This window comes from Azospirillum formosense (assembly GCF_040500525.1).
Taxonomy (GTDB): Bacteria; Pseudomonadota; Alphaproteobacteria; order Azospirillales; family Azospirillaceae; genus Azospirillum; species Azospirillum formosense_A.
Map to the genome: position 1 here is coordinate 443,408 of NZ_CP159402.1, position 112,221 is coordinate 555,628.

106 protein-coding genes, 1 tRNA gene and 1 riboswitch (2 of these 108 only partly in view) are annotated in these 112,221 nt (G+C 69.0%); of the genes, 48 read left to right on the forward strand and 59 right to left on the reverse strand.

What is annotated here, in order from left to right:
• Nucleotides 1–39 carry the beginning of an NRDE family protein gene (locus tag ABVN73_RS02110; protein WP_353858723.1) on the reverse strand. It extends 756 nt beyond the left edge of the window, so 39 of the gene's 795 nt are visible here — the first part of the coding sequence; its start codon is at nt 37–39; its stop codon lies beyond the left edge, outside the window.
• A 152-nt stretch (nt 40–191) separates the two neighbouring features.
• Between ABVN73_RS02110 and ABVN73_RS02115 the strand changes: the two genes are divergently transcribed.
• The gene (locus ABVN73_RS02115; protein WP_353858724.1) at nt 192–512 is read left to right on the forward strand and encodes a DUF1476 domain-containing protein; all 321 of its coding nucleotides are present in this window, start codon (nt 192–194) and stop codon (nt 510–512) included.
• A gap of 154 nt (nt 513–666) precedes the next feature.
• On the opposite strand, the gene purB is transcribed toward ABVN73_RS02115, so the two are convergent.
• Entirely contained in the window at nt 667–1,962 is a 1,296-nt protein-coding gene (purB, locus tag ABVN73_RS02120) for an adenylosuccinate lyase (RefSeq protein ID WP_035671612.1), read from the reverse strand.
• 359 nt (nt 1,963–2,321) lie between these two features.
• Between purB and ABVN73_RS02125 the strand changes: the two genes are divergently transcribed.
• Nucleotides 2,322–5,552 (forward strand): cache domain-containing protein, encoded by a 3,231-nt coding sequence (locus ABVN73_RS02125; protein WP_353858725.1) that lies wholly within the window; start codon nt 2,322–2,324, stop codon nt 5,550–5,552.
• 34 nt (nt 5,553–5,586) lie between these two features.
• Here the strand turns inward: ABVN73_RS02125 and ABVN73_RS02130 are convergent, their stop codons facing one another.
• The 4 genes from ABVN73_RS02130 to sfsA form a co-directional block, all read right to left on the reverse strand.
• The gene (locus ABVN73_RS02130) at nt 5,587–6,012 is read right to left on the reverse strand and encodes a TerB family tellurite resistance protein (RefSeq protein WP_103040216.1); all 426 of its coding nucleotides are present in this window, start codon (nt 6,010–6,012) and stop codon (nt 5,587–5,589) included.
• 84 nt (nt 6,013–6,096) lie between these two features.
• Entirely contained in the window at nt 6,097–6,876 is a 780-nt protein-coding gene (radC, locus tag ABVN73_RS02135; protein ID WP_353858726.1) for a DNA repair protein RadC, read from the reverse strand.
• Between the two features lie 72 nt (nt 6,877–6,948).
• Complete coding sequence (map, locus tag ABVN73_RS02140; RefSeq protein ID WP_353858727.1) at nt 6,949–7,782, reverse strand: type I methionyl aminopeptidase; 834 nt, start codon at nt 7,780–7,782, stop codon at nt 6,949–6,951.
• Nucleotides 7,783–7,852: 70 nt separating this feature from the next.
• On the reverse strand, nt 7,853–8,581 hold the full coding sequence (gene sfsA, locus ABVN73_RS02145) for a DNA/RNA nuclease SfsA (protein WP_353858728.1): 729 nt from the start codon (nt 8,579–8,581) through the stop codon (nt 7,853–7,855).
• Between the two features lie 91 nt (nt 8,582–8,672).
• Here sfsA and ABVN73_RS02150 point away from each other — a divergent pair, with 91 nt between their 5' ends.
• Both ABVN73_RS02150 and ABVN73_RS02155 read left to right on the forward strand, forming a co-directional pair.
• The gene (locus tag ABVN73_RS02150) at nt 8,673–9,458 is read left to right on the forward strand and encodes a molybdopterin-binding protein (RefSeq protein ID WP_353858729.1); all 786 of its coding nucleotides are present in this window, start codon (nt 8,673–8,675) and stop codon (nt 9,456–9,458) included.
• A gap of 85 nt (nt 9,459–9,543) precedes the next feature.
• Nucleotides 9,544–9,804, forward strand: coding sequence for a hypothetical protein (locus ABVN73_RS02155; protein WP_353859447.1), 261 nt, complete (start codon nt 9,544–9,546; stop codon nt 9,802–9,804).
• 37 nt (nt 9,805–9,841) lie between these two features.
• Here ABVN73_RS02155 and ABVN73_RS02160 read toward each other — a convergent pair whose 3' ends face one another.
• Nucleotides 9,842–10,009, reverse strand: a complete 168-nt coding sequence (locus ABVN73_RS02160; protein WP_183177855.1) for a hypothetical protein — start codon at nt 10,007–10,009, stop codon at nt 9,842–9,844.
• 187 nt (nt 10,010–10,196) lie between these two features.
• Here ABVN73_RS02160 and ABVN73_RS02165 point away from each other — a divergent pair.
• Both ABVN73_RS02165 and ABVN73_RS02170 read left to right on the forward strand, forming a co-directional pair.
• Nucleotides 10,197–10,281, forward strand: a tRNA-Leu gene (locus ABVN73_RS02165).
• A 169-nt stretch (nt 10,282–10,450) separates the two neighbouring features.
• Complete coding sequence (locus ABVN73_RS02170; RefSeq protein WP_353858730.1) at nt 10,451–11,059, forward strand: hypothetical protein; 609 nt, start codon at nt 10,451–10,453, stop codon at nt 11,057–11,059.
• Nucleotides 11,060–11,071: 12 nt separating this feature from the next.
• Here the strand turns inward: ABVN73_RS02170 and ABVN73_RS02175 are convergent, their stop codons facing one another.
• Complete coding sequence (locus ABVN73_RS02175; protein ID WP_353858731.1) at nt 11,072–11,302, reverse strand: hypothetical protein; 231 nt, start codon at nt 11,300–11,302, stop codon at nt 11,072–11,074.
• A gap of 240 nt (nt 11,303–11,542) precedes the next feature.
• Between ABVN73_RS02175 and bfr the strand changes: the two genes are divergently transcribed.
• The gene (gene bfr, locus ABVN73_RS02180) at nt 11,543–12,019 is read left to right on the forward strand and encodes a bacterioferritin (protein WP_353858732.1); all 477 of its coding nucleotides are present in this window, start codon (nt 11,543–11,545) and stop codon (nt 12,017–12,019) included.
• Nucleotides 12,020–12,185: 166 nt separating this feature from the next.
• Nucleotides 12,186–12,443 (forward strand): hypothetical protein, encoded by a 258-nt coding sequence (locus tag ABVN73_RS02185; protein ID WP_188260914.1) that lies wholly within the window; start codon nt 12,186–12,188, stop codon nt 12,441–12,443.
• Between the two features lie 105 nt (nt 12,444–12,548).
• Here the strand turns inward: ABVN73_RS02185 and ABVN73_RS02190 are convergent, their stop codons facing one another.
• From ABVN73_RS02190 to hisS, 4 genes are all read right to left on the reverse strand, one after another.
• Nucleotides 12,549–13,499: a hypothetical protein gene (locus ABVN73_RS02190; protein WP_353858733.1), complete on the reverse strand. Its 951-nt coding sequence runs from the start codon at nt 13,497–13,499 to the stop codon at nt 12,549–12,551.
• A complete protein-coding gene (locus ABVN73_RS02195; protein WP_353858734.1) occupies nt 13,496–15,574 on the reverse strand; it encodes a transglycosylase domain-containing protein in 2,079 nt (692 codons plus the stop codon). The genes ABVN73_RS02190 and ABVN73_RS02195 overlap by 4 nt, the downstream gene beginning before the upstream one ends.
• Nucleotides 15,575–15,792: 218 nt before the next feature.
• Nucleotides 15,793–17,718, reverse strand: a complete 1,926-nt coding sequence (locus tag ABVN73_RS02200; RefSeq protein ID WP_353858735.1) for a tetratricopeptide repeat protein — start codon at nt 17,716–17,718, stop codon at nt 15,793–15,795.
• Nucleotides 17,719–17,774: 56 nt separating this feature from the next.
• Nucleotides 17,775–19,124, reverse strand: a complete 1,350-nt coding sequence (gene hisS / locus ABVN73_RS02205) for a histidine--tRNA ligase (protein ID WP_353858736.1) — start codon at nt 19,122–19,124, stop codon at nt 17,775–17,777.
• Nucleotides 19,125–19,305: 181 nt separating this feature from the next.
• Between hisS and pyrC the strand changes: the two genes are divergently transcribed.
• A complete protein-coding gene (gene pyrC, locus ABVN73_RS02210) occupies nt 19,306–20,361 on the forward strand; it encodes a dihydroorotase (protein WP_353858737.1) in 1,056 nt (351 codons plus the stop codon).
• 28 nt (nt 20,362–20,389) lie between these two features.
• Here the strand turns inward: pyrC and ABVN73_RS02215 are convergent, their stop codons facing one another.
• Both ABVN73_RS02215 and xseA read right to left on the reverse strand, forming a co-directional pair.
• Nucleotides 20,390–21,277, reverse strand: a complete 888-nt coding sequence (locus tag ABVN73_RS02215) for an ion transporter (RefSeq protein ID WP_353858738.1) — start codon at nt 21,275–21,277, stop codon at nt 20,390–20,392.
• Nucleotides 21,278–21,432: 155 nt separating this feature from the next.
• Nucleotides 21,433–23,046 carry an exodeoxyribonuclease VII large subunit gene (gene xseA / locus ABVN73_RS02220; RefSeq protein ID WP_353858739.1) on the reverse strand — a complete coding sequence of 538 codons (1,614 nt, stop codon included), beginning with the start codon at nt 23,044–23,046 and terminating at the stop codon, nt 21,433–21,435.
• A gap of 75 nt (nt 23,047–23,121) precedes the next feature.
• Between xseA and purD the strand changes: the two genes are divergently transcribed.
• From purD to ABVN73_RS02240, 4 genes are all read left to right on the forward strand, one after another.
• Entirely contained in the window at nt 23,122–24,408 is a 1,287-nt protein-coding gene (gene purD / locus ABVN73_RS02225) for a phosphoribosylamine--glycine ligase (protein ID WP_353858740.1), read from the forward strand.
• 398 nt (nt 24,409–24,806) lie between these two features.
• On the forward strand, nt 24,807–26,309 hold the full coding sequence (locus ABVN73_RS02230) for a CHASE2 domain-containing protein (protein ID WP_353858741.1): 1,503 nt from the start codon (nt 24,807–24,809) through the stop codon (nt 26,307–26,309).
• Nucleotides 26,306–26,671 carry a hypothetical protein gene (locus tag ABVN73_RS02235; RefSeq protein ID WP_353858742.1) on the forward strand — a complete coding sequence of 122 codons (366 nt, stop codon included), beginning with the start codon at nt 26,306–26,308 and terminating at the stop codon, nt 26,669–26,671. The genes ABVN73_RS02230 and ABVN73_RS02235 overlap by 4 nt, the downstream gene beginning before the upstream one ends.
• A complete protein-coding gene (locus ABVN73_RS02240; protein ID WP_353858743.1) occupies nt 26,662–28,245 on the forward strand; it encodes a M48 family metalloprotease in 1,584 nt (527 codons plus the stop codon). The genes ABVN73_RS02235 and ABVN73_RS02240 overlap by 10 nt, the downstream gene beginning before the upstream one ends.
• A gap of 18 nt (nt 28,246–28,263) precedes the next feature.
• Here the strand turns inward: ABVN73_RS02240 and ABVN73_RS02245 are convergent, their stop codons facing one another.
• Entirely contained in the window at nt 28,264–28,704 is a 441-nt protein-coding gene (locus tag ABVN73_RS02245) for a nucleoside deaminase (RefSeq protein ID WP_353859448.1), read from the reverse strand.
• A 113-nt stretch (nt 28,705–28,817) separates the two neighbouring features.
• Here ABVN73_RS02245 and ABVN73_RS02250 point away from each other — a divergent pair, with 113 nt between their 5' ends.
• Genes ABVN73_RS02250 through rsmD form a run of 3 tightly spaced genes read left to right on the forward strand, consistent with a single transcriptional unit; the run spans nt 28,818 to nt 30,876 of the window.
• Nucleotides 28,818–29,027: a dodecin gene (locus ABVN73_RS02250; protein ID WP_353858744.1), complete on the forward strand. Its 210-nt coding sequence runs from the start codon at nt 28,818–28,820 to the stop codon at nt 29,025–29,027.
• A 60-nt stretch (nt 29,028–29,087) separates the two neighbouring features.
• Complete coding sequence (locus tag ABVN73_RS02255) at nt 29,088–30,317, forward strand: pseudouridine synthase (RefSeq protein WP_353858745.1); 1,230 nt, start codon at nt 29,088–29,090, stop codon at nt 30,315–30,317.
• Nucleotides 30,298–30,876, forward strand: a complete 579-nt coding sequence (gene rsmD, locus ABVN73_RS02260) for a 16S rRNA (guanine(966)-N(2))-methyltransferase RsmD (protein WP_353858746.1) — start codon at nt 30,298–30,300, stop codon at nt 30,874–30,876. Before ABVN73_RS02255 ends, rsmD begins: the two co-directional genes overlap by 20 nt.
• Here rsmD and ABVN73_RS02265 read toward each other — a convergent pair.
• Nucleotides 30,867–32,057, reverse strand: a complete 1,191-nt coding sequence (locus tag ABVN73_RS02265) for a calcium-binding protein (protein WP_353858747.1) — start codon at nt 32,055–32,057, stop codon at nt 30,867–30,869. The genes rsmD and ABVN73_RS02265 overlap by 10 nt on opposite strands.
• Before the next feature lie 214 nt (nt 32,058–32,271).
• Between ABVN73_RS02265 and ABVN73_RS02270 the strand changes: the two genes are divergently transcribed.
• The 4 genes from ABVN73_RS02270 to ABVN73_RS02285 all read left to right on the forward strand — a co-directional run bounded on the left by ABVN73_RS02270 (nt 32,272) and on the right by ABVN73_RS02285 (nt 36,923).
• Entirely contained in the window at nt 32,272–33,960 is a 1,689-nt protein-coding gene (locus ABVN73_RS02270; RefSeq protein ID WP_353858748.1) for an alpha-amylase family protein, read from the forward strand.
• Nucleotides 33,961–34,024: 64 nt separating this feature from the next.
• A riboswitch (FMN riboswitch) is annotated at nt 34,025–34,177 on the forward strand.
• 139 nt (nt 34,178–34,316) lie between these two features.
• Entirely contained in the window at nt 34,317–34,991 is a 675-nt protein-coding gene (ribB, locus tag ABVN73_RS02275; protein WP_353858749.1) for a 3,4-dihydroxy-2-butanone-4-phosphate synthase, read from the forward strand.
• Nucleotides 34,992–35,201: 210 nt separating this feature from the next.
• A complete protein-coding gene (locus tag ABVN73_RS02280; protein ID WP_353858750.1) occupies nt 35,202–35,948 on the forward strand; it encodes a transporter substrate-binding domain-containing protein in 747 nt (248 codons plus the stop codon).
• A 294-nt stretch (nt 35,949–36,242) separates the two neighbouring features.
• The gene (locus ABVN73_RS02285) at nt 36,243–36,923 is read left to right on the forward strand and encodes a TetR/AcrR family transcriptional regulator (RefSeq protein ID WP_353858751.1); all 681 of its coding nucleotides are present in this window, start codon (nt 36,243–36,245) and stop codon (nt 36,921–36,923) included.
• 70 nt (nt 36,924–36,993) lie between these two features.
• Here the strand turns inward: ABVN73_RS02285 and ABVN73_RS02290 are convergent, their stop codons facing one another.
• From ABVN73_RS02290 to ABVN73_RS02310, 5 genes are all read right to left on the reverse strand, one after another.
• Entirely contained in the window at nt 36,994–38,019 is a 1,026-nt protein-coding gene (locus ABVN73_RS02290) for an aldo/keto reductase (protein ID WP_353858752.1), read from the reverse strand.
• Between the two features lie 121 nt (nt 38,020–38,140).
• Nucleotides 38,141–39,721 carry a gamma-glutamyltransferase gene (locus tag ABVN73_RS02295; RefSeq protein ID WP_353858753.1) on the reverse strand — a complete coding sequence of 527 codons (1,581 nt, stop codon included), beginning with the start codon at nt 39,719–39,721 and terminating at the stop codon, nt 38,141–38,143.
• A 59-nt stretch (nt 39,722–39,780) separates the two neighbouring features.
• The gene (locus tag ABVN73_RS02300) at nt 39,781–40,818 is read right to left on the reverse strand and encodes an ABC transporter substrate-binding protein (protein ID WP_353858754.1); all 1,038 of its coding nucleotides are present in this window, start codon (nt 40,816–40,818) and stop codon (nt 39,781–39,783) included.
• 26 nt (nt 40,819–40,844) lie between these two features.
• Nucleotides 40,845–41,618 (reverse strand): ABC transporter permease, encoded by a 774-nt coding sequence (locus ABVN73_RS02305; protein WP_353858755.1) that lies wholly within the window; start codon nt 41,616–41,618, stop codon nt 40,845–40,847.
• Between the two features lie 3 nt (nt 41,619–41,621).
• Nucleotides 41,622–42,464, reverse strand: coding sequence for an ABC transporter ATP-binding protein (locus ABVN73_RS02310; RefSeq protein ID WP_353858756.1), 843 nt, complete (start codon nt 42,462–42,464; stop codon nt 41,622–41,624).
• 233 nt (nt 42,465–42,697) lie between these two features.
• Between ABVN73_RS02310 and ABVN73_RS02315 the strand changes: the two genes are divergently transcribed.
• Complete coding sequence (locus ABVN73_RS02315) at nt 42,698–43,402, forward strand: GntR family transcriptional regulator (protein WP_353858757.1); 705 nt, start codon at nt 42,698–42,700, stop codon at nt 43,400–43,402.
• 30 nt (nt 43,403–43,432) lie between these two features.
• Here the strand turns inward: ABVN73_RS02315 and ABVN73_RS02320 are convergent, their stop codons facing one another.
• Nucleotides 43,433–43,822, reverse strand: coding sequence for a nuclear transport factor 2 family protein (locus ABVN73_RS02320; RefSeq protein ID WP_353858758.1), 390 nt, complete (start codon nt 43,820–43,822; stop codon nt 43,433–43,435).
• 88 nt (nt 43,823–43,910) lie between these two features.
• Between ABVN73_RS02320 and ABVN73_RS02325 the strand changes: the two genes are divergently transcribed.
• Entirely contained in the window at nt 43,911–45,146 is a 1,236-nt protein-coding gene (locus ABVN73_RS02325) for an amidohydrolase family protein (RefSeq protein ID WP_353858759.1), read from the forward strand.
• 23 nt (nt 45,147–45,169) lie between these two features.
• Here the strand turns inward: ABVN73_RS02325 and mutL are convergent, their stop codons facing one another.
• From mutL to pgi, 4 genes are all read right to left on the reverse strand, one after another.
• Complete coding sequence (gene mutL, locus ABVN73_RS02330; RefSeq protein WP_353858760.1) at nt 45,170–47,068, reverse strand: DNA mismatch repair endonuclease MutL; 1,899 nt, start codon at nt 47,066–47,068, stop codon at nt 45,170–45,172.
• Between the two features lie 80 nt (nt 47,069–47,148).
• On the reverse strand, nt 47,149–47,985 hold the full coding sequence (locus tag ABVN73_RS02335) for a hypothetical protein (RefSeq protein WP_353858761.1): 837 nt from the start codon (nt 47,983–47,985) through the stop codon (nt 47,149–47,151).
• Nucleotides 47,986–48,676: 691 nt separating this feature from the next.
• The gene (locus ABVN73_RS02340) at nt 48,677–49,855 is read right to left on the reverse strand and encodes a hypothetical protein (protein ID WP_353858762.1); all 1,179 of its coding nucleotides are present in this window, start codon (nt 49,853–49,855) and stop codon (nt 48,677–48,679) included.
• 211 nt (nt 49,856–50,066) lie between these two features.
• Nucleotides 50,067–51,710, reverse strand: a complete 1,644-nt coding sequence (gene pgi, locus ABVN73_RS02345) for a glucose-6-phosphate isomerase (protein WP_353858763.1) — start codon at nt 51,708–51,710, stop codon at nt 50,067–50,069.
• Between the two features lie 175 nt (nt 51,711–51,885).
• On the opposite strand from pgi, the gene ABVN73_RS02350 reads away from it, so the two are divergent.
• The gene (locus tag ABVN73_RS02350) at nt 51,886–52,053 is read left to right on the forward strand and encodes a hypothetical protein (RefSeq protein ID WP_353858764.1); all 168 of its coding nucleotides are present in this window, start codon (nt 51,886–51,888) and stop codon (nt 52,051–52,053) included.
• A gap of 115 nt (nt 52,054–52,168) precedes the next feature.
• Here the strand turns inward: ABVN73_RS02350 and ABVN73_RS02355 are convergent, their stop codons facing one another.
• The 9 genes from ABVN73_RS02355 to ABVN73_RS02395 all read right to left on the reverse strand — a co-directional run bounded on the left by ABVN73_RS02355 (nt 52,169) and on the right by ABVN73_RS02395 (nt 62,070).
• Entirely contained in the window at nt 52,169–53,533 is a 1,365-nt protein-coding gene (locus ABVN73_RS02355) for a pitrilysin family protein (protein ID WP_353858765.1), read from the reverse strand.
• A 1-nt stretch (nt 53,534) separates the two neighbouring features.
• Nucleotides 53,535–54,983, reverse strand: coding sequence for a pitrilysin family protein (locus ABVN73_RS02360; RefSeq protein ID WP_353858766.1), 1,449 nt, complete (start codon nt 54,981–54,983; stop codon nt 53,535–53,537).
• A gap of 140 nt (nt 54,984–55,123) precedes the next feature.
• Nucleotides 55,124–55,738, reverse strand: coding sequence for a DUF3035 domain-containing protein (locus ABVN73_RS02365; RefSeq protein WP_353859449.1), 615 nt, complete (start codon nt 55,736–55,738; stop codon nt 55,124–55,126).
• An 84-nt stretch (nt 55,739–55,822) separates the two neighbouring features.
• The gene (gene lspA / locus ABVN73_RS02370) at nt 55,823–56,326 is read right to left on the reverse strand and encodes a signal peptidase II (protein ID WP_014239673.1); all 504 of its coding nucleotides are present in this window, start codon (nt 56,324–56,326) and stop codon (nt 55,823–55,825) included.
• A gap of 127 nt (nt 56,327–56,453) precedes the next feature.
• Nucleotides 56,454–59,309, reverse strand: coding sequence for an isoleucine--tRNA ligase (gene ileS, locus ABVN73_RS02375; RefSeq protein WP_353858767.1), 2,856 nt, complete (start codon nt 59,307–59,309; stop codon nt 56,454–56,456).
• A 208-nt stretch (nt 59,310–59,517) separates the two neighbouring features.
• Nucleotides 59,518–60,210: an orotate phosphoribosyltransferase gene (locus ABVN73_RS02380; protein WP_094306173.1), complete on the reverse strand. Its 693-nt coding sequence runs from the start codon at nt 60,208–60,210 to the stop codon at nt 59,518–59,520.
• 88 nt (nt 60,211–60,298) lie between these two features.
• Nucleotides 60,299–60,475 carry a hypothetical protein gene (locus ABVN73_RS02385; protein ID WP_014239676.1) on the reverse strand — a complete coding sequence of 59 codons (177 nt, stop codon included), beginning with the start codon at nt 60,473–60,475 and terminating at the stop codon, nt 60,299–60,301.
• A gap of 6 nt (nt 60,476–60,481) precedes the next feature.
• Nucleotides 60,482–61,438, reverse strand: a complete 957-nt coding sequence (locus ABVN73_RS02390) for a bifunctional riboflavin kinase/FAD synthetase (RefSeq protein WP_353858768.1) — start codon at nt 61,436–61,438, stop codon at nt 60,482–60,484.
• A gap of 182 nt (nt 61,439–61,620) precedes the next feature.
• Entirely contained in the window at nt 61,621–62,070 is a 450-nt protein-coding gene (locus tag ABVN73_RS02395) for a MaoC family dehydratase (RefSeq protein ID WP_119509160.1), read from the reverse strand.
• A 364-nt stretch (nt 62,071–62,434) separates the two neighbouring features.
• On the opposite strand from ABVN73_RS02395, the gene ABVN73_RS02400 reads away from it, so the two are divergent.
• Nucleotides 62,435–63,256, forward strand: coding sequence for an SDR family NAD(P)-dependent oxidoreductase (locus ABVN73_RS02400; RefSeq protein WP_353858769.1), 822 nt, complete (start codon nt 62,435–62,437; stop codon nt 63,254–63,256).
• On the opposite strand, the gene ABVN73_RS02405 is transcribed toward ABVN73_RS02400, so the two are convergent.
• Nucleotides 63,253–63,861 (reverse strand): septal ring lytic transglycosylase RlpA family protein, encoded by a 609-nt coding sequence (locus ABVN73_RS02405; protein WP_353858770.1) that lies wholly within the window; start codon nt 63,859–63,861, stop codon nt 63,253–63,255. The two genes, ABVN73_RS02400 and ABVN73_RS02405, sit on opposite strands and share 4 nt — an antisense overlap.
• A gap of 139 nt (nt 63,862–64,000) precedes the next feature.
• On the opposite strand from ABVN73_RS02405, the gene ABVN73_RS02410 reads away from it, so the two are divergent.
• The 3 genes from ABVN73_RS02410 (at nt 64,001) to ABVN73_RS02420 (ending at nt 66,670) form a co-directional block, all read left to right on the forward strand.
• Nucleotides 64,001–64,939: an alpha/beta hydrolase gene (locus ABVN73_RS02410; RefSeq protein ID WP_353858771.1), complete on the forward strand. Its 939-nt coding sequence runs from the start codon at nt 64,001–64,003 to the stop codon at nt 64,937–64,939.
• A 149-nt stretch (nt 64,940–65,088) separates the two neighbouring features.
• On the forward strand, nt 65,089–66,102 hold the full coding sequence (locus ABVN73_RS02415) for a DUF6352 family protein (RefSeq protein ID WP_353858772.1): 1,014 nt from the start codon (nt 65,089–65,091) through the stop codon (nt 66,100–66,102).
• Between the two features lie 133 nt (nt 66,103–66,235).
• Nucleotides 66,236–66,670 carry a bacteriohemerythrin gene (locus tag ABVN73_RS02420; RefSeq protein WP_353858773.1) on the forward strand — a complete coding sequence of 145 codons (435 nt, stop codon included), beginning with the start codon at nt 66,236–66,238 and terminating at the stop codon, nt 66,668–66,670.
• Between the two features lie 50 nt (nt 66,671–66,720).
• Here the strand turns inward: ABVN73_RS02420 and ABVN73_RS02425 are convergent, their stop codons facing one another.
• Nucleotides 66,721–67,206 (reverse strand): PRC-barrel domain-containing protein, encoded by a 486-nt coding sequence (locus ABVN73_RS02425; protein ID WP_353858774.1) that lies wholly within the window; start codon nt 67,204–67,206, stop codon nt 66,721–66,723.
• Nucleotides 67,207–67,747: 541 nt separating this feature from the next.
• On the opposite strand from ABVN73_RS02425, the gene ABVN73_RS02430 reads away from it, so the two are divergent.
• A complete protein-coding gene (locus tag ABVN73_RS02430; protein WP_353858775.1) occupies nt 67,748–71,467 on the forward strand; it encodes a vitamin B12-dependent ribonucleotide reductase in 3,720 nt (1,239 codons plus the stop codon).
• Between the two features lie 110 nt (nt 71,468–71,577).
• Here the strand turns inward: ABVN73_RS02430 and ABVN73_RS02435 are convergent, their stop codons facing one another.
• Nucleotides 71,578–72,060, reverse strand: a complete 483-nt coding sequence (locus ABVN73_RS02435; protein WP_353858776.1) for a hemerythrin family protein — start codon at nt 72,058–72,060, stop codon at nt 71,578–71,580.
• A gap of 196 nt (nt 72,061–72,256) precedes the next feature.
• On the opposite strand from ABVN73_RS02435, the gene ABVN73_RS02440 reads away from it, so the two are divergent.
• Entirely contained in the window at nt 72,257–73,867 is a 1,611-nt protein-coding gene (locus tag ABVN73_RS02440) for a septum formation initiator (protein ID WP_353858777.1), read from the forward strand.
• Nucleotides 73,868–73,965: 98 nt separating this feature from the next.
• On the opposite strand, the gene ABVN73_RS02445 is transcribed toward ABVN73_RS02440, so the two are convergent.
• Nucleotides 73,966–75,831 carry a flagellin gene (locus tag ABVN73_RS02445; protein ID WP_353858778.1) on the reverse strand — a complete coding sequence of 622 codons (1,866 nt, stop codon included), beginning with the start codon at nt 75,829–75,831 and terminating at the stop codon, nt 73,966–73,968.
• A gap of 397 nt (nt 75,832–76,228) precedes the next feature.
• Here ABVN73_RS02445 and ABVN73_RS02450 point away from each other — a divergent pair, with 397 nt between their 5' ends.
• Together ABVN73_RS02450 and ABVN73_RS02455 are read left to right on the forward strand one after the other, a co-directional pair.
• Nucleotides 76,229–76,696, forward strand: coding sequence for a RidA family protein (locus ABVN73_RS02450; RefSeq protein WP_353858779.1), 468 nt, complete (start codon nt 76,229–76,231; stop codon nt 76,694–76,696).
• A gap of 90 nt (nt 76,697–76,786) precedes the next feature.
• Nucleotides 76,787–77,992 carry a GNAT family N-acetyltransferase gene (locus ABVN73_RS02455; RefSeq protein WP_353858780.1) on the forward strand — a complete coding sequence of 402 codons (1,206 nt, stop codon included), beginning with the start codon at nt 76,787–76,789 and terminating at the stop codon, nt 77,990–77,992.
• Between the two features lie 21 nt (nt 77,993–78,013).
• On the opposite strand, the gene ABVN73_RS02460 is transcribed toward ABVN73_RS02455, so the two are convergent.
• Entirely contained in the window at nt 78,014–78,490 is a 477-nt protein-coding gene (locus ABVN73_RS02460; protein ID WP_353858781.1) for a nucleoside deaminase, read from the reverse strand.
• A gap of 180 nt (nt 78,491–78,670) precedes the next feature.
• Here ABVN73_RS02460 and ABVN73_RS02465 point away from each other — a divergent pair, with 180 nt between their 5' ends.
• A complete protein-coding gene (locus tag ABVN73_RS02465) occupies nt 78,671–79,984 on the forward strand; it encodes a pentapeptide repeat-containing protein (RefSeq protein ID WP_353858782.1) in 1,314 nt (437 codons plus the stop codon).
• A gap of 3 nt (nt 79,985–79,987) precedes the next feature.
• On the opposite strand, the gene ABVN73_RS02470 is transcribed toward ABVN73_RS02465, so the two are convergent.
• Nucleotides 79,988–81,100 (reverse strand): CoA transferase, encoded by a 1,113-nt coding sequence (locus ABVN73_RS02470; protein WP_353858783.1) that lies wholly within the window; start codon nt 81,098–81,100, stop codon nt 79,988–79,990.
• 152 nt (nt 81,101–81,252) lie between these two features.
• Here ABVN73_RS02470 and ABVN73_RS02475 point away from each other — a divergent pair, with 152 nt between their 5' ends.
• Nucleotides 81,253–81,444: a DUF1508 domain-containing protein gene (locus ABVN73_RS02475; protein ID WP_353858784.1), complete on the forward strand. Its 192-nt coding sequence runs from the start codon at nt 81,253–81,255 to the stop codon at nt 81,442–81,444.
• Between the two features lie 67 nt (nt 81,445–81,511).
• Here ABVN73_RS02475 and clpA read toward each other — a convergent pair whose 3' ends face one another.
• The 4 genes from clpA to ABVN73_RS02495 all read right to left on the reverse strand — a co-directional run bounded on the left by clpA (nt 81,512) and on the right by ABVN73_RS02495 (nt 85,908).
• Nucleotides 81,512–83,827, reverse strand: coding sequence for an ATP-dependent Clp protease ATP-binding subunit ClpA (gene clpA / locus ABVN73_RS02480; protein ID WP_014239699.1), 2,316 nt, complete (start codon nt 83,825–83,827; stop codon nt 81,512–81,514).
• Between the two features lie 8 nt (nt 83,828–83,835).
• A complete protein-coding gene (gene clpS / locus ABVN73_RS02485; protein WP_038529118.1) occupies nt 83,836–84,162 on the reverse strand; it encodes an ATP-dependent Clp protease adapter ClpS in 327 nt (108 codons plus the stop codon).
• Nucleotides 84,163–84,616: 454 nt separating this feature from the next.
• On the reverse strand, nt 84,617–85,102 hold the full coding sequence (locus ABVN73_RS02490) for a phasin family protein (protein ID WP_145689030.1): 486 nt from the start codon (nt 85,100–85,102) through the stop codon (nt 84,617–84,619).
• 269 nt (nt 85,103–85,371) lie between these two features.
• Complete coding sequence (locus ABVN73_RS02495; protein ID WP_353858785.1) at nt 85,372–85,908, reverse strand: phasin family protein; 537 nt, start codon at nt 85,906–85,908, stop codon at nt 85,372–85,374.
• Nucleotides 85,909–86,330: 422 nt separating this feature from the next.
• Here ABVN73_RS02495 and ABVN73_RS02500 point away from each other — a divergent pair, with 422 nt between their 5' ends.
• Nucleotides 86,331–87,092, forward strand: a complete 762-nt coding sequence (locus ABVN73_RS02500) for a peptidase (RefSeq protein WP_353858786.1) — start codon at nt 86,331–86,333, stop codon at nt 87,090–87,092.
• Between the two features lie 108 nt (nt 87,093–87,200).
• Here ABVN73_RS02500 and ABVN73_RS02505 read toward each other — a convergent pair whose 3' ends face one another.
• Nucleotides 87,201–87,914 carry a hypothetical protein gene (locus ABVN73_RS02505; protein ID WP_353858787.1) on the reverse strand — a complete coding sequence of 238 codons (714 nt, stop codon included), beginning with the start codon at nt 87,912–87,914 and terminating at the stop codon, nt 87,201–87,203.
• Nucleotides 87,915–88,326: 412 nt separating this feature from the next.
• Between ABVN73_RS02505 and ABVN73_RS02510 the strand changes: the two genes are divergently transcribed.
• A complete protein-coding gene (locus tag ABVN73_RS02510; RefSeq protein ID WP_353858788.1) occupies nt 88,327–89,613 on the forward strand; it encodes a D-alanyl-D-alanine carboxypeptidase family protein in 1,287 nt (428 codons plus the stop codon).
• A gap of 75 nt (nt 89,614–89,688) precedes the next feature.
• Here the strand turns inward: ABVN73_RS02510 and ABVN73_RS02515 are convergent, their stop codons facing one another.
• Together ABVN73_RS02515 and ABVN73_RS02520 are read right to left on the reverse strand one after the other, a co-directional pair.
• Complete coding sequence (locus ABVN73_RS02515; RefSeq protein ID WP_353858789.1) at nt 89,689–90,525, reverse strand: substrate-binding domain-containing protein; 837 nt, start codon at nt 90,523–90,525, stop codon at nt 89,689–89,691.
• 112 nt (nt 90,526–90,637) lie between these two features.
• Entirely contained in the window at nt 90,638–91,333 is a 696-nt protein-coding gene (locus ABVN73_RS02520) for an ABC transporter permease (RefSeq protein ID WP_353858790.1), read from the reverse strand.
• A gap of 119 nt (nt 91,334–91,452) precedes the next feature.
• Here ABVN73_RS02520 and fdhD point away from each other — a divergent pair, with 119 nt between their 5' ends.
• The 13 genes from fdhD to ABVN73_RS02585 all read left to right on the forward strand — a co-directional run bounded on the left by fdhD (nt 91,453) and on the right by ABVN73_RS02585 (nt 102,707).
• Nucleotides 91,453–92,334, forward strand: coding sequence for a formate dehydrogenase accessory sulfurtransferase FdhD (fdhD, locus tag ABVN73_RS02525; protein ID WP_353858791.1), 882 nt, complete (start codon nt 91,453–91,455; stop codon nt 92,332–92,334).
• Nucleotides 92,324–92,950: a molybdenum cofactor guanylyltransferase MobA gene (gene mobA, locus ABVN73_RS02530; RefSeq protein ID WP_353858792.1), complete on the forward strand. Its 627-nt coding sequence runs from the start codon at nt 92,324–92,326 to the stop codon at nt 92,948–92,950. Before fdhD ends, mobA begins: the two co-directional genes overlap by 11 nt.
• Nucleotides 92,947–93,441: a DUF3305 domain-containing protein gene (locus tag ABVN73_RS02535; protein ID WP_353858793.1), complete on the forward strand. Its 495-nt coding sequence runs from the start codon at nt 92,947–92,949 to the stop codon at nt 93,439–93,441. The genes mobA and ABVN73_RS02535 overlap by 4 nt, the downstream gene beginning before the upstream one ends.
• A gap of 141 nt (nt 93,442–93,582) precedes the next feature.
• Entirely contained in the window at nt 93,583–94,185 is a 603-nt protein-coding gene (locus ABVN73_RS02540) for a DUF3306 domain-containing protein (RefSeq protein ID WP_353858794.1), read from the forward strand.
• A 289-nt stretch (nt 94,186–94,474) separates the two neighbouring features.
• Nucleotides 94,475–95,086 (forward strand): molecular chaperone TorD family protein, encoded by a 612-nt coding sequence (locus tag ABVN73_RS02545; RefSeq protein WP_353858795.1) that lies wholly within the window; start codon nt 94,475–94,477, stop codon nt 95,084–95,086.
• A 163-nt stretch (nt 95,087–95,249) separates the two neighbouring features.
• The gene (locus ABVN73_RS02550; protein ID WP_353858796.1) at nt 95,250–95,450 is read left to right on the forward strand and encodes a formate dehydrogenase; all 201 of its coding nucleotides are present in this window, start codon (nt 95,250–95,252) and stop codon (nt 95,448–95,450) included.
• A gap of 15 nt (nt 95,451–95,465) precedes the next feature.
• Nucleotides 95,466–98,354, forward strand: coding sequence for a formate dehydrogenase subunit alpha (locus ABVN73_RS02555; protein ID WP_353858797.1), 2,889 nt, complete (start codon nt 95,466–95,468; stop codon nt 98,352–98,354).
• Between the two features lie 21 nt (nt 98,355–98,375).
• Nucleotides 98,376–98,972, forward strand: a complete 597-nt coding sequence (fdh3B, locus tag ABVN73_RS02560) for a formate dehydrogenase FDH3 subunit beta (protein WP_014239715.1) — start codon at nt 98,376–98,378, stop codon at nt 98,970–98,972.
• Between the two features lie 2 nt (nt 98,973–98,974).
• Nucleotides 98,975–99,163: a hypothetical protein gene (locus tag ABVN73_RS02565; protein WP_353858798.1), complete on the forward strand. Its 189-nt coding sequence runs from the start codon at nt 98,975–98,977 to the stop codon at nt 99,161–99,163.
• Nucleotides 99,164–99,210: 47 nt separating this feature from the next.
• Nucleotides 99,211–100,296: a formate dehydrogenase subunit gamma gene (locus ABVN73_RS02570; protein WP_353858799.1), complete on the forward strand. Its 1,086-nt coding sequence runs from the start codon at nt 99,211–99,213 to the stop codon at nt 100,294–100,296.
• An 11-nt stretch (nt 100,297–100,307) separates the two neighbouring features.
• A complete protein-coding gene (locus ABVN73_RS02575; protein WP_353858800.1) occupies nt 100,308–100,697 on the forward strand; it encodes a hypothetical protein in 390 nt (129 codons plus the stop codon).
• 100 nt (nt 100,698–100,797) lie between these two features.
• Nucleotides 100,798–101,802 (forward strand): WD40 repeat domain-containing protein, encoded by a 1,005-nt coding sequence (locus ABVN73_RS02580; protein WP_353858801.1) that lies wholly within the window; start codon nt 100,798–100,800, stop codon nt 101,800–101,802.
• Between the two features lie 206 nt (nt 101,803–102,008).
• Nucleotides 102,009–102,707: a class II aldolase/adducin family protein gene (locus ABVN73_RS02585; protein ID WP_353858802.1), complete on the forward strand. Its 699-nt coding sequence runs from the start codon at nt 102,009–102,011 to the stop codon at nt 102,705–102,707.
• 19 nt (nt 102,708–102,726) lie between these two features.
• Here ABVN73_RS02585 and ABVN73_RS02590 read toward each other — a convergent pair whose 3' ends face one another.
• The 11 genes from ABVN73_RS02590 to ABVN73_RS02640 form a co-directional block, all read right to left on the reverse strand.
• Entirely contained in the window at nt 102,727–104,814 is a 2,088-nt protein-coding gene (locus ABVN73_RS02590; RefSeq protein ID WP_353858803.1) for a HAMP domain-containing sensor histidine kinase, read from the reverse strand.
• Nucleotides 104,815–105,021: 207 nt separating this feature from the next.
• Nucleotides 105,022–105,822, reverse strand: a complete 801-nt coding sequence (locus ABVN73_RS02595) for a class III extradiol ring-cleavage dioxygenase (RefSeq protein WP_353858804.1) — start codon at nt 105,820–105,822, stop codon at nt 105,022–105,024.
• Between the two features lie 97 nt (nt 105,823–105,919).
• On the reverse strand, nt 105,920–106,399 hold the full coding sequence (locus ABVN73_RS02600) for an ATP synthase subunit B (RefSeq protein ID WP_038529084.1): 480 nt from the start codon (nt 106,397–106,399) through the stop codon (nt 105,920–105,922).
• On the reverse strand, nt 106,396–107,046 hold the full coding sequence (locus tag ABVN73_RS02605) for an ATPase (RefSeq protein ID WP_353858805.1): 651 nt from the start codon (nt 107,044–107,046) through the stop codon (nt 106,396–106,398). Before ABVN73_RS02605 ends, ABVN73_RS02600 begins: the two co-directional genes overlap by 4 nt.
• A gap of 87 nt (nt 107,047–107,133) precedes the next feature.
• On the reverse strand, nt 107,134–107,358 hold the full coding sequence (locus ABVN73_RS02610; RefSeq protein WP_014239727.1) for an ATP synthase subunit C family protein: 225 nt from the start codon (nt 107,356–107,358) through the stop codon (nt 107,134–107,136).
• A 73-nt stretch (nt 107,359–107,431) separates the two neighbouring features.
• Nucleotides 107,432–108,175: a F0F1 ATP synthase subunit A gene (locus ABVN73_RS02615; protein ID WP_035672105.1), complete on the reverse strand. Its 744-nt coding sequence runs from the start codon at nt 108,173–108,175 to the stop codon at nt 107,432–107,434.
• 12 nt (nt 108,176–108,187) lie between these two features.
• Nucleotides 108,188–108,550, reverse strand: coding sequence for an AtpZ/AtpI family protein (locus ABVN73_RS02620; RefSeq protein WP_137140114.1), 363 nt, complete (start codon nt 108,548–108,550; stop codon nt 108,188–108,190).
• A 176-nt stretch (nt 108,551–108,726) separates the two neighbouring features.
• A complete protein-coding gene (locus ABVN73_RS02625; protein ID WP_353858806.1) occupies nt 108,727–109,329 on the reverse strand; it encodes an SCO family protein in 603 nt (200 codons plus the stop codon).
• 72 nt (nt 109,330–109,401) lie between these two features.
• A complete protein-coding gene (locus tag ABVN73_RS02630) occupies nt 109,402–109,662 on the reverse strand; it encodes a hypothetical protein (RefSeq protein ID WP_353858807.1) in 261 nt (86 codons plus the stop codon).
• Between the two features lie 9 nt (nt 109,663–109,671).
• Nucleotides 109,672–111,816: a bacteriohemerythrin gene (locus ABVN73_RS02635; protein ID WP_353858808.1), complete on the reverse strand. Its 2,145-nt coding sequence runs from the start codon at nt 111,814–111,816 to the stop codon at nt 109,672–109,674.
• A gap of 286 nt (nt 111,817–112,102) precedes the next feature.
• On the reverse strand, nt 112,103–112,221 hold the end of the coding sequence (locus ABVN73_RS02640) for a PhoH family protein (protein ID WP_353858809.1). Its footprint extends 619 nt past the window's final position; only the last 119 of its 738 coding nucleotides appear in the window; its start codon lies off the right edge, out of view; its stop codon occupies nt 112,103–112,105.

Here is a 112,221-nt window from a genome sequence, read left to right on the forward strand (position 1 = left end):
CGTTGCGTCCGGTCGTCGCAGGAGGATCACGCTGCACATGGGGAATCTTGCCTTCCGCTTCCCTCTTGGGTATGTCGCCGCACGCCGGATTCGCCGATTGGCCGGTGGGTGGGGGCGATGACGACGCCCGGCACACCGGCTATATAGTCTTGTATCTGGGAGCGCAAAACCAATCCAAGGAGCCGGGTCCCATGACGACCTTCGACGAGCGCGAGAGGGCCTTCGAGAACAAGTTCCAGCATGACCAGGACCTGCTCTTCAGGATCCGCGCGCGCCGCGACCGGCTGGCGGGACTCTGGGCCGCGGGCCTGCTGGGCCTGACCGGGGGCGAGGCCGACGCCTATGTCCGCCAGATCATCGACGCGGACATTTCGGCCGTCGGTCCGCACGACGTCCGCGACCGTCTGGCCGCCGACCTGCACGCCAAGGGCGTCGACATCTCCGACCACCGCGTGGAGAAGGAGCTGGCCCGCCTGCTGGACGTCGCCCGCCAGCAGGTGCACGCGGAGTAGAGTTGTCGGGTGGGGGAGGTCATTGCCCCCTCCCTGACCCTCCCCCGCTTTCGCAGGGGAGGGGATTGAAGTCCCTCTCCTGCGAAAGCGGGGGAGGGAAGGGGCCCGCGAAGCGGGAAGGGTGGGGGCTCCGATGGCCGAAGCCCCCAACGCCTCACTCGCCGAACACGCGCTTGAACACCATGTCGACGTTCTTCGTGTGGTAGGTCATGTCGAACATCGGGGCCAGCGTCTCGCGGGAGATGTGCTTCGCCACGTCGGCGTCCGACGACAGCAGGTCCAGGAAGTTGCCGCCCTTCTCCCACACCTGCATGGCGTTGCGCTGCACCGCCTTGTAGCTGTCCTCGCGGCTCATCCCGGCCTGGGTCAGGGCGAGCAGGACGCGCTGCGAGAAGACCAGGCCGCCCAGGTCGTCCAGGTTCTTCTGCATGCGCTCCGGATAGACGACCAGCTTGTCCATCATGCCGGTCAGGCGGGCCAGCGCGAAGTCCAGCGTCACCGTGGCGTCGGGGCCGAACATGCGCTCGACCGAGCTGTGGGAGATGTCGCGCTCGTGCCACAGGGCGACGTTCTCCAGCGCCGGGACGACGGCGGCGCGGACGATGCGCGCCAGACCGGTCAGGTTCTCCGACAGCACCGGGTTGCGCTTGTGCGGCATCGCCGAGGAGCCCTTCTGGCCCGGATGGAAATACTCCTCCGCCTCGCGCACCTCGGTGCGCTGGAGGTGGCGGATCTCCACGGCCAGATTTTCGATCGACGAGGCGATGACGCCCAGAACCGAGAAGTAGAAGGCATGGCGGTCGCGCGGGATGACCTGGGTGGACACCGGCTCCGGCGTCAGGCCCATCTTGGCGGCGACGTGCTGCTCCACCCGCGGGTCGATGTTGGCGAAGGTGCCGACCGCGCCGGAGATGGCGCAGGTGGCGATGTCGGCGCGCGCCTGGACCAGACGCTCCCGCCCGCGGGCGAAGGCGGCGTAATGGCCGGCCAGCTTCAGGCCGAAGGTCGTCGGCTCGGCGTGGATGCCGTGGCTGCGCCCGATGGTGACGGTGTCCTTGTGCTCGTAGGCGCGGCGCTTCAGCACGGCCAGCAGCTTGTCCATGTCGTCGAGCAGCAGGTCGGCGGCCTGGGTCATTTGCACGGCGAGGCAGGTGTCCAGCACGTCCGACGAGGTCATGCCCTGGTGGACGAAGCGCGCTTCCGGCCCGACATGTTCGGCGAGGTTGGTCAGGAAGGCGATGACGTCGTGGCGGGTCTCCCGCTCGATCTCGTCGATGCGGTCGATCTCCCACTTGCCGCGCTCCCACACGGCGGCGGCGGCCTCCTTCGGGATGACCCCCAGCTCCGCCTGCGCGTCGCAGGCGTGCGCCTCGATCTCGAACCAGATGCGGAACCGGTTCTCCGGCTCCCAGATGCGGGCCATTTCGGGGCGGGTGTAGCGGGGGATCATCGGACTCTCCGGGGGTGGCGGACCTGAACGCTTCGGGGGCGGGCGGGGGCGCGTCGGACCTTTGCGGCGGCGGAAACCGCCCCCCGTCGCCCGCGCGCGGGACCATAACCGCGCCGGACGGCGCTGCAAAGCCCCTTCACAGCCCCCGTGGACGCGGGGTGCGCGTCACAAGGTTTCCAAGGACCGGCCGTCTTCCCGGAAAAGTCGCAAAGACTGGCAATTCGTCGCGCCGTCTTCTTCACCTTGATCTTGCCGAGCCCCGGCTACGCGCACTAATGATGTGGAACATGCGCCGCGGCCGGGCAACGCCGGGCGTGGTTCCAGGAGGGCTCTCGTTGTCCGATCCGATCGCCGAGTTAATGCGCGAGCCGTCCCGGACTTCGGACGAGAGGCGCCTGTACCGTCTCCAGTTCCTGGCCTCCCTGTTCCTGGTCGCGGCGGTGGTGCTGGGCTTGGGCGCCTACTTCATCTGGCAGCACCGGATGGATTTCGAAGCCGACCTGAAGCAGACCGAGGCCCGCTACCGGGAGGAGCAGCGGCGGACCCTGCAGGAGGAGCTGGAGAACGCGCGCTCCTACATCGCCTACATGCGGTCGCGCACCGAACCGCTGCTGCGCGCCGAACTGCGCGCCAAGGTGGACGAGGCCTACGGCATCGCCTGGACCATCTACGAGCGCGAGAAGGAGTATCTGCCGGAGGTGTCGATCCGGCAGTCGATCAAGGAGACCCTGCGGCCCCTGCGCTTCTTCGGCGGGCGCGGCTACTACTTCATCGACGATCTGCAGGGCACCTGCGTGCTTCTGCCCACCGACCCGCAGCGGGAGGGCAGCTCACTCATCGACAATCGGGACGACCAGGGCCGCCCGATCATGCGCAATCTGATCCGCGCCGTGGACGATCCGGAGATGCAGGGCTTCACCCGCTACCGCTGGTACGCGCCGGGCAACCCGCACAGCATGTCCGACAAGTTCGCCTATGTCCGCCGCTTCGAACCGTTCAACTGGCTGATCGGCACCGGCGACTACGTCGCCGCGGTGGAGGAGAAGCTCCAGCACGAGACCCTGGAACGGCTGCGCGCCCGGCGCTTCGGGGATTCGGGCTTCATCGCCGTCCTGCGGGAGGATGGCGAGGTGCTGCTCTCCCCAACCTCCCCGGCGGCGGAGGGCAAGAACGCGCACGACCTGCCCTGGGAGACCGAGCGGGATCTCGTCACCCGCCTGCTGAAGGCCGGTCTGTCGGGGGGAGGGGAGCTGCGCTTCGACTGGGTGCACCCGGTCACCGGGCGCCCGGCCCCGAAACTGTCCTACGCCACGGCGCCGGACGTCTGGGGGTGGGTGCTGGTCGCCGGCTTCTACACCGACGACATCGACGCCGTGATGGCGCAGCGGCGGGCCGAGATCGGCGCCGGCATGAAGAAGCGCGTCCTGACCACGGTGGCGGTGCTGGCGCTGGCGCTCGGCGCGTCGGCCTGGGTGTCCTGGCTGGTCACCGGCTGGGTCCGCCGCATCGTCCGCGGCTACCAGTCCAACATGAGGGAGAGCGACAGCATGCTGCGCGAACGGGCGCGGCAGCTCTACCTCGCCAACTTCTTCGTCGACCATGTGTCCGAGATCGTCGTGCTGGCGGATTCGGAACTGCGCATCGCCTACGTCAACCCCTTCGGCTGCGCCGCGCTGGGCGCCCCGCTGGCCGGGCTGGCGGGCGGCCACGCCGACCTTCTGGAGCGCTTCCGCGACGCGTCGGCCGAGGCGTCGGCCCATTACGAGACGCTCTACCGCACGCGCGACGGGCGGACGCTGGAGCTGGAGGTGACGGCCAGCCGCGTCACCTACGAGGGCGACGCCTACTACTGCGCGATCGCCCGCGACATCTCCGAGCGCAAGCGCGCCGAGTGGGAGCTGCGGCTGTCCGCCAAGGTGTTCGACAACGCCGCCGAGGGCATGGTCGTCACCAACGAGAAGAACCGCATCGTCGCGGTCAACGACGCCTTCTGCCGCATCACCGGCTACAGCCGCGACGAGGTGATCGGCGGCGATCCGGCCATGCTCGCCTCGGGCCGGCAGGACGGGATCTACTACGCCGACATGTGGGCGAAGCTGAAGGAGGAAGGCCACTGGTCCGGCGAGATCTGGAACAAGCGCAAGTCCGGCGAGGTCTATCCGGAGTGGCTCAGCATCCAGGTCGTGCGCAACGAGGCCGGGGAGGCCGTCAACTACATCGCCGCCTTCTCCGACATCACCGAGAAGCGCGCCCAGGAGGAGCGCATCCGGCATCTGGCGCAGTATGACTTCCTGACCGACCTGCCCAACCGCTTTCTGCTGCGCGACCGGCTGGAGCGCGCGATGCACGCCGCCGACCGGCACGGCAACAAGGTGGGGCTGCTGTTCGTCGACCTCGACCGCTTCAAGACCATCAACGACAGCCTGGGGCACGGCGTCGGCGACCGGCTGCTGCGCGCGGTGGGGGCGCGGCTGCTGGAGACGGTGCGGGCCAGCGACACGGTCAGCCGCCAGGGCGGCGACGAGTTCGTCATCCTCGTCAACGACCTGGACGGCCCGGACGCGGCCTGCTCGGTGGCCCGCAAGGTGCTGCGCGCGATGACCGAATCCTTTTCGGTGGACGGGCACGAGCTGCAGATCTCCCCGTCCATCGGCATCGCGCTCTATCCCGACGACGCGCCGTCCATCGACGCGCTGCTGAAATGCGCGGACATGGCCATGTACGCCGCCAAGGAGGCCGGACGCGCCAACCACCAGTTCTTCACGCCGGAGCTGAACAAGCGGGCGTCGGAGCGGATGTGGCTGGAGAGCAATCTGCGCCACGCCCTGGCCGACAACGAGCTGGAGCTGCATTTCCAGCCGCAGTTCGCGGTGGACGGCCGCCGGCTGGTGGGGGCGGAGGGCCTGCTGCGCTGGCGCCGCCGCGACGGCACGATGATCCCGCCCGGCCAGTTCATCCCGGTGGCCGAAGACACCGGCCTGATCCAGCCGATCGGCGACTGGGTGCTGGGCGAGGCCTGCCGCCGCGCCGCCGACCTGCTCGCCCGCGGCCATCCGCTGCTCATCGCCATCAACCTGTCGGCGGTGCAGCTTCGCCGCCCCGGTCTGGCCGACCGCGTGGCCTTCTGGCTGGACGCCTACAAGGTGCCGGCCCGCTGCCTGGAGCTGGAGGTGACGGAAAGCGTCCTGATGGACGAGTCCGACATGGTGAGCGGAACCTTCGCCCGGCTGCGCGAGATGGGCGTGGCGCTGGCCATCGACGATTTCGGCACCGGCTATTCCAGCCTCAGCTACCTGAAGCGCTTCCGCGTCGACAAGCTGAAGATCGACCGTTCCTTCGTGACCAGCCTGACGGACGGCTCCGACGGCGGGGCCATCGCCGAGGCGATCATCGGCATGGCGCGCTCGCTGCGCATGCAGACGCTGGCCGAGGGGGTGGAGACGGAGGAGCAGTTCGGCGGGCTGGCCCGGCTGGGCTGCGACCAGATCCAGGGCTATCTGCTGGGCCGCCCGATGCCCTACGACGACTTCGTGGCCTTCATCGCCCGTCACGAGGCCGCCCCCGAAGCGGTCGGGGAGACGGTCGGCTGACGGGCGATGCGCCGCCGATTGCGCGGGAAGGCGCTCAGGCGCCCAGCACGCTGCGGTCGTTCTTGGCGACCAGCGCCTGGAAGTAAGGGCCGAGCTTGGCGTCGTCGAGGCCGAAGGCCTGCTGGAAGCGCGCGATCAGGTCACGCTCGCCCTGCTCGGCCTGCCCATCGGCCATCGCGCTGTCGATCATGTTCAGCAGGATGCACAGGCGCTGCTGCTCGTTCAGGTTCGGCGTGGCGGCGGCCAGGAAGGCGTCGGGCGGGGTGCCGCGCGCGTATTTGAAGCAGCGGTCCAGCTCCTCCCGCGTGGCGCTGCGGCCCATCACCGACAGCAGATGGCCGACCTCCTCCGGGTCCAGCTCCCCGTCCGCGCCCATGCAGTAGATCAGCGAGACGACCAGCGTCCGGCGGGGGGTGAGATCCAGCGGCGCCGATCCCTTGAACATGTCGAAAAGGCCCATGGTGTTACCTCTGTGGTGACGAACGCCGCACATATGGGGGCGCCGGCCGCGGCAACAAGATGGGCCTGCAGGACAGGGTTGCGGTTACATCAACCCTTGGGCTTTGAAGCTGACATGCTTGCCCTTGCCGACGATGACGTGGTCGTGGACGGCGATGCCCAGGCTGTGGGCGGCGCGCAGGATCTCCTTGGTCATCTCGATGTCGGCGCGGCTGGGGGTGGGGTCGCCGGAGGGGTGGTTGTGCACCAGGATGATGGCGCTGGCCGACAGTTCCAGCGCCCGCCGCACCACCTCGCGCGGGTAGACCGGGGTGTGGTCCACCGTACCGGTCTGCTGCACCTCGTCGGCGATCAGCTTGTTCTTGCGGTCGAGGAAGAGCAGGCGGAACTGCTCCATCGGCTGGTGGGCCATGGCGGCGGTGCAGTAGTCGAGCAGCGACTGCCAGTTGGCCAGGACGGGCCGGTCCATCACCCGCTGCCGCATCCCGCGCAGCGCCGCCGCACCGACCACCCGCAGCATCGCGACGGCCTTGTCGGAAGCCAGCGAGACCTCCCCCACGCAATAGCCGCGCAGGCGGGGCGGCGGGGCGTTGACGACGCTCCACAGGTCACCGAAATCGCGGATCAGCGCCTTGGCCAGAGGTTTCACGTCGCGGCGCGGGTTGACCGCGAACAGGATCATCTCCAGAAGCTCGTAATCCTGCAGCGCGTCCGGCCCGCTTTCCAGGAAGCGGCTGTAGAGGCGCTGGCGGTGGCCCTTGTGGTGGGCCTCCTCCACGGAGGCGTCAGGGGGCGGCTCCAGCCCGGGAAGCCCCCGGGCCTCCTCCATCTCCCCCGACCGCTTCGTGCTTTTCCGTCCTGCCATCCCGACGCCACCATACGACCGTGTGCGTCGGGACTATACCTCTTCCGCGCGAAAATCACATCCGCGGGGATATCAAACGGCGGCGGCCGCTTCCTCGGCCGGGACGGCGTAGGGGGGCTTGTGGAAACCGGCCGGGGACAGGGTGAAGATCTCGCAGCCGTCCTTGGTCACGCCGATCGAATGCTCGAACTGGGCGGACAGCGACTTGTCCTTGGTCACCGCGGTCCAGCCGTCGCCGAGGATCTTCACGTCGTAGCGGCCGGCGTTGATCATCGGCTCGATGGTGAAGATCATGCCCTCGCGCAGGACGGCGCCGGTGCCGGGGTTGCCGAAATGCAGGACCGACGGCGGTTCGTGGAAGACGCGGCCCAGCCCGTGGCCGCAGAAATCGCGGACGACGGAGTAGCGGTGGCTTTCCGCGAAGGTCTGGATGGCGTGGCCGATGTCGCCCAGCGTGGCGCCCGGCTTCACCTGATTGATGCCGATCATCAGCGCGTCGTAGGTGACGTCGACCAGCTTCTTCGCCTTCACGCCGACGTCGCCGCACAGGTACATGCGGCTGCTGTCGCCGTACCAGCCGTCCAGGATGGGGGTGACGTCGATGTTCAGGATGTCGCCGTTCTGCAGCCGCTTGTCGCCGGGGATGCCGTGGCAGACCACATGGTTGACGGAGATGCAGTTGGCCTTCGGGAAGCCGCGGTAGCCCAGCGGGGCCGGGACGCCGCCATGGTCGCGGATGTGTTGTTCCAGCAGCCGGTCCAGTTCGCCGGTGGTGACGCCGGGCTGGACGTAGGGCGTGATGAAGTCGAGCGTGGCCGCGGCCAGCCGTCCGGCCTTGCGCATGCCCTCGAAATCCTCCGGCCCATGAATCCGGATGCGATGGGAATCGAGGTCGTCGTGGTCCAAGAGAATCGTCCCCTACAGATCAGGTCCCAGGAAAACGCGCCGGCAGGCCCGGCGGCGAACAAAAGCGCGGTCAATCCATGCGGATCGGCAGCGGCCGTTCCAGCTCGATCGACTCCGGGGTGATCCTACAGGACCAGCACACGGCTTCCACCCCCGATTCGAGCGCGAGGCGCAATCCGGCGGCGTAGGCGGGGTCGATGTCGGCGGCGACTCGGAAGTAGGCGCAGTCGGCGCGCTGCACAAGGTAGACCATGACCGCCCGCGCGCCCTGGCGGACCATCGCGGCCATCTCCACCAGATGCTTGGCGCCGCGGGCGGTCACGCAGTCCGGGAATTCGGCGGCCCGCCCGTCGCCCCGCGCGGGGCGGCGCAGATGGACGTTCTTGACCTCGACATAGGCGGGCGGCCGGGCCTCGTCCTCCAGCAGGATGTCGATGCGGGAGTTGCAGCCGTACTTCACCTCGCGGCGCAGCCGGGCGTAGCCGGCCAGCTCCGGGATGGTGCCGGCGGCGATGGCGGCGGCGACCAGCCCGTTGGGATGCGCGGTGTTGACGCCGACGAGGCACGGGGAGTCCGGATCATCCCGCGCCTCGACCAGTTCCAGCGTGTGGGCGAGCTTGCGCTTGGGGTTGTCCGACCGCGACAGCCAGACGGCGGAGCCGGGGGCGTCCACCCCGATCATGCTGCCCGAATTCGGCACATGGGCGGTGACCAGGGCGCCGTCGAGATCCACGTCGGCGAGGAACCGCTTGTAGCGGCGGACGAGGCGGCCTTGCAGGAGGGGGGTGGGGAAGCGCATCTTGGGCCCTAGGTTAAAGCGCGCCCCCGCCGTCCGGCAAGCCCGCCGGTCCCGCCATCCCCGCCCCAACCGAGAACGGAGCCGACTCCGCATGTCCTCGCCCGCCACCTCCTCCGCCATGCCCAACCCGACCGCCGCCGTCCTCGTCATCGGCAACGAGATCCTGTCGGGCCGCACCAAGGACGCCAACCTGCCGCACATCGCGGAGAAGCTGGCCAGCATCGGCGTGCGCCTGCGCGAGGCGCGCGTCGTGCCGGACGTCGAGGAGGAGATCATCGCGGCGCTGGACGCCCTGCGCGGCCGCTACGGCTACGTCTTCACCACGGGCGGCATCGGGCCGACCCACGACGACATCACGTCGGCCTGCGTCGCCAAGGCCTTCGGCGTGCCGCTGGAGCGCAACCCCGAGGCCGTGGCCCGGCTGGAGCGCCATTACGGCGACCCGTCGAAGCTGAACGAGGCGCGGCTGCGCATGGCCAACATCCCGGCCGGCGCCTCGCTGATCGACAACCCGATCAGCGCCGCGCCGGGCTTCCGCATCGGCAACGTCTTCGTCATGGCGGGCGTGCCCAACATCATGCAGGCGATGCTCGACGGCGTCCTGCCGCAGCTGGAGGGCGGGCCGGACCTGCACGCCCGCACGGTGGCCTGCGAACTGGCCGAGGGGCAGATCGCCGCGGATCTCGGCGCCCTGCAGGACCGCTACGCCGACCTGGAGATCGGCAGCTACCCGTATTTCCGCAACGGCTTCTTCGGCGTCAGCCTCGTGCTGCGCGGCACGGACGAGACCCGCGTGGCGGCGGCGACGGAGGAGTTGGCGGGCATCGTCCTGCGCTTGGGCGGTACGCCGAACGTCACGGTGGGGACCAAAGGCTAGAGAGGTCTCTAAGACGCCAAGCCATCCTTGGTCATATTGTCGCCGCCATGGGTAATTCTATGTTGAGGACTGGGACGTGACGGTCATGAAAAGTCGTGCCATGAAACCCTTTGAAAAAGCGGCGATCCTGTTCTTGCTGAAGCATCTGGCATCCGGCGTGGCCGGGGCTGTTGTCTTGGCGACCGGGCTTTTGATTCTCGATGTCGCCAATCTGGCGACTCTGATCGGGAACAGCGATCACGGCGTTGTTGCCGCGATCATGCTGTATGCCAGCCTCATCCTCACCTTCGGCAGCGTAGCGATGGGCATCGGCATCATGACCCTGAACGAGGACACCCGGCCCTGACCGGCGCCGGGCGGCGGCGGTCCGGTTCCGCGGCCGCTCAGAACGGGCCGAAGCTGTCGTACGCCCAGACCAGCGCCACGATGGCGGCGATCCAGACCGCCGCGTAGGGCAGCCAAGTGTTGCGGTTGCGCCGCAAGGCCGCCGGGACGACCAGCACGGCAACCATCAGCACGCTCACCACACCCAGCCAGTTGATCGATTCCAAGTTCACCTCCCTTGAACGCCAAGGTTGCGGGAATTTTTGCGTGTCCGGCGCTTGAAACGCGCTCAATCCTTGACCAAACGCCCGCTGATTGTCTAAGTCAATCCAGCGGAACGGTGGGCTGCATACAATGATATGCAACTCCGGCGGGCGGGGGCAACCCGTCTTCCAAGCCGATCCGCGACGGTGCGCGGGCGTGGCGGAATTGGTAGACGCAAGGGACTTAAAATCCCTCACCGCACGGTATGCGGGTTCGAGTCCCGCCGCCCGCACCACGCCTTCCGAGGACGAAGCGCTGGCCGCCGCCCTTGCCAGGGACGTGAGACAGATTGTCCCGGAACCAACCCCCCTGTTCGTCCGGCCCCGGTCCTCCTGTACGCTCGCTCTGGTCGCAAGCACTGGCGCGTCTGCGCTCATCAGGGGAGTGGGGTTATGGGGCGGGGCGTGGTTCGTCGGGCGGTGTTGGTGGGGCTGGTGCTGCTGTCGGCGTCCTGCCAGACGACGGGATACAACACCGGGGAGCGGGTGGAGATCGACTGCGACCGTTCGCCGATCCAATCCAGCTGGAGCAACGTCTACACGCCGACCTGGGGGAAATGCTACCGCGTGACGTCCGATCGGGCCGAAGTCATGAGCACGGCCCATCTTCGGCATTTCCAGATTCCCGGAGGATACGCCGATGTCGTCCATCATGTGGCCGGGCACAACACCTTCATTGCCCAGGGCGATCTGCGAAGCGCCGTCCGCATATACAAAAGGGTGGCGGCGAACGGCGCGGACTGGGGGGAGCCGCGGAACGAGAACCTGGGCGGCGAGGAGTACGAAACCCAGACGTTCCTGCTGAGCGGCAAGTCCTGCATGGCCTTTCGCGCCAAGGCCGCCCCGGCGGCAACCCTGCCCGGCTACCGAAGCGCAACCTACGGCTACGCCTGCGCCAACCGGCTGGACCGGGAGCTGGTGGAGCGGCTTCTGCCGTCCTTCAGCTATGACATCGCCCGCGCGGAAAACGCTCCGGTGAAACCGATTCCTCCGACCCCGGCGAAGCGGAGCTGAGCGTTCCGGTCCTCATCCGGGCAGCGGCCATGCCGTCCCCCGGGTCGCATGGACGGCCAGCATCGACCCGTTTCGCGCGGGCGGATGGCGCGTCGTCCCGATCGCCGCCGTATCAGGGGCGACGGTCAGCCGAGTCAACGGCCAAAAGGTTTCCCGTAGGGAAGTGTCCACGCCGTCCGGTCCTGTATCAGCGGCCAGGGAGAAGATGACGACAGGGTGGGCGGAAATGACGGTGTCGACCATCGATGTTTCTTGTAAGAGAAAATTTTGAAGTATAGTGCCTAAAGACAGTGCGGTTTGGAGCTGCTGCCGGCATCTGGCGGCTGCTTCTGACATTCACTCGCAACAGGCGGGTGTCGCGTGGAGCGATGAGCCGCGATTTCTCCAACTTCCGGTGTTCAGACGGTTGCCAGAGGTCCATAATTCGGGCATGGTCTTTTCCGAAACCCGATAAACCGACAAACGAACCGCAGGAGGCAGGACGTGAAGGGCGATCCGCAGGTCATCACCCATTTGAACAGGATCCTGACCAACGAGCTGACGGCGATCAACCAGTACTTCCTGCATGCCCGCATGCTGAAGAACTGGGGTCTGAAGCGCATTGCGCACAAGATCTACGAAGAATCCATCGACGAGATGAAGCACGCCGACAAGGTGATCGAGCGCATCCTGTTCCTGGAGGGTCTTCCCAACCTCCAGGACCTGGGCAAGCTGATGATCGGTGAGGACGTGCCGGAAATCCTCGCCAACGATCTGAAGGTGGAGCACAAGGCCCGCACCGACCTGATCGACGCCATCACCCTGTGCGAGCAGGTCCGCGACTACGAGACCCGCGCCCAGCTCACCGAGCTGCTGGACGACACCGAGGAGCACATCGACTGGATCGAGACGCAGCTCGACCTGATCCAGCGCGTGGGCGTCGTCGCCTACCAGCAGGAGCAGATCTACGGCGAGAGCTGAACCGCTCGGAGCCGTTCAGGGCCGTTTGCAGGGGCGTGGCCGCGGGCCGCGCCCCTTTGCGCTTCCCCCATTTTCGCAGAGTGGCGGGGCGGTGGCGGCAACGCCTTGTTAACCATGTTGTCGTAGCTTGCGGGTTTCCGCTTCAGTTTGTACGGGAACCGCCATCATGCTCCCCATCACGTCCTTGCAGGTTGACGACCTGACGCCGGAGGAGACCGCCGCCGTCGCGCACGCCTATCTGGCGGCGCTGGATGAGAGCGACCTGGATCAGGGCGATCACGAGAGCGCCTTCGACCGGGCGCTGGAGACGCTGCGCGGTTACCGTCCCGGCCTGCCGCTGAACGTCGCCGCGGCGGAGCTGGAGCTGCTCCTGGTCTCCCTGCCGGCCGCCGTTTCCACCGCGCAAGAGCCCGCCCTGGCGTAAGGCGCGCCCGGCCGTCTCACCAAGAAAGGCCCGCTCCGGTGTCTCCGGGGCGGGCCTTTTTCGTTGGGCGGGCCGGCTCCAGCCGGCCGGTCATAAGCCCGACATTCACAGCCCCGTTTGCGGCTTTCCGGTGTCGGCCGTCTTGGTCACGCCGGGGTCGATGAGGGGCTGCAGCGCCGGTGCGATGCTCTTCAGCAGCTGGGCGGGCAGGGCGCTGGTGAAGCGGTAGTTGTCGGCCTCCGGCCCATGGACGAAGGCGGTCATGGTGCCGAAGAAGCGGTCGCCGATGTAGAAGGCGAAGGTCGCCGTCCGGTTCACCGCCCGCGACTCGATCAGGTGCCCGCCGGGGCCGTAGCGGTCCAGCCGGTGGTCGCCCGTGCCGGTCTTGCCGCCGATCGGGATGACCGCGCCCGAGGAGTCCTTGAAGGATCCCCAGACCCGCTTGGCCGTGCCGTTCTGCGCCACGTCCATCAGCGCCTTGCGCAGGGTGGCCGCGACCTCCGCCTTCATCACGCGCTGGCCGCGCAGCTCGCCCAGGCCGACGACGGCCTCGTAGGGCGTGCCGGCGGCGAAGTGCAGCTTGCGCACGCGCACGGTCGGCTGGCGCACCCCGTCGTTCTGGATGATGCCGACCAGTTCGGCCAGGGCCGCCGGGCGGTCGGCGGAGCTGCCGATGGCCGTGGCGAAGGACGGGACGAGCGTTTCGAAGGGGTAGCCCAGCTTGCGCCACTGCTCGGTGATGCGCTGGAAGGCTTCCTCCTCCAGCCCGATGCGGATGCGGGTGTTCTGGGCCGACTGGCCCTTCTTGAACAGCCAGCGGTAGCTTTCCTGACGCTCCTGCACGCTGGCCTCCAGCACCTCCTGCCGCTTGGCGTCGGGGCGCTTCTGCAGGTAGGAGACCAGCCACAGCTCCAGCGGATGGACGCGCGCCAGATAGCCGAGGTCGTTCAGAGGGAACTTGTCAGGCCCGTACTTGCCGTAAAGCGCCGCAATGTCGCCGTCGTCCAGCTTGGCGTCGGGCAGGCGCGCGCGCAGGAAGGCGCCGAACTCCTTCACCCGGCCTGCGGGCGGACGGTGCGGAAGATCACCGACAGGCGGTGCGGCATCGGCCGCGACCGCGCCGCCAGCATGTTCAGCATCGCGTCCGGCGTGTGCTTCCGGTAGCTGTTGTAGAAGCGGTTCAGGAAGTCGCTGCCTTCCTTGTCGGCGAAGCGGGCGAGATAGGCCTGGCGGGCGGGGTGGTCGGGGTTGTGCAGGATGTCGGTGCTGTCGTCGCCGCCTTCGGACAGATAGAACTGCACGACGTCGCGCATCATGCGGATGAAGGGCAGGTTGACCGAATTGCGCAGTGACTCGGTCACGGTCAGGATGCTGCCGTTGTCCCTGGCGTTGAAGTTCACGAAGCTGTGCAGCCCGCCGCCGGTGAAGAAGGCCTCGCCGGGGTTCGCCGAATAGCGGCGCTCCATGGCGGCGTCGAGCATGGCGCCCAGCCCGCGGTTGGCGGAGGTCGCCAGCCAGCTCGCCGCCCAGCGCGTCAGGTTGTCGGACGCCTCCTCCTCCACGTCGGCGAGGAAGTCCTTGGGCAGATGGGCGTAGCGGGTGTGCAGCTCCGCCACGATCTCCAGATAGGTGGCCAGCGTGCGCAGCTTCGCCGTGGAGCCGAGGTCGAGCTTGGCGCCCTCGTTGATGTCCAGCGGCTGGTCGAGGTTGTCGGCCTGGACGCGCAGGTAGTTGGCGTCCGGCCCGCGCTCGTACAGCGTGACCGAGTAGATGATCTTGGACAGGTCGCTGCCCTTGGTGTCGAGCAGCCGTTCGCCGGTCAGCCCCATCTGCGCGGCGAAGGCCGGGTCGCCCAGCTTCGCCAGCACCTCCACCACCCGCTGCTGCGCCGGGGCGTCGAGGGTCGACTCGGCGGTCAGGTCGATGCGGTCGAGCTGGTAGAGGCTGGGCACGCCGAGCATGGAGAGAAGCCGGGCGCGGATGGCGTTGGGGGCCTTCTGCTCCACGAAATTGGCGGTCTGGGCCTGCGGCGGGTCCTCGCGGAACTTCAGCGTCAGGCTGAGCGCCGCGTCGCGCAGCGCGGTGTCGATGACGCCCGCGTTGTGCAGCACGCGCAGATGGCTGTCGGCCAGCCGCTCCAGCGCCGCACGGTCCTGGATCAGGTAATAGGAGGGGCGGCGCTGGGCGAGCAGAAGGCTCAGCACCTGCTTGTAGGCCAGCGCCTTCAGCTGCAGGGCGCGGGCGTCGGCGGGCTCCTCCGACAGCACCTTCTCGGCCATGGCGAGGTCGGTGCCGAACCAGGCCCACAGCCCGTCGCCCAGCCCGTTCACCTCGCCGAAGCCGGGGCGCCCGGTCAGCGGGGTGGAGTTCAGATAGTCAATCAGGATGCGGCGGCGGTGGGCGCCGGTGTCCTCGCCGTCCAGATAGGCCCGCGTGCTGGCCGAGATCATCTGGCGCAGCTTCTCCGTGGCGCCGTTCGTCTGGCCGTCGGGGGAGTGGCGGTACTTCTCGATCTGGGTCGCCAGGGTCGAGCCGCCGGGGGAACGCTGGCCGGGCTTGACCCACTGCACCGGCAGCATCGCCACGGCGCCGGCGAAGCGGTCCCACTCCACGGCGGGGTTGCGGCGCGGCTCGTCGGTGTTCAGCAGCTCGCGGTTCTCGATGAACAGCAGGGTCGCGGCGACCAGCGGCGGCACGTCCTCGAACTTGGCGAAGACCCGCTCCGGGTAGCGGGCGGAGAACAGCGCGGTGCCGTTGCGGTCGAGCAGGGTCAGGCCGGCGCGCGTCTTCTCGTGGTAGATCGGGAAGCCGCCGGCGGCCATGAACTGGTCGAGCGTCGGCGAGAGATGCGCCTGCATCTCCACCGCGTACATGTCCGAGGTCAGCGAGCGGAGATAGCCGGGCAGCCCGACATAGCCCATCCGCTCGTTGTAGGGCCCCTGGGTGGGGTGGCGTGCGGCGGGGTTCGGCCCCTCGCGCAGCGTGTAGGTCATGTCCTTGGCGTAGCCGGCGAGCAGGCGCGCCTGCAATCGCGACGTGCGCATCTCCTCCTGCGCCAGAAGGGCCCCGCCGCCCAGCGTCGCCGCCAGCGTCACACCCCAGATCGCGCGTCGCACCCACAACCGTGTCATGTCCGGCTCCAGCCATGACCGCGGGGCAAGACCCGCGAATTGGTTAAAATGCTCGGTAAAATGGCCGAGCGATAGGACCGGAATGTAGATGCGCCTTGGTTAACAACCGGTGTAATCCCTTGCCCTTCGGGTGTGCGTGTCCGCCCCGAAATCGGTTTAACTCAAATTCGTAGCGGACCGTTGCGGCGGCGCCACGAATGCGCCCTTCGGTTGTATGGTTAAGAAACGTGACCGCGTGCCGCCACGAAATCCGTTAACGCCGCGCGCAGGCGGGCGACGACGCCGGACCAGTCGCCGGACCGGTCCTGGCCGAACACCCGCATGGTCGGGTACCAGGGATTCGCCTCACGGTTGCCCAGCCAGCGCCAGCAGGCGTCGGCGCGCGACAGCGTCCAGGTCGGCCGCCCCAGACCGCCCGCGAGGTGGCAGACGGAGGTGTCCACCGTGATGACGAGGTCCAGCGTCGCGGCCAGCGCCGCCGTGTCGGCGAAGTCGCGGACGCCGGCCATGGGGTCGGCGATGTCCATCCCCGCCGGGGGCTCGGCCAGCTGCGCCGCGCCCGGCCCCATCTGAAGGCTGACGAAGCGCACCCCCGCCACGTCGGCCAGGGGAGCCAGGGCGGCCAGCGGCAGGCTGCGCCGCCGGTCGATCGGGCTCGCCACCCCGCGCACCGTGCGCGGCGACCCCGCCCAGACCAGCCCGACGCGCAGCCGCCCGTCCGCCGGCACGCGCTCGCGCCACGCCGCGACGTCGGCGGGATCGGCGCGCAGATAGGGCACCGCGGCCGGGATGCTGTCCAGATCCGTGCCGAAGGCGCGGGGCAGGCTCATCATCGGGATGTGCAGGTCGAAAGCCGGAAGCTCGCCACCCCAGGCGACGGCCGCGGACACGCCGTCCACCCGTTCCATCAGCCGCGCCAGGGCGGGGGAGCAGCCGACGATCACCCGCGCGCCCCGCCCGGCCAGCAGCGGCGCGTAACGGACGAACTGCAAGGTGTCGCCGAGTCCCTGCTCGGCGTAGAGCAGGATGGTCCGGCCCGCCACATCCTCCGTCCCCGTCCATTGCGGTTGGGGGAAGCCCCGGTGGACGGGGTCGAGCTGCCGGGTCTCCCAGCGCCACTCGAACTCCTCCCACCCCTCGCGCAACCGGCCGGAGGCGAGCAGGGCGACGGCGAGCGCCAGATGGGCCTCGGCGTCGGCGGGGGCGAGGCGGATGGCCTCCCGTCCGGCGGCGACCGCCTCGTCGCGGCGGCCCTCATGCAGCAGAAGCGACAGGCGGTTGCGGTGGAATGCGGCCCGCTCCGGGGCGATGCGCGTGGCGCGCGCGCACTGGCGCAGCGCCTCCGCGACGCGGACGGTCTGCTCGAGCAGCGGGACCATGTTGCCGTAGGCGTCGGCGTTGCCGGGGTCCAGGACCACCGCCCGGCGCCCGGCGCGCTCCGCGTCGCCGAAGCGGCCCAGCGTGACCAGGAGATGGACGAGGTTCGCCTGCGCCTCGGCCAGCGTGGGATCGAGCCGCAGCGCTTCGGTCAGCGCCTCCACCGCGCCCTCCGGGTCGCCCGTCTGGGCCAGGGCGGCGCCGAGCTTGCGGTGCGCCTCGGCGCGCTGCGGGGCGAGGCCGCGCGCCTTGCGGAAGGCGTCGGTGGCGCCCGTCCAGTCGGCGGCGGCGTAGAGCCGCATGCCGGCCCGCTCGAAGGCCTCGGCCAGAGGCTCGCTGTCGGTGGCGGCGCTGGCGGTCAGGGCGCGGGTCAGGGCGCGGTGGGCGGGGGCACCGTCGCCGGCTTCGATCAGGGCGCCGCCCAGGGCGAACCAGTCGCCGGCGCCGTCGGGATGCAGGGCCAGGAGGTTGCGGAAGGCCGCGGCGGCCTGCGCCGCCCCCTCCGGCGTGCCCAGCGCCATCAGGGCCTTGCCGAGGTTGCCGTGGACGTCGGCGGCGAGCGGCAGCCGGGCCGCCGCCTTGCGGATCATCGCCACGCCGTCCGCCACCGCGCCGGTCTGGGCCGCCAGCAGCCCGCCGAAATGCAGGGCGTGGGGGTTGTCCGGGTCCGCCGCCAGGATACGGCCGTAGAGCTGCCGCGCCTCCTCCAGCCGACCGGACAGATGGTGGTCGAGCGCGAGGTTCAGGGCTTCGGCGACGGTGGCCATGGGCGGGGCCTTCTGTGGTGGAAGACCCCTCTCCCCGGAAGGGAGAGGGGAGGACGTCAGGCCCCCAGCAGTTCCTTCGCCTTGGCGGCGAGGTCGGCCAGCGGGACCTCGACCTGCTCGCCCTTCACCAGATGCTTGAGCGTCGCCGTGCCGCGGGCCTTCTCGTCGGAGCCCATCAGGACGACCAGCGGGATGCCCGCCTTGTCGGCGTATTTCATCTGCTTGGCGAGCTTGCCGCCGTCGAGCTGGATTTCCGTGTTGATGCCCGCCGCCCGCAGCGCCGTCGCCAGACCGTAGTAATCGGCGGACAGGGCCGGGTCCATCTGCGTCACCAGGACCTGGGCGGTGGCGCCGCCGTCCTTGATGATGCCGGCCTCCATCAATTGGTAGAACAGCCGCGTCGCGCCGATGGAGATGCCCACCCCCGGCAGCTTCGACTTGGTGTAGTGGCTGGCGAGGTTGTCGTAGCGCCCGCCGGAGCACACGCTGCCGATCCCCGGATGGTCGTTCAGGAAGGTCTCGTAGACCGTGCCGGTGTAGTAGTCGAGGCCGCGCGCGATGGCGAGGTTGATGCGCACCACGCCGTCCGGCACCTGGAGGGCCTTCAGCCCCTCGATGACGGTAGTCAGCTCCGAAACGCCCTGGCGGAAGGTCTCGTTCTCGATGCCGAGCGCGCCCAGCGCGGCGAGCGTCTCCTCGTTCGTGCCCTTGGCGTCGATCAGGGACAGGATCTTTTCCGCGGCGTCGGCGGTCATGCCGAGGCCGGTCAGGCTGGCCTGCACCTTGTCGCGGCCGATCTTGTCCAGCTTGTCGATCTCGCGCAGGACCAGGACGCGCTTCTCCGCGTCGTCCACGCCCAGCCCGTCGAGCAGGCCGAGCAGGACCTTGCGGTTGTTCACGTTGATGGTGAAACCGCCGAAGTCCAGTTCGCTGAAGACATGGTAGATGACCGCCGGGATCTCCGCGTCGTAATGGGCGGACAGGCTGTCCTTGCCGATCACGTCGATGTCGCACTGGTAGAATTCGCGGAAGCGCCCGCGCTGCGCCCGTTCCCCGCGGTAGACGCGCTGGATCTGGTAGCGGCGGAAGGGGAAGGCGAGGTCGCGCTCATGCTCCGCCACGTAGCGGGCGAGCGGCACCGTCAGGTCGAAGCGCAGCGCGATGTCCGGCTTGTTGCCCTGCTGGAGGGCGCCGGTGGACTGCACGAAATAGACCTGCTTCTCGGTTTCGCCGCCGGACTTGGTCAGCAGGGTGTCCACCGTCTCGAACACCGGGGTTTCCACCGGCACGAAGCCGAACCGCTCGTAGCCGCGGCGGATGGTGTCGAGAAGACGCTGGAAGGCGACCTGCTGGCGCGGCAGCAGCTCCATCGTTCCGGGCGGGGTGCGGGGGGTGATCAGGCTCATCGGCGCGGGTCCGGCTTCGAATGTCCCTAGGGATTCGGCTAGGGTTCTAGCGGCTTTCGCCGGTCCCGTCACCCATGCAGTGGCCGGATACCGCCCCGATACCCCCCTGATATCGTTGAGCGGGGGACTGTAAGGGGCTAGAACTCCGGCAAACCTCCCCATTCCGCGCCCCGGAGCCGCCATGCCCACCGACCGTCTCGTCCTCCGCCGTCCCGACGACTGGCATGTGCACCTGCGCGACGGCGCCATGCTGAAGGCGGTGCTGCCCTTCACCGCCCACCAGTTCGGCCGCGCCATCATCATGCCGAACCTGAAGCCGCCGGTGACCAGGACCGCCGACGCCGTGGCCTACCGGGAGCGCATCCTGGCGGCCCTGCCGGCGGGCCACGCCTTCACGCCGCTGATGACCGCCTATCTGACCGACGGCACCGACGCGGACGATCTGGCCCAGGGCTTCGAGGACGGCGTGTTCGCCGCCGCCAAGCTCTACCCGGCCAACGCCACCACCAACAGCGCCCACGGCGTGACCGACCTCGGCAAGATCGCGCCGGTGCTGGAGCGCATGGCGGAGATCGGCATGCCGCTGCTGATCCACGGCGAGGTGACCGACGCCCATGTCGACATCTTCGACCGCGAGGCGGTGTTCCTGGAGCGCACCCTCGGCCCGCTGCTGGAGCGTTACAAGGCGCTGCGCGTGGTGCTGGAGCACGCGACCACCGCGGAGGCCGTGGCCTTCGTGCGCGAGCACGCGGCCTCCGGCCGGGTGGGGGCGACGATCACGGCGCACCACCTGCTGATCAACCGCAGCCACCTGTTCGCCGGCGGCATCCGCCCGCACCTCTACTGCCTGCCCATCGCAAAGCGCGAGACGCACCGCGTGGCGCTGGTCGAGGCGGCGACCTCGGGCGAGGGGCCGTTCTTCCTGGGCACCGACACCGCCCCGCACACGGTGACCGCGAAGGAGAGCGCCTGCGGCTGCGCCGGCTGCTTCACCGCCGCCAACGCCCTGGAACTCTACGCCGAAGCCTTCGAGGAGGCGGGCGCCCTGGACAAGCTGGAGGCCTTCGCCAGCCTGAACGGCCCGCGCTTCTACGGCCTGCCGGCCAACGAGGACAAGGTGGTGCTGGAGCGCACGCCGTCCACCGCGCCGGACATCGTGCTGACCGCCGACGGCGAGGCCGTGCTGCCCTTCCGCAGCGGCGAGACGACCCGCTGGACCTTCGCCGGGGCCGCCTGAGGCGGGGCCTTCGGCGGGCGCCGAGGGATCAGTCCCCGGAGCCCGACAGGGCGGGGACCGGCGAGCGGTCCGCCGCCGGACCCGTCACCGTCTGGCGCTGGCCGTCCAGCGCCAGACGCAGGGCGGCGACCTCCGCGCGCAGGCTCCGCAACTCCTCCACCACGTGGTGGGATTCGCTGAGGATGGCGTCGCCGACCTCCTTGCTGTCCTGATCCTGGAGGGATTGCAGCGCGTTCACGATCACCGCGACGAACAGGTTCAGCATCGTGAAGGTGGCGGCCAGGATGAAGGGCAGGAAGAAGGCCCAGGCGTAGGGGTAGACCTCCATCACCGGGCGCACGATGCCCATCGACCAGCTTTCCAGCGTCATGATCTGGAACAGCGAATAGAGCGACGCGCCGAGCGTGCCGAACCAGTCCGGGAAGTCCGCGCCGAACAGCTTGGTCGCCATCACCCCGGCCACATAGAACAGCAGGAATTGCAGCAGGACGATCATCGCCAGCCCGGGCAGCGAGGAGACCAGGGCATGGACGATCATCCGCAGCCGCGGCATGACGGTGACGAGGCGGAAGACGCGCAGCACGCGCAGTGTGCGCAGGACCATGATTTCCGGGCCGACCGGGGCCAGCGTGATCAGGACCACCGCGAAGTCGAACAGGTTCCAGCCGTCGCGGAAGAAGGAGCGCCCCTGATGGCCGATGCGCAGGGCCAGTTCCACGGTGAAGGCCATCAGGATCAGGCTGTCGAGCGTGCCAAGCAACGGTCCGATGGCGTCCGACACCGTCGTGGACGTGTCCAGCCCCAGCACGACGGCGTTCAGCAGGATCAGCCCCAAGATGGCCCGCTGTCCCCGCTCGCTGTCGATCCAGTCTCCGGCCCGCGCCAACGGACCGGTCGAGGCGGCGCGCTGCTCCATGTCCTTCCCCTCCGCTATCGCCGGACATCGGTCCGGCGGCGCATCACTATAGGTGATGCGTGGAAGGGGGTTGCGGTGGAATTGCCCAAGTTATCGGGCAGTTCGCTCCAGTCCGGTGCTCCGGAATGGAGCAGATTTACCGTCGGGCCAACGGACTAGAACAGGCTCCCCTGTGTCGGCGGGCGCTGTGTTTTCTTCGGCTCCGCTTTTGGTCGGGCGCTCCTTGGCTTCGGCTCCGCAGCAGAAGGGGGCGGACCATCGACCCGCGGTCCGCCGTCCACCGTCGCGGCGGCCTGTCCGTCGGCGAAAACCAGAGACACCGCCAAGCCCGGCGTGGCCTGGGCGGCGCTGGTCAGCGGCCGGCCGTCGCCGGACTGCACCAGGGCGAAGCCGCGCTCCAGGACGCCCTTGTAGGAGTAGCTTTCCAGAAGCTGCCCCACCGCCGTCAGCCTCGCCGCGCGCTCCTCCACCGCCTTGCCGTAGCTGCGGTCGAGCCGCGGCGTCAGGTCGGACAGCCGCCGCCGGCCGTCGCCGAACTTCACGCGGATCGGGCCGAGCGTCAGCCGCCCGCTCACCCGCTCATACTGGCCGCGCGCGGCGACGACGGCGTGGCGCAGCGCGCCGTCGAGCGCGCGGGATTCCGACGCCAGCCGCTGCCCGGCCTCCGCCAGCTTCTCGCGCGGGTGGCGCAGAGCGGCCCCCAGCTCGTTCAGGCGGGTGCGGCGACGGTCGAGGAGCGAGGCGGCGGCCAGGGCCAGCCGCTCCGCCCGGTCGTCCAGCCGCTGGGCGTGGCTTTCCAGCAGGGCGCGCGGGTCGCCGAGGCCGCGGGCCAGCCCCTCCACCCGCGTCCGCCGCTCGGCCAGCAGGCGGGTGGCGGCGCCGACCATGCGCCGCTCGTCGTCCAGCACCTGGGCCAGCAGCTCCGCCCGCACCGGAACGGCCATCTCCGCCGCCGCCGTTGGGGTGGGGGCGCGGCGGTCGGACGCGAAGTCGATCAGGGTGGTGTCGGTCTCGTGCCCAACCGCGGAGATCAGCGGGATGCGGCTGGCCGCCGCCGCGCGAACGACGTTCTCCTCGTTGAAGGCCATCAGGTCCTCCAGCGAGCCGCCGCCGCGCGCCACGATCAGCAGGTCCGGGCGCGGCACCGGCCCGCCGGGGGGGATGCGGTTGAAGCCGTCGATGGCCGCGGTGACCTCCGCCGCCGCCCGCTCCCCCTGCACGGCGACCGGCCAGAGCAGGACCCGGCGCGGGAAGCGGTCGTGCAGCCGGTGCAGGATGTCGCGGATGACCGCCCCGGTGGGGGAGGTGACGACGCCGATCACGTCGGGCAGGAAGGGGATGGGCTTCTTGCGCCCGGCGTCGAACAGCCCCTCCGCCGCGAGGCGCCTCTTGCGCTCCTCCAGCATCTTCAGGAGGGCGCCCTCGCCGGCCAGCTCCATCGACTCGATGATGAGCTGGTACTGCGAGCGTCCGGGGTAGGTCGTCATGCGCCCGGTGACGATGACCTCCAGCCCTTCCGCCGGCTGGACGGCCAGCTTCGACGCGGTGCCGCGCCAGCACACCGCCTCGATCACCGCCGTGTCGTCCTTCAGGCGAAGGTAGCAGTGGCCGGAGCTGTGGCGCTTGGGCTGGGAGATCTCGCCGCGCACGCGGACGAAGCCGAACTCCTCCTCGATGCTGCGCTTCAGGCGCCGGGCGAGGTCGCCCACCGAGAATTCCGGCAGGTTCGAGCCGGGGCGCGGCTCGGGGGCGATCAGCGGAGAGGTCATATCAAGGTCTTGAGTCATGGCGGCACCATGATACAAGGCGCGGTGTCGGCAACAAGCGTGGAAGGACGAGGTGCCATGAAAGTCCTGGTGGTCGGGTCGGGTGGGCGCGAGCATGCGCTGTGCTGGGCCATTCAGAACTCGCCGCTGTGCGACACGCTCTACTGCGCGCCGGGCAACGCGGGCATCGCGGACGTGGCCGAATGCGTCGCCATCGGCGCGGAGGACGTGGACGCCCTGGTCCGCTTCGCCCAGGACAAGGCCATCGACTTCGTGGTCGTCGGGCCGGAGGGGCCGCTGGTGCTCGGCCTCGTCGACAAGCTGACCGCCATTGGCATCAAGGCCTTCGGCCCCAGCGCCGCGGCGGCGGAGCTTGAGGGCTCCAAGGGCTTCATGAAGGACATCCTGGCCAAGTACGGCGTGCCGACCGCCGCCTATGGCCGCTTCAAGGACGTCGAGGCCGCCAAGGACTTCGTCCGCAAGAACGGCGCCCCCATCGTGGTCAAGGCCGACGGGCTGGCCGCTGGCAAGGGCGTGACCGTCGCCCGCACCCAGGAGGAGGCCTTCGCCGCCATCGACGAGGCTCTGGTCGAGGGCCGCTTCGGAGCCGCCGGGGCCGAGGTGGTGGTCGAGGAGTTCCTGGACGGCGAGGAGGTCAGCTTCTTCGCGCTGTGCGACGGCGAGTCGGCGCTGCCGCTGGCGTCCGCCCAGGACCACAAGGCGGTGGGCGACGGCGACACCGGCCCGAACACCGGCGGCATGGGCGCCTATTCGCCGGCCCCGGCGCTGACTCCGGACCTCCAGGCCCGCGTGATGCGCGAGATCGTCGAACCGACCGTCAAGGGCATGGCGGCGGAGGGGCGCCCCTTCAAGGGTGTGCTGTTCGCCGGCCTGATGATCGTGAAGGACGCCGACGGCAAGCCGGCGCCGAAGACGCTGGAGTTCAACGTCCGCTTCGGCGACCCGGAATGCCAGACGCTGATGATGCGCCTGAAGTCCGACGCGCTGGCCGCCCTGATCGCGGCGGCGGACGGCCAGTTGAAGCACATTGACCTGCGCTGGCACGACGAGACGGCACTGTGCGTCGTCATGGCGGCCAACGGCTACCCCGGCGACTATGTGAAGGACACCGAGATCAAGGGCTTCGGCGCCGCCAACGCGGTGGAGGGCGTGACCGTCTTCCACGCCGGCACGAAGCTCTCGGAAGGTCGGGTGCTGTCCACCGGCGGGCGCGTCCTGGGCGTGACCGCCAAGGCCCCGACCGTGGCCGAGGCGCAGAAGCGCGCCTACCAGGGCGTGGACGCCCTGGACTGGCCGGACGGCTTCTGCCGCCGCGACATCGGCTGGCGGGCGGTGGGGCGCTGACACCACAACAGGGCCAGAATTTTAACGTCTGGATTTATGGCGGAGGGGCGATCGTGCCCCTCCTTTTTTTGCGCCCCCACACCGTCTCCTCGGTGCGGAGACGCCGCGGGAGAAGGGCGGCCACGCGCCTTTCCCGGTCGGTGGCGGGCGGCCCCGTGTTCCTGTCGATGGAAGGTATCCGTTGGGTTTGGCGCGGGGATCGGGCGCCGTCTCGGGATTCGTGACCCCGCGCCGCGGCACGCTCGGATGCGTGGTGACGGAGAGCGCTGTTAGCATAAAATTAACATTGTTCTTCGGCGCCATCGCGTTAAAATTGTACGGAATTCCAGCTTTAATGGTTTTTCCTTGATTGGGGTGACGCGGGCTGGTGCGTTTTGGATTGAGCGAAGGCCGCCGTCATGCCGGGTTGGGGCGTTAATAGAATTGTCCAGACGCTCTTTGGCGTCCCACGGAATTTCGCCGCCTGGTTTCTTGGGCAAATCGCCGGGTGGCGGGGTTGGAGCAGCCGGCTGCTGAAGCTTCTGCCGGGGCCTCTTCTGGTCGTGTTGGTCGCTATTGTCAATCCGCTGGGGATTAACAGTTCCAGTGGCCAGATATCCTTGGACGGGTATCGCCGGATCGCGGCCAACGCCTATCCCGACACGGGGCAAAAGAAAATCGCCGTCGTTCAAATCGATGACCGTTCGCTTGCCGCCAGCGGCGAGTCTCACCCTCCGTCATTCGACTTCTATGAGCGCCTTATCAGGGAAATCAAGGCGGCCGGCGCCGAAAGCATCCTCCTGGATCTGATGATCATCGACAGGGACCGGCAAGGAAAGCCAGGCGGCTTGGACAGGCTTGCCGCTTCGATGGACGGCCTTCCTGTGTTCATGACGGCTGCCCAAGGCGGCGAGGACGGCGAGTCCGGGTGCGCCGCTGAAGGACGGCAGAACATCGAAGAACTGCGCCGTGCGGTGAGTGTCGAACCGCATCCCATGATCCGCGACCAAGCCTCCCACGTCGATTTGTTTTTGGATGACTATTGCGGTTCGCCGCGTCTTTCCGCGGCGCTGGCCGTCTACATGCACCATTGCGGGCAGAAGGCCGGGTGCTGGGGCAGTGAACACGATCCGTTGACCAGCCCGGCCGCGTTCAGGGACAAAGCCCTGACCATCGAATGGGGTCGCGTCTGGCCGACCGGAATCGAAGCCATCCACACGGGCTACCGGAGGCTTGCGGCGACGTGCCCCGACGGCTCCTTTCCGGACGTGGCCGGCAGCCTGGCCGGCATCTTGATGCCGTTCGGGAGCGATGAACGGTTCAAGGCGCCGGCGGGATGCACCTATCATCCCGTGATCCGTGCCGAATGGCTGACCGCTCCGGACTCCTCCCAGGATGTGGACCACGCCGCCCTCAAGGACTTCCTGGCCGGGCGCATCGTCGTGGTGGGGGCCAAGTTCGCCGGCATTCCCGACGTCGGACCGTCTCCGGTCTTCGGCAACGTGCCTGGGATGTTCCTGCACGCCATGGCGATCGACAACCTGATCGTCCGTGGCGCCGGCTTCATGACCGAATGGCCCGAATGGAAATTCGGCGATCTCGACATGTCGGGGCTGGCGGAATTCGCCGCGATGCTCGCGTTCGCCGCCGCTGCCAATGTGATCGGGCGGCGGATCGCCCCACAAACCCTGCGAGCCGCGCTGGCCTGGTCCGCGGCGCTTGTGGTGGCCGGTATGGCGGTCGGCTTGGCTCTCACCGCCGGGGTGGTTTGGCTATGGCGACTGGAGCCGGCCAATTGGATCGGCGTCGCCTTTGCGGGAGTGATGATCGCGGGTCCGGCCCGCACCGCTCTTTCCCGAATGTGGCAGGCAGCCCGCCTGCTGGACACACAAGCAAACTCTCAGAATGGAGGACAGGGGTGATCCGGATGTCCGTCGCGGCTTTGGCCGCTCTGTGTTCGCTCGCCGGGGTGGCGGCGGCTCAGGACAGGGTGCAGATTGAAAAAATCACGCCCGGTCCCGGGGGCAAGGTTGCCGTGTTCGACGAGAGGGGAGCCGGACAGGGGGAGATGCCGAAGGACGCTTTCCCGCCGGTCCCCTTCGACGCGGCCGGCTACAACCGCGACACCCGCTTCGTCAAGGTGGTCGCCGGCGGACGGGAGGTGTGGCTCAGCCCGTTCCAAGCGCAGGTGTCGGTCAAGGCCCAGGTTCTCAATGAATGCCAGTCGGCCCAGCGTGTGGCCGGAACGCCCTATTCGTCGCGAGGCGCTTCCGAATGCAAGTGAACTCCGCCTTGCACCGCCCGCTCGTTCCCGCCCTGCTCGGCCTGACCCTGCTCGCCGGTGGATGCAAGTCGCTCGACACGCTGACCACGGAACTCAGCGGCAAGCGAACCTACGAATCCGTACCCGCGCGGTTCGTCGAGGTCGCGGAGCAGCGGCGTCTTCCGGACGCCGGGGGCGGCTCCATGGCGGCGCTCGCCGCATCCCTGCAGAAGCCGTCGGGCGCGTCGGCGCGGTCGCTGGACGGCCGTGACCCGCTTCCGCCGGGCACGCGTGAACTGGCGGGGGCGGAACCGCTGCAGCGTTACGCGAATCAAGTTCTGGCGCGTCTCCTCAAGGCGTGGCCCCACGCCAAACCGTCCGTCACCATCGTCATAACCAACAACCCCGCCTATGTGGCGGAGGCCGTTCCGGCAAACACTATCCTGATCTCGCAGGGTGTGTTCGTGAACTCCGAGAACGAGGACGAACTCGCCTTCATTCTGGCCCACGAGGTGTCTCACCTCCTGCTCAACCACATGGACGCCGATCGCGAGCACGCGGCGCAGAAGACGGTCGAGGATACGGGGATGGGGACGCTGCTGTCCGTGGCTCCCCGCTCCAACCCGGACATGGCCAGAAACGCGGCGCTGATCTACACGACCTACCGGACTTTCCAGGACACCGTGGCGCACCCGTCCTGGGCCCGCCAGCAGGAGGACGAGGCCGACCTTCTTGGTTTCGATCTGCTTGATAAGGCAGGCTACAACACCAACGTCTTCCAAGTCGTGATGGAGCGTTTTGCCGACGATGCGAAGAAGCAGAACGCCAAGGCCAAGGCGGAACGCAAGAAGCTCGAAGACGAGATCAATGATCTAATGCAATCGGGGCAGTTCAACGCGGGCCTCAACGCCGCCTTCAAGGAGCTGTCCGCAGGCCCGTCGAAGATTCTGGGCGAAATCGGCAAGCAATTGGGGGTGGGGCACAATTCCGCGGAACAGCGGCTTGCTGACCTGAGCGCTTACGCAGTCCGCGAGCAGTTGTTCGAGGGGGCAGCCCGGGAAAAGACCGTGGCGGCCTATGAAAAGGCCGTGTTCCAAGGGGCGGCTCTGAAAGCCCTGTCGCGCAGTGTTCTTGTGCAGCGTGCCGACAGCTTGATCGCGGGCGAGCGGCTGTCCGAGGCGGAAGCTGCCTTGAAGGAGGTCGCCAAGGGCGGTTTCGAATCCGATCCGCATCTTCGGATGACCTACTACCGGCTTCACACGAAGCAGAACCGGCCGGACCTTGCGATGAAGGATCTGGAGATCGCGGTCAGGAGTTCCTCCGCCCCGCCGGAAACGTTCGACCTGTTGATTGCCGAGCACCGGGCCGCCGGCCGGGCGTCCCAGGCGCTGGCCGCCCTCGACGCCAAGGAGCGGCGTTTCGGTGGGGGCGAGCAGGGCTATCCGCTCCGCATCCGGCTGCTGGTCGAGGCCGGACGCACGGCAGAGTCCGGGGCGGTGGTCGAGCGCTGCCGCGCGATCCGAGGCGCGCCGGTCCGCGCGTGCGAGGACGCGTGGAGCCAGGCGACGGTGGCCAGCCTGCCCCTGCCACGGTGACCGCGCGCCGCCCTGGCTTCAACCAGGGCGGCGTTCCCTGAAGAACTCCCTCAGCATCGCCCCCGCCCGGGTCTCGTCGATGCCGCCGTAGACGTCGGGGGCGTGGTGGCAGGTCGGCTGGTGGTAGAAGCGGGGGCCGTGCTCCACCCCGCCGCCCTTGGGGTCGTAGGCACCGAAATAGACCCGCCGCAGCCGGGCGAAGCTGATCGCCGCGGCGCACAGCGCGCAGGGCTCCAAGGTCACGTAGAGGTCCAGCCCGGGCAGGCGCGGCTCGCCGAGCGCGGCGCAGGCGGCGCGGATCGCCAGCACCTCGGCGTGGGCGGTGGGGTCGTTCAGCTCCTCCGTCCGATTGCCGGCGCGGGCCAGAACGGCACCGGTCGCCGGATCGACCACAACGGCGCCCACCGGCACCTCCCCGCGGGATGCGGCGGCCTCGGCCTCGGCGAAGGCGGTGTCCATGGGGGAGGGGGGGCGGCTCATGCGGGGCACCCTGCCCGGCGGTCCCTGTTTTCGTCAAGCGGTGGAACGCCCTCCGGCGCTGTTGTGCTTCGGACGGAACAGGGAGGACAGCCATGAGCGACCATGTCTACAAGAAGGTGGAAATCGTCGGCACCGCCGAGACCTCCATCGACGACGCCATCCGCAACGGCATCGAGCGGGCGTCCAAGACGCTGAAGAACGTGGACTGGTTCGAGGTTGGCGAGATCCGCGGCCACGTCAGCGGCGGCAAGGTCGCCCACTTCCAGGTGGTGATGAAGGTCGGCTTCCGCCTCGAAGAATAACGGCGGGGACCTCGTGCCGTGGGTTGCGGGCGGGGCTTGCAAGCCCTATGGTCCGTGCCCATGGACACCCCCGATTTCGACCCTTCCAAAGCCATGCCCGGCGCCGCCGATGCGGACGCGGGCGAGCCCGATGCCGGCGAGCGCATCGCCAAGCGGCTGGCGCGCGCGGGCCTGTGCTCGCGCCGCGACGCCGAGCGCTGGATCACCGACGGCCGCGTGGCCGTCAACGGCACGACCCTGGACAGCCCGGCCTGCGTCGTGCGGCCCGGCGACGTCGTGCAGGTGGACGGCAAGGTCATCCCCGAGCCGGAGCCGGCGCGGCTGTGGCGCTATTACAAGCCGTCCGGGCTGGTCACCACCGCCCGCGACGAGAAGGGGCGCACCACCGTCTTCGAACGGCTGCCGCCGGACATGCCGCGCGTCATCTCGGTCGGTCGGCTCGACCTGACGACCGAAGGGCTGCTGCTGCTGACCAACGACGGCGAACTGGCCCGTTTCCTGGAACTGCCGGCCACCGGCTGGACCCGCCGCTACCGCGTGCGCGTCTTCGGCGAGGTGAACGAGGTCAAGCTGGCCGAGCTGGCGAAGGGACCGACCATCGACGGGGTGAAGTACGGTCCCATCGAAGCCGTCCTGGACCGCATCCAGGGCCGCAACGCCTGGCTGACCGTCAGCCTGAAGGAAGGCAAGAACCGCGAGATCCGCAAGGTGATGGAGGCGCTGGACCTCCAGGTGAACCGGCTGATCCGCGTCGCCTACGGCCCCTTCCAGCTCGGCAAGCTGGAGGAGAGCGCCGTCGAGGAGGTGCCCAAGCGCGTCGTGCGCGAGCAGGTGTCCCGCTTCTTCACCGGCGCCGATCCGGCGGAGGATGGCAAGGCCAAGGGCGCCGGCAAGACCGCCGCCGCCAAGGCCGCCAGGAGCGAGAGCGCCGGCGGCGAAGGCGCGAAGGGCCGCTCCGCCGCCCCGGCGAAGGCGGCCAAGCCGCGCGACGCCAAGGCCGGCTGGGCCAAGGCGGAGCCGAAGGCCGCGTCCGACCGCCGCGGTCCGGCCAAGCCGGCCTCGGGCGGCTTCGCCTCCGCCAAGCCCGCCTCCGCCAAGCCTGCCTTTGGCAAGCCGGCCTCCGCCAGGACGGACGGCAAGCCGGCGGGCAAGCCCGGCACGCTGACGCTGAAGGGCGGCAAGCCCGGTGGCGGCCCGGGCGGCAAGCCGGGACCGAAGCCGCGCGGCGCCGGGGGCTCCTCCGACGGTGGCCGGGGGCCGGAGCGGACCCGTGCGGATCGTCGGCGGTAAGCACCGCGGGCGGCGGCTGGCCGCCCCGGCGGGAAGCGACACGCGGCCGACCACCGACCGCACCCGCGAATCCCTGTTCAACATCCTGTCCCACGCCGACTGGGGGCCGGACGGCGCCGACCTGCTGGAGGGCGCCGTCGTGGTGGACGCCTTCTGCGGAACCGGCGCCCTGGGGCTGGAGGCGCTGTCCCGCGGGGCCGCCCACGCCAGCTTCCTCGATCTGGGCCGCGCCGCCCTGGACGCCGTGCGGGCCAACGTCGCGGCGCTGGGGGAGGGGGCGAACGCCGCGGTCCTGCGCGCCGACGCGACCCGCCCGCCTCCGCCGCCGCTCCGTCCCTGCACCCTGGCCTTCCTCGACCCGCCCTACGGCCAGGATCTGGCGCCGCGGGCCCTGGCCGGGCTGGTCAAGGCCGGCTGGCTGGCCCCCGGCGCCGTGCTGGTGGTCGAGGTCGCCGGGCGCGATGGGCTGCCCCTGCCGCCCGGCTTCGCGGCGCTGGACGAGCGCCGCTACGGCGACACCCGCGTCCAGTTCCTGCGGTACGACCCGCCTCAGCCGTAGGTGAAGAAGGCCGAGGTGACTTGGTTCGGGGCGATCCCGGCCAGGGTCAGACGGTCGCCGCCGCCGAAATCGAGCAGGGCGCTGCCGCTGCCGTCCGATCCCAGCCGGTAGGTCATGTTGGAGGCGATCTGGATGCGGTCGTTCTGCGCGCGGCTGAAGTCGGCGATGCGGTCCTGACCGCCGCCGCGCGTGAAGACGAACAGGTCCGCTCCCGAACCGCCCCACAGCGTGTCGTTGCCGGCATCGCCCCACAGCGTGTCGTTCCCCTCGTCCCCCATCAGGAGGTCGGCGCCGGCACCGCCGTGCAGCGCGTCGTTGCCGGCCTGCCCGCGCAGCGTGTCGTTTCCGGCATCGCCCCACAGCAGATCGTTGCCGGCGCCGCCGAAGAGCTGGTCGTTGCCGCTGAGCCCGCTCAGTGTGTCGTTGCCCGCCCCGCCGTAGAGGCTGTCGGCCCATGTGTTGCCGGTCAGCGTCAGGTTCCTCGGCATCTCCACGATCTCGAAGGTCTTGCCGGTGAACTGCTCGGCGTAATAGTCGATCGAGTTCATGTAGTTGGGGCGCAGCGTCGGGGTCAGGTCCGACATGATGGTGCCGGTGGCGGCGAAGTTGCCGTAGGTGGCCCCGCCCGCATACTCGTCGAAGGCGCCGATCATGTGGCCGAACTCGTGGGCCGCCAGCTCGTCCTGGTAATCAGGACCCCAGTCGGTCTGGGTGCACCAGTTCAGCATGTCGCAGCGGCCGTAGCTGTTGCTGACGTTCACGTCGTAATGCTGGGTCCCGGCCGCCACGAACTGCACGTCGAAGCGGATGGCGTAGCTGCTGGTGCCGTCCGACAGGCTGTACTTGTCGCTCCAGATCCCCTCGATCCCCTGCTCCCAGACCTGCTTCAGGGAACCGGCGTCGTCGCCGGTAAGGTGGATGCGGGTCTGCACGGTGAAGGCCGTGCCGTCGAAGGCGAGGTCGTACTTCACGTCCCAGCCGAACCCGCCGTCCGCCCGCGTCTCCGCGTAGTTGATGGTCACCGGCGCGAAGCTGGTGGGAACCGGCGCCGCGGGAGCCGCCGCCAGGGCGTCGGCGGTGTTCCCGTAGCTGTAGCTGACGGCCTGCGTCGTGCTGGTCTGGCTGGCGCTGCTCTGGGCGGCGCCATTGTGGGCGGCGTTCTGGCGCATGGCACGCTTCATGGCACGATTCCCCTGGTTCTGTGCGTCTTGGGGGACATCATGCGGGCAGGATTGAAGGCTTTCTTGTGACCTTAACTATACATTAACCTTTTTCCTAAGGGCGTAGGACACCCCCTTACGGTTGGCTCGGCGGAGTGGCGGGACCTCGGCCGGTCGGCCCTGTTAAGGCCTAGGACGAGCGGCGGCGGGCGCCGCGTCCGGTGCGGGGCGGGCCATGATCAAGGATCTCTGGTACAAGAACGCGGTCATCTACAACCTGTCGCTCGGCACCTTCATGGACGCCAACGGCGACGGGATCGGCGATTTCCAGGGCCTGCAGCGCCGACTGGACTATCTGCAGGGGCTGGGCGTGACCTGCATCTGGCTGGGGCCGTTCCAGCCGTCGCCGATGCGCGACCACGGCTACGACGTGGCCGACTATTACAACGTCGATCCGCGCTACGGCACGCTGGGCGACTTCGTGGAGTTCAGCCACGCCTGCAAGCAGCGCGGGATCCGCGTCATCATCGACCTCGTGGTCAACCACACCTCGGACCAGCACCCCTGGTTCCAGGCGGCGCGCCAGGACCCGGACTCCCCCTACCGGGACTGGTACGTCTGGTCGGACAGGAAGCCGGACGACGCCGACCAGGGCGTCGTCTTTCCCGGCGTGCAGAAGACGACCTGGAGCTGGGACAAGGAGGCCCGCGCCTATTACTTCCACCGTTTCTACGAGTTCCAGCCGGACCTGAACACCGCCAACCCGGAGGTGCAGGCCGAATTGCTGAAGGTGATGGGCTTCTGGATCGAGCTGGGCGTGTCGGGCTTCCGCATGGACGCCGTGCCCTTCGTCATCGCGACCAAGGGGCCGGACGTGAAGAAGCCCAAGCAGCAGTTCGACATGCTCCGCACCTTCCGGGAGTTCGTGCAGTGGCGGTGCGGCGACGCCGTGCTGCTGGCCGAGGCCAACGTGCTGCCGACCGTCGATCAGGAGTATTTCGGCGACGACGGCGACCGTATGCAGATGGTCTTCAATTTCCAGGTCAACCAGACCCTGTTCTACGCGCTGGCGACGGCGGACACGCGGCCGCTGGCCAAGGCGCTGGACGTCACCCGGGTGCCGCGCCCCAGCTCCAACCAGTGGGGCCTGTTCCTGCGCAACCACGACGAGCTGGACCTCGGCCGCCTGACCGAGGCGCAGCGCAAGCGCGTCTTCGACGCCTTCGGGCCGGACAAGGACATGCAGCTCTACGACCGCGGCATCCGGCGGCGGCTCGCCCCGATGCTGCGCGGCGACCGGCGCTGGCTGGAGCTGGCCTACAGCCTGCTGTTCACTCTGCCCGGCACCCCGGTCCTGCGCTACGGCGACGAGATCGGCATGGGCGACGACCTGTCCCTGCCGGAGCGCGAGTGCGCCCGCACCCCCATGCAGTGGTCGGACGAGCCGCAGGGCGGCTTCACCAAGGCGGACGACCCCGTGCACCCGGTCATCAGCGGCGGCGCCTACGGCTACGAGCGGATCAACGCCGCCCACCAGCGCCGCGACCCTTCGGCCCTGCTGAACTGGACCGAGCGGATCATCCGCATGCGCAAGGAATGCCCGGAGATCGGCTGGGGCGACTTCCAGGTGCTGCCCACCGGATCGAACGCGGTGCTGGCGATCCGCTACGACTGGCGCAACAACTCGGTGCTGGTCGTCCACAACCTCGACGACCGCCCCCATGAGGTCGCGCTGGCGGTCGATGGCACGGGGGAATCGCCGCGGCTGGTCAATCTGCTGGCCGAGGACCACAACGACCCCGAGGAGGACGGGCGCCACCGCCTGGTGCTGGAGCCCTACGGCTACCGCTGGTACCGGCTGGGCGGGCTGGACTATCTGCTGCGCCGGACGGAGGGGCCGGTCGGCGGGGCGAAGCGGTCTTGACTTTGTCCGGCCCGCTGGGGGACGCTGCCGGTGCCGTCTCCATTCTGGGGGCGGCGCAACAGACGCTTGTTCTCAGGGCAGGGTGAAAATCCCGACCGGCGGTAGCCCCTCGCAAGAGGGGGAGCCCGCGAGCGCTCCCGGCCGTCAGGCGGGGAGGTCAGCAGATCCGGTTCAAGGCCGGAGCCGACGGTGACAGTCCGGATGGAAGAGGACGAGCCGGTCATCGACCGTGGTCCGCGCGTCGCGCGTGGGCCGCGTGCGGCGGCCTGCGACGGCGGTCCGCGCGGGGCATCCCGCGTGCCGCCGGAAGTCTCTTTGCGCCCTGATTCAGGCTCGCCCCAACCGGAGTGAGAACCGTGAATCAGACCTTTGCCAGCACCCCCGCCTCCGCCGGCCTTCTCGACCGCTTCGGCACCGCCGAGGAACGGGTGATCCGCGCCGTGGAGGCCATCCGCCAGGGCGGCGGCGTCGTCGTCGTCGATGACGAGGACCGCGAGAACGAAGGCGACGTGATCTACGCCGCCGAGACCATCACCGCCGAACAGATGGCCCTGCTGATCCGCGAAGGGTCGGGGATCGTCTGCCTGATCCTGACCGACGCCGACGCGCGCCGCCTCGACCTGCCGCCCATGGTCGGCAGCAACACGGCGCGCTTCGGAACCGCCTTCACCGTCTCCATCGAGGCGCGGGAGGGCGTGTCCACCGGCGTGTCGGCGGCGGACCGGGTGACCACCATCCGCACCGCCATCGCCGACGGCTGCCGGCCGGAGGACCTCGCCCGGCCCGGCCACGTCTTCCCGATCCGCGCGCACGTCGGAGGCTTGGCGGCGCGGCGCGGCCACACCGAGGCGACCATCGAACTGACCACCCTGGCCGGGCGCCGTCCGGCGGGGGTGCTGTGCGAGGTGATGAACCCCGACGGCACCATGGCCCGCCTGCCCGAGCTGGTCGCCTTCGCCGAGCGCCAGGGCATGCCGGTGGTGACCATCGAGGATCTGGTGGGGGCGATGCGCCTGCGGGCCGCCGCCTGACCGGGTTGGGTGGATGAATGGGCCGGCTCCTCCCCTTCGCGGGCGGGGCCGGTCCTTTTCGTGTCCGGCGGGAGGCGGTGCGCATCGTCTCCGGTGCGATATCACACCCGCCCGCTCTTTTCCCATTGAGGGCGACCGATTTGCCCTGTACGCGGTGCCCGGCGACCGGTGATGTCGGGATGTGAGCGGAGAGGGTTGATGGGGACGAGGGTGCGCGCGTTTCTGGCGAAGGCGAGGACGACAGTGGCCGGCCTGCTGGCCGCCTTGGTTGTGGCGTCGGCCCCGGCGCGCGCGGAGAACTGGACGGTTGCGTCCGAGGACTATTTCCCGCCGTACAACTACACCGAGCGCGGCAAGCGGACGGGAATGGACACGGAGATCGTCGATGCCCTGCTGAAGGACATCGGAGTCTATCCGGTTCACCGCCCCATGGGCTGGCCGGAGGTGGTGCGGGCGCACGACGAGAACGAGGTGGATGTCGCCTTCCAGTTCTTCACGTCGCCGCGCCGTCTGGAGCGCGGCCATCTGATCGGTCCCTACCGCGTCGGCGCGACCGTGCTCATGGTCCGCAGCAACGCCGAGATCACCTACACGGGCATCGAGGATTTGCGGGGCCTGCGGATCGGCGTCGTCGACGGCTTCGAATACACCCCCGAGTTCGACAAGTCGTCCCTGTTCGAGCGGGTGTCCAGCAGCAGCAACGTCGTGTCGTTCCGCCGCCTGCTGCTCGGCCGCGTCGACGCCATCGCCGGTGATTCGCAGGTGCTGCGATCCCTGGCCGACAGCGAGGGCCGGACGGGTTCGGTCAAGATCCTGCCCAAGCCGCTGGCCATGGTGCCGCGCTACATGTCCGTCCCCAAGCCGCGGGCGGAGAAGGCCGCGCGGCTGCAGGCCGCCTACGAGAAGCTCAAGCGGGACGGCACCATCGACGCCATTCTCCGCCGGTGGGAGCGGTAGGAAGCCGCACGCGCGCCCGCCTCCCTTCGGCCCTTGGACCGGACGCCGATGCGCGTTCCTCGCGATGGCGGCTTCCCTCCGGAACACGCGGAGCGGCATCGCCCGATTGCCCTGTCCGGTTGTGATGTGGAAGACGGGAGGCAGCCCGTTCCACGCTGCGGCGGATTGGTCTTGCTCGCTTTAGGTGTGGGCGGCGCGGTGCCCGTCTGCTAAGGAAAGGGGGCGGACGACGGCTTCGGGCGACTCGTATGTCGACGTCCGGTCCGTCCGGAGCCGGGCGGGGCAGGCAAAGGAATGATGATGGAATCGTCGCCCACCACGGCACGCGTCGGCCACCCTTCCAAGGAGGACGCCGCCGAAACCTCCGATCGGATCATCGACGCGGCGGCTCGGCTTTTCGCGGACCAGGGCTTCGCGGCAACCACCAACGAGCAGGTCGCGTCCGCCTGTGGCGCCGGGAAGGACACCATCCATCGGCGCTTTCCGTCGAAGGCCGCTCTTTTCGCGGCGGTGACCGAGCGGATGCGCGCGCGGACCCTGGACGGTCTCGAAGCCGAGATCGACTCCGCGGACGGCGACGCGCTGTCGCGGTTGAAGCGCGTCGCCCGCTGGTTTCTCGCCGTCAACCTGGAACCGGACATGATCGCGCTCAACCGGATCGCCTTGAGCGAAGCGATCCTCCTCGGCGAAAGCCGGGCCGGCCCATGGGAGACGGAGCCGGAGGAGAGCGATCCGGTCACCGAGCGGCTGGTCGCCCTGGTCGCCGCCGCGCAGTGGGACGGCAAGCTGGGCGGCGGCGATCCGCGCGTGATCGCCGCGCACCTTCTGCACTCCATCGTGACCGGCCCGTCGCACGACGCCATGCTGGGCCGCTGGACCTACGCGTCCATGGAGGCCCAGGACCGGTTCTTCGACCAGGCCTGGGCCTTGTTCCTGCGCGGGGCGGGGCGATCGCTGCCGGCCGGCGCCCGCTGACCCCCCCTCCGGGACCGCCTCGCGCCGCCGTGACCATGCCGGCCGCGCATGCGGCCGGCATGCATTCGCTTTAGGTCCCGGCCGGCGCGGTGGTTCGCGCGGGACGGCCCTCGATGGGGTAGGCGGGGTCGTTGTAGCCGGGGGACGAGGGATGCCCGGTCGTCACCAGCCGGTCGACCAACGCCTCGTCCTCGGCGGTGAAGGCGTAATCCAGCGCGCCGAGGTAGGCGCGCCATTGCTCTTCCGTGCGCGGCCCGGCGATGGGGGCGGTCACAAGGCGGTTGTTGAGGACCCAGGCGACGGCGAACTGCCCCGGCGTGATGCCGCGCGCTTCGGCATGGCGCTTGATCTCCTGGGCGATCTCCAGGCTTTCCGGGCGCCATTCCGTGTTCATCATGCGCTTGTCCTTGCGGCCGGCGCGGCTGTCGGCGGAGGGCTCGTCCCCCGGGCGGTATTTGCCGGTGAGCACGCCGCGGGCGAGCGGGCTGTAGGGAACCACGCCCAGGCCGTAGTGACCGCAGGCGGGCAGGATCTCGACCTCCGGCATGCGGTTGAGCGCGTTGTAATAGGGCTGGCAGGCCACCGGCCGGTCGATGCCCAGGCGGTCGCACAGGCGGCAGATCTCGGCGATGCGCCAGGACCGAAAGTTCGACACGCCGAAGGCGCGGATTTTGCCGCTGCGGATCAGGTCGCCCAGCGCGGCGACGGTCTCCTCCAGCGGGGTGTCGGGGTCCTCGCGGTGCAGATAGTAAAGGTCGATCCACTCCGTGCCGAGCCGCCGGAGGCTCTCGTCGCAGGCCACATGCAGCCGGCGCCGCGAGAGGCCCCGCTGGTTCGGGCCGGGGCCCGTGGGATTGCCGACCTTGGTCGCCACCACCCAGCGCTCGCGGTCGCTCCTCACGGCGCGGCCGACGATCTCCTCCGACCGGCCTTCATTGTAGACGTCGGCGGTGTCGATGAAGTTGATGCCGGCCTCCGCGGCGTCCGCGATGATGCGCACGGCCGTCGGTTCGTCGGTGGGGCCGCCGAACATCATGGCGCCGAGGCACAGCGGCGACACCTTGACGCCGCTGCGGCCGAGCTTGCGGTAGTTCATCCTTGCCACCCTCCCGTTGTGCTGTCCTGGCCTGGGATGGTTCCCGTTGCCCCGTCATCGGGGCCGTCCGTCGTCCCGGGCAAACCGAGCTTAGCCGACTGTCCGGGAAACGGGGACCGGCTCATGCGGTGTTGGAGGACGAACGTGCCTGGGGTCGAAGCGCGTTGCCTTCGCCACGCGGGTCATGGGAGCCGGAAACGGGGCCTGCGCCGCCGAGGCGGATGGCCCCGGCCTGACCGAAGATCGGCGACAGGGCCGGCAGGGGCGCCACTTCATGCCCCAGGGCGGCGAGTTCCCCGATCGCGGCCTCGCCCAGGGACGCCTCGATCTTGAGGCTGTCGCGGCTGTCGGAAAACGTCCTTCCCAGCAGGAAGCGGGGCTGGGCAAGCGCCTCCCCGGGCGTCATGCCGTGGTCGATCAGGCCGGTGAGGAGCACGGCAAGGGTCTGCGGCTGGCCGTCCGCACCTTGGGTGCCGTAGAGCAGGTGGGGCTTGCCATCCCTGAGGGCGATGCCGGGGTTCAGGGTGTAGAAGGGCCGCTTGCCCGGCTTGATCCCGTTGCGGTCGCCGGGAACGGTCGAGAACGCCGCGCCGCGGTTCTGCCAGAGGACGCCGGTGTCGCCGACCAGGACGCCGCTGCCCCAGTCGAAGTAGGTGCTCTGCAGAACGCTGGCGCAGCGCCCCTGCTCGTCGGTCGCGGCGAAGAAGACCGTGTCGCCATGGCGGTAGGGGTGGGGCCAGTCCAGCGCGCGCGCCGGATCGATGGCCGAGGCCTTGCCGGCCAGACGCTGCGGGTCGAGGACGTCCCAGGGCGGTGGCTCGGAGCCGTCGGGGTCGGCGATGAGCGGCCGATCCAGGAAGGCCTGCTTCACCGCCTCGATCAGCAGATGGTAACGGAGCGGGCTGGCGGGGGGCAGGGCCGCCAGGTCGAAGTGGGAGAGCACGCCCATGATCGCCAGCGTGGACAGCCCCTGCGTCGGCGCCGGCGGGGCCAGCAGGGTCAGCCCGCGATAATCCAGGCTGACCGGAGCCTCCTCCCGCGTGCGGGTGGCGGCCAGATCCGCGGCGCGGAGAGGGGAGCCTGCGGCGGCCAACCCCTCGGCCAGCTGCCGTCCGAGCCGCCCGTCATAGAAGGACCGATGGCCGTCCTCGGCCAGCAGGGAGAGGCTGCGGGCGAGACCGGGCTGCTTGAAGGGTTCGCCGGGGACGGCGTTGAAATGGTCTGTGAAGCGTCCCCAGTGCGGGATCTCGTCGCGCCGGAAATCGTACCAGAACCGTTGCGAGCGGGTGGGGACGTAGCCGTCCCGGGCCAGGGCGATGGCGGGCGCGATGAGGTCGGCGAAGGGGTGGGTGCCGCCCCATTGACCGGCGCTGTGGGCAAGCGCACGCCCCCAACTGTCGACCGCGCAGGCCGAGGTGACGGTGGAGGCGGGGCCGCGCAGGGGGATCGCGGCATCATAGGCGGGAAGCTGGTTCGCCGCCTGCCCGATGCCGAGGAAGCAGCGCTGCCGACCCTGCCGGTCCGCCACCAGCCAGATGGCGTCGCCGCCGATCCCGCAGAAATGCGGCATGACGACGGACAGGCTGGCGGCGATGGCGACCGCCGCTTCGATGGCGGTGCCGCCCTTCGCCAGGACGGCGGCTCCGGCCTCGGATGCCAGGGGGTGCGGGCTGGTGACCATTCCCGGCCGGGCGACGTCCATCTCTTTCCCCCATGCGCGCAGCCCGGCCGCTGTTCCGGCCGGGCTGCGTCCTGCTGCGATCAGTTGGTCTTGTAGGCGAGCTTGCGGTCGGCCGCCGGCGGCAGGAACTGGCGGGTGAAGACCTGCTCCGGCTTGGGCGTGGCGGTCAGCTGGTAGCCTTCGACCATGAGGCCGATGGAGCGGGCGAGGCGCGCGTCGTCCACGTCGCCAAGGCCGAGCCGGTCGACTTCGGGCGACAGGATGAGCTGCTCGTAGGAGAACTTCATGCGGGCGCGTTCAAGCTCTTCCTTGGCCAGATTGTCGTAGGCAAGGACCGCCTTCACCCCGGCCTCGGCATCCGCGCCGATCTCCACCGCCGCCTTGTTGACCGCGCGGACGAGGCCGGCCACGGCGTCCGGGTTCTCCTTGATCAGCTTCTGGGAGACCATCATGCCGTTGGAATAGAGGTCGAGGCCGAACTCGCCGAACAGCAGCCAGTTGTAATCCTTGGCGGGGTCCTGGCGGTTGTTGATCAGGTTGAACCAGCTGGTGATGTTGAAGACCAGGGCGCCGTCGATGTCGCCCTTGATCAGCATCGGCTCCTGCAGGTTCGGCCCCATGTTCTCGATGGCGACCTTGCCCATGTCGACCTTGTTGAGCGTGCCGAGCACGCTGACGAGGCGGGTGGTCGGGGTGCCCTGGGCGCCGCCCAGCTTCTTGCCGACGAGATCGGCGGGCTTGGTGATGTTGGTCGCCTTCTTCGAGACGATCGCGAAAGGCGGCTTGTTCCAGAGCTGGTAGACCATGACCGGCACCTCGCCGGGGCGGGTCGCCGCGTTCTGGATGATGGCGTTGATGTCACCGAACCCGGCGTCGTAGGCGCCCGACATGATGCGGGTCACGGTGGCCGCCGACCCCTCGCCCTGGTCGATCGTGACGTTCAACCCTTCGGCCTTGAAGTAGCCCTTCTGCTGCGCCAGCAGGAAGGGCGCGTCGGAGCCCTGGGTCTTCCAGCCGAGCGTGAACTTGATGTTGGTTTCGGCCAACGCCGGCCCGCTCAGGCCCGGCCCACTTAGACAAAGGCCGAGCGCAAGCGTCGAGAGAAGCGTTTTCAGCATGGAAGGCTCCGTTTCGGGATGAAGGGTCAGGCGGAGGCAAAGCCCTGGCGGCGGGTGGCCCAGCCGGTGACGCGCGCCTCGACGAGCGAGAAGGCGACGTAGAGCAGGATGCCGAGGGCGGCGAGCAGGAAGAGGCCGGCGAAGACCAGCGGCACGTCGAAGTTCGAGGAGGCCGTCATCATCACGTTGCCGATGCCCTTGTTGGAGGCGACGGTTTCGGACAGCACGCTGCCGACGAAGGCGAAGGTGACGGCGATCTTCAGCGAGGCGAAGAAGAAGGGCATGGTGCGGGGCAGCCCGACGTTCCAGAGGATGTCGAGCTTGCTGGCGCCGAGCGACTTCAGGACGTCCTCCAGCTCCGGCTCGGTGGTGGCGAGGCCGGTCGCGATGTTGACGACGATCGGGAAGAAGCACATGGCGAGCGCGGTGAGGATGGCCGGCGTCGCCCCCGATCCGAACCACAGCACGAAGATCGGCACCACCGCGACCTTGGGGATCGAGGAGAAGCCGATCAGCAGGGGATAGACCGTGTCGTAGGCGGTGCGGGAGACGCCGATGGCCGCCCCGATGATCACCCCGACGGTGACCCCCAGGATGAAGCCGATCATCGTGGTCCAGAGGGTCTGCAGAACATGCGGCCAGAGGATGCCGAGGCGGTCGACCAGCGTCGCGAAGACCTGGCTTGGGCGGGGAAGGACCAGATCGGAGACCTGGAGGGCGAGGCAGAGGAATTCCCAGGCCGCGAAGAAGCCGAGGATGAGGAGGACGGCCCAGAGGCGACGGCGCAGTTCGTAGCTCATGGCTCAGGCTCCGCGGATGGCGGTGTCGGTGCGCGCGTCGATGATGAGGTCGCGCAGGCGCTGGTTGAGGGCGACGAAATCGGCGTCGAAGGTCATCTGGATCGTGCGCGGGCGGGGGAAGTCGACGGCGCTGTCGTCGATGATGCGGCCGGGGCGGGCGCTCATCACGCAGACGCGCGAGGCGAGGAAGCCCGCCTCCTTCAGGTCGTGGGTGATGAGCAGGACCGTCGGCTTGCGCTTCAGCCACAGGGACTGCATCGTCCCCCACAGCTCCTCGCGGGTGAACTGGTCGAGGGCGCCGAACGGCTCGTCGAGCAGAAGCAGGCTCGGTTCATGGACGAGGGCGCGGCAGAGGTTCGCGCGCTGCAGCATCCCGCCCGACAGCTGCCAGGGATAATGGCCGGCGAATTTGTCGAGCCCGACGTCGGCCAGCAGCGCGTGCACCCGGTCGCGATACTCCGTCTTGCGCTTGGCGCGGTAGTCGGAGCGGAAGGGCCGCACGATCTTCAGCGGCAGCATGACGTTCCGCTCGATGGTCAGCCAGGGCAGCATGGTCGGATTCTGGAAGGCCATGCCGATGCGCAGGGCCTTGGCCCCCACCTCGCGCCCGCCGACGAGGACGGCGCCCCGGGTGGGCTGCAGCAAGCCGGCCGTCAGCCGCAGGATCGTGGACTTCCCGCAGCCCGAAGGACCGACCAGGGCGACGAATTCGCCTGCGGCGATCCGAAGGTTCGTCTCCTGCAGGGCGGCGACCGACTTGCCCGGCGTGCCGAACGAGACGGCGGCCTGGGAAAGCTCGACGGCGATGGACGAACGGCCTTGCTGGATGGCTTGGGATGGGGACATGCGGCGCACCTCGTGACGGACTGACGAACTGTATGCAACTGGTGCGCCAGTCTCCGGGGTGCGCCGGGCCCCGCGTCCGGAATGACGGGTGTTTGGCGAGGAAAAGTGTGTACAATCGCTGCATGCACCGCATTTGTGCAGGGTGCTGAGGCTGTTGCATCCAAATGCGGCACTTGGCGAGTTGAATTCGCGCCCGACCTCGCTTATGCAGAGCGGGATTGGAGAGGGCGGTGATGGCCGAGGAAAAGCGTTCGAGGAAAGCCGGTGGCGACCGTGTCGCGGTGATCTGCACGGCCTTGCGGCGGGCGATCATCGAACGGGCGCTTTTGCCGGGAGACCGCTTGCCGGAGGACTCGCTGGGCGAACGCTTCGGCGTCAGCCGGACCATCGCCCGCAGCGCGCTCGGGCAGCTGGCGGCGGAGGGCCTCGTCGATCTGCGCCGGAACCGCATCGCCGTGGTCGCCGTGCCGTCCTTCGAGGACGCGCGGGACATCTTCGACATCCGGGTCGATCTCGAGCGTCAGGTCGTCCGGCATCTGGCCGGCAAGCTGACCGAGGCCCAGGTGAAACAGCTGACGGCCATCGTCGACGCCGAACATCAGGCGCGGCACGGCGCCGAGGGGATTTCGATCCGCCTGGCGACGGAATTCCATGTCCGGCTGGCGGAGATGACCGGCAAGCCCGTTCTGATCCGCTATGTGACGGAGATCTGCTACCGCGCGGGGCTGTCGCTGGCCGTCTTCAGCCGGCCCCATTCGTCCGAATGCGCGGTCAATGAGCATCTGGAACTGATCGAGGCGATCCGGACCGGCCCCGCCGACAAGGCCTGCGCCCTGATGGACGAGCATTTGGAGGCCGTGGCCTCGCGCGCGCTTCTGCAAAGCTCGGGCACCAGGAGCCGCGACCTCATGGACATCCTGGCGCCCTACACGGAGTAGGGGCGCCGGGATGTCCGAGGCGCATTCAGGTCAGCGGGCGCAGGAGGGGTCGAGGATCCATTCGGCGCTGTCGTTCCAGACGTCGGTTTCGACGATCAGCCCGTCCCGAACCACGAAGCGGTCGACGTAGCGGTTGTTGTCGAAGGGCGTGCCGTCCGGCCAGGCGCCGTACAGGCAGCCGAGGCTGTAAACGATGGTTTCCGTCTCGCCCGGCACCACGTCGTAGCGCTCGATCCGCTTCTTCACCCACTTGTAGCGGGCGGCGTTGAAGCCGGTCGGCCCGCTCGGCGTGTCGAAAACGCGATTCCCGGTGAAGCGGCAGACGAAGCCGGGCGCCACATGTTTTGCCGCGCGCACGGGATCGGGCGCCATGGAGGCGTCCAGGTAGTCCTTCACGGCCTGCAGATCGCGTTCGGTCATCTCATTCATTCGGACCTCCGTAAGTGTCGCCACATTGGTATCAAAAGTGCATACGATTTTTCCATGCAAACGATACGCCGGATGTGAGATGCCGCAGAACCCGAATTTCGATCTTCTCCTGCGCAACGCCCGCCTGAGCGGCGGGCGGGGCCCGCAGGACATCGCGGTCCGTCAGGGACGGATCGCCGCCATCGGCCCCGGCCTCGCCGGCACCGCCGCCCTCGAGGAGGACGCCGGCGGGCGTGTCGTCCTGCCGGGGCTGGTCGACACGCACATTCATCTCGACAAATCCTGCCTGCTCTGCCGGTGCCGCGACGCCGGCGGCGGCCTCAAGGGCGCGATCGCCGCGGTGTCCCGCCTGAAGAGGGATTTCACGACCGAGGACGTCTACGAGCGCGGAGCCCGCACCCTGGAGCGCGCGATCACGCAGGGCACCATGTTCATGCGGGCCCATGTGGAACTCGATCCGCTGGTCGGCCTGCGCAGTTTCGAGGCCATGAAGCGGCTCCGGCGGGATTATGCCTTCGCCATCGACCTGTCGATCTGCGTCTTCCCGCAGGAGGGGATGACCCACGATCCGGCGGTCGAGGGGTTGCTGGCCCAGGCGCTGGCGGAGGGGGCCGATCTCCTGGGCGGCTGCCCCTACACCGATGCCGATCCGTCCCTGCAGATGGAGAGGATCTTCGCCCTGGCGGTGGCGCACGACGTCGATCTCGATTTCCATCTGGATTTCGACCTCGACCCCAGCTGGTCCCATCTCGAGGAGATTTGCCGGCGGACGGTGGCGGCGGGCTGGCAGGGGCGGGTCGCCGTCGGCCACGCCACCAAGCTCGCGGCCATCGACGAGGCCGCTCTTGAGCGGATGATCGCGCTCCTCGCCGATGCCGGCGTGGGCGTGACGGCCTTGCCCGCGACGGATCTCTATCTCAACGGGCGCGACGTCAACCATCGGGCCCCGCGCGGGGTGGCGCCGGTCCATCGGCTGGCGGACGGCGGCGTGACCGTCTCGGTCGCGACCAACAACGTCCTGAATCCCTTCACGCCCTTCGGCGACGGCTCGCTGATCCGGATGGGCAATCTTTATGCGAACCTCATGCATCTGGGGCCCGAACGCTTTGGCGGCTGCCTCGACATGATCTCGACCGGGGCCGCCCGGCTGATGCGGATTGCCGACTATGGCATCGCGGTCGGCGGACGGGCGGACATGATCGTTCTCGACGCCGATGACGAGGTCGACGCCTTCGGCGGCATCGCCGCGCCCCTCATGGGGTTCAAGCGCGGCCGCAAGAGCTTTGTTCGACCGGCGGCGATGCTGATGAGATAGAGGGCGCCCCGGTCAAAGACGCCTCACCGGCGCCCGAACAGCCGTTCGATGTCCGACAGCTTCAGCTCCACATAGGTGGGGCGGCCGTGGTTGCATTGGCCGCTGTGGGGGGTGGCCTCCATCTGGCGCAGCAGGGCGTTCATCTCGTCCACGCTCAGGCTGCGCCCGGCGCGGACGGAGCCGTGACAGGCCATGGTGCCGCACACCTGCTCCAGCCGCTCCCTCAGCGACAGAGCGTCGCCCAGCTCCGCCAGCTCCTCGGCGAGGTCGCGGACGAGGCTCTTGACGTCACTCTGGCCCAGCAGCGCCGGAACCTCGCGCACCAGGACGCAGCCGGGACCGAAGCCCTCCACCGCAAGGCCCAGCTCCGCCAGCTCCGCGGCGCGGCCGAGCAGGCGGTTGGCCGACGGTTCGTCCAATTCCACCAGCTCCGGGATCAGCAGGGCCTGCCGCTTCACGCCGCCTTCCAAGAGAGCGGTCTTCATGCGTTCATAGACCAGCCGCTCATGGGCGGCGTGCTGGTCGACGATGACGATGCCCTCGCGGGTCTGGGCGACGATGTAGGTGTTGTGGACCTGGGCGCGGGCCGCACCCAGCGGGTGGCTGTCCAGCGGCGGAGCGGCCGCCGCCTGCGCCGCGTAGTCCGGCGGGCGAGCGGCGGGCGCGGCCTGCCAGCCGGCGAGGCGGCCCTGCAACGGGGGAAGCGGCGCTTGGTGGGGCGCCTGAAAGGCGGTCGCCCGGTCGGCCAGCCCCCGCGGCACGACGGAGCCGTAGCTGCCGCCCCAGGACTGCGCCGTCTGGTGCCCCGGGCTGCGGTAGGGCAGGGGGGAGGGCGGCGGGATGGCTCCGTCCGCGTCCATCGCGCTGTTCTCCGGGCGCAGCGCGCCCAGTGTCGCCAGCCCCACGGTGGTCGAGGCGCGGTGCCCGGCCTCGGCCAGCGCGTGCTTGAGCGCGCCGACGATCAGCCCGCGCACCAGGCCCTGGTCGCGGAACCGCACCTCCGCCTTGGCGGGGTGGACGTTCACGTCCACCTCCTGCGGGTCGAGGTCGAGGAACAGCGCGAGCATGGGGTGGCGGTCGCGCGGCAGGAAATCGGCGTAGGCCGCCCGCACCGCGCCGACCATCAGCTTGTCCCGCACCGGGCGGCCGTTGACGAACAGATGCTGGTGCCGGGCCGTGGGGCGGTGCAGGGTTGGCAGGCCGATCCAGCCGGCGAGCGTCACCCCCTCGCGCGCCGCCTGCACCGGCACCGCGTTGTCCTGGAAATCGCGGCCCATCAGCGCGCCCAGCCGGGTCAGCCGGGCGTCGAGCAGGTCGCCCTGCGCCGCCGACAAACGCAGCGGGGAGCGGTTGTCGCCGTCCAGCGTGAAGGCCACGCCGGGGTGGGCCATGGCCAGCCGTTCGATGCAGTCGCCGATGTGGTCGAACTCGGTGCGCGCGGCCTTGAGGAACTTCAGGCGGGCCGGCACGGCGGCGAACAGGTCGCGCACCTCCACGCGGGTGCCCTGGGCGAGCGCGGCGGGCTGCGGCGATCCCTTCAGGCCGGCGTCCACGGTCAGCGCCCAGGCGCTGTCGGCGCCGCGCGGGCGGCTGGTCAGGGTCAGGCGGCTGACCGCCCCGATGGAGGGCAGAGCCTCTCCGCGGAAGCCCAGCGAGCGGATGTCCAGAAGGTCGTCGGACGGCAGCTTGGAGGTGGCGTGCCGCTCGACGGCGAGGGCCAGCTCGTCCGGCCCCATGCCGCAGCCGTCGTCGGTGATGGTGATGAGCGATTTGCCGCCGTCGCGCACCACGACGTCGATGCGGGTGGCCCCGGCGTCGATGGCGTTCTCCACCAGTTCCTTGACGGCGGCGGCGGGCCGCTCGATCACTTCACCGGCGGCGATTCGGTTGACGAGCGTGTCGGGCAGCATACGGATCGGCATGCGCCAAATATAGTAGGCTTACGCCGGGAATGCCACCATGAGCGGGGCGTGAGCGGCGGGCCGGCCCGGCGCCGTCAGGCTCAGGCCGAAAGGCCCTTCAGTCCTTTCAGCAGGCCGGCGGCCAGATCGGTGGCGATGTCGTCCATGCCGACCGAACGGACCGAGGCGAGGACGCGCGCGTTCGGACCCTGGTCCCCGTCGGTGACCGCCCACAGGCGGGCGCCCTGGCCTGGCCGGGTGTCGGTGAGGCGTCCCAGCGCTCCCCCCTTGATGGCGCCGAGCAGCGGGCCGCTGCGGTCGTTCCCCTCCGTCAGCGCGATCATGCGCAACGACCCGTCCTTCCCGCCGGACAAGGCGTCGACGCCGAGCCGGTCGAAGACGACCTGCAACTCCCTGCCGCTGTTGGGCATGCCGATGCCGATCACGCCGGCTTCCTCGTTGGCGCTCTCCTCGGATGGGTCCTGTCCCCCAGCGGCGCGCAGCGCGTCCGGCATCTCGGGCTTGCTGAGGCCGTTCTTCGCGGCCAGCCGGTCGAGCAGGCTGTTGGCCGCACCGCCCAGGAAAACGGGCTGGTCCTCGGGAAGGTTGAGCGCCTGCCGCAGCATGCCCATCGCCTGCCGCATGTAATCGGCCCGCTTGAGTTCGTGGTCGCGGCGGGCCATCACGGCGTCCATGCCCGCCGCCACCGGGTCCTTGGCCGCCGTGTCGTCGGCCTTGGGCGCGGCGAAGGCGATGACGCCGGTCTTCATGGCCCGGAGCGCGTCGGGCGACAGGCTGACCGTGTCCACCGTGCCGTTGCGGCTGATCGCGGGCGCGGCGCCCGCCGAAGCGGAAGCGTCGGATCCCCTGGCCGGGGTGGGCCTGGCGCCCACGCCGAAGGTGGCGGGCGTTCCGCCGGTAATGTCGGTGACGGACATGCGCGCTTTTCCCCGCTTTCGATGGCACGGCCTGGGCTGCATCCCGAGGTGGTGATCGATGATGTCGCCTGCGGTTTCGGTTGTCCATGCGACGGAACGGCTTGGCCGGGCGACGGGTGCCCGGTCCATTCCCGCTCCCTGGAGAACGGGCTGGGGGGCAGCTCGGCTTCGCCCCGACAGCGGCGGTCACATTGCCGTGGGCGGAGGCGGGCCTTGTCCTCGGACCGCTCCGCCGTCCCGTGCCGCCATGGCGAAACGGGAAGGGCGAAACGGGAAGGGCCGGGGGCGGTCACGCCGGGCCGGTCTTGTCGGCGGGGTGGCCGTCCTCCTGCGTTTCCGGCTCGCCGGGGGTGGCGGGGCAGCTGGCGCGGGACGGGCCGGTGACGACGTCGAAATCGAAATCGGACATGATGGGACCTCCGGTTGGTAAGGGAGGCCGCCGTGACCGTCAGGAGGATTTTGCGTGCACCGCGTGCTGAAAACACAAAAGCCGCCTCTGGTCGGGCGGCTTTGGGTGCATCGTGGGTGTGCGATACCTAGGCCGCCGGTATGTACCAGCGGTACCAAAATCGCCCCAGGAGGGCGGGAGAGGTGAGGCGCACGGGGTTCATGACCTGAACCCTACGCCGGATCGCCGCGCCGCACAAGGGCTTCCTGCGGGGTGTCGGCCGGCGCCTCGGTCAGGGCGGCGTCAGGCGACCGCCTCGCTGATGTCGTCGTACAGCTCCTCCGCGGCTTGGGCGGCGCCCCAGGCGATCTCCACGATCTTGTCGGCTTGGGCGGACAGATCGGTGAAGGAGAGGCCGAGGTCGAGCAGGACGAGGGACTTGTCGAAGACCTTCAGCCAGCCCGGCTTGCCCTTCTCCAGCAGCTCCAGCGCATCGTCCATCCGGGTCGCCCATTCGCGGCCTTCGTTGATCATCTCCTGCTTGGCGACGATCTTGACGATCAGGTCGTTGATCTGCTCCTCCAGCTTGGGCAGTGCCGCGGCCAGCGTCTTGTTGTTCTTGGCGACGGTCTTCATGTCCTTCATGGCCCGGTCGAGCTTGGACATCACCTTGCCGAGTTCCCGCGATATTTCGTGGGACTTCACGTCCACGCCGTCGAGCTTGCTCAAATACTGCTTGATGTCGCCGCGGCACTTCCCGATTGTGCCGAGTTCGGTGCCGAAGACCGCGTTGATGACCTCCTTCGCGGAGTCGGAGCTGTTGCGGGCCACCGACTTCTTCGCGTTGTAGGCCTTGACGAGCTTGGTGACCTGCCCGTTGATCGCCGTGCGGAACTTCTCGGCGGACAGCCAGAGCTTGACGAGGTCCTTGAACAGCCCGAGGCAGCTCTTGACCATGCCGTAGATGCCGATGACCGCGGACACCCCGCCGGTCGCCACGGCCCCGCCGATCCCGGCGGCGGAGATCGCCACGCCGCCGATCTGGAGGCCGACATGGACGGCGGCCCGCCACTTGTACTTGCTGTAGTCCTTGTTGGTCTTGATAATCTGCGCCCACGCCTTCTTGACGTTGGCGTCCACCTCCTTGGTCAGGTTGGACGCCTTCATCTTGAGACCGGCGTAGCAGACGTCCGCCGCGGCCTTCTGCATGGTGGGATCGCCGACCAGACGGCCGATCACCTTGTCCGTCTTGACGACTTCGGCGACCGCCTCGGCGATGAAGTCCTTGTAGGCCGAGGAGGCGGCGTCCTGGAGCTTCTGCCAGGACAGCGGATCGTCCTGGAGTTTCTCGATGAACTCCTTATCGAACTCGACGCCGATCCCGATGTTCAGCTTGCCGTTGCCGAAGGTGATGTTCTTCGGCTTGGCTTCCGCCAGGATGGCCTTGGCGGCGTTGACCTCAATGAATTTCAGGATGGGCATCAGCGTCTCCACGCGCGCAGGGGCTTCCGAAGCGGTCCGGGGAAGCGTGGCGGTGGGGGATTGCTGGCGCTACAAGCGATTGCACCAAATTGGCGGAGCGGAGGGCGCGGCGCCCGCATGGACGCCGCAATGTCCATCCAACCTGACCTCATCCCGCTGGGGTGAGGTCAGGTTGGACAGGAGGGTTTCCGGGCGACGGGGGAGCGGAGGATCAGCGGTGCTTGCGGTACCAGCCGATCAGACCGTTGGTCGAGCTGTCGTGCCCCAGCGCGGCGGTCGGGCCGTTCTGGAGTTCGGGCAGGATCTTGCCGGCCAACTGCTTGCCCAGCTCCACGCCCCACTGGTCGAAGCTGTTGATGTTCCACACGATGCCTTGGACGAACACCTTGTGCTCGTACAGAGCGATCAGGGCGCCCAGCGTGCGCGGATCGAGCTTCTTGAACAGGATGCTGTTGGACGGCTTGTTGCCCTCGAACACGCGGTGGGGGACCAGCGGCTCGACGGCCTCGGCCGGCTTGCCGGACTTGGCCATCTCGGCGCGCACCTCGTCGGCGGTCTTGCCGCGCATCAGGGCTTCCGGCTGGGCGAAGAAGTTCGACAGCAGGATGCGGTGGTGGTCGCCAATGGGGTTGTGGGTCTCCGCCGGGGCCAGGAAGTCGGCGGGGACCAGCTCCGTCCCCTGGTGGATGAGCTGATAGAAGGCATGCTGGCCGTTGGTGCCCGGCTCGCCGAAGACCACCGGGCCGGTGGCGTAGTCCACCCGCGCGCCCTGCCGGTCCACCGACTTGCCGTTGCTCTCCATGTCCAACTGCTGGAGATAGGCGGGGAAGCGGTGCATGTACTGGTCGTAGGGCAGCACGGCGTGGGATTTGGCGCCCCAGAAATTCACGTACCAGACGCCCAGCATCGCCATCAGCACCGGCATGTTGCGCTCCAGCGGCGCGGTGCGGAAATGCTCGTCCATGTCGTGGGCGCCGGCCAGCAGCTCGGTGAAGCGGTCCATGCCGATGCCGAGCGCGATGGACAGCCCGATCGCCGACCACAGCGAATAGCGCCCGCCGACCCAGTCCCAGAAGCCGAACATGTTGGCCGGGTCGATGCCGAACTTGCGCACCTCCGCCTCGTTGGTGGAGACGGCGACGAAATGCTTGGCGACATGGGCGGGGTCGCCGGCGCTCTCCAGGAACCAGCGCCGCGCGGTGTGGGCGTTGGTCAGCGTCTCCTGGGTGGTGAAGGTCTTGGACGCGATGACGAACAGCGTCGTCTCCGGGTCCAGCCATTCCAGCGTCTCGCTGATGTGGGTGCCGTCGACGTTGGAGACGAAATGCACGCCGATCTGCGGGTGCAGGTAGGGAGTCAGCGCCTCGGTCACCATCACCGGGCCGAGGTCGGACCCGCCGATGCCGATGTTGACGATGTCGGTGATCGGGTGGCCGGTGTAGCCGGTCCAGGCGCCATCGCGGACCTGCCGGACGAAGCGCTCCATCCGGTGCAGGACGGCGTTCACCTCCGGCATCACGTCCTGGCCGTCCACCGGCACCGGGCGGTTGGAGCGGTTGCGCAGGGCGGTGTGCAGGACGGCGCGGTCCTCGGTGATGTTGATCCTCTCCCCGGCGAACATGCGGTCGCGCCAGCCTTCCACGTCCTGCTGGCGGGCAAGGTCGAGCAGAAGCGTCCGGGTCTCCTCCGTGATGCGATTCTTCGAATAATCGAACAGCAGGCCGCAGGCTTCCAGGGAGAAGCGGTTGAAGCGGTCGGCGTCGGCGGCGAACAGGTCGCGCATGTGGAGGGCCGAAACGTCCTGGCGGTGACGGGCCAGGGCTTCCCAGGCGGGCGAACGGGTGAGCGCTGACATTGGGATTTTGCCTCCTTCTCGCGTGCGCGGAGCCTAGCACCGATCGGTGCGCGCCGGGTACGCGCCAAAGCGGCGCATCCAACGTGCACAAAGGTCTAGGTTGAGCGGACTATGCGGGGCGGTGGATGAAACCGGCAACCGCTCCCCTGTGTTCTTTTCGGGACAGGAGGTGACCATGAGCGATCCGAACAAACCCGAACGGAATCCGCCGGTTCCGGCCAAGGAGGAGCGCCGCGAGGACGAGCGGCCCGATCAGGTGGGGATCATCCCCGGCAAGGTGCCGGGCCGCCCCATCGACCCCGGCGATCCACGCTTTCCGGGGAGCCAGCCGGACTTGGCGTGAGCGGCGAGGTCGCGGCGGGGCCCCACCCAACCCTCCCGCGCTCTTGCAGGGGAGGGCTTTCCTCCTTCCCCTGCGAAGCGGGGAGAGGTCGGGAGGGGCACCGCTACGACGTTCCTCAGCTTCCCCCGTCGATCGTCCGCGTCGCGGTCACGCCTTCCGGACGGCCGACCAGCACGGTCAGCAGGCGGTTGGGGTCGAGCAGCCGCTTGGCCACGCGCTGCACGTCGGCCTGGGTGACGCCGTTGATGAAGGCGTCGCGGCGGTCGAGATAGTCGATGCCCAGCTTGTCGCGCTTGACCTGAAGCAGGATGCCCGCGATGGCCTGCGTGCTGCCGAGTTGCAGCGGGAAGCTGCCGGTGAGGTAGGTTTTGGCGTCGGCCAGCTCCTCGTCCGTCACGCCCTGCTCGGCCATGCGCTTCCATTCCTGGCGCATGATGTCCAGCGCCTGACCGGCCTTGGCGTTCACCGTGTTGCCGCCGGCCATCACCAGCGCCGAATGGTCCATCGGGATCAGGTAGCTGTAGACGCCGTAGCTGAGGCCGCGCTTTTCCCGCACCTCCTCCATCAGGCGGGAACCGAAGCCGCCGCCGCCCAGCACGTAGTTCATCACGGTCGCCGCGTACCAGTCGGGGTCGGAGCGCTTCAGCCCCGGCTGGCCCATCAGCATGACGGTCTGCGCGGTCGGGCGGGTGGCGACCAGCGTTTCCCCCAGCCCCTTCGGCTCGACGTCGGGGATGGTGGCGGAGTTGGAGGCGGTGGCCGGCAGGGCGCCGAACACATGGTCGAGCGCGCGGCCCAGATCCTCCGGCGTGATGTCGCCCGCGGCGGCCACGACCAGCCGGTCGCGTCCGAAGTTGCCTTTCACGAAGCCGCGCAGATCGTCCGGCGTGATGGCCGGCAGCGATTCCAGCGTGCCGCGGATCTCCTCGCCGTAAGGGTGGCCGGCAAAGGCGGTCGAATAGAACAGCCGCCGCGCCACGTAGTTGGGATCGGCCTGATCGCGGCGCAGGCTGGACAGGATCGCGGCGCGCATGCGCTCCACCGCCTCCGCGTCGAAGCGCGGCTCGGCCAGCGACAGGCGGGCAAGCTCAAACGCCTCGTCGCGGCGGTCGCTCAGCGTGCGCAGGCTGCCGCCGAAGGCGTCGCGCCCGGCGTCGTAGCCCAGCGCGATGGCGTTGTCCTGGAGCCGCGCCGCGAAGGCCTGGCTGTCATAGGGGCCGGCACCCTCGTCGAGCGTGCGGGCGGCGAGGTTGGCGAGCCCCTCCTTGCCCTTGGGGTCGGACGCGCCGGCCCCCTCGAAGGCCCATTCCAGGGCGATGACGGGAACCTTGTGGTCCTCGACCAGCCACGCCTCGATCCCGCCCGGGCTGACCACCCGCTTGATCTCGATGGCCCAGGCGGATGTGGCGGCGGGTGCGGTGACGGCGAAGACGAAAAGGAAAAGGCAGGCGCCGAAGACGCGCTTGGGGATGGCGATCATCTCAGCTTCCCTTGTCCTGGAGCGGCAGCAGCAGGCCGGTGACGTGGTTGGTCTGGCCCAGAACGGCGCGGGCGGCGGCGTTGACCTGATCGGCGGTGACCGCGTCGATGCGCACCGGCCAGTTCTCCACGTCGTCGATGGTCTGGCCGGTGGCGATGGCGGCGCCCAGCGTCTGGGCCGGGCCGGTCAGGCTGTCGCGGGCGTAGGCGGCTTCGGCCAGCATGCGCTTCTTGGCGGTGGCGACTTCCTCCTCCGTCACGCCCTTCTCCACGACCTTCCGGATCTCGGCCTCCAGCGCCGCTTCCAGCTTCTCCATGGTCACGCCGGGGGCCGGAGAGGCGCCCGCCGCCAGCGAGGTCCTGTCCCAGGCCGACGGGCTGTAGCCCAGCCAGGCCGAGGTGGCGATGCGCTGGTCCACGACGAGGCTGCGGTAGAGGCGGGAGGTCGGGCCCCCGCTCATGATCTCCGACAGCACCTGGAGCGGGTAGGCATACCCCTCCTTGTCGGTGCGGTAGGACGGGGCGAGCCAGTGGCGCCGGATCGACGGCTGGCGCACCTCGTCGTCGCGCAGGATGACCCGGCGGGCGGCGCTGATCGGCGGCTCCTGAACGCGGACGCGCTCGGGCACCGGGCGGGCGGGAATGCCGCCGTAATATTTCTCGGCGAGCGGCTTCAGCTCCTCGGCCGTCACGTCCCCGGACACCACCAGCACCGCGTTGTTGGGCGCGTACCAGCTCTTGTAGAAGGACTCCGCCTCCTCCCGCGTCAGGGCGGCCATCTCCTGCGGCCAGCCGATGATCGGGGTGCCGTAGGGGTGATGGACGTAGAGGGTGGCGTTGACCTGCTCGCCGATGCGGTCGGCGGGTTCGTTCTCGATGCGCTGGCGGCGCTCCTCGATGATGACGTCCCGCTCCGGATAGACGACCTGATCGGTGAGGCGGAGGTTCGACATGCGGTCGGCCTCCATCTTCATCACCAGCTCCAGCCGGTCGCGCGCCACATTCTGGAAATAGGCCGTGTAGTCCCAGGAGGTGAAGGCGTTGTCGCGCCCGCCGTTCTTGGCGACGATGCGGGAGAAGGCGCCGGGCGGAACCTCCTCCGTCCCCTTGAACATCAGATGTTCCAGGAAATGGGCGATGCCCGACACGCCGCGCGGCTCGTCCGCCGCGCCCACCTTGTACCAGACCATGTGGGTGACCACCGGCACGCGCTGGTTGGTCACCAGCACGACCTGCATGCCGTTGGACAGGGTGAAGGTCTCCGGGAAGAAGACGCCCTTCGCGGCGGCGCCGGAGGGCGTGGCGCCGGAGGGCGTGGCTGCCGGGGCGGCGGCGGCGGGCATGGCCGCGGGCATGGCGCCGGCCAGGGCGAAGGCCAGGACGCCCGCAGCGGCGAGCCGGCGCCAGGGCCGTTTCCAGGGTGGGGGAGCGGTGGGGCCGTTGGGGAGCATGGGCCTCTCGTTGGCAGCGGAGGGAACGGTGAATGCAAAAAGGGCGTCCCCGTCCGGGAACGCCCCCTAGATACTGGTGCGGCGAGCCGCCCGGAACAATGCCCTGGAATTGGGGTCCTGAATGGAGCCCTGGAGGCGGCTTAGAACAGCCCTTCCAGCGGCGCCCGGCGCTTGCGCTCGATGGTCGGGACGGTGCCGTCGTTCAGCGCCTTGCCGGTGGCCTGGGCCTCGCGCAGGCGCTGGTTCTCCTTCTTCGGGTCGACGATCTCGTAGGGCTGCTCCTGCGTCTGCCAGAACAGCAGGGAGTCGATCCAGCTCTTGTCGGCGACGACGAGCTGGGTCGTCTCCTGGTCGACCTTGTTGCGGATGCCCGGCTCGATGCCGCCCTTGGCGCCGGCCTGGGCGATCAGGGCCGACTCGCCGGCGGTGCCGGCGGTCGCCGTCCGGCCGCCCGTGGCGGTGGCGCGCGAGGAGCCGCCGAAGACCGAGGCGGCGGCCACCGCGGCCGACGTGGCGTCCTGCGGCCGCGCCGCGCCGGGGCGCGGCTCCGGCAGGCGGGTCAGGCTCGGCGGCATGGTCAGCGGCGCGCGGGACACGACCGTGAACTCGTCCGGGCTCGTGCGGTCGAGACCGATGGAGCGGCGGACGTCGGTGCATCCGGTGAGCGCCAGCGCGACGAGCGCCAAGCCCAGCAGCGGGCCCCGCCCCAGGGAACGGGTGGAGCGCCGCGCGATGGAGGAGGCGAAGGAAAGCATGGTCACGTTCGAGTCCCGTCGTCTAGTCGTCAGGCCGCTTGTCGTCGGGCCGCGTCCCTTATAGCGGCTCCGTCGCGTGAACTATTACGACTTTTCGCGGCCCGCGAACAGCCCATCCAGCACGAGAAGCGCCACGCCGACGCTGATTCCGCTGTCCGCCACGTTGAAGGCCCAGAAATGCCACCCCCCGATGTGGAAATCGAGGAAATCGGCGACGGCCCCGTAGAGGAAGCGGTCGATCACATTGCCGATGGCACCGCCGATGACCATGCCCAGCGCCAGCGCGAGGTAGCGCCGGTCGGCCTGGCGCAGCCAGAGCAGCAGCGCCACCACGATGGCGAAGGCCACCGCGGCCAGCACGTAGGGCATCCAGGCGTGGGAGCTGCCGAAGGTGCCGAAGCTGACCCCGGTGTTCCAGGCCAGCACGAGATTGAAGAACGGCGTGACCTCGATGACCCGTGGATAGGGCTGCATGACCACGTCGAGGATCCACCATTTGGTGAGCTGGTCGAGGACCACCACCAGCGCGGCGACGGACAGGCCGAAGACCGTGTAGCCGCGGCTGCCGGACGTGGAGAGGCTGCTCATGGAGTGCTCCGGAGAGTGGAAGGCGTTCGGGCCCCCTCCCTAACCCTCCCCCGCCTTCGGCGAGGGAGGGGATCACGCTCCCTCGCCCGCGAAGCGGGGGAGGGATGGGGAGGGGGCCTGCTGCAAATCAGAACGCCGGTTCCGCGTCCACGGCTTCGGCGCAACGGAGGCACAGCGTCGGGTGTGCGGCGTTCGTGCCGACCTCCGGAAGGATCTTCCAGCAGCGCTCGCACTTGCCCCCTTCGGCGAGGCCGGGCACCACCGCGATGCCGGCCACGTCGGGCAGGACGAAGGCTCCCTCGGGGGCCGTGCCCTCCGCCACGGTGATCTGCGAGGTGATGCAGATCTCGGCGAAGTCCACGCCGTCGAGCAGCGCCTTGGTCGCCGCGTCCACGAAGACGGTCGGGTTGGCCTGCAGGGACGAGCCGATCCTCTTGTTGGCCCGCTCCAGTTCCAGCGCGCCGGTGACGGTGCGGCGGACGGTGCGGATGGACTCCCACTTGGCGGCGAGATCGTCGTTGCGCCACTCCGCCGGGATGGCCGGGAAGACGCGCAGATGGACGCTCTCCTCGCTCCAGCCCTCGAGGCCGGTCAGACCCTCGGGCCGGGCCAGCCACGCCTCCTCCGCGGTGAAGCAGAGGATCGGGGCCAGCCACGCGGTCAGGGTGGAGAGCAGATGCTCCATCACCGTGCGGACCGCGCGGCGGCGGACCGAGCCCGGCGCGTCGCAGTAGAGGCTGTCCTTGCGGACGTCGAAGTAGAAGGCCGACAGCTCCACGGCGCAGAAATTGTGGATCGCCACCGACAGGTCGTGGAAGTCGTAGGCCTCGATCTTGGCGCGGACCAGCGCGTCCAGCTCCGACAGGCGGTGCAGGACCCAGCGCTCCAGCTCCGGCATCTCAGCCACGGCGATGCGCTCGGCCGGGGTGTAGTCGGCCAGCGCGCCGAGGATGTAGCGCAGCGTGTTGCGCAGGCGGCGGTAATGGTCGGCCTGGTACTTGATGATCTCCGGGCCGATGCGCTGGTCCTCGGTGTAGTCGGTGCTGACCACCCAGAGGCGCAGGATGTCGGCGCCGTACTTGTCGCAGACCTCCTGCGGGGCGACGACGTTGCCCAGCGACTTGGACATCTTGCGGCCCTGCTCGTCGAGCGTGAAGCCGTGCGTCAGCACCGCGTCGTAGGGCGCCCGGCCGCGCGTGCCGCAGCTTTCCAGCAGCGAGGAGTGGAACCAGCCGCGGTGCTGGTCGGAGCCTTCAAGGTACAGCGAGGCCGGCCACTTCAACTCCGGCCGCTGCTCCAGCACGAAGGCGTGGGTCGAGCCGGACTCGAACCACACGTCGACGATGTCCCTGACCTGCTCGTAATCGTCGGCGCGGTAGGCGTTGCCGAGGAAATCCTGCGCCGGGCGGGCGAACCACGCGTCGGAGCCTTCCTTCTCGAAGATGTCGGCGATGCGGGTGAACACGTCGGCATCGCGCAGGATCGCGCCGTTGTCCTTGCGGACGAACAGGGCGATCGGCACGCCCCAGGCGCGCTGGCGGCTGATGCACCAGTCCGGGCGCTGCTCGATCATCGCGCGGATGCGGTTCTCGCCCTGGGCCGGGAACCACGTCGTGTCGGAGATGGCCTGCAGCGCCGTCTTGCGCAGGTCGTTCGTCTCCATGGAGATGAACCACTGCGGCGTGGTGCGGAAGATCAGCGGGGCCTTCGACCGCCAGCTGTGCGGGTAGCTGTGCTTGATGCGGCCCTTGGCGAGCAGCGCCCCGACCTCCTGGAAGGCCTTCAGCACGGCGCCGTTGGCCTCGCCCGGCTTTCCCTCGGCGGTGTAGACGCGCAGGCCGGCGAACAGCGGGACGTGGTCGTAATAGCGCCCGTCCTCGCCGACCGTCTGCGGCACCTCGATGCCGTTGGCCTGGCCCAGGTGGAAGTCGTCCTCGCCGTGGCCCGGCGCGATGTGGACGAAGCCGGTGCCGGCGTCGGTGGTGACGAAGTCGCCGGCCAGCAGCGGCACCTTGAAATCGTAGCCGCTGCGGGTCAGCGGGTGGTGGCAGTAGCCGCCGGCCAGACGCGAGCCGGGGAAGCGGTGCAGCAGCCGCGCGTCCTTGATCTTGGTTTCCTTGAAGACGCTCTCGGCCAGCGCGGTGGCGACGACGAGACGCTCACCGACCGCGGCGAGGCTGCCCTCCTCGACCTCCAGCACCTTGTAGGTCGCGTATTCGATGTCCTCGCCGAAGGCGATGGCGCGGTTGCCCGGCAGGGTCCAGGGGGTGGTCGTCCAGATGACGATGTTGGCGTCGTCGACCTCCGGCGCCGGCGAGCCCCAGATGGCGAAGCGCGCGAAGACGGTGGTCGAGGTGTGGTCGTGATACTCGATCTCCGCCTCGGCCAGCGCGGTCTTCTCCACCACCGACCACATGACCGGCTTGGCGCCCTTGTAGAGGCCGCCGTTCATGGCGAACTTGTGGATCTCGCGGACGATCTGCGCCTCGGCGGGCAGCGTCATGGTCAGGTACGGGTCGGCCCAGTTGCCTTCCACGCCCAGGCGGCGGAACTCGCCGGCCTGGATGTCCACCCACTTCTGGGCGAACTGGCGGCACTCGGCGCGGAACTGGTTGAGCGGGACCTCGTCCTTGTCCTTGCCCTCGGCGCGGTACTTCTCCTCGATCTTCCACTCGATGGGCAGGCCGTGGCAGTCCCAGCCGGGGACGTAGTTGGAGTCATAGCCCTGCATCTGGCGCGAGCGGACGATGACGTCCTTCAGCACCTTGTTGACGGCGTGGCCGATGTGGATGTTGCCGTTGGCGTAGGGCGGGCCGTCGTGCAGGACGAACTTCTCGCGGCCCTTCGCCGTCTCGCGCAGCCGCTGGAAGAGGCCCATGTCCTCCCAGCGCTTCAGCAGCTCCGGCTCCTTGGTGGGCAGGCCGCCGCGCATGGGGAAGTCGGTGCGGGGCAGAAAGACGGTGGACTTGTAGTCGCGGGTCATCGGGGGATGTTTCCTGAACCTGGAGCAGAACCGTCGGGCGGCTGCGGTCAGGCCCCCGACGCACGCACAAACGAGGCGGTCCCGGCCCCCCTCAGGAGGCCGGGTTGGTAATTCGCGCCATGCGCGCCATGACCCACGCCGGATGCAGCATCGCGCGGGATATTAGCGGTGTGGGCGGTGCGGTCAAGGCGCGGCGCCTCCGGGTGCGTCAGTCGAAGCTGGCCTTGCCGCCGTGGGCGGCCGACCAGCCGACCGGGTCGTTCAGGAACTTCTCGACCTCCGACAGGGTGTTCTCGTCGAAGTACCGGTTCTCGCGGGCGACCTTCAGCACGTCCCACCAGGTGCACAGCTCGTGCAGGCGGACGCCGATGCGGTCCATGTTGGTCTTCGACTGCGGGAAGATGCCGTAATGGAAGATCACGAAGCTGTCGGTCACCGTGGCCCCGCCGTTGCGCAGCGCGGTGACGAAGTTCTCCTTGCTCTTGCCGTCGGTGGCGAGGTCCTCGACCAGGATGACCCGCTGCCCCTCGGTCAGCACGCCCTCGATCTGGGCGTTGCGCCCGAAGCCCTTCGGCTTCTTGCGGACATACTGCATGGGCAGTTCCAGCCGCTCGGCGATCCAGGCGGCGAAGGGGATGCCCGCCGTCTCGCCGCCGGCCACCGCGTCGATGCTCTCGTAGCCGATCTCGCGCTCGATGGTCTGGACGGCGAAGTCCATCAGAGCCTTGCGGGCGCGCGGGAAGGACACGATGCGCCGGCAGTCGGTGTAGACCGGGCTCGCCCAGCCGGAGGTGAAGATGAAGGGCGTCTCGGCGTTGAAATGCAGCGCCTTGATTTCCAGCAGGATCTTCGCGGCGGTGGCGGCAATCGTCGCCCGGTCGGGCAAAGCGGCGGTGGTCATGGCCTAACGGCTCCCAGGGAGGCTCAAACTGCCCCGTGTGTAGCCCCCCGGCGTGCGAATCGCAATGGGGCGGGCTCGCCCTGCGCCGTCACTTCCCCGGCAGGGCCAGCGCGATGCAGCGGGTCAGCACCGGGTTGCCGGTCATCTCGCGGTAGGCCTGGACGATGGCGGGCTCGGCGGCCTTGCATTGCTCCATCGTCTGGAACTCGATGGTGGTCGGGCCGCCCTGGTTCAGGATGAAGAGCAGGAGGATCACGCGGTCCATCGTCGCTCAGCCTTCCGACCGCGGTTCCCGGGCCAGCACGGCGCGGGCCGCGGCGGCGTCCTGGACGATCTGGTCCTTCAACTCGTTGAAGCTGCCGAACTTGCGCTCCGGCCGCAGGAACTCGATGAGCTGCACGCGCAGATGCTGGCCGTAGAGGTCGCCGTCGAAGTCGAGGATGTGGGTCTCCAGCCGCTCCACCGTTCCGCCCACGGTCGGGCGGCGGCCCAGGTTGGCGACGCCGTCGCGCCACACCGTGCCCGCCCCCTGGTCCACGCCGGTGCGCACCGCGTAGACGCCGAAGGCGGGGCGCAGATAGTCGGCCAGCTCGACGTTGGCGGTGGGGAAGCCGATGGTGCGGCCCTTGTGGTCGCCATGCTCCACGCGCCCCTCGATCTCCCAGGGGGAGCCGAGCAGCCGGGCGGCCTCGCGCGGGTTGCCGGCGACCAGCGCGTCGCGCACGCGGGTGGAGGAATAGACGCCGTCCGCGTCGTCGGCCACCGGCCCGACCTCGGTCACGCCGAAGCCGTGCGCCGCGCCGGCCTGCCGGAGCAGGGCGGGGTCGCCGCCGCGGCCATGGCCGAACAGGAAGTCGTAGCCGCAGACGACGTGCCGCACGCCCAGCCCGGCCACCAGATCCTCCTGGATGAAGGCGTCGGCGGTCTTGTGCAGGAAGCTCTCGTCGAAATGGCAGACGAACAGCAGGTCGACGCCCAGCGCCTCGATGTGGCGCGCCTTGACGCGGAAGGGCGACAGGCGGAAGGGGGCGTCGTCCGGGCGGAAGACCGAGCGGGGGTGCGGCTCGAAGGTCATCACCGCCGAGGGCGCGCCGAGATCGCGGGCGATCCGCTGGGCGGTGGCGATCACCGCCTGATGGCCGCGGTGCACCCCGTCGAAGTTGCCCAGGGCGACGACGGCCCCACGGGCGTCCTGCGGCAGGTCGGCGGTGTGTCGGAACAATCGCATGCGTCACGCCCTGATGGTCTGCGGGCCGCGGACGGCCCCCGGAAACGATGGCGGCCCGCCGGGGCGGGCCATGCCATGGGCGTCTTATATAGACCGGAGCCGGCGCGTGGTCTACGCACCGGCGACCGGCAGGTCATTTCGCGTGTTGTACGGCGTGGCCCCCGATGGTCCGGCGGGGGCGGTCAGCCGCGCGACGGGACCATCAGCAGGGCTTCGCCCTCGATCACCACGGTCTCGCCGACGGTGCAGACCGTGCGGACGACGACGCGGCGCTTCTCCGGGATCACCTCGGTGACGGTGGCGCGGGCGGTCACCGTGTCGCCGGCGCGGACCGGCGCCTTGAAGCGCACGGTCTGGCTCATGTAGATGGCGCCCGGACCCGGCAGCTTGGTGCCGAGAACGGCGGAGATGAAGCTGACGCTCAGCATGCCGTGGGCGATGCGGCCCTGGAACATGGTGCCGCTGGCGTATTCCTGGTTCAGGTGGACCGGGTTGGTGTCGCCGGAGATGCCGGCGAACAGCACGATGTCCGCCTCGGTAACCGTCTTCGCGAAGGACGCCGTCATGCCGACGGTCAAATCCTCGATGCAGTGGCCCTCGTTGTCCTTCAGGACTTGGCGAACATCATCCATACCGCGGTTCCTTTTCATCAAGCACCGGCAGGGCGGTGCGGCAACACGTATGGTGCAATGCGATATATGCACTGCAACCACGTGATGGCAACACGACTCGCCTGAAAAAGTGAAAAAACCGCTAACCTCTTTCGAAAGAGGAGGCAGTCGAGGCGTCCTGCCTATTTCCCACCTATTTCCTGGGCCTCGGCGTTTTCAGTTCCGTGACAGTAAAAGTGCGGGGTGGGGCCAGTTAATATGTGTACCGACAATTCGCCCTGCTGCAGCGCGGAATGCGGAGCGACTCGGGGGCGGACGGCTTGACTTCGCGCCGCCGCGGCCAACCGTCACCTCTCATCCCCCGAACCGCGATGGAATCCGACCCATGCCCCACCGCTTCGCGCTGGTCACCGGCGGCACCTCCGGCATCGGCGCCGGCTTCGCCCGCGCCCTGTCCGCCGACACCGGCCTCCTGCTGGCCGCCCGCAACGCCGAGGCCCTCAACACCGCCAAGACGGAGCTGGAGGCCGCCGGGCGCCGGGTGGAGGTGCTGGCCACCGACCTGACCACCGACGCGGGGCGGGACGCCCTGATCCAGAAGGCGGAGACGCTGGAGATCGACCTGCTCATCAACAACGCCGGGTCGGGCGCCTTCGGGCCGGTGCTCGACAACCCTCCGGAGGCGGAGCGGGCGACGGTGGAGCTGAACGTGGTGGCGACCACGGTGCTGACCCGCGCGCTGCTGCCCGGCATGATCGAGCGGGCGGCGCGCGACGGGCGCAGGGCGGGGCTGATCCTGCTGTCGAGCACGGCGGCCTTCCAGCCGATCCCGTTCCTCGGCACCTACTGCGCCAGCAAGAGCTTCGTGCTGGCCTATGGCGAGGCGCTGGCGACGGAGCTGAAGCGCAAGCCGGTGGATGTGCTGGTGCTGTGCCCCGGCGCCACCCGCACCAGCTTCGGCAAGCGCGCCGGCTTCGCGCTGAACGCGCTGCCGGGGGCCGCCGACCCGCTGGACGTGGCGCGGGAGGGGTTGCAGGCGCTGGGGCGCCGCACGGTGCATGTGCACGGCTTCGGCACCCGCAACATGCTGCGCCCCTTCCTGTGGTCGCGCCATGCGGCCTCGGACGGGCTGGGCGCGCTGCTGGCCGCTTTCGACCGGGGGCAGCGCGCCGGCCGGTCCGCCCGTCCGCCGCGTGGCGGGGCTTAGCGGTCGGACCCCGAGCCGCTCTGCCGGTCGGCGCCGGACGATCCCGACAGGGCGGCGCCCTTGCCCTTCTTCTCGGACGCAGGCTGCTCGGCGACCTGGGTCTTGTCCGCCTTTTCGGCCTTGGCCTCGACCTTCTCCCTAACGGCCTCGGTCGGCTGTTCGGACGGCTTGGCCTCGACGCGCACCGGGGCCACGCCGTCCTCGATCATGTCGAGCTTCTTGGCGGCCTGCTTCGACAGGTCGATGACCCGCCCGTCCACATAGGGGCCGCGGTCGTTGACGATGACGTCGACGCTCTTGCCGTTGTCCTGGTTGGTCACGGTGACCTTGCTGCCCAGTGGCAGCTCGCGCGAGGCGGCGGTCGGCTTGTTCTGGTCGAAACGCTCGCCGCTGGCCGTCTTCTTCCCATGGAACGAGCCGCCGTAGAAGGACGCCTCGCCCTCATGGACGATCACCGGCTCGCCCTCGTCCGTGCGTTCCACGGCGATCGGCGGCACCGACGCGTCCTTCGGGCTTTGCGATTTGGATGAGGGCTGGGCCTGGGTGGCCATGGGGGACAGGGTCAGGGACAGGGCGCAGAGCGCCATGGACAGTTTACGCGCCATGTGCATTCGAATGTACCTCCCATTGGACCTCGACAACACCCGAGGGAGGATCGGGGTTCCGCCGGATGGCCGTCGGACGCTGGACCCACGCCGTGCGTTGATGCTTCAATCGTCCCGTCAAAGCAGGGAGCGCGCAGGAATGGCCGTGAGCGTGGCGGGTCTGGGCGTGGAGCCACGGTTCGGCTGGGTGACGATGGCGGACGGGACCCGGCTGCGCACCGCCCATTGGGCGGCCGCCGCCCCGCCGCGCGGCACCGCGCTGCTGCTGACCGGCCGGGCGGAGTTCATCGAGAAATACGCCGAGACGGCGGGGGAGATGCTCGCCCGCGGCTTCGAGGTCTTCGCCTTCGACTGGCGCAACCAGGGCCTGTCCGACCGGCCCCTGCCCAACCGCCAGATCCATCATCTGGACAGCTTCGACACGCTGGCCGGCGACCTGCAGGAGGTGGTGGATCGGCTGGTGAGGCCACGGCAGCGGGGCCGCCTGCTGCTGGTCGCCCACAGCATGGGCGGGCTGGTCGCCCTGATGGCCCTGCTGCGCAATCCGGCCCTGTGCGACGCCGCGGTGTTGACGGCGCCGATGTTCGACATCTTCACCGGCCCGGTGCCGCGCCGCATGGCGGTCTGGCTGGCCGAGCGCCTTTGCGCCCGCGGGCGGGCCGCCGAATACGCCTTCGGCCAGCACGACTACGACCCGGTGGAGGGGCTGTTCACCCCGGTCAACCCGATCACCTCCGACCCCCGCCGCTACGCCACCTACCACGACGCCTTCCGCGACCGGCCCGAACTGCGGGTGGGCGGGGTCAGCTTCGGCTGGGTGCGGGCGGCCCTGCGCGCCTCCGACCACATCCGCTTCACAGCACCACTGGAGCGGGTGACGACGCCCATCCTGCTGCTGAGCGCGCCCGCCGACGCCATCGTCCGCTCGGAGGCGCACCGGCTGGCCGCCGCCCGGCTGGGCAACGCCGTGCTGAAGGAGCATCCCGACGCCAAGCACGAGCTGCTGATGGAGCGCGACGACATCCGCGACCGGGTGTGGGCGGACATCGACGCCTTCCTCGCCTCCCTGCATTTGTAAGCTGGGCATTTGTAAGCCGGGCATCTGTAAGCGGGGCATCTGCGGGCCGGGCTGTGCTAGGTCCTTGGCGTCGGCGCCCGCGCGCCCACATGAGGGACGATTTGCGCCCGCTTCCACACCCGTTTTTTTCGCTCAAGGGTCCGCCTTCCATGTCCGATTTCTGGAAAGAGTCCGGTTTCCATCTGCTGACGCGCGACGCCGACGGCTGGCTGGCGGTCACGCCGGACTTCCTGCGCGCCTATCTGATGCGGCCGGAGATGCGCCCGCCCGAGGACGCCTGCGAGACCGAGCACACGCTGTTCGCCGGCCTGCTCGACGATCCCGCCCGCCCCGTGCCGCCGGGCATGGTGGAGGCGCTGGCCGACGCGGACGCGCGGGAGAACTGGGCGGTCTGGCTGGGCTTCCGTGACCGGCTGCTCGCCGCCGGCACGGTCGAGGGCTGCTACCTCCGCCTGTTCCGCGAGGGCGCGCGGGGCGTGCCGGGGCTGTTCATCGACCAGATGGCCCACGTGATCCTGCGTAATCTTTTGGACGGCACGCCGTCGGGCCTGCGGGCGCGGGCGGGCGAGCTGTTCTTCCGGCCCCAGACGGTGTCGGTGGACGACGGGCGCGTCCGGCTGGCCGACAGCGAGACGGTGGAGATGCTGGCCGCGACCGGCGGCTTCGGCAGCCTGGGCCGGCTGGTGGTGGAGGCCGGCACCGCCCCGCGCTCCGTCGATCTCGACATCCTCGACGAGACCAACCACTCCCGCTACTGGGAGCGCGACTCGCGGCACGACACCGTGCTGGACGTGACCTTCGCCGCAGCCGGTCTCGACGCGCTGTGCCGCGTCCTGGAAGGGTGGGTGAAGCATTTCCTGGGGGTGGCGGTGTCGATCCATCCCGTGCAGCGGATCAGCGACGAGCGCTGGGTCTGGCATGTCGGGCTGGATGGGGAGGCCACGGCGATCCTCAACGACCTCTACAACGGGGCCGAGGTGGGGGAGGAGCGGCTGGCCCGTATCCTGTCGTTGTTCCGGCTGGAGTTCGCCGACCCGGCGGCCATGCGCGCCGACATCGCCGGGCGGCCGGTCTATCTGGCCCTGGCGATGACCGCCGACCGCAAGCTGCGCCTGAAGCCGCAGAACCTGCTGGTCAACCTGCCGCTGGCGCAGATGAACTGACCGGTCGTCCTATAGCCATACTGTCAGTGTGACTATCTGTCGCCCCGGCTGCGGGTGGTCGGCGTCTTACAAGGATGTTTCCTGAAGGGGGAAACGTCATGCAATCAAACGCAACGCAACGCAGCCGAAGACGATGAAGCCGAACCTTGCCGACCCGCGCTGGGAAACGATGGCGTGGCAGGACGGCTTCGGAGTCGGGAACGCGGTGATCGACGCCGACCACAGGCGCCTGTTCGAGCTGTTCAACGAGTTCGTCACCGCGGTGAACGAGTCCCGCGCCGACAGTGAGATCCAGGACGTGCTGGGGGAATTGCTCGCCTACACCGACACCCATTTCGACCGGGAGGAGACGCTGATGCGCGAGCATGGCTATCCCGACTTTGCGGCGCACAAGGCGCTGCATGACAGCTTCGTCCGCCAGTTGCACGATGTGAACAGCGCGCTGGACGCGGGTGGGGAGAAGGGCGCCTTCGTTCTGGGCTTCCTGGCCAAATGGCTGTCGGGCCACATCCTGGGCGTGGACACCAAGCTGGGCGCCTACCTGCGCGAGCGCGGGGTGGAGGCGTAAAGGGCACCGCCCCTCTCCCGTGGCGGGAGAGGGGCGGTGACATCGGACGGTTACTGCTTGTTCGACTCGCCGCTGCCCTTCGGGCCACGGTTCAGCGAGGTCATGCTGTCGCTGTACTGGAATTCCGGCATGTCGCGCACGCTCGCCTGGGTGACGTCGCGCAACGTGATCGGGCCGTTGCCCGGCAGCACGTCGGCCAGCGCGATGTCCGCCGCGATCTCCTTGCCGCCGATGCCGAGGAAGCCGCCGCTCTGGATCACCAGAAGCTGCGCGTTGCCGTCCGGGCCGAGAATGACGTCGGTCACCTTGCCGACCTTCTCGCCGTCCGCGCCGATCACCGTGCGGCTCATCAGATGCTCGACGCTGGCCCCGCCGGTTGGGCCGGCCGGCCGGGCGCTCTGTCCCTGATCCATGATGACCGAGTTCGGGGCCTGCGAGGTCGGGGCCTGGGCGGTGCCGCCGGTGCCGGTCTGGGCCGCGGCTGCGCCGGTCATCAGCGCCAGGGCGGACAGGGTCGCGATCACCGTCTTGTGCATGGAAGGTCTCCTCGTTGCACGAAACCGCCCCTTCCAACCGGAGGGAGCGGGAAAGGTCACGCGCGGTCCCCTGTGACATCATGTGGGACATCCTGGGGCGACTCGGGGCGCGAGGCCGGAGGCTTGGCGCCCGGCGGGTCCAGGGGGCAAAAGTGGGTCGGCGGGCGGGGGATCGGGAGAAGGGCGTACCGCCGATTCGCCTCCCGGAAATCCTGCGGTCGGGCGGCCCCGGCAACCCCGTGAAAGTGACGGATTCCTTACGGAATCCGGGCGCCGGGGGCCTTTGCCGCGGGACTAGATGTAGGGGTGGGCTGATTTTTTCCGGGAACCGGCCCGGGGGTGGCCCGTTGTACAGGGCGCGCCATATCTAGGAGGTAGCCCCGCGTCAAGCACACAATATCTTGGGCCGGGTCTTGCTTGGTCCAAAGCTTGAGGCTAGGATGCGCACCAACATACAGGGTGTTGCGTTCGTCAGCCAGCGCGAGCTGCGCCGCACGGAGCGCGACACCTTTGTTCGCCAGCCAGAGGGAGCACGAGTCACATGCGGGTCCAGCGTCGTTTCACCAAAGAGGGTCAGGATGCTTACGCCGCTCTCGGCTTCCGCCGCACGACGAGCGAGATCCGCAACCCCGACGGCTCTGTGGTCTTCCAGCAGACGGACATCGAGGTTCCCGAGAATTACAGCCAGGTCGCCAGCGACATCCTGGCCCAGAAGTACTTCCGCAAGGCCGGCGTTCCGGTCGCCCTGAAGGCGGTCGAGGAGAACACCGTCCCGTCCTGGCTGTGGCGCAAGACCGCCGACGAGGCGGCTCTGGCCGCGCTGCCGAAGGAGAAGCGCTATTCCGGCGAGAAGTCGGCCAAGCAGGTCTTCGACCGTCTGGCCGGCACCTGGACCTACTGGGGCTGGAAGGGCGGCTATTTCGACACCGAGGCCGACGCCCGCGCCTTCTTCGACGAGATGCGCTTCATGCTGGCCGCCCAGATGGCGGCCCCGAACAGCCCGCAGTGGTTCAACACCGGCCTGCACTGGGCCTACGGCATCGACGGCCCGAGCCAGGGCCACTTCTACGTCGATTTCAAGACCGGCCTGCTGACCTCGTCCGCCTCGGCCTACGAGCACCCGCAGCCGCACGCCTGCTTCATCCAGTCCGTCGCCGACGATCTGGTGAACGAGGGCGGCATCATGGACCTGTGGGTCCGCGAGGCGCGCCTGTTCAAGTACGGCTCGGGCACCGGCTCCAACTTCTCCCGCCTGCGCGGCGAGGGTGAGAAGCTGGCCGGCGGCGGCAAGTCGTCGGGCCTGATGAGCTTCTTGAAGATCGGCGACCGCGCGGCGGGCGCCATCAAGTCGGGTGGCACCACCCGCCGCGCGGCCAAGATGGTCACGGTGGACATGGACCATCCGGACATCGAAGCCTACATCGACTGGAAGGTGACCGAGGAGCAGAAGGTCGCCGCCCTCGTCACCGGCTCCAAGATCTGCCGCGAGCACCTGACCGCCATCATGGCCGCAGCCCAGGACGGCCAGGACCCGAAGGTCAACAAGGAGCTGAAGAAGGCCGTCGTCGCCGCCCGTAAGGCGCAGGTGCCGGAGAACTACGTCCAGCGCGTCATCCAGTTCGCCGCCCAGGGCTTCACCAGCATCGAGTTCAAGACCTACAACACCGATTGGGACTCGGACGCCTACCTGACGGTGGCCGGCCAGAACTCCAACAACTCGGTGCGCATCTCCGACGACTTCATCCAGGCCGTCCTGAACGACGACGAGTGGAAGCTGATCCGCCGCACCGACGGCACGGTCCACCGCACGCTCCGCGCCCGCGACCTGTGGGACAAGGTCGGCTACGCCGCCTGGGCCTGCGCCGATCCGGGCGTGCAGTTCGACACCACGATCAACGACTGGCACACCTGCCCGGCCTCGGGGCGCATCAACGCCTCGAACCCGTGCTCGGAGTACATGTTCCTCGACGACACGGCCTGCAACCTCGCCTCGCTGAACCTGATGTCGTTCCGTCTGAAGGACGGGTCCTTCGACGTCGAGGCGTTCGAGCACGCCTGCCGCCTGTGGACCATGGTGCTGGAAGTCTCCGTGCTGATGGCGCAGTTCCCGTCCAAGGAGATCGCCCAGCTGTCCTACGAGTTCCGCACGCTGGGCCTGGGCTTCGCCAACCTCGGCGGCCTGCTGATGTCCTCCGGCCTGCCCTACGACTCGGCGGAAGGCCGCGCCTACTGCGCCGCCATCTCGGCGGTGATGACCGGCGTCGCCTACGCCACCTCGGCCGAGATGGCGCAGGAGCTGGGCGCCTTCCCGGCCTTCGAGCAGAACCGCGACCACATGCTGCGGGTCATCCGCAACCACCGCCGCGCCGCCTATGGCGAGATGGACGGCTATGAGGGGCTGTCGGTCAAGCCGGTGCCCTTCGTCGCCGACGAGTGCCCGGAGCCCGAGCTGGCGATGGCCGCGGTCCGCGCCTGGGACATGGCGCTGGAGCTGGGCGAGCAGCACGGCTTCCGCAACGCCCAGGCCACCGTCGTCGCCCCGACCGGCACCATCGGCCTGGTCATGGACTGCGACACCACGGGCATCGAGCCGGACTTCGCGCTGGTGAAGTTCAAGAAGCTGGCCGGCGGCGGCTACTTCAAGATCGTGAACCGTCTGGTGCCGGAGGCCCTGCGCACGCTGGGCTACACCGCCGACCAGATCGCCGCGATCGAGCGCTACGCGGTCGGCCACGGCACGCTGAAGGGCGCGCCGGGCGTGAACCACGAGACTCTGGCGGCCAAGGGCTTCCCGGCCGAGGTGCTGGAGAAGCTGGAGGGCAACCTCGCCACCGCCTTCGACATCAAGTTCGCCTTCAACCGCTGGACGGTCGGCGCCGACGTCATCGTCGACACGCTGGGCATCCCCGCCGAGCAGATGGACGCGCCGGGCTTCGACCTGCTGACCGCTCTGGGCTTCACCAAGGCCGAGCTTGAGGCGGCGAACACCTTCTGCTGCGGCGCCATGACGCTGGAGGGCGCGCCCTTCCTGAAGGACGAGCATCTGCCGGTGTTCGACTGCGCCAACCCCTGCGGCCGCATCGGCAAGCGCTTCCTGTCCTGGGAGTCGCACATCACCATGATGGCCGCCGCGCAGCCCTTCATCTCCGGCGCCATCTCCAAGACCATCAACATGCCGAACACGGCGACGGTCGAGGAGTGCAAGGACGCCTACCTGCTGTCCTGGCGCCTGGGCATCAAGGCCAACGCGCTGTACCGCGACGGCTCCAAGCTGAGCCAGCCGCTCTCCGCCGCCCTGCTGGACGACGAGGAGGACGCGGTCGAGGAGATCGTCGAGGCGGCCAACGCGGCGCGCACCCAGATGGTCTCCGAGCGCATCGTCGAGAAGGTCGTGGAGCGCATCATCGAGCGCAAGCGCACCGAGCGCGAGCGCCTGCCGCACCGCCGCAAGGGCTACACCCAGAAGGCGACCGTCGGCGGCCACAAGATCTACCTGCGCACCGGCGAGTATGAGGACGGCCGCATCGGCGAGATCTTCATCGACATGCACAAGGAGGGCGCCGCCTTCCGCTCGCTGATGAACAACTTCGCCATCGCGGTGTCGATCGGCCTGCAGTACGGCGTGCCGCTGGAAGAGTTCGTGGAGGCCTTCACCTTTACCCGCTTCGAGCCGTCGGGCATGGTGACCGGCAACGACACCATCAAGATGGCGACCTCGGTCATCGACTACATCTTCCGCGAGATCGCCATCTCCTACCTGGGCCGCACCGATCTGGCGCACGCCACGCCGGAGGATCTGGTGCCCTTCACGGTGGGCAGCGGCGACAAGCAGGGCGACCTGCCGGAGACCGGCGCGGTCCAGCCGTCGGACATCGTCCGCAAGGTCGCGTCGACCGGCTACGTCCGCAACAACCTGCGCGTCCTGAACGGCGGGCAGACCCAGCGGGCTTCGGCCGCGGCGGCCCTGGCCGCCACCGGCGCCGCGGTCCAGGCCACGGCGTCCGCCGCCCACGCGGCGGTGGCCTCCAGCCCGGCGGTCGGCGCCGCGGTGGTCCATGCCGGCGGCACGGCCCCGGTCGGCGGCACCACCGGCACGGCCTACGGCGGGAGCAGCAGCGACCAGCGCTACGACCGCATCCGCGAGGCCCGCGCCCGCGGCTACGAGGGGGATCAGTGCGGGGAGTGCGGCAACATGACGCTTGTCCGCAACGGCACCTGCCTGAAGTGCGACACCTGCGGCTCCACCACGGGCTGCAGCTGAGGCCAGCCGGTTCCATCCCCGGCATGGCGTGAAAAAGGGGAGGTCCTCGGACCTCCCCTTTTTTCATGCCCGCTCCGCTGAGAGCGCGCTCCGGCGGAAGCGGGGCGGGGTCAGACCGGGATGTTGGGGAAGACGCGGCCGGACAGCTGGACGTCGGCCACCTCCGCCGGGATGGCGTCGCGCTCCTTCAGCCAGCGGGCGAACTGGCGGTCGGCGGAGTTGATGTGCAGCATCAACCATTGCGGCAGGAAAGTCGCCAGATACTCGGCGATGTTCTCCTCCGGCACGTTGCCGGTGGTGAAGGCGTGCAGCTGCTCCCACGCCAGGGAATGCTGGACCAGATGGTCGGCCAGGAAGGGATAGCCGGCCTCCTCCATCACCTTTTGCTCGCTGGCGAAGTGAATCTCCGTATAGACCACCGCGTCGGCCAAAGTCCGATAGACTTCCTCGCGGGAACGGCCTTCGGCGACGGCGGCATGGAACGCCTGGACCAGTTCGATCCAATTTTTGTGCTGCTCGTCGATCTCCTCGACGCCCAACGCAAGATCGTCGCTCCAGACGAGATCCTGAAAATTCTCGGTGGGCATGTCCATGTTCGCGATGACTCGGCCTAAGGTGGTGGAAGCTGGGCATCATAAACACGGTCGTATGTGCATCAATGGTTCGAATTGAGATAAATTGTCGCGGTTTCGGCGATGATCCGCGGCGCGCCGAGGGGTTGCGTCCTTGCCGGAGGCCGGTCGCGGGTCAATATGCGGGCCTGTGACGACACAGCCGACGGGATGCGCCATGCGCCGTGCCATGAACCGCCGCCTCCGCCTATTGCCGCTGCTCGCCGCGCTGGCGCTGCCGCCGCTCCACGCCGCGACCGCCCAGGACGCAGGGCCCCAAAACGCCCCGGCCCAGAGTGAGCAGAGCCGGAGCGCGCCGAAGCCGGCGGAGCGGAGCGGCGGCGGGTTCGACGCCCAGCGCAGCGAGACCAAGCACCAGCTGCCCTTGCCGTCCGGTCCGCTCGCCTATACGGCGGTGGCGGAGTTCCTGCCCTTGCGCGAGGGTCCGCGCGACGAGGCGGCGGCCCGCGTCTTCACCGTCTCCTACACCTTGGACGGGGGCGCGCCGAGCGGCGAGTCCCGCGGCCGGCGGCCGGTCGCCTTCGTGTTCAACGGCGGTCCGGGGGCCTCCTCGGCCTATCTGCATCTGGGCGCCCTGGGGCCGAAGGTGGTCGGCTTCAACGACGACGGGTCGCTGGCCCGCCCGCCGGCCCCGCTGCTCGACAACCCGGACAGCTGGCTGGCCTTCACCGATCTGGTCTTCATCGATCCGGTCGGCACCGGCTACAGCCGGGGCATCCCGCGCGATGGCGGGGCGAGGGAGGGCGGGGCGCGGCGCGAGGAGGATCCCGGCAAGCGCTTCTGGTCGATCGACGCCGACAGCCGGGCCATGGCCGAGATCGTCCGGCTCTGGCTGACCCGCAACGGCCGCTGGGAGTCGCCGAAGTTCCTGGTGGGGGAGAGCTATGGCGGCTTTCGCATCGCCAAGATGGCCAACCGCCTGATCGGCGACACCGGCATCGCGGTCAACGGGCTGATCATGGTGTCGCCGGTGGTCGATTTCGCCACCATCCGCGGCGGCGGCGGGCTTCTGGTGCCGGCGCTGCGGCTGCCCTCCTACGCCGCCTCGGCCGCCGCCAACGGTCTGGCGTCCGGCTCCCCGGAGCAGGCGGCGGAGGCGGCGGAGCGCTACGCCCTGGGCGGCTTCCTCACCGGGCTGGCCGGGCTGGACTACCGCCGGCCCGGCGCGGCGCAAGGCTTCTTCGCCGAGGTGGCGCGGACCATCGGCCTGCCGGAGGAGCTGGTCACCCGCTTCCGCGGCGAGATCCCCACCGACGTCTTCGCCCGCGAGCTGCTGCGCGGGAAGGGGCGGGTGGTCAGCGTCTATGATGGCACCTTCACCGCCGCGGACCCCGACCCGTCGGCGGCGCGCCTTCCCTTCGACCCCTTCCTGAGGGGCACGGTGCCGACCTACACCACCGCCTTCGCGGCCTACGCCCACGAATGGCTGGGCGTGCGGACGGAGGTGCCGTTCGACCTGCTCAGCGAACAGGTGAACCGGGACTGGGAATGGCCGCGCTCCGGCCAGCCCAGCGCGGTGGACGACCTCCAGTCCGCCCTGACCCTGCAGCCGGCGCTGCGGGTGCTGATCGCCCATGGGCGCACCGATCTCATTACCCCCTACATGGCGTCGCGCTGGGTGGCGTCCCGCCTGGAGCTGCCGGACGGGCAGGCCGACCGGGTGGCCGTGACGGTCTATGAGGGCGGCCACATGATGTACACCCGCGCGCCCGAGCGCGCGAAGCTGGCCGCCGACGCGCGGGCCCTGATCGAGGCCGCTCTCCGGTAGGGCGGTCGATCGGCCAAAAGAAAACAGGCGCCCCGGTCGGGGCGCCTGCTGCGCAATGCCTTTGCCTCGGCCTGTGGTCGCCGGCTGGACCTTGCCGGTTAGAACAGACGCAGGATCGACTGCTGCGACTGGTTGGCCAGCGAGAGGGCGATGGTGCCGAGCTGCTGACGGGTCTGCAGCATCAGCAGGCTCGCGCCTTCCTCGTTCTGGTCGGCCAGCGTCAGCTTGTTGGCCCCTTCGACCAGCACGTCGCTGAACTCCTTGGTGAAGGTCTCGCGGGTCGTGATGATGTTCAGGTTGGTCGACAGCGTCTGCGAGGCCGACCGCAGGGTCTGCTTCGCGTAGTCGATGCTGGCGACCGCCTTGTCGATGTCCGCGCGGTCGGTCCAGTCGTTCTGCGCGTAGTCCAGACGCAGGCCCTGGCCGCTGGTGGTCAGGTTCTGGGCCTGCACCGTGATCGCGTTGGTGTTGCGCTCGTTGAGCTGCACCGTCAGATCGTTCGACGTGTTGGCGTCGGTCACCTGCACCGAGACCAGGTTGGCCGCGGAGTTGGCCGCCGCCGCCTGCTTGATGGTCTTCTGGTCGACGTTGAAGCGCACCGTGCCGGTGTCGAACGCGAAGGCGTTCTCGCCCTCCGACAGCTTGCCCTCGCCGCGCTTGGACATGCCGTCGCGGGTCACCGTGGCGCCGTTCAGGTTGCTGACCTGGATCTGGATGTCGACCTTCTTCTCGATGGTCGAGATGCCGTTGCCGTTGTTGGCGGCCTGCTCCAGCAGGTTGCGGTCCACCGTGAAGGACACGATGGTGCCCGACGCGAAGCTCTCGGAGATGCGCTTGGTGAGGGCGTTCTCGGCCGTCGCCTTGACGGTCATCTCGCGGGCGGCGTTGGTCGTCGTCGCACCCGACAGCGTGATCGTGCCGGTCGCGTTGGTCGTGACGGTCTGGACGTCCTTGCCGCTGAGGCGGCCGTTGGCGCCCAGCGCGTTGTTGATCGACGCCTTCAGCTGGTTGGCGATGTTGACGCGGGCGGTCTGGCCGATCGAGACGTCGCCGGCGGTGGCGATGTAGGTGAAGGTCTGGTCTTCGACGGTGATCGTGAAGCTGTCGCCGGCCTCGATGGTGCCGCCCATCGACACCTGGGTGATCTGCGCGGTGCCCGACTTGGCCGCCGTCGTCGTGTTGGCGGCCATGGTCTGGCTGTTGTCGAAGTAGGTGATCGTGCGCGACTCGTTGCCGTCCGTGATGATGAACGACCGCTCACGGCCCTTCGCGCCGCGGACCTCGATCTGCACGTCGGAGAAGCTGCCGAGCGAGGTGGCCATCGTGCCGGACAGCTTCAGGCCGACCAGGCCGTGGGCCATCTCGGCGCTGTTGATCTCGCCGGCCGCGCCCTCGATGGAGCCGTCGCCCTTGACGCGCACCGTGTAGGTGTCGGTCGACACCACGTTGGTGACGCGGGCGTTCTCGATGCCCTGGATGGTGTTGACGGCGCGGCGCGAGTCGCTGGTGGAGTCCAGCCGCAGCCCGTTGCCGGCCAGCAGGTTCTTGCCGGCGTAGCCGCTGTCGCCGGCCAGCTTGTCGATCTGCTCCTTCAGCGCGTTGAACTGCGAGGCCAGCGTCTTGCGGGTGGCGACGGAGCCGGCGTCGGTGCCGAGCGCGGAATAGGCGGCGGTGGTCAGGCCGCGCGCCTGCTCGATCATGCTTTCGATCGCGGTCACGCCCTTGTCGGCGGCCTTGATGGTGCTGATCGACTGACCCATGGCGTCCTTCAACGACGACAGGTCGCCGGCGCGCTGGGTCAGGCTCTTCGCTGCGAAGAACGAAGTCGGGCCGTCGAGCGCCGAGTTGATCTTGTTGCCGGTCGAGAGGATGTTCTGCTTGACACCGATCTTGTCGTTCACGCTCTGCAGTTGCAGCAGATTCGTGCGCATTGATGCGGTGAGAGTGACGTCGTTGATGGCCATGGTTCCAAGTCTCCTTCTGAGGCTCGCCCCGCGGCTGGTGCTTGAAACCGAAGCGAGGCAACGTGCATTTGCGCGATCCTCCCCTATCAAGTCCCGTGCCAGTTCCCGAAAAATCCACTAAGTCACTGATTTTACTATTTATAATCGAGGGTTGCGCGATCGCTGGGCGATGGCCGGCCGGACATCCCTTCCCAGGCCGGTGGAAAGTTTTGCCGGGCAGAAAGGGTGTTGCGCCCCGGACTCCGGGACAAAACTACCCAGTTGGAGGGAGGCGCACCGGGTGCCGGTAAGCTCTTGGTGCTGGCCGGAGAGGGGGCTATCGTCGGGGTGTCGCACCCATCGGGCCGCCAAGCATCGGAATGTTCCCGGCGCCCGCAACGAAGACGGAGGGATGAGCATGGCCGGACGCATCGAGGCGCGGCTGAAGGAACTGGGGATCGAACTGCCGCAGGCGGCGGCCCCGGTGGCGGCCTACGTGCCCTACACGCAGTCGGGCAACACGCTCTACGTGTCGGGTCAGGTCACCGTGTGGAACGGCGAGCGCCGCTTCATCGGCAAGCTCGGCCAGGACTTCACGGTGGAGCAGGGCCAGCAGGCGGCGCGGCTGTGCGCGCTGAACATCATCGCCCAGGCGAAGGCGGCCTGCGGCGGTGACCTTGACCGGGTGGCGCGCGTGCTGCGGCTGGGCGGCTTCGTCAACGGCACCCCGGATTTCCATGACCAGCCGCTGGTCATCAACGGCGCGTCGGAGCTGATGATGCAGGTGTTCGGCGATGCCGGGAAGCACGCCCGCGCCGCGGTCGGCGCCCCGTCGCTGCCCGGCAACGTGGCCGTCGAGGTGGACGCCATCCTCGAACTGGCCTGATCGGGCCCCCGCATCGGGGGAGGGGAGGGGCCTCTTGCCGCGGCGCGGCGAAGCGCCCACCTCCCTCGGCGTACCCGCGAAGGAGAGACCATGCCCGACGGCAAGGACAGCGGCCCCGGCGCCGACCCCGAGGCCGGGGGGACGATCACCGTCAAGGTCCTGACCGGCATCGGTCTGGCCGATCCCCAGGAATGGGACGCCTGCGCCGGGCCGGACAACCCGTTCCTCAGCCACGCCTTCCTGCTGGCGCTGGAGGAATCGGGGTCGGCCACCGGCCGCACCGGCTGGCAGCCCAGCCACCTCGCCGCCCTCGACGGGGCGGGGCGCATCATGGGCGCGGTGCCGCTCTATCTGAAGAATCATTCCTACGGCGAATACGTCTTCGACCACGCCTGGGCGCACGCCTATGAGCGGGCGGGCGGGCAGTATTACCCGAAGCTGCAGTGCGCCGTGCCCTTCACCCCGGTGCCGGGACCGCGTCTGCTCGTCCGGCCGGGCACCCCGGTCCAGGCGAGGGAGGCGGTCGCCGGCGCCCTGATCCAAGGGATGGAGGAGGTGGCGCGGCGCTACGGAGTCTCCTCCGTCCATGTCACCTTCCCGGAGGAGGGCGACTGGCGCCGCTTGGGCGAGGCGGGCTGGCTGCTCCGCGAAGGGGTGCAGTATCATTGGGAAAATCGCGGCTACGCCAGCTTCGACGACTTCCTGGGCACCCTGAACAGCCGCAAGCGCAAGGCCATCCGCAAGGAGCGGCGCGAGGTGGCGGAGAGCAGCGTCCGGCTGCACAGCCTGACCGGCGCCGACCTGAAGCCGGAGCATTGGGACGCCTTCCACCGCTTCTACCTGGAGACCGCCGACCGCAAATGGGGCGGCGGCTATCTGAACCGCGCCTTCTTCCGCCTGCTGGGCGAAACGATGGCCGACCGGGTCATGCTGGTGATGTGCGAGGACAACGGCGAGTGGGTGGCCGGCGCCCTGAACCTGATCGGGTCGGATGCCCTCTACGGCCGCAACTGGGGGTCCGACGGCAGCTACCGTTTCCTGCATTTCGAGGCGTGCTACTACCGCGCGCTGGACTTCGCCATCGAGCGCGGCCTCGGCCGGGTCGAGGCCGGCGCCCAGGGGGAGCACAAGATCCAGCGCGGCTATCTGCCGGTGCCGACCTACAGCGCCCACTGGGTGGCCGACCCCGGCTTCCACCGCGCCATCGCGGACTATCTGCGCCGCGAGCGGCCCGGCGTGGCGGCCGAGCGCGAGGCCCTGATGGAGCTGTCCCCCTACCGCCAGGATGATCGGTAAGGTCTGATCGGCAAGGTCCGATCAGTAGGGAACGCGGTCGGGCCGGGCGGCCCATTCGTCGAAGACGGCGCGCGCCTCGTCGGCCAGAAGGCGCTGCATGGGGATCGCCCGCTGCTCCAGCGGCAGGGCGATCTCGGTGTAGAGGAAGGCGTCGTCGAAGCCGATGGCCGCCGCGTCGTCGCGCCCGTTGGCGTAGACGATGCGCTCGATCCGCGCCCAGTAGATGGCCGACAGGCACATCGGGCAGGGCTCGCAGCTCGTGTAGACGGTCGCTCCGGCGAGGCTGAAGCTGCCGAGGTTGCGGCAGGCGTCGCGGATCGCGACGACCTCGGCGTGCGCCGTCGGGTCGTTGCTGGAGGTCACGCAGTTCCAGCCCTCGCCGATGATCCGGCCGTCCCGCGCGATGACCGCGCCGAAGGGGCCGCCGGCGTTGCCCTGCATGTGCGTGCGGCTGAGCGCGATGGCGCGGCGCAGGCAATCGGTATCGAAGCTCGTCATGCTTTCCCTCTTCCAAGCCCTAACGGCGTTGCCGTTCAATCGTTTAATGACCACTCAACAGCCCGGGCCCGGCATGCGCCCGGGGCATTGCAGGGGCGGCGGACGATTGGGGATTTCCCCTTTACTGCCCCTGCGCATGGCGTAGTGTGGGCGGGATCAGCCGACCGACGGACCCGCCCGATGACCGACCGCACCATGGAGTTCCTGAAGCAGGTGCGGGATCATCTATTCTACCTCAAACTGAAGCCGGGCGGTGTGCGCCTTCAGGCGAAGGGCGTCGATCTGTCGAGGCTGCGGTTGAAGGGCTTCAACCTGCAAACGGCCATCCTCACCCAGGGCAACTTTTCCGACGCCCAGCTCGAGGAGGTCAGCTTCGCCATGTCCGACCTGTTCGGGGCGAACTTCAGCCGGGCGAAGCTGGTGGGCTCCTCCTTCGCGCGGGCGGACCTGCGCGGGGCGAACTTCCTGAAGGCCGACCTGACCCGCACCGACTTCGAAGGGGCGGACCTGCGCCCCGGCCAGATCATGGTGCACCGCTCCGGGCGCGAGGACGAGGAGGAGGAACGGCGGCCCGCCAACCTGACGGACGCGCGGCTGGACGGCGTCAGCTTCAAGGGCGCCGACCTCAGCCACGCCGAACTGGCCAACGCCTCGACGGCCGGCGGCGACTTCAGCAACGCCAACCTGTTCGCCGCCAATCTGGCCGGGGCCGACCTGACCGAGGCGAACTTCAGCGGGGCGAAGATGAAGCGCGCCGTGCTGAACGGCGCCAACCTGACCCGCGCCATCCTGCGCAACGCCGACCTGCGCGAGGCGACCCTGCGCAACGTCGACCTGACCGTGGCGGACACCCATGGCGCCAACCTCAGCGGCGCCGTCTACATGCGGAACGCCGACGCCCTGCCGACGCCGGTGCGCAGCGTGCTGGACGCCCACATCCTGTGGATCAACAGCGGCGGCGGGGCCGGGCTGCGGGCCGATTTCACCGGGATGGACCTGCGGGGCCTGGACCTCACCGCCTGCGACCTGTCCGGCGGGGTGTTCCGCGACGCCAACCTGGACGAGGCCCGGCTGTCCAACGCCTCGCTCTCGCTGGCTGATTTCGGCGGGGCCAGCCTGCGCCGGGCGCGGCTCGACCAAGCGGTGCTGACCGGGGCGAACCTGAGCGGGGCCGACCTGACGGGTGCGGACCTCCACGGCGCGGACCTCGGCATGGTGGACCTGCGCAACCCGGACGGCACGCCGACCGGGCGGAGCTGGCCGGCCAACCTGAGCCGCGCCACCCTGACCGCCGCTGACCTGCGCGGCGCCCGGCTGACCGGGGCCAAGCTGGCCGGCGCCGGCTTCGAGATGGCCAACCTCGCCTCCGCCGACCTGCGCGGCTGCGACGACGCGGCGGCGAACCTGTCGAAGGCCAGCCTGATGGGCGCCCGCCGCGGTCCGCTGGAGGCGCGGCCGCCGCGCGACGGCGGCGGCCCCCTCATCGCCCTGTAGCCGTTACCTCCAGGCGGCGAGCACCGCCGCGGCGGTGGATTCGCGCAAGGGCGCGCGCTCGGGCGGGGTCCCGCCATCGACGCGCAGGCCCATCAGGGTTTCCACCAGCGGCTCCGGCCCCGGCGTGACGCGGACCTGGCCGCGGGCGGCGATGTGCGGGTGCTCCGGCATCTCCGCCAGCGTTGGCAGCGCCTCGAAGCAGCAGTCCACGGGGTCGAGCAGCGCCTTCCAGTCGGCGAGGCTGCGGGTGGCGAACAGGGCATCCAACTCCGCGATCAGGGTGGTCTGGGGCAGCGGGTCGCCCTGCCGGGCGGTCCAGTCGGGGCGCTCCACCGCCTCGCAGAAGCCTTGCCAGAACTTGGCTTCCAGCGCCGACAGGGTGGCGAAGCGGCCGTCGGCGGTGCGGTAGATGCGGTAGCAGGCGGCCCCGCCCGACAACAGCGCCTCGCCGCGGGCCGGAACCTCGCCGCGGGCGTCGGCGGTCAGGTTGAAGCCCTGCCAGCCCAGCACCGTTTCCATGATCGACAGGTCGAGGAAGCAGCCCTCGCCGCTGCGCTGGCGCCCGAACAGGGCGGCGACCACCGCCAGCGCCGCCTGCTGGGCCGACGCGAAATCGGCGACCGGCGGGTGGCTGATCGACGGACGGTCGGGCGTGCCCGAGGAGTCCAGGCCACCGCCGACCGCCATGTAGTTCAGGTCATGGCCGGCCCGCCGGGCGTAGGGGCCCGTGCTGCCCCAGCCGGACAGGCTGGCGTGGACCAACCGCGGGTTCAGCGCGCGCAGCCGGGCGTGGCCGACCCCCAGCTTGTCCAGAACGCCGGGGCGGTAGCTCTCCACCAGGGCGTCGGCCCCGGCGATCAGGGTCTCGAAGGCGCCGCGGTCGGCCTCGTCCTTCAGGTTCAGGCGGATGACGGTCTTGCCGGCGTTGAGCAGCTTGTAGGCGGCGGTCGTGCCGTCGGCGTCGGTGGGGCCCATCTGGCGCAGCGGGTCGCCGCTCGGCGGCTCCACCTTCACCACCTCGGCGCCGAGGTCGGCGAGCATCTGGGCGGCGTAGGGACCCGGCAAGTACTGGCCGAGATCGATGACGCGCAGTCCGCTCAGGAAGGGCAGGGGCATGGTGCGTTTCCTTGTTCTTCGTTTTTGGGGATTCGTTCTGGTGGCGCCGCCGGGACGAGTGTCCGTGATGGGGCCTCTGGAATGCAACCGTCCACCCTTCACATTCGTGCCGCCTCCACCGTCGATATCAGACCGACGGCGAGGAGGAAAACATGTCCACGGGCAAGGCTCCCAAGTACAAGGTCTACAAGGATCACCGCAACGAATGGCGCTGGACCTTCCACGCCGCCAACGGCGAGGCCATCGCGGTCAGCAGCGAGGGCTACACGGCCGAGCGCGACTGCCTGCACGGCATCGCCCTGATGAAGGGGTCCAACGACGCGGCCGTCCTGGTCGAGGAGTGATCCGGGTTCCGGACAAAAAGAAAGGGGGCCTCGCGGCCCCCTTTTTCGCGTTCCGTGCGAAGCGGCGTCATTCCGCCAGTTCGTGCACGACCTCGTCCTCGTCCTCGTCGCCGGAGCGCCGCTTGCGCGACCCCTCGGTGTACTCGAAGGCGGGCTTGTCGTCCTTCACGGTGACCTTGACCAGACCGCCCTTGGCGAGCTTGCCGAACAGCAGCTCCTCCGCCAGCGGCTTCTTCAGGTGCTCCTGGATCACGCGGCCGAGGGGGCGCGCGCCGTAGAGCGGATCGTAGCCCTTCTTGCCCAGCCACTCGCGGGCCTGATCGTCGAGTTCGATCGTGACGCCGCGGTCCTCGAGCTGCGCTTCCATCTGCATGATGAACTTGTCCACCACGCGGTTGATGACCTCCTGGGTCAGCGGCGCGAAGGGGATGATCGCATCCAGACGGTTGCGGAACTCCGGCGTGAACAGCTTCTCGACCGCTTCCATGTCCTCGCCGACCCGACGCTCGCGCTCGAAGCCGATGGCCGGCTTGGCCATGTCCGCGGCGCCCGCGTTGGAGGTCATGATGAGGATGACGTTGCGGAAGTCCACCGTCTTGCCGTTGTGGTCGGTCAGCTTGCCGTGATCCATGATCTGCAACAGGATGTTGAACAGATCCGGATGGGCCTTCTCAATCTCGTCCAGCAGCAGCACGCAATGCGGATGCTGGTCGATGGCGTCGGTCAGCAGGCCGCCCTGGTCGAACCCGACATAGCCCGGAGGGGCGCCGATCAGGCGGGAAACGGTGTGCCGCTCCATATACTCCGACATGTCGAAGCGGGTCAGCTCGATGCCCAGCGTGAGGGAGAGCTGGCGGGCCACCTCGGTCTTGCCGACGCCGGTCGGGCCGGTGAACAGGTAGTTGCCGATCGGCTTCTCCGGTTCGCGCAGGCCGGCGCGGGCCAGCTTGATGGCGGAGACCAGCGCGTCGATGGCCTTGTTCTGGCCGAAGACCATGGTCTTCAGGTCGCGCTCCAGGTTGAGGAGCGTCTCCTTGTCGTCGCGGCTGACCGACTTCGGCGGGATGCGGGCGATCTTGGCGACCACCGCCTCCACGTCCTTGACGGAGATTTTCTTCTTCCGCTTGTTCTCCGGCAGCAGCATCTGCGCGGCGCCGACCTCGTCGATGATGTCGATCGCCTTGTCCGGCAGCTTGCGGTCGCCGATGTACTTCGCGGACAGCTCCACCGCCGAACGGATCGCGTCGTTGGTGTAGCTCACCCGGTGATGCTTCTCGTAGTAGGTCTTGATCCCCTGGAGGATCTTGATCGCATCCTCGACCGTCGGCTCGTTGACGTCGATCTTCTGGAAGCGCCGGACGAGCGCCCGGTCCTTCTCGAAATAGTTCCGGTATTCCTTGTAGGTCGTCGAACCGATGCAACGCAGCGAGCCGGAGGCGAGGGCCGGCTTCAGCAGGTTCGAGGCGTCCATCGCACCGCCCGAGGTCGCACCGGCGCCGATGACCGTGTGGATCTCGTCGATGAAGAGGACGGCACCTTCCGTGGCCTCCAGTTCGGAGACGACGGCCTTGAGGCGCTCTTCGAAGTCGCCGCGGTACCGCGTACCGGCGAGCAGGGAGCCCATGTCGAGCGCGAAGATGGTGGCGCCCTTCAGCACCTCCGGAACCTCGCCATGGACGATGCGGCGGGCCAGCCCCTCGGCGATGGCGGTCTTGCCGACACCGGGGTCACCGACATACAGCGGGTTGTTCTTCGACCGCCGGCACAGGATCTGGATGGTCCGCTCGACCTCCTGCTCCCGTCCGATCAGCGGATCGATCTTCCCGCTGGCCGCCTTCTTGTTCAGGTTGACGCAATAAGCCTCTAGGGCTTCGCTGCCTTTCTTCACGACCTTCTCCGCCGCCGCGTCCTCGTCGGCTCCGGTAACGCGCTTCGCTTCCGAGCGGCCCGGGGCCTTCGCGATTCCGTGAGAGATGTAGTTCACCGCGTCGAAACGGGTCATCTCCTGCTCCTGCAGGAAATAGACCGCGTGGCTTTCGCGTTCAGAGAACAGGGCGACGAGCACATTTGCTCCCGTCACCTCTTCACGCCCCGACGACTGGACGTGGATGGCCGCGCGTTGCAGCACCCGTTGGAAGCCAGCCGTCGGCTTCGCATCATCGGGCCTGTTCGTGATCAGGTTCGCAAGCTCGTTGTCGAGGTAATCCGAGAGTTCGGCGCGCAGTCGGTCCAGATCGACCCCACAAGCGCGCAAGACGGCCATGGCATCGGCATCCTCGGTCAATGCGAGCAGCAAGTGTTCGAGCGTCGCGTATTCGTGCCTGCGCTCGTTCGCATGGGCCAGGGCTCGGTGCAGCGTCTGTTCCAAGTTACGCGACAGCATCTGTGGCCTTAATCCTTTTCTAGCGTACATTGCAGCGGGTGCTGGTGCTGGCGCGCAAAGTCCATCACCTGCGTGACTTTCGTCTCCGCCACCTCGTAGGTGAACACGCCGCACAAGCCCACACCCCGCCGGTGCACATGCAGCATGATCCGCGTAGCCTCCTCGCGCGACTTGGCAAAGAAGCGCTCCAAGACATGAACGACGAATTCCATAGGTGTGTAGTCGTCGTTCAACATCAAGACCTTATACATCGAGGGCTTTTTAGTCTTAGGCTTGGTTTTGATCACCACGCCCGTGGTCGTGCCCTCGTCGCCGTGCTTGTCGTTTTCGGCCATGGTCTCAACAGGTCAACATCGCGATGTACGTCGCATGAATGATATGAGAACTCCGGGCGCGGTGGGAAGGGGCCGTTTTCGGTGAGTCCCCATTTGGGAGAGGCCCATTCGGAACAAGACCTGCCCGGCTACCCCGGAATTGGTGGAAAAACCCATGCGCTGCGGCGGAAGGGCCGCACCGGCGTGCCATAAAAGGCACGGCCGGCACCCTGTACATGTCCACCGCGCCCAAAACAAACAAGCCCGGCGGTCGAAACCGCCGGGCTTGCCCGGAACTTCACAATGCCGTGAGGCGGCAGGATTTAAAGCGGTACCGCCTTGCGCCATCCCCACCCCCGGACGGTAGCGTCCCGGGGGCGGCGGAGGTGGGAGCCGCCCCGGCCCCGCGGCCGGGTCTGTGGAATTGCTGGTTCCGGGACATAGTGTCTCAGGCTGACGTCTGGGACCGGAGCGGTCAGGCGGCCTTCGCCGCGACCGGCTTGGACAGCGTCTCGACCGTGACCTGGAGGCGGTCGTTGATCGGCGCGAAGGCGTCCTTGGCGGTCTTCAGCGACAGCTCCTGCAGCTTGGCGCTCTCCTTGACGAAGGTCTCGAAGCTCGCCTTGGCGAAGCTGCTCTGCAGCTCGACCAGTTCCTGGACGGTCTTGACGGCCAGCAGGGCCTTGCCGGTGGCGGCGCTCTTCTCCAGCGAGGACTGGGTGAAGGAGGCGACCTGCTTGCCGGCTTCCTCGGCGCCCTTGGCGACGATGGTGCCCGACTTCACGACGGCGTCGACGTTGCCCTTGGTCAGGGCGGTCAGCTCGTCGAAGCCCTTCAGGAGCTGGGCCGAGGCCTTCTCGAACTGCTCCTGCTGGGCCTTGACCAGGCCGTCGACGTTCTGCTTGGCGGCGGAGACGGCGTCTTCGAAGGTCTTGGTGGCGGCGGCGAACTTGTCGGTCATGGAACGGCTCCTCGAATTTCATCGGGTTGACCCGCGCCGGACCCACCGATTGGCGACCGCGCGGATGATCCGACCAGCGACCCCGTCAGCGTCGGGCGTCGGGTCGATGCTGCAATGCAACATGGCTAAACTTAGGGCAGGTCCCGGAGCCTGTCAACGGGTTTTTGTGCGGTGCACAAAAACTTTGGCGCGTCCCTGCAGGGCCCTTTACGCGCGACGCCCGGCCGTCGGGGGACGGCCGGGCGTCGCGGTTCCGGCGTGTCGCCGCCTCAGGCCGCGATCGGCTTGGACAGCGTGCTGACGGTGACCGACACGCGGTCCTTCAGCGGGGTCAGGGCCGCGGTGGCGACGCGGGTGCCGATGCCCTGGAGGCGGGAGGACTCCGCGACGAAGGCGTCGAAGCTGGCCTTCACATACTCGCTCTGGAGATCGACGACCTCCTTCAGCGACTTGGCGGTCAGCAGGGCCTTGCCGGTGATGACCGACTTGTCGAAGGAGGCCTGGGCGTAGGCGGTCACCTCGCGGGTCAGCTCCTCGGCTCCCTGGGTGGCGATGCTGCCGCTCTGGATCAGCGCTTCCACATTGGCCTTGTTCAGGGCTTGCAGCTCGGCGGAGATCTTCAGGAGCTGGGCCGACAGCTTCTCGACCTGCTCCTTGGTGGCGGAGGCGGTCTGCTCGAAGGTCTTCGCGGCCTGCTCCTGTCCGGCCTTGACGAAGCCCTCGACCTGCTCCTTGGCCTGGGCGGCGGCGTTCTCGAACGCCTGGGTGGGGGCGGGGGCCGGCTTGGCCTTCGTCACGGTCGTCATGCCTTGGGTTCCTTCCTTCGTCGAAGCCCGGCGCGCATCAACCCGGACCGGCGGACCGTCCGCCTGCGGGGCGCAGACCGGCTGCGTTGGGTGTGGTCCGGACCGAAGCCGGGCCGGAGAATGCTGCAGTGCAGCAATGGCTAAACTATGGGCATTGATCCGTGGAGTCAACAAAGAATCTTGTGCGGTGCACAATATATCAGTTGAGCCCGGTCCCTTTGCTTGGTCGGTACGGCGAAAGCCCCACCGTTCCGCCTCATGGGAAAACCGATCCACTTCGGCTCGACTGGGCGGAGCCTTTACGAAAGCTTTACCGCCGATCCTGCCCAATCATACCCTGCCCGCCGAAGGGACGCGCTTCGGCCAAAGGTCAGACCAACCGCGGCGGAACGTCGCAGATTCCAGTTCGGGAACGTTCTTTCATGACCTATTGCCTTGGCATCAAGACCCGCGACGGCCTGATCGGCCTGTCGGACGGGCGCATCACCAGCGGCTCGCAGCTGTCGTCCGCGCGCAAGGTGACCATGGTGGGCAGCGGCGGCGACCGCTTCTTCATCCTGAACTCCGGCCTGCGCAGCGTGCGCGACAAGACGCTGGCCTACCTGCGCCGCGACATGTCCCGGCGGCGCGGCGAGACCTACCCGACCATGCTGGATGCGCTGTCGGCCTTCACGGCCTGCCTGCGCCAGGTGGCGGCGGAGGACAAGGAGGCGCTGGAGGCGTCCAAGCTGGCCTTCAACCTGCACGCCATCATCGGCGGCCAGCTCGCCGAGGACCGCGAGCCCTACATGTTCCTGGTCTATCCGGAGGGCAACTGGATCGAGGTGGACGAGCGCACGCCCTACCTGTCGATCGGCGCGACCGCCTACGGCAAGCCGATCCTGGACCGCGCTCTGTCCTACAGCACGGACATGCGGACGGCGCTGAAGATCGCCTACCTGTCCTTCGACAGCACGCGCTTCTCGTCGAACGACGTCGGCTTCCCCATCGACATGGTGACCTTCAACGCCCAGGAGCGGCTGTGGCGCCAGTCGAACTTCGATTACGACGATCTGGTCGAGCAGCGCCTGTGGTGGAACCGCAACATCACCGAGCTGGCCCGCCGCATGCCGGACGGTCCCTGGGTGGACACGCTGCTGTCCGCGGGCGCGCGGGCGGATGTCGCCGAGGAAGAGGTGGTCTAGTCGTTTGCCCCCTCCCTAACCCTCCCCCGCTTCGCAGGGGAGGGGATTTTTCTCCCTCTCCCGCGCAGCGGGGGAGGGCCGGGGTGGGGGCAAGGTCGACCCTGCCCGCTACTTCCCGGCGAACAGCCAATTGCCGAAGGGCGCGGTCGGCCCGACCAGCCCGTCGAGGCCCACCTGGACCTCGAAGACCACGCCGGCGCTGTCCACCTGCCCGCCGGTCGGCAGGGTGCGCGGCGCGTCCTGCGGGCGCGGCAGGGTGGGGTAGGGCACGCCGGTCCCCTGGGCACTGCCGTCCAACTCCTTCAGCGGCCCGTCGAACCGGATGTCGGAGAAGCGGTCGGACGGGTAGGGGTAGGCGTTGAAGAACCAGCTTCCCCGTCGGCAGCCGTTGATCAGCCAATAGACGCCGTTGGACGGCAGGCGCACGCCGCTCGGCGCCGGCTCGAAGGCGCCGCTCTCGTAGAGTCGCAGGACGAATAGGGCGAACTGGCGCGGCGACAGCTGGGCCTTGGCGACCGGGCCGCGGGCGACCGCCGCCGGGTCGTCCAGGTCGATGCGGGCGAGGTCGGTGGCCTCCAGCACGCGCGCCTCGACCATCGCACCGCCGGTGCCGCGGTCGCCGACGATGTCGTAGGTCCGCACATGCTTCTGGTAGTCGGCGTTGAAGACCAGCCGGTAGCGGTCGGTCTCCCCCTTGGTGCAGGCGGCGCGGAGGTCGTCGCCGTTGAGGTAGCTGACCCAGGTGAGCTTGCGCGCCACCGGGTTGTCGGTCGGTCCGACCGAGGCGCAGCCGGCAAGAAGCCCGGCCGCCACCGCCGTCATCCCCGCCACCCTGGCAAACCGCCCTCTTCGTCCGTCCCGTGGGGCTGCGCGCGGAGTCGTCGGGCGTCGCATGGGCGGGCGGGTCATGAGGTGCCTCGCGTCCAGTCGGGAGGGGAAATGGTCCTGCGCTTCCGAGAAGATGGATCGGCGGTCGCGCTCCTTCAACGCGGTTCACCCTCTGCGGGTCCCAGCCTTATCCAATTTCGTCACAGCGCCGCCGAAGAAATCGAAGCGGCAAATTAACGAATTGTCGCTAGACACTGATTTCCATGGAATTTACCATTGCGCCAAACAGCAAGTATTAGCCTTTGGCGGGGGCATCATGAACGTAACGGGCCAGACCGTTCGAAGCCTGCTTTTGGCGTTCGCTTGGCGCGGGCGCGAAACGGAGGGGGAACAGGCCACAGAACGTTTGGCGAATGGACGTTCGACTCTGAGAAGTGCCTTCGGCATTACCCCTTTCGTTCGGGCGCTGGGCGGCGCCCTGGCGGTGCTGGCGGTGACCGTCCTGGCGCCGCTGCCGGCGCTGGCCGCGAAATACGCGGCGATCGTCGTGGACGCGCGCACCGGCGAGGTGTTGCACGAGGAGAACGCCGACACCCTGACCTACCCGGCGTCGCTGACCAAGATGATGACGCTCTACCTGACCTTCGACGCGCTGGACGAGGGGCGGCTGCGGCTGGACCAGGCGCTCCCGGTGTCGGCCTGGGCGGAGGCGCAGTCGCCGACCAAGCTCGGGCTGCGCGCCGGCAAGACGCTGCGGGTGGAGCAGGCGATCCTCGGGCTGGTCACCAAGTCGGCCAACGACGCCTCGGTCGTGCTGGCAGAGGCGCTGGGCGGCAGCGAGGCCAAGTTCGCCGAGATGATGACCCGCAAAGCCCGCGAGCTGGGGATGCGCAACACCGTGTTCCGCAACTCCAACGGCCTGCCGAACATGCAGCAGGTGACCACGGCGCGCGACTTCTCGATCCTGTCGCGGGCGATGCTGTCCGACCACTCCCGCTACTACCCCTATTTCAGCCGCCGCGCCTTCGTCTATGGCGGGCGCAGCCTGAACAACCACAACCGGCTGATGTCGCGCTACGAGGGCATGGACGGCATCAAGACCGGCTACACCGTGGCCAGCGGCTTCAACCTCGCGGCGTCGGCTGTGCGCGACGGGCGGCGTCTGGTCGCCGTGGTGCTGGGCGGCAAGTCGGCGGCCTCGCGCGACGCCCGCATGGAGGCGATCCTCGACAAGGCGTTCGACAAGCCGAGCCGCGGGTCCGAGGCGCCGGTCGTCGCCCGCGCCGGGGAGGAGGACGCGCCGCGCGCCACCGCCAAGGGCAGGCCGCCGGCCAAGGCGGAGACCATCGCGCAGCTCGCCTCCACCGTCTCCACCCCCGCCGCGGTCCGCCCGCCGGCCCGCGCCCGCGACGAGGACGCGGACACGAAGGCGGACGGGTCGAAGTGGGGCGTGCAGGTTGGCGCCTTCTCGACGCCGGAGGCGAGCAAGCGGGCTCTGACCCAGGCGACCAAGCAGGCGCCCTTCCTGCTGCGCGCCGCCAAGCCGGCGGTGACGCCGGTGAAGGCGAACGGCTCCACCGTCTACCGCGCCCGCATGGTCGGGCTGGACGAGCGGACCGCCCGCAAGGTCTGCTCGGAGTTGACCCGCAGCGGCCACCGCTGCGTCCCCGTGTCGCCGAACGAGAAGCTGTAAGCCGGTTCTTTTCCGCCAAATGAAAAAGGCGCAGCCGCCGGGCTGCGCCTTTTTTCGTGTCCCGGCGAGGGGCGGTCAGGCGCCCGGCTCGTTGGCGTTCGGGAAGAACAGCGAGTTGCCGTTGATCTTGTAGTCCGCGATGGCCTGCTGGCCCTCGGCGGAGACCAGCCAATCGACGAAGGCCTGCCCGTCGGCGGCCTTGACGTGGCTGAACTTGGCCGGGTTCACCAGCATCACGCCATACTGGTTGAACAGGCGCTTGTCGCCCTCCACCAGGATGTCGAGGTCGCCGCGGTTCTTGAAGCTGAGCCAGGTGGCGCGGTCGGTCATGGCGTAGCCGTTCACCGCGGCGGCGGTGTTCAGCGTGGCGCCCATGCCCTGGCCGATGGCGCGGTACCAGCCGTCGCCCGCCGTGGGGTCGACGCCGGCGGTCTTCCACAGCGCCTGCTCCGACTTGTGGGTGCCGCTGTCGTCGCCGCGCGACACGAAGGGGGCCTTGGCGGCGGCGATGCTCTTCAGCGCGGCGGAGACGTCCTTGCTGCCGCCGACCTTGGCCGGGTCGGCCTTCGGCCCGACGATCACGAAGTCGTTGTACATGACCGGCTTGCGCTCGGTGCTGAAGCCCTCGGCGACGAACTTGTCCTCCGACGGCTTGTGATGGACGAACAGCACGTCGGCGTCGCCGCGCTTGGCGATGTCGATGGCCTGGCCGGTGCCCTTGGCGACCACGCGGACCTCGATCCCGGTCTTCTCGGTGAACTTCGGCAGGATCGACTTGAACAGGCCCGAATCCTCGGTCGAGGTGGTGGAGGCCACGGTGATGAAGCGGTCGGCGGCGGTGGACGGCTGAACGGAGCCGAGCAGCAGAGCCGCCGCGGCGGCGCATCCCAGCACGAAAGAACGGCGCAGCATCGGACTATCCCTCTCCAGGTTCTTGCCCGCCTTGGTTGCGGGCTCTGGCGGCGACTATGGGAAAGTTCGAACGGCTTTGCAAATTTTCCAGAATCGGCGTGCGGACGGAGGCTCAGGCCCGCCGCGTCTCCCGCACCATGGCGGCGGCGAGGTTCACCGACAGTGACAGCGTCATCAGGATGACCCCGAGGCCGAGCGCCAGCGGCAGGTCGCCCTTGCTGGTCTCCAGCGCGATGGAGGTGGTCATGACGCGGGTCACCCGGTCGATGTTGCCGCCGACGATCATCACCGCCCCGACCTCCGCCGAGGCCCGCCCGAAGCCGGCCAGCACGATGGTCAGCAGGCTCCAGCGCGCCTCCGACAGCAGGGTGAACAAGGTGGTCAGCGGCCCGGTCCCCATCACCCGCAGCAGGTCGGCGTATTCCGTCAGCAGATCCTCGACGATCTGGCGGGTCAGGGCGGCGACGATGGGCACGATCAGCACGGTCTGGGCCACGATCATTGCGGTCGGGGTGAACAGCAGCCCCAGCACCCCCAGCGGGCCGGAGCGCGACAGGATCAGATAGACGATCAGCCCGACCACCACCGGCGGCAGCCCCATCGCCGTGTTCAGGAACAGGGTGACCGCGCGCCGCCCCGGAAAGCGGAAGGCGGCGACGGCGGCCCCCAGCGGCAGGCCGATCAGGGCCGACAGCAGGACGGCGGTCAGGCTGACGCGCAGCGACAGGCCGACGATCCCCACCAGACCGGGGTCGAGGTCGGCGATCAGGTGGAAGGCGGTGACGAAGGCCAGACCGAACTCATGCATAGGGGTACTCGTGCATACCAGGCGCTCGCGCGTCAAATCGGGGTCGCATCGCTTCCGTCTTGCGGGAGCCGATCATCCGCCGCTTGCCCCGGCGCGCAATCTTCCCCACTCTTCCGGTCATGGACCTCTCGGAATTCACCATAAGGCCGGACCCGGCGAATCCCAAGCTGACGGAGCGTGTTTCCGGGCTGGATCAGGACGGGCGCCCGGTGGAGGCGTCGGTCACCGTGGAACGGCCGCTGACGCTGTACCTGAACGGGCAGGAGATCGTCACCATGATGACGATCGCCGACTACCCCGACTATCTGGCGGTGGGCTATCTGCTCAACCAGAACATGCTGAAGCGCGACGACCGGATCACCGGCATCGACTACGACGAGGAGATCGACACCGTCGTCGTCCGCACCGAGCGCGCCACGAACTACGAGCAGAAGCTCAAGAAGAAGACCCTGACTTCCGGTTGTGCCCAGGGCACCGCCTTCGGCGACGTGATGGAGACCTTCGAGTCGGTGCGGCTGAATCCCGACGCGCGGCTGAAGACCTCCTGGATCTACGCCCTGTCGAAGAAGATCAACCTGACCCCCAGCCTGTATCTGGAGGCCGGCGCCATCCACGGCTGCGTGCTCTGCCAGGAGGACCGCCCGCTGGTCTACATGGAGGACGTCGGGCGCCACAACGCGGTGGACAAGGTGGCCGGCTACATGCACCTGCACGGCGTGCCGGCGCACGACAAGATCTTCTACACGACCGGGCGCCTGACCTCGGAGATGGTCATCAAGACGGTGCAGATGGGCATCCCGATCCTGATCTCCCGCTCCGGCTTCACCGCCTGGGGGGTGGAACTGGGGCGGCAGGCCAACCTGACCATGGTCGGGCGGGCCAAGGGCAAGCGCTTCCTCGCCCTGGCCGGCACCGACCGGCTGGACTTCGACGCCGACCCGGCCGCGGTCGGGGACGAGGGCGGACGCCACCAGCGCAAGGGGAGCCGCGATGACGACTGACGGCATTGCCGGCGTGCTGCTGGCCGGCGGCCTGTCGCGGCGCATGGGCGGCGGCGACAAGAGCCTGCGCACGCTCGGCGGGCGCAGCATCCTGGAGCGCATCGTCGCCACGGTGCGCCCGCAGGTCGGGCCGCTGGTGCTGAACGCCAACGGCGACCCGGCGCGCTTCGCCGCCTTCGGCCTGCCGGTGGCGGCGGACGTGGTGGAGGGCTTCGCCGGTCCGCTGGCCGGGGTGCTGACCGGGATGGAATGGGCGCGGGCCAACGCCCCGCAATGCCGCTGGCTGGCCAGCTTCGCCACCGACGCCCCCTTCATCCCCGGCGATCTGGTCGCGCGTCTGGTCGCGGCGGTGGAGCGCGAGGGCGCCGACCTCGCCTGCGCCCGCTCCGACGGGCAGGAGCATCCGGTCTTCGGGCTGTGGCGGGTGGACCTCGCCGACGATCTCCGCCGCGCCATGGTGGAGGAGGACATGCGCAAGGTGGACGCTTGGACCGCGCGCTACCGTCTGGCGGTTGCCGACTTCGCCACCGATCCGGTAGACCCCTTCTTCAACACGAACCGTCCCGACGATCTGGCGGAGGCGGAACGGCTGATGGCGGCTGGACTGGTCCGATGAGCGAGACCCTGAACAAGATCGAGACGATGGCCCTGGGCATCGTGCTGGAGCGCCGCAAGGGCACTAGCGCCTGGGCGGAGTGGGCGTGGCGTCCGGTCTCGGTGATTCCCGGCGCCCCGCCGGTCGACGGCCCCGGGCGCCTGCTGCGCGAGGGGGAGGGCTGGGCGCACTTCCACGCCGCGACCTTGCCGCTGGAGCTGTTCCGCAGCGACACCGAAGGCTACAAGCTCAACCTGTCGCAGGAGCCGCCGCGCCTCTGGGTCGTGCTGCGCCCGGACGAGACGGGCGAGCCGGGGGGCGTCGTGCCCTTCGTCGTCACCGCCTCGGCCCACGAGTGCGAAGCCTATCAGGTGAGCGGCGTGGAGATGGTGGAAACGGTGCCGATGCCGCCGGAGGTCACGGCCCTGGTCCGCGACTTCACCGAGCAGCACCATGTGGACGTCCCCTTCGTGAAGCGCGAGCGCAAGCGGCACTTCCCGAAGCAGGGGTAATGAATTCTTGATGGGGCTCCGGCGCCGCGCCCCCCTCCCAACCTCCCCCCGCTTCGCAGGGGGAGGAGCTGATTCCCTCCCCTGCGGAGCGGGGGAGGGTTGGGGTGGGGGCAAGGTGTGGACCGCCCCGAGACGCACAGCATGACCGACGAATCCTTCCTCTCCCGCTGGTCCCGCCTGAAGCGGCAGCCGGCCGCCCCCGCCCCGGAGCCGGTCCTGGAGCCTCTGCCGCCGCCGGCCGAGGAACCGACCGAGCAACGTCCGGTAGACGCGGCGTCCGAACCGGCCGAGACCGCGCCTGACGCCGTGCATGAGGCCGACGATCCGCTGAAGGACCTTCCCCCCGTGGAGGACCTGACGCTGGAGTCCGATTTCACACCCTTCCTGCGGGCGGACGTGCCGGACGACCTGCACCGGCAGGCGCTGCGCAAGCTGTGGACCTCGGACCCGGTTTTCGCCAACGACGACGGGTTGAAGGACTACGCCGACGACTACGCCAGCCTGTTCACCGGCTCTTCGCCGGTGAAGACGCTCTACCGTGTCGGCAAGGGTTTCCTCGACGCCGCGGAGGAAGCGGCGGAGAAGACCGGGGAGGCGACCAGCGATACGGCCGGCGGGACGACCGCGAACGGCGACGCCGATGAAGACGCGAAAGAAACAGTGTCGCTTCCCGAAGGTTCGGAGCCCGAGCAGCTCCCCTCTGCTTTGCCGGAACCGGACATCGATATGACAAAAATAGCATAGCGCCAGTCCAGCCCAAGTCGCGGTAAGCACACTTCTGAGTCAACCTTTGTTGACAAACGCCGCGAATCTGCCCTTTAATAGCTCGAACCTGAACGTTAAGCCCCTGATATGGCGAGGCTTTTCGCAGGTGCAATATGAGGTTGTCGGTCCAGGGCGTCTCGGGCGCCGGCCCATGACGCCGTGAGCCTGCAACGGGCGAGCCAATGCGCCGCCGTTGTCGCGACGGGTGGGGCCGGGTGCCGGAGTTTGCCGATCTGGTCCTTTTGTCGTGTCGGGAGGGATGAACGCCGTGTCCGTGACCGGTGAACACGATCCGTCGGCCTTGCCGCCGGAGGAGATGCAGCGGGCGCAGCTCTACGCGCTGCTGGCGCATCTGCTTGCCCGCCCGCCCGGCGGCGCGTTCCTGGCGGCCCTGGCGGCGCTGGACGGCGACGCGAGCCCTCTCGGGCAGGCGCTGCGCGGGCTGGCCGACGCCGCCCGCGGCACGGACGCCGCCGCGGTGGAGGAGGAGTTCAACACCCTCTTCATCGGCGTCGGCGGCGGCATCCTGTCCCCCTACGGGTCCTACTATCTCACGGGTTTCCTCCACGAGAAGCCGCTGGCCGAGCTGCGCGGCGACATGGCCCTGCTGGGCATCGCCCGCGCCGACGAGGTGAAGGAACCCGAAGATCACATCGCCGCCCTGGCCGAGATGATGACGGGACTGATCACCGGCGCCTTCGGCGATCCGGCCGATCTGGGGGAGCAGCGTCGCTTCTTCGACCGCCACATCGGCTCCTGGGCCGGCCGGTTCTTCTCCGATCTGGAATCCACGCCGTCCGCCGCCTTCTACCGCGCGGTGGGCACGCTGGGGCGCCGGTATCTGGAGGTCGAGGAGAAAGCCTTCGACATGGCGGCGTGACGGGGCGGCGTGACCGCACACCGGCACCGTCGCCGGACAGACGACAAAACAACGAGACCGGCCCACGACAAGGCCGGTCCGGAAACGCTGAAAACAAGGCCCGGAAACCGGGCGGCACATCGGTCTTCAGTCTCGGGGAAGCCGCGAAGAATAGGGTGAAGCTATGACGGACAAGAAGGAAAAGACCACGCTGGCGCGGCGCGACCTGTTCCGCGCGGCTGGATTGGGCGTCGGCGCGCTGGGCGCCGCCGCCGTGGGCGTCGTGGCGGGTGCGGAGCCGGCGCAGGCCGCCGAGCCCGCCCCCGCCCAGGGCTACCGCGAGACCGACCATGTCCGGACGGTCTACGAACTGAGCCGCTTCTAAGAAGGACCGCCGCACATGCTGACAAAGAAGAAGGCGGCTGCTTCCGGCGGCCGTTCGCTGGCGAAGATGGTTTCCGGCCTGACCGGTAACACCGTCGACCGTCGTTCGTTCCTGCGCACCTCGGGCATCGCCGCCGGTGGCGCCGCCATCGCCGCCACGATGCCCTTCGGCATGGTGAAGAAGGCCGAGGCGGTGACCGCCACCCCCGCCGCGGGCGCGCCGGTCAAGCTGGTCAAGAACGTCTGCACCCACTGCTCGGTCGGATGCACCGTCACCGCCGAGGTGCAGAACGGCGTGTGGATCGGCCAGGAGCCGAGCTTCGACAGCCCGATCAACCTGGGCGCCCACTGCGCCAAGGGTGCGGCGGTGCGCGAGCACGCCCACGGCGACCGCCGCCTGCGCTACCCGATGAAGATGGTGGACGGCAAGTGGACCCGGATCTCCTGGGACCAGGCCATCCAGGAGGTCGGCGACAAGTTGCTGGCGATCCGCGAGAAGTCCGGCCCGGATTCGGTCTTCTGGCTCGGCTCGGCCAAGCACAGCAACGAGCAGGCCTATCTGATCCGCAAGTTCGCCGCCTTCTGGGGCACGAACAACGTCGACCATCAGGCCCGCATCTGCCATTCCACCACCGTCGCCGGCGTGGCGAACGTGTGGGGCTACGGCGCCATGACGAACTCGTACAACGACATCCAGAAGTCGCGCGCGATGTTCTTCATCGGCTCCAACGCCGCTGAGGCCCACCCGGTCTCCATGCTCCACATCCTGAAGGGCAAGGAGCAGAACAACGCCCCGCTGATCGTCGCCGATCCGCGCTTCACCCGCACCGCGGCCAAGGCCGACGAGTACATCCGCTTCCGCCCCGGCACCGACGTCGGCCTGATCTGGGGCATCCTCTGGCACATCTTCGAGAATGGCTGGGAGGACAAGGAGTACATCGCCAAGCGCGTCTACGGCATGGACGAGATCCGTGCCGAGGTCGCCAAGTGGACTCCGGAAGAGGTCGAGAAGGTCACCGGCGTTCCGGGCTCGCAGCTCAAGCGCGTCGCCCGCACGCTGGCCTCCAACCGTCCGGGCACGCTCGTCTGGTGCATGGGCGGCACGCAGCACCACATCGGCAACAACAACACCCGCGCCTACTGCGTGCTCCAGCTCGCGCTGGGCAACGTCGGCGTGACGGGCGGCGGCACCAACATCTTCCGCGGCCACGACAACGTGCAGGGCGCCACCGACTTCGGCGTCACCTCGGACTCGCTGCCCGGCTACTACGGTCTGGCGGAGGGCGCGTGGCGCCACTGGGCGCGCGTCTGGGACGTCCCGTACGAGGACGTGCTGGCCCGCTTCAAGGACAAGAAGCTGATGGAGGCCACCGGCATCCCGGTGTCCCGCTGGTTCGACGGCGTCCTGGAAGCCAAGGAGAACATGGACCAGCCCGAGAGCATCAAGGGCATGGTCTTCTGGGGGCACGCGCCGAACAGCCAGGTCCGCCTTCCCGACATGAAGAAGGCGATGGAGAAGCTGGAGCTGCTGGTCGTCGTCGATCCGTTCCCGACGATGACCGCCGTCCTGTCCGACCGCAAGGACAACTTCTACCTGCTGCCCGCCGCCACCCAGTTCGAGACCGTCGGGTCGCGCACCGCGTCCAACCGCTCGGTCCAGTGGTGCGACAAGATCATGGAGCCGCTCTTCGAGGCGAAGACGGACCATGAGATCATGTATCTGTTCGCCAAGAAGTTCGGCTTCGCCGAGGCGATGTTCAAGAACATCAAGCTCCACGGCAACGAGCCCGACATCGAGGACACGACGCGGGAGTGGAACCGCGGCATGTGGTCGGTCGGCTACACCGGCCAGTCGCCGGAGCGGCTGAAGCTGCACATGCAGCATCAGGCGACCTTCGACAAGACCACGCTGCGCGCCAACGGCGGCCCGTGCGACGGCGACTATTACGGCCTGCCGTGGCCCTGCTGGGGCACGCCGGAGATGAAGCATCCGGGCACCGCCAACCTCTACGACACCTCCCTGCCGGTCGCCGAGGGCGGCGGCGCCTTCCGCGCGCGCTTCGGCGTCGAGCGCAACGGCGTGACGCTGCTGGCCGAGGGCTCCTACCCGGTCGGATCGGAGATCAAGGACGGCTACCCGGAAGTCACCTACGCCATGCTGGACAAGCTGGGCTGGACCGGGGAGCTGACCGAGGCCGAGATGGCCGTCATCAAGAAGATCGGCGGCGAGAAGATCGGTGCCGTGTCCTGGACCACCGACCTGTCGGGCGGCATCCAGCGCGTGGCGATCAAGCACGGCCTGAACCCGCCGGGCAACGCCAAGGCCCGCTGCGTCGCCTGGAACTTCCCGGACCCGGTGCCGGTGCACCGCGAGCCGCTCTACACGCCGCGCCGCGATCTGGTCGCCGAATACCCGACCTACAAGGACACCAAGTCCTGGCGCCTGCCGACGCTCTACAAGTCGATCCAGGACCGCGACGTGTCGAAGGAGTACCCGATCATCCTCACCTCCGGCCGTCTGGTCGAGTATGAGGGCGGCGGCGACGAGACCCGGTCGAACCCCTGGCTGGCCGAGCTGCAGCAGGACATGTTCGTCGAGATCAATCCGTTCGATGCCAACAACGCCGGCATCAAGGACGGCCAGATGGTGTGGGTCGAGGGTGCGGAGCAGGGCAAGGTGAAGGTCAAGGCCATGCTGACCGAGCGTGTCGGCCGCGGCGTCGCCTTCATGCCCTTCCACTTCGGCGGCCATTACCAGGGCCAGGATCTGCGCGCCAAGTACCCGCAGGGCGCCGACCCGATCGTGCTGGGCGAGGCGGCGAACACCGCCACGACCTACGGCTACGACTCGGTCACGCAGATGCAGGAAACCAAGACCACCCTCTGCCGGATCTCGGCGGCCTGAAGACGCTAGGAGTTCATCACCATGGCCCGCATGAAATTCCTCTGCGACGCGGACCGCTGCATCGAATGCAACGCCTGCGTCACCGCCTGCAAGAACGAGCACGAGGTGCCCTGGGGCATCAACCGCCGCCGCGTCGTCACCATCAACGACGGCAAGCCGGGTGAGCGGTCGATCTCGGTCGCCTGCATGCATTGTTCCGACGCGCCCTGCAAGGCCGTCTGCCCGGTCGACTGCTTCTACCAGACCGAGCAGGGCGTGGTCCTGCACAACAAGGACCTGTGCATCGGCTGCGGCTACTGCTTCTACGCCTGCCCGTTCGGCGCTCCGCAGTACCCGCAGGCCGGCAACTTCGGCACCCGCGGCAAGATGGACAAGTGCACCTTCTGCGCCGGCGGCCCGGAGGCCGACAACACGGACGCGGAGTACAAGAAGTACGGCCGCAACCGTCTGGCCGAAGGCAAGCTGCCGCTCTGTGCCGAGATGTGCTCGACCAAGGCCCTCCTGGCTGGCGACGGCGACAAGGTGTCGGACATCTACCGCGAGCGCGTGGTCGCCCGCGGCTTCGGGTCCGGCGCCTGGGGCTGGGGCACCGCCTATCAGATGAAGGCGGGGTCGTAACCGTGATCCGCCGCACCGTCTGTGCGATGACGCTCCTTCTCGTCACCCCGCTTCTGGCGGGGTGCAACGAGGAGGAGCAGGCGCGCCCGATCCATCTGGAGAAGGGCGTCTACCGCGGCCCCGCGGACAGCCCTTTGTCCGCGGATCAGGTCCAGGCGCTCCAGCAGCGCTCGGCCGGCCAGCGTTTCTGAGGGGGGCGTTTCCAATGGGCGCTGTTCTCAAGGGAAGGGCTGACGCAATGACGTCGAATCATTCCAAGGGCGGGCCGGCCAGGGGCTGGCTCCGGTCGCCGTTCCAGATCGTGCTTCTGGGCGTCGTCATGCTGGCGCTGACCCTGGTCATGGCCAACCTCTCCTCCGCGTCGGCGGCGGAGGCGTTCCCGCCGGTCGCCAGCCAGCCGGCGGACGGCACGTCCAAGACCGACATGTGGCGCGGCATCCGCTCCGGGGAGCAGGGCACCGTCTCCATCCCCAACAAGAGCGCCGGCGTGCTGGTGCAGTCGGAAGGGGAGCTGTGGCGCTCGGTCCGCAACGGCCCGCTGTCCACATACGGCGGCTGGGTGCTGGGCGGCATGCTCGGGCTGCTCGTCCTGTTCTTCCTGGTGCGCGGGCGCATCCGGATCGACGGCCAGAAGACCGGCCGGACCATCCAGCGCTTCAACGCCTTCGAGCGGGGCGTGCACTGGCTGACCGCCGGCAGCTTCGTCATCCTGGCCTTCACCGGGCTGAACGTGCTGTACGGGCGCTACACCGTCCTGCCGCTGCTGGGTCCGGAGGCGTTCGCCACGATGACCCAGTACGGCAAGTTCGCCCACAACTACCTGGGCTTCGCCTTCATGCTGGGCATCGTCCTCATCTTCGTGATGTGGGTGAAGCACAACATCCCGGAGCGCAACGACATCACCTGGGCGCTGAAGGCCGGCGGCCTGTTCAGCAAGGGCGTGCATCCGGCGGCGAGGAAGTTCAACGCCGGCCAGAAGGTGATCTTCTGGGCGACGGTGCTGGGCGGGGCGGCGCTGGGCTTCACGGGCGTGCAGCTGCTGTGGCCCTTCTCCTTCGCCTCGATGGCCGACATGCAACTCTACCAGCTGATCCACGCCGCGGTGGCGGTGGTGCTGACCGCGGTCATCATCGCGCACATCTACATCGGCTCGGTCGGCATGGAAGGCGCCTTCGACGCGATGGGCACGGGCGACGTCGAACTCCAGTGGGCGCGCGAGCACCATTCGCTGTGGGTTCAGGAAGTCACGGGCGAGACTCCCGGCCATCATGGGGGCCGTCACGGGGGCCATCACCACGGCCGCCACCGCGCGCCCGCCGAGTGAGGATCCCATCCATGCGTCCCTTCCTGATCGGCCTGCTGCTGGCCGGGGCGCTCGCCGCTCCGGCCACCGCGCAGACCTCTGCCGCAACCTCTCCGGCGGCCAAGCCGGCGGACGAGGTGAAGCGGATCGTCGAGCAGACCTACAACGTGCAGGTCCTGCGCGTGACCGAGGCGGCGTTGGAGGACGGCACCGCCGTCTACAAGGTAGCCGCCATGATGCCGGGGACCGCCGGCAACGCCGCCTTCATGGTCAACACCCTGACCGTCGATGCCGCGACCGGCCTCGCGCTTCCGCCCTTCCGCCACCACGCGGCGGGCTACAGCCTGCCCCAGGGCGGCAGCTACGAGCCGAACCGGACCTCCAACAACCCCGCGGTCGCCCGCGGGCATACTTGGCGCTAAGAATGCCGGGCGCTAAGGACACTTAGCGCGGACACCTGTTACCCCCTGACCGGTGGCTGCGAGGCCGCCGGTCTTTTCCTTTCCAGGAGGTGGTTCGGGCATGGGGAAAGGGCGTCATCCGGGGAACCCGCCGTGCCACGCTCGCCGCCGGCTGCTCACGCTCGCCGCCGCGGCGCCCGCTCTGACCGTTCCCCTGCTGTCCCGCGCCGCCGACCTGATCGGCCACGGCGCCATGGTCAACGCCGTCGCCGTGTCGCCTGACGGCGCCCGCGTCCTGACGGGGAGCTGGGACTATTCGGCCATCCTCTGGGACCTCGCGTCCGGTTCCCAACGCGCCTCCTTCCACGAACACGCCGCCGGCGTCACCGCCGTCGCCTTCCTGCCGGACGGCAAGCGCGCCCTGACCGGCAGCCGCGACGCCGCCATCATCCTCTGGGACCTGGAGAGCGGACGCCCGCTGCGCCGCTTCGAAGGCCACACCGGCACCGTCGCCGGTCTGGCGGTGGCGCCGGACAGCCGCCGCTTCGCCTCCGCGGGCTGGGACTTCGCCATCCGCGTCTGGGACCCGGAGAGCGCCGCCGCGCTTCGGGTGCTGGAGGGGCATGGCGCCAACGTCAACGCCGTGGCCTACACCCCGGACGGCGGGCGGCTGGTTTCCGCCGGCTACGACTTCCAGATCCGCGTCTGGGACGCCGCGAGCGGGCGGGAGAGGGCCGTTCTGGAAGGACATGAGGGCAGCGTGAACGGTCTGGCCCTGTCCCCCGACGGACGGCTGGCCGCCACGGCGTCGAGCGACGAGACGGTGCGGCTGTGGGACCTGGAGGCCGGGACTCTCCTGCGGACCCTCTACGGACACAGCGGCTTCGTCACCTCCGTCGCCGTCTCGCCCGATGGCAAGACCCTGCTGTCCGGCGGGGGAGGGGACCAGCGCGTCCGGCTGTGGGACGCCGCGACCGGACGGCAGCTCGCCTCCTTCCGCGGCCATGAGAAGCCGGTCCTGGCGGTTGCTTTCACCCCGGACGGGCAGGGCGCCCTGTCCGCCGGCTACGACGCGGTGGTCCGCCATTGGGACCTGACGAGCAAGGCGGACGCCGAGCGTCCATGATCCCCTCTCCCGTCCCGGGAGAGGGTGGCCCGAAGGGCCGGGTGAGGGTGGCCCGAAGGGCCGGGTGAGGGTAAAATCAAGAATCCAGGCGCAGATCCTCGGCTGTACCCTCACCCTCCCGCCGCGTTGCGGCGGGTCCCTCCCTCTCCCGGGGCGGGAGAGGGGTACGGGAGGCGCGCACTGTTTCACAAGCGAGACAACCGCCCATGACCAGCCTGTCCCACCCGGCGCAGCGCCGCGCCATCATCGACACCTGCCTCGCCATGAACGGGGCGGGAATCAACCAGGGCTCGTCGGGCAACCTGTCGGTGCGGGTGGAGGGCGGCTTCCTGATCACGCCCAGCAGCCTGCCCTATGACGAGACGGCGCCCGAGGACATCGTGGAGATGGGCTTCGACGGCAGCTATGTCGGCCGGCGGCGGCCCTCGTCGGAATGGCGCTTCCACCGCGACATCCTGAAGGCGCGCCCCGACGTTGAGGTGGTGCTGCACACCCATTCGACCTTCGCCACGGCGCTGGCCGTCCATGGCCGGGGCATCCCCAGCTTCCATTACATGGTGGCGCTGGCCGGCGGCGATTCGATCCGCTGCGCGCCCTACGCCACCTTCGGCACGCAGGACCTGTCCGACCACGCCGTTGCGGCGCTGGAGGGACGGCTGGCCTGCCTGCTGGCCAACCACGGCATGATCGTGCTGGGAAAGTCCTTGAAGGGCGCGCTGGCGCTGGCGGTGGAGGTGGAGACACTGGCCCGCCAGTATCTCCACGCCCATCTGCTGGGCGAGCCGGTCATCCTGCCGCCCGAGGAGATCGCGCGCGTCGCCGAGAAGATGCGCCGCATGAGCTACGGCCTGCCCCCCGACGAGGGCGCCGCGCCGGAGGACACCGCCCGCCCGCGCGAGGCCTGATGGCCAACGGCTCCCGGCGTCAGGAAGCCAGTTGGGCGACGGGGCGCAGGGGGGCGATGGTAACCAGCGGACGCTTGGCCGTCCCGGCGGTGCCGACCTGCAGCGGGCGCTCCTCCGCCGGAGGCTGGTAATAGGCGGGCAGGGCCACCGTGACGCGGGTGCCCTGGCCGGGCTCGCTCGCCACCTCGATGTCGCCGCCCAGCATGGCGGCGTAATGGCCGACCAGGGTCAGGCCGAGACCGGCGCCGCGCCGCTTGGCGCCGCTGCCGCCCTGGCCCGCTCCACCTTGAACGAAGGGCTGGAACAGCCGGGCGGTCTGGCTGGTGGCGAAGCCGCTGCCGCTGTCGGTCACGGTGAAGCGCAGCCAGGGCTCGCCGTCGCGCTCGACCCGCTCGGCGGCCAGCCGGACGGCGCCGCCCTGGGTGAACTTGCAGGCGTTGTCCAGCAGGTTGAGAAGCGCCTGCCGGACCTTGCCGAAATCCGAATACATCTGGCCAAGCGCCGCGGCCTCGGCCTGCAGCGCGACCTCGTTGCCGTTGAGGTCGGCGGCGGGGAGGGTGCGCTCCCGCGCCTCGATCAGCAGCCGGTGAACGTCGAAATCCTGAAGCACGACGTCCATGTTGCCGGCCTCGATCCGGGCATAGTCGAGGATCGCATCGACCAGGGTCAGCATCTGCTCGCCGGTCCACTGGATCTGCTCGATGTCGGTCGCCAGCTCCCCGGCGCCCAGCCGGTGCAGCTCCCCCATAAGGGACTGGCTGGAGGCGACGATCTCGTTGAGCGGGGCGTGAAGCTCCTGCCCGATGTTGACCAGGAAATGGGTCTTCGCCTCGTTGGCGGCGTCGGCGCGCTCCTTGTCGCGCAGCAGCTGGCCATGCCGGTCGGCGGCCTCCTGGCGCTGGCGCTCCATCTCCGCGGTGTTGTCGCGCAGGACGCGGACGGCGCGGGCCATGGCGGCCACCTCGTCCGCCCCGTCGTCCGGCGGCAGGGCGATGTCGGTCCGCCCGGCGGCGAGCGAGGTCACCGCGGCGGCCATGCCGGAGACCGGGCGGGCGACCCGGCGGTTGACGAACCAGACCATCGTCAAGCCCGCCAGCGTCACCCCCAGCGCCGCCCACAGGGCGATGCGCAGGGTGCGCCAGGACTGGTCGGCCAGACCGCCGCGCAGCTCCGCCGCGACGGCGTCGTTGCGCTGGCGGATTTCCGCCGCGTGGGCGGCGACGGCGGCGGCGTTGGGCGTCAGCCGCTCGGCGCGCAGCGCGTCCTCGTCAGCCAGGGAGGACTCGATGCTGTCCAGAACCCCGTCGATGCCGGCCAGCGCCGCCTCCACCTCGTCGATGGTCTGGCGGGTGCCGGGGACCCAGAGGTAGCGGTTCATCTCCGCCAGCTTGGCGCGGGCGTTGCCCAGCTCGGCGCGCATGCGCAGCGAGTCGCGGTCGTCGCGCCGCGCCACGTAGCGGCCGAGATGGTCCTGCATCATCAGGATCGCGACGGTCGCGTCGCCGGCCAGCGCCGCCGAATCGACGCCGCCCGCGTCCTTCAGCCGGCCCAGCCCGGCGCGGATCTGGGAAATCTGCGGCTCCAGCACCGACTCCGTCAGCCGGGCGCGCTCGCCGCGCAGGGCGACCAGCGCCTCGAAACCGCTCCAATAGGCGTCCAGCGCCTTGCGGGCGCCTTCGATCGAACGGCGGTCGGTGTCGTCCTGCGCCATGCCGGCCAGCGCCGTCATCCGCTCCAGCAGTCCGTCGCGGCGCAGCCCGGCGTCGAGCAGGCTCTGCTGGTCGCCCTCGGCGAGGTGGTCGCGGACCGAGACCTCCAGGTCGCGCAGCCCGATGTCCAGGTCGGCGGCGGTCTGGGAGGCGTCGGCGTGGCTGGAGAAGGTGCCGACCTCGCGGCTGACCCCGTAGAGCGAGGCCACCCCGATCAGCGCGAGCAGAAGGACCAGAGCCAGGACCACGCCGAAGCCCAGCCCGACGCGCGCGGCGAGCGTCATCTCATCCAGGCGGCGCAGCAGGCCGAGCCCCGGAAGGGAGCGCGTGGGGCGGGCCGGGGCACCGAGGGGGGAGGGGGCGTCGCCGGACCGGGGCAGGGTTCCGTTCCGCTTCACGCCACGCCCCGTACGCGCTGTCGTTGGTAAGCCACGAGATCCGGCCGAAGGTTGCGGGCGGGAAAAGCCCGGCGTTGTCAGAAACCCCTCCGTGTGCACGGACGGGTGGCGCGGATTGTAGCTTGGCGAGGCAACGGCGCAAACAGACAAGTGCGAAAGGTTCAGCCCCCTTTAAACATCACCCTTTTGAACAACGGCGTCGTCGTTTCAGACCGTGCCCTGGAAGGCGTAGGCTTGCATGCCGATGCTGCCGTGCTCGAACCCGGTGTGAAGCCGTTCCGTCCGCACCGCGTTCCCGGCGGCGCCGAAGGCCACGGGCAGGGGCAGGAAATGCTCGTCGGTCGGGTGGGCCGCCTTGGCCTGCGGGCAGAGCGTCTTCCAGCCGGCCAGCGACGCCTCGTCGCCCGCCGCCAGCACCCCGTCGAGCCAGCCGGCGAAGTCCTCCGCCCAGCCGGCGGCGTCGCGCTCGCCGAAGCGGAAATCGCCGAGATTGTGGACGGCTCCGCCGCTGCCGAGGACCAGAACGCCCTCCTTCCGCAGGGGCGCCAGGGCGCGGCCCAGCGCGATGTGGTCGGCGGCGGTGGCGCCGGGCTGGACGGACAGCTGGGCGACCGGGATGTCGGCCTCCGGGTACATCAGCATCAGCGGCACCCAGGCCCCGTGGTCGAGCCCCTGGCCGGGGTCCACCGCGGCGCCGGTCAGCGCCCGCACGCGGTCGGCCAGCGCCGGGGCACCGGGGGCCGCGTAGCGCATCGCGTAGAGGGCGCGGGGGAAGCCGTAGAAGTCGTGGATGGTGTCCGGCTGCGTGGCCCCGCTGATCGCCGGGGTCTGGGTCGTCCAGTGCGCCGACACCGCGATCACCGCGCTCGGGCGGCCCAACCGCTTGCCCAGAACGGCCAGGAAATGGCGGCCGGGCGAATCCTCGATGATGAGGGTGGGGGCGCCGTGCGAGACGAAGACGCTGGGGAAGGGGGAGGGGATGGCGGTGGCCGGCTGGGTCGTGGTCATGGAAGGGACTCCGGGTTGCCCGACCATTCGACCAAAGAAAAACCCCGGCGCCTAGGCCGGGGTTTTTCGAAAGACCGTTGCCGGTGGAGCAACGATCTCAGTGCAGGTGCTTCGGCAGCTCGGCGATCGACTGTTCGATCAGCTTGTCCGCCTGGGCCGGCTGGATGCCGGTTTCCAGGATGCGGCGGCTGGCGTCCATGGCGATGTCGACGGTCAGGTTGCGGACCTCGGCCAGCGCCCCGGCTTCCGCCTGGGCGATGCGGTCCATGGCCTGGGCCTCGCGGCGCTTCAGCGACGCTTCGAGGTCGGCGCCGGCCTGCGAGCGGAGGCGGTCGGCCTCCTCGCGGGCGTGGGCGATGATGGCCTCGGCTTCCTTCAGAGCGTCGCGCTGACGGCGCTGGTAGTTGGCCAGCAGGGCCTGGGCGTCTTCACGCAGGCGCTGGGCCTCGTCCAGCTCCGCACGGATCTTCTCGGCGCGGGCGTCGAGAAGGCCGGTGATCGCGCCGGACGCCTTCTTCCACACCAGGGCGGCGAAGATGATGAAGGCGATGGCGACCCACATTTCAGGCGTGTTCATGACCGGCGCTCCTCGATCACGGCGGCGACCGCCGCATCGGCCTGGGCCGCGTCGACGTTCAGCCCGGCCAGGCGGCCGGCGACGTCACGGGCGATGTCGGCGGAGATGGAGCGGACGTTGGCGATCGCCTGCTCCTTGGCCGCGGCGATGTTCGCCTCGGCGGTGCGCAGACGCTCGGCGTTCTCGGCGTTCAACTGGGCCTGACGGGCGTAGTTGTTCGCGTCGATCTCGGCGGCGACCTGGGCGATCAGGGCCTGGGCTTCGGAACGGGCCCCGGCGAGGGACTGATCGACCTGGGCCATGGCGGCCTCGGCCTCTTCCTTGAGCGAAGCGGCCTTGCTCAGGTCGCGCGAAATGCGCTCCTGGCGCTCCTCCAGAACCTCGGCCACGCGCGGCAGCGCTTTCTTGGACAGGAGGTAGTAGAGGGTGATGAAGGTCAGCGCCAGCCAGAAGATCTGGGTGGGGAAGGTGGCGGGATTGAGCTGCGGCAGGCCGCCGGCGGCGTGCTCGCCGCCATGGGCGGCTTCCGGCGCGTGCTCCGCCGTCGCCGCCAGGACGTTACCGGCAAGCACGGTCAGAGTGGCGAGCGAGGCGCCCGCAGCACCCGACCAGCGGACCAGCCGTCGCTTGGCCAACAGGTTCGGCATGGATCGGTCCCCCTAGGCAAGAATGCGGCGCCGAAACTTCGAGAGCCCGGCGCCGCGTCAGAGCGAAATTGGAAGTTCGCTCTGGCCTTAGGCGAACAGGATCAGGAAGGCGATCAGCAGGGCGAACAGCGCGACGGCTTCCGTCAGCGCGAAGCCCAGAATGCCGATCGGGAAGACCTTCGGCTGGACGGCCGGGTTGCGGGCGATCGAACCGATCAGGGTCGAGAAGATGTTGCCGATACCCAGGCCGACGCCGGCGAGGGCGATAACGGCCAGACCGGCACCGACGTACTTGGCGGCTTCAGCTTCCATGGTACTCATTCCTCTAGGTAAGGGTGAACTGTGGTTGAAAAGGTAACGAGATGATCCGGGTCGGCGCTGGGGCTCAGTGCAGTTCCAGAGCGTCGCGGATGTACAGGCAGGTCAGGATCGAGAAGACGTAGGCTTGCAGGAACGCGACCAGGAACTCGAAGCCGGTCAGCGCGATGTTGATGGCCAGCGGGACGAGACCGGCGAGGAAGCCGACGGCGCCCAGGCCGCTGATCATCATAACCGTGAAACCCGCGAACACCTTCAGCATGGTGTGACCGGCCATCATGTTGGCGAACAGTCGGATCGACAGGCTGACGGGGCGCATCAGGTAGGAGATCACCTCGATCGGGATGAGGATCGGGGCGAGCGCCAGCGGCGCGCCGTGCGGCATGAAGAAGCTGAAGAAATGCAGGCCGTGCTTCATCAGGGCCAGGACGGTCACGAACACGAACACCGTCGCCGCCAGCGTGAAGGTCACGATGATGTGGCTGGTGAAGGTGAAGGTGAACGGGATCATGCCGACGAGGTTGCCGAACAGCACGAACATGAAGATCGCGAAGACGAACGGGAAGTAGGGGCGGGCGTCGTGCCCGGCGTTGTCCCGAACCATGTTCGCGACGAATTCGTAGAAGATCTCGGCCAGGGACTGCAGGCGGCCCGGAACCAGGGCGCGGCCAGACATGCCGAAGACGAGCAGCGCGTAGATCAGCGCGACCGCCACGACCATGAAGAAGGCCGAGTTCGTGAAGGACACGTCATACCCGGCGATCACGATCTGGAGGATCGGGTTGATCTGGAACTGGTGCAGCGGATCCAAGGTCGTCCTCGCTCAGTGTGCGTCGCCGTCGGGACGCTCGTTGTCATCCTCACGGGCCCGGCGGTAGCCGGGGGCTAATCCGAGCCCGGTGATGGCCCGGTAGACATTCAGAATTCCGGCCGCCGCGCCGAGGAAGAACATGACGATCAATCCCCAGGGCGCCGTTCCGAGCCAGCGGTCGAGCAGGAGCCCGCCACCGACGCCAACGATCATGGCAGCGACCAGCTCGGTCCCGATTCGAAAGGCGATGCCGAGAGGACTCTGCGGCAGCCGGTGATATTTCCCCGGACCGCTCTGCGATTCCTTCCCTTCACGCGCCTTCTTCAGTCGGGCGTCAAGCTCTGCCAGAGACGGCGGGGGCTTTTCGTCGCTCATGTCGCTTCGTTGTCCCCGTTGTCTCGCAGCCACGCGAAAGCGGCGAGACCATACGGACAGGGCACAACCCTGTCAAGTCGCAAAACCCTTAATACAAGTGCTTGAAAACCCAACGAAACCGCGCCGAAACCTTGGTATTACCGGGTCAAAGGGCGCGGCTCCGCTCGTGTTTTCCGTCAGCCGGCAATGCGGCTGCCCAGATCCTGGGCCACGCGGTCGGCGGTGGTGCCGGCCGGATACACCCCGAGGAAGCGCCCGTCGGGGCCCATCAGGTAAAGAAAACTGGAGTGATCCATCAAGTAATCCTCCGGTTTTCCGCCTTCCTGCGGCGCCTTGGCGTAATAGACCCGGTAGGCCTTGGCCGCCGCCTTGACCTGCTCCGGCGTGCCGGTCAGCCCGACCAGATTGGGGTGGAACAGCCCGACATAGTCCTTCAGATGCGCCACCGTGTCGCGCTCCGGATCGACGGAGATGAACATCGGCTGCACCTTCTCCGCCTGCACGCCGAGCAGATCCATGGCCCGCGCCATCGTGCCCAGCTCCGTCGGACAGACGTCGGGGCAGTAGGTGTAGCCGAAGTAGATCAGCAGGTACTTGCCGCGGTAGTCGGCGTCGGTGACCGTCTTGCCGTCCTGATCGGTCAGGGTGAAGGGGCCGCCGATGGGCACGCTGCTCTGCACCGTGCTGGAGGCGTTTTCGACCTGCCACCAGGCGATGCCGGCGGCGATCACGAGCCCCACGGCGGAGGCGGCGGCGATGCGGATGAGTCGGGCTTTCATGACCGACTGGAATGGGGCGGCGCACGGTCCAGGTCAAGAGGACAATCTGCCCAGGGCGGGGACGCCGCGCCCTCACCAGAGGCGCCGCGCGGCCCAGCGCAGCGCCGGCGCCGCCGGCGCGATGGTCAGGACGATCAGGACGAGCGCGGTGCGGCTCACCGTGCCGGTCGAGGCATAGACCGCAATGGCGGCGATGCCTCCCGGCAGAAAGGCAAGGAGCGGCCAGGTCAGGCGGGGTTTCCAGACAATGAAGCCGACGGGCGCCCAGGCCAACAGCGCGGCCGTCAGCTTTGGAAGTGCGACGGTGACCAGATCCCCCAGGAACGCCGCCATGCCGGCCTGTCACGCCGCCTTGCGCGTCGGCTCTCCCGACCGGGCCAGATGGTCGCCGATGCGCTTGTCGAAGCGCTGGATGTGGCCGGTCAGCCAGTCGCGGAACAGGGCCAGCAGATCGTCGCCGACCCGCGCCTCCCCGGCCTCGAAGCGCTGCTTCAACTCGGCCACGCGCTTGCGCAGGGCGTCGTGCTGCGCCTTGTGCTGCGCGAAGTCGGGGTAGCCCGCCCTCTGCATCACCCGCTCCTCCTCCTCGAAATGCAGGACCGTGTAGGCGACGAGCTGGTCGATGGCCGACCCGATGGCATGCGGCACCTCGCCGGCCCGGATGCGCCGGGCCGCCCGGTTGATCAGCGCGACCAGGATCATGTGGTCGTTGTCGATGTCCTCCTGCCCGACGGCCAGCGTGTCGCTCCAGGGCATGAAGACCTCTTCCCCGGCGGGAGCGAAGAGGGTGGCCAACTCCGCGCTGTTGATCGCCGCCACGTTGACCAGGAAGGCGTCGACCAGGGCGCGCAGGGACCCGGCCTGCTGCGCGAGGCTCTCCGCGGCGTCGAGCAGGCCGTTGGCGGCCTTCTCCGTCTCCAGCGCCGAGGATGAGACCTCGTCGATGCTGGTGGAGACCTGACGCGTGCCCTGCGCCGCCTCTCCCGCGCTGCGGGCGATCTCGCCGGTCGCGGCGCCCTGCTGCTGGACCGCGGCGGCGATGGAGGTGCCGATCTCGTCGCTGCGGGCGATGATCCCGGCGATTTCGCGGATGGCGGTGACGGCGCCCTGCGAGGCCTGCTGCACCTCGCTGATCTGGGCGGTGATTTCCTCGGTCGCCTTGGCGGTCTGGCCGGCGAGGTTCTTGACCTCCCCCGCGACGACGGCGAAACCCTTGCCCATCTCGCCGGCCCGCGCCGCCTCGATGGTGGCGTTCAGCGCCAGAAGGTTGGTCTGGCTGGCGATGCTGGTGATCAGGTCGGCGACCTCGTTGATCTTCTGCGCGGCGTGGCCCAGCCCGCCGATGCGTTCGCTGGCCTGGCGGGAGGCGTTCACCGCCTGCATGGAAATGTGCGAGGAGGTGGCGACCTGGGTGCCGATCTCGGCGATCGCGCTGCTCAGCTCCTCGGCGGCGGCGGCGACGGTCTGCACGTTCACCGAGGCCTGCTGCGACGCCCCGGCGACGGACGCGGCCTCGCGCATGTTGCGGTCGGCGGTGGCGGACAGCGAGCGCGCGGTGTTCTCCAGCGCCTGCACGGCCTGCCCGACCGTGCCGACCATGGCGGTGACCGTGGCGTCGAACCGCTCGGTCAGCCGCTCCAGGGCGCGGGCGCGCTGCCCGGTCACCCGGTGCTCCACCTGCTGGCGCTCCCAATGGCGCTGCAGGTCGATCTGGTTGTTGCGGAAGACCTCCAGGGTGCGGGCCATGACGCCGATCTCGTCGCCGCGGCGCGTGCCGGACACCGTCACCGCCGTGTCGCCGCCGGCCAGCGTCTGCATCACCCCGGTCATGGCGTGCAGCGGGCGGACGATGGCGCGGCTGACCATCAGGGCGATGCCCGTCGCCGCCAGCGCGATCAGCAGCCCCAGCCCGCCGAGGAACAGGGCGGCCTCGCGAAAGGCGGCGGCCACGTCGTCCACATAGATGCCCGACCCGATCAGCCAGCCCCAGGGCTCGAACCCGCGCACGTAGGAGATCTTCGACACCGGCTCCGCCTGGCCGGGCTTCGGCCACAGGTAATCGACGAAGCCGCCCTCCGCCGCGACGCCGACGCGGGTCATCTCGACGAACAGCAGCTTGCCGTTCGGGTCGGCGGTGCGCGACTGGTCCTGCCCGTCCATCTCGGGTCGGATCGGGTGCATGATCATGCGCTGCGCGCGGTCGATGACGAAGAAATACTCCGAACCGGCGTAGCGCAGCCGGCGCAGCGCGTCCTTGGCCGCCGCCTGGGCGGCGTCGCGGGTCAGCGCGCCCTTGCGCTCCATCTCCTCGTAATGGACGACGAGGCTGTGGGCGACCTCCACCACGCTGCGCGTCTTGTCCTGGCGGTCCTTCATCATCTCGGCGCGCAGGCCGAACAGGCTGACGGCGGCGATCAGGGCGAGCCCGACGGCCGCGACGCCGAGGATGACGGAGATCTTTCCCTTGATGCTGATGCGCTCGAACACCTGACGCTCCTCCGGAATTTTCTTGTTTCGGCGCACGCGCCGGTTCCGGACGGGGCCGAAACCGTCCGGTAATTCTGCTAAATTTTTTGTTACTTTTGCTCCGGGGGCCTGATCGTCGTCAAGACGCATCAACCCGGGGTGAGAAAACGTCGCGGGCAACCGGTCAAAGGAACGAAAGGATAGGCGTGCCGCGCCGCAAAAAAGGAAGGGGAGGCCCGCAGGCCTCCCCCAGTTGTGACCGGTGCGCCGATGGAGAAGCGTCGGCGCCGTTCGTTTGCCGACGCCGTCAGAGCACGGTCAGCATGCTGGCGACCAGGGGGTGGCGGACGATGTCGGTGTCGCTCAGCCGGACGACGGCGATGCCCTCCACCGCCTCCAGGCGGCGCGCGATGTCGGCCAGACCCG

Coding starts and splice junctions, on each gene's coding strand:
- ABVN73_RS02350 (WP_353858764.1), top strand. CDS start 51,886: ATGAGCGATCCGAACAAACCCGAACGGAATCCGCCGGTTCCGGCCAAG.
- ABVN73_RS02115 (WP_353858724.1), top strand. CDS start 192: ATGACGACCTTCGACGAGCGCGAGAGGGCCTTCGAGAACAAGTTCCAG.
- sfsA (WP_353858728.1), bottom strand. CDS start 8,581: ATGCGCTTCCCCACCCCCCTCCTGCAAGGCCGCCTCGTCCGCCGCTAC.
- ABVN73_RS02455 (WP_353858780.1), top strand. CDS start 76,787: ATGCCCGACGGCAAGGACAGCGGCCCCGGCGCCGACCCCGAGGCCGGG.
- ABVN73_RS02125 (WP_353858725.1), top strand. CDS start 2,322: ATGCGCGAGCCGTCCCGGACTTCGGACGAGAGGCGCCTGTACCGTCTC.
- ABVN73_RS02310 (WP_353858756.1), bottom strand. CDS start 42,464: ATGTCCCCATCCCAAGCCATCCAGCAAGGCCGTTCGTCCATCGCCGTC.
- ABVN73_RS02305 (WP_353858755.1), bottom strand. CDS start 41,618: ATGAGCTACGAACTGCGCCGTCGCCTCTGGGCCGTCCTCCTCATCCTC.
- ABVN73_RS02380 (WP_094306173.1), bottom strand. CDS start 60,210: ATGACCACCGCCGCTTTGCCCGACCGGGCGACGATTGCCGCCACCGCC.
- ABVN73_RS02150 (WP_353858729.1), top strand. CDS start 8,673: ATGTCCTCGCCCGCCACCTCCTCCGCCATGCCCAACCCGACCGCCGCC.
- ABVN73_RS02230 (WP_353858741.1), top strand. CDS start 24,807: ATGCCGGGTTGGGGCGTTAATAGAATTGTCCAGACGCTCTTTGGCGTC.
- ABVN73_RS02395 (WP_119509160.1), bottom strand. CDS start 62,070: ATGGATGATGTTCGCCAAGTCCTGAAGGACAACGAGGGCCACTGCATC.
- ABVN73_RS02430 (WP_353858775.1), top strand. CDS start 67,748: ATGCGGGTCCAGCGTCGTTTCACCAAAGAGGGTCAGGATGCTTACGCC.
- ABVN73_RS02450 (WP_353858779.1), top strand. CDS start 76,229: ATGGCCGGACGCATCGAGGCGCGGCTGAAGGAACTGGGGATCGAACTG.
- ABVN73_RS02200 (WP_353858735.1), bottom strand. CDS start 17,718: ATGGCCACCGTCGCCGAAGCCCTGAACCTCGCGCTCGACCACCATCTG.
- ABVN73_RS02465 (WP_353858782.1), top strand. CDS start 78,671: ATGACCGACCGCACCATGGAGTTCCTGAAGCAGGTGCGGGATCATCTA.
- ABVN73_RS02540 (WP_353858794.1), top strand. CDS start 93,583: ATGACCGACGAATCCTTCCTCTCCCGCTGGTCCCGCCTGAAGCGGCAG.
- ABVN73_RS02355 (WP_353858765.1), bottom strand. CDS start 53,533: ATGATCGCCATCCCCAAGCGCGTCTTCGGCGCCTGCCTTTTCCTTTTC.
- ABVN73_RS02300 (WP_353858754.1), bottom strand. CDS start 40,818: ATGCTGAAAACGCTTCTCTCGACGCTTGCGCTCGGCCTTTGTCTAAGT.
- ABVN73_RS02500 (WP_353858786.1), top strand. CDS start 86,331: ATGACCTATTGCCTTGGCATCAAGACCCGCGACGGCCTGATCGGCCTG.
- clpA (WP_014239699.1), bottom strand. CDS start 83,827: ATGCTGTCGCGTAACTTGGAACAGACGCTGCACCGAGCCCTGGCCCAT.
- ABVN73_RS02285 (WP_353858751.1), top strand. CDS start 36,243: ATGATGATGGAATCGTCGCCCACCACGGCACGCGTCGGCCACCCTTCC.
- ABVN73_RS02470 (WP_353858783.1), bottom strand. CDS start 81,100: ATGCCCCTGCCCTTCCTGAGCGGACTGCGCGTCATCGATCTCGGCCAG.
- ABVN73_RS02385 (WP_014239676.1), bottom strand. CDS start 60,475: ATGGACCGCGTGATCCTCCTGCTCTTCATCCTGAACCAGGGCGGCCCG.
- ABVN73_RS02440 (WP_353858777.1), top strand. CDS start 72,257: ATGCGCCGTGCCATGAACCGCCGCCTCCGCCTATTGCCGCTGCTCGCC.
- ABVN73_RS02265 (WP_353858747.1), bottom strand. CDS start 32,057: ATGAAGCGTGCCATGCGCCAGAACGCCGCCCACAATGGCGCCGCCCAG.
- clpS (WP_038529118.1), bottom strand. CDS start 84,162: ATGGCCGAAAACGACAAGCACGGCGACGAGGGCACGACCACGGGCGTG.
- ABVN73_RS02195 (WP_353858734.1), bottom strand. CDS start 15,574: ATGACACGGTTGTGGGTGCGACGCGCGATCTGGGGTGTGACGCTGGCG.
- ABVN73_RS02325 (WP_353858759.1), top strand. CDS start 43,911: ATGCCGCAGAACCCGAATTTCGATCTTCTCCTGCGCAACGCCCGCCTG.
- mutL (WP_353858760.1), bottom strand. CDS start 47,068: ATGCCGATCCGTATGCTGCCCGACACGCTCGTCAACCGAATCGCCGCC.
- ABVN73_RS02595 (WP_353858804.1), bottom strand. CDS start 105,822: ATGACCACGACCCAGCCGGCCACCGCCATCCCCTCCCCCTTCCCCAGC.
- ABVN73_RS02270 (WP_353858748.1), top strand. CDS start 32,272: ATGATCAAGGATCTCTGGTACAAGAACGCGGTCATCTACAACCTGTCG.
- ABVN73_RS02155 (WP_353859447.1), top strand. CDS start 9,544: ATGAAAAGTCGTGCCATGAAACCCTTTGAAAAAGCGGCGATCCTGTTC.
- ABVN73_RS02435 (WP_353858776.1), bottom strand. CDS start 72,060: ATGGACATGCCCACCGAGAATTTTCAGGATCTCGTCTGGAGCGACGAT.
- pgi (WP_353858763.1), bottom strand. CDS start 51,710: ATGTCAGCGCTCACCCGTTCGCCCGCCTGGGAAGCCCTGGCCCGTCAC.
- ABVN73_RS02315 (WP_353858757.1), top strand. CDS start 42,698: ATGGCCGAGGAAAAGCGTTCGAGGAAAGCCGGTGGCGACCGTGTCGCG.
- ABVN73_RS02320 (WP_353858758.1), bottom strand. CDS start 43,822: ATGACCGAACGCGATCTGCAGGCCGTGAAGGACTACCTGGACGCCTCC.
- purD (WP_353858740.1), top strand. CDS start 23,122: ATGAAAGTCCTGGTGGTCGGGTCGGGTGGGCGCGAGCATGCGCTGTGC.
- ABVN73_RS02420 (WP_353858773.1), top strand. CDS start 66,236: ATGAAGCCGAACCTTGCCGACCCGCGCTGGGAAACGATGGCGTGGCAG.
- ABVN73_RS02490 (WP_145689030.1), bottom strand. CDS start 85,102: ATGACCGACAAGTTCGCCGCCGCCACCAAGACCTTCGAAGACGCCGTC.
- ABVN73_RS02460 (WP_353858781.1), bottom strand. CDS start 78,490: ATGACGAGCTTCGATACCGATTGCCTGCGCCGCGCCATCGCGCTCAGC.
- ABVN73_RS02365 (WP_353859449.1), bottom strand. CDS start 55,738: ATGCTTTCCTTCGCCTCCTCCATCGCGCGGCGCTCCACCCGTTCCCTG.
- ABVN73_RS02520 (WP_353858790.1), bottom strand. CDS start 91,333: ATGCATGAGTTCGGTCTGGCCTTCGTCACCGCCTTCCACCTGATCGCC.
- ABVN73_RS02405 (WP_353858770.1), bottom strand. CDS start 63,861: ATGGCGCGTAAACTGTCCATGGCGCTCTGCGCCCTGTCCCTGACCCTG.
- ABVN73_RS02580 (WP_353858801.1), top strand. CDS start 100,798: ATGGGGAAAGGGCGTCATCCGGGGAACCCGCCGTGCCACGCTCGCCGC.
- ABVN73_RS02555 (WP_353858797.1), top strand. CDS start 95,466: ATGCTGACAAAGAAGAAGGCGGCTGCTTCCGGCGGCCGTTCGCTGGCG.
- fdhD (WP_353858791.1), top strand. CDS start 91,453: ATGGACCTCTCGGAATTCACCATAAGGCCGGACCCGGCGAATCCCAAG.
- ABVN73_RS02620 (WP_137140114.1), bottom strand. CDS start 108,550: ATGAGCGACGAAAAGCCCCCGCCGTCTCTGGCAGAGCTTGACGCCCGA.
- hisS (WP_353858736.1), bottom strand. CDS start 19,124: ATGAGCCTGATCACCCCCCGCACCCCGCCCGGAACGATGGAGCTGCTG.
- ABVN73_RS02605 (WP_353858805.1), bottom strand. CDS start 107,046: ATGCCGAACCTGTTGGCCAAGCGACGGCTGGTCCGCTGGTCGGGTGCT.
- radC (WP_353858726.1), bottom strand. CDS start 6,876: ATGGCAGGACGGAAAAGCACGAAGCGGTCGGGGGAGATGGAGGAGGCC.
- lspA (WP_014239673.1), bottom strand. CDS start 56,326: ATGAGCAGCCTCTCCACGTCCGGCAGCCGCGGCTACACGGTCTTCGGC.
- ABVN73_RS02625 (WP_353858806.1), bottom strand. CDS start 109,329: ATGAAAGCCCGACTCATCCGCATCGCCGCCGCCTCCGCCGTGGGGCTC.
- ABVN73_RS02515 (WP_353858789.1), bottom strand. CDS start 90,525: ATGCTGCGCCGTTCTTTCGTGCTGGGATGCGCCGCCGCGGCGGCTCTG.
- ABVN73_RS02295 (WP_353858753.1), bottom strand. CDS start 39,721: ATGGACGTCGCCCGGCCGGGAATGGTCACCAGCCCGCACCCCCTGGCA.
- fdh3B (WP_014239715.1), top strand. CDS start 98,376: ATGGCCCGCATGAAATTCCTCTGCGACGCGGACCGCTGCATCGAATGC.
- ABVN73_RS02585 (WP_353858802.1), top strand. CDS start 102,009: ATGACCAGCCTGTCCCACCCGGCGCAGCGCCGCGCCATCATCGACACC.
- ABVN73_RS02390 (WP_353858768.1), bottom strand. CDS start 61,438: ATGCGATTGTTCCGACACACCGCCGACCTGCCGCAGGACGCCCGTGGG.
- ABVN73_RS02550 (WP_353858796.1), top strand. CDS start 95,250: ATGACGGACAAGAAGGAAAAGACCACGCTGGCGCGGCGCGACCTGTTC.
- xseA (WP_353858739.1), bottom strand. CDS start 23,046: ATGACCTCTCCGCTGATCGCCCCCGAGCCGCGCCCCGGCTCGAACCTG.
- ABVN73_RS02400 (WP_353858769.1), top strand. CDS start 62,435: ATGCCCCACCGCTTCGCGCTGGTCACCGGCGGCACCTCCGGCATCGGC.
- ABVN73_RS02610 (WP_014239727.1), bottom strand. CDS start 107,358: ATGGAAGCTGAAGCCGCCAAGTACGTCGGTGCCGGTCTGGCCGTTATC.
- ABVN73_RS02475 (WP_353858784.1), top strand. CDS start 81,253: ATGTCCACGGGCAAGGCTCCCAAGTACAAGGTCTACAAGGATCACCGC.
- ABVN73_RS02255 (WP_353858745.1), top strand. CDS start 29,088: ATGGACACCCCCGATTTCGACCCTTCCAAAGCCATGCCCGGCGCCGCC.
- pyrC (WP_353858737.1), top strand. CDS start 19,306: ATGCCCACCGACCGTCTCGTCCTCCGCCGTCCCGACGACTGGCATGTG.
- ABVN73_RS02495 (WP_353858785.1), bottom strand. CDS start 85,908: ATGACGACCGTGACGAAGGCCAAGCCGGCCCCCGCCCCCACCCAGGCG.
- ABVN73_RS02175 (WP_353858731.1), bottom strand. CDS start 11,302: ATGGTCGACACCGTCATTTCCGCCCACCCTGTCGTCATCTTCTCCCTG.
- ABVN73_RS02290 (WP_353858752.1), bottom strand. CDS start 38,019: ATGAACTACCGCAAGCTCGGCCGCAGCGGCGTCAAGGTGTCGCCGCTG.
- ABVN73_RS02130 (WP_103040216.1), bottom strand. CDS start 6,012: ATGGGCCTTTTCGACATGTTCAAGGGATCGGCGCCGCTGGATCTCACC.
- ileS (WP_353858767.1), bottom strand. CDS start 59,309: ATGACCCGCGACTACAAGTCCACCGTCTTTCTGCCCCGCACCGACTTC.
- ABVN73_RS02185 (WP_188260914.1), top strand. CDS start 12,186: ATGCTCCCCATCACGTCCTTGCAGGTTGACGACCTGACGCCGGAGGAG.
- ABVN73_RS02575 (WP_353858800.1), top strand. CDS start 100,308: ATGCGTCCCTTCCTGATCGGCCTGCTGCTGGCCGGGGCGCTCGCCGCT.
- ABVN73_RS02250 (WP_353858744.1), top strand. CDS start 28,818: ATGAGCGACCATGTCTACAAGAAGGTGGAAATCGTCGGCACCGCCGAG.
- ABVN73_RS02215 (WP_353858738.1), bottom strand. CDS start 21,277: ATGGAGCAGCGCGCCGCCTCGACCGGTCCGTTGGCGCGGGCCGGAGAC.
- purB (WP_035671612.1), bottom strand. CDS start 1,962: ATGATCCCCCGCTACACCCGCCCCGAAATGGCCCGCATCTGGGAGCCG.
- ABVN73_RS02410 (WP_353858771.1), top strand. CDS start 64,001: ATGGCCGTGAGCGTGGCGGGTCTGGGCGTGGAGCCACGGTTCGGCTGG.
- ABVN73_RS02340 (WP_353858762.1), bottom strand. CDS start 49,855: ATGCCCATCCTGAAATTCATTGAGGTCAACGCCGCCAAGGCCATCCTG.
- ABVN73_RS02630 (WP_353858807.1), bottom strand. CDS start 109,662: ATGGCGGCGTTCCTGGGGGATCTGGTCACCGTCGCACTTCCAAAGCTG.
- ABVN73_RS02335 (WP_353858761.1), bottom strand. CDS start 47,985: ATGTCCGTCACCGACATTACCGGCGGAACGCCCGCCACCTTCGGCGTG.
- ABVN73_RS02360 (WP_353858766.1), bottom strand. CDS start 54,983: ATGCTCCCCAACGGCCCCACCGCTCCCCCACCCTGGAAACGGCCCTGG.
- ABVN73_RS02535 (WP_353858793.1), top strand. CDS start 92,947: ATGAGCGAGACCCTGAACAAGATCGAGACGATGGCCCTGGGCATCGTG.
- ABVN73_RS02600 (WP_038529084.1), bottom strand. CDS start 106,399: ATGAACACGCCTGAAATGTGGGTCGCCATCGCCTTCATCATCTTCGCC.
- ABVN73_RS02425 (WP_353858774.1), bottom strand. CDS start 67,206: ATGCACAAGACGGTGATCGCGACCCTGTCCGCCCTGGCGCTGATGACC.
- mobA (WP_353858792.1), top strand. CDS start 92,324: ATGACGACTGACGGCATTGCCGGCGTGCTGCTGGCCGGCGGCCTGTCG.
- ABVN73_RS02570 (WP_353858799.1), top strand. CDS start 99,211: ATGACGTCGAATCATTCCAAGGGCGGGCCGGCCAGGGGCTGGCTCCGG.
- ABVN73_RS02505 (WP_353858787.1), bottom strand. CDS start 87,914: ATGACGGCGGTGGCGGCCGGGCTTCTTGCCGGCTGCGCCTCGGTCGGA.
- ABVN73_RS02415 (WP_353858772.1), top strand. CDS start 65,089: ATGTCCGATTTCTGGAAAGAGTCCGGTTTCCATCTGCTGACGCGCGAC.
- ABVN73_RS02245 (WP_353859448.1), bottom strand. CDS start 28,704: ATGGACACCGCCTTCGCCGAGGCCGAGGCCGCCGCATCCCGCGGGGAG.
- ABVN73_RS02240 (WP_353858743.1), top strand. CDS start 26,662: ATGCAAGTGAACTCCGCCTTGCACCGCCCGCTCGTTCCCGCCCTGCTC.
- ABVN73_RS02445 (WP_353858778.1), bottom strand. CDS start 75,831: ATGGCCATCAACGACGTCACTCTCACCGCATCAATGCGCACGAATCTG.